Source organism: Psychrobacillus sp. INOP01, assembly GCF_018140925.1.
GTDB lineage: Bacteria > Bacillota > Bacilli > Bacillales_A > Planococcaceae > Psychrobacillus.
The window spans coordinates 57,672-173,014 of the sequence record NZ_CP073315.1 but is presented as its reverse complement, the minus strand read 5'-3'; the positions used below and the strand labels follow the sequence as shown (position 1 = coordinate 173,014).

Genomic DNA, 115,343 nt, shown 5'->3' with positions numbered 1-115,343 from the left:
AGTGACAGGTGGTATCTATTTGTTAAAAGAGGCACGCGCTTATCAAGCTGCTCTTAATGGTTTTTACCTTGTTTTCTTCGTGAGTTTGGCGATTGGAACCGTCATCATCCTGGTTTTTCTTGCGATGTTTATCAAAGAGAAAAATCACCTTGAACAAATGCGCAAAGACTATGTCGCCAATATTAGCCATGAACTTAAAACGCCGCTGGCATCAATCAAAGCTTTGACAGAGACACTGTCGGACCATGTTGTCACCGACCAGGAAAAAATCGACCAATACTACAGCATCATCTTGAGGGAAAGCGTTCGCTTGGAAAAACTCATTTCTGATTTGCTGGAATTATCTAGGCTGCAATACAAAAAAACGGCATTTACTAAATCGATGGTGAACACAAAAGAGGTCATCACTAAGGTTACAGAGCCTTTTGCTATTTTGGCAGACGACATGGATTTACAATTTCACATCACTGAACGAGCGAAAAGTTTGCCCGCGACCTATTCAAATGAAGATCGCATCACACAAGTGCTTACCATTTTGCTAGATAACGCGTTTAAATTCACTCCGGAACATGGCAAAGTGACGATCGATGCCAAAACGGCAGCGCGTAAAGTGGAAATTATGATAATGGATAACGGTCCGGGTATTTCTAAGGAAGTTCTTCCGCACATATTCGGGCGGTTTAACAAGGAAGACTTATCGCATACCAGTACAGGCAGTGGCCTCGGGCTTTCCATTGCGCTCGAAATCATGGAGCAACTTGGGGAGAAAATTAGTGTGAAAAGCCAGGCCAATGCAGGAACCACATTTGCTATCACCTTAAAAAGAGCATAAAATTTTTGGCAGAAAAACGTTCGTTTTACCCCGTTTTTCTGCCATTTTTGCGCCACAATGTTTTGTTATGATCATTTATAGAAAGAACTAACAAAACAATTAGGAGTGATGCGCAATGAAAAAATCTATCTCAACAATTTTATCAATGTCCCTCGCAACTGTATTAATAGCTGGGTGTTCAACGAGTGGTTCCAAAGATACGGCTCCCCAAAATAGTGGAGAAACGGAAACAACACAACAAGCAGAAACGAAGCAACAGGCTGCTGAGAAAGAGGCAATTGATACCTCTTTCATTAAGAACAAACAATTGGATGTAAAATACGACAGCCAATCGGAAGCCCAAAAGCTGGACATTTATTTCCCGAATGAAGGAGAAGTCCCGTTTCCAGTCATCATCGCAATCCACGGGGGCGGATTCATGCAGGGAGATAAAACAGGTACGGACCTGACTGCAATGATTGAAGGCGTCAATCACGGATATGCAGTTGTAGCGGTCAACTATAGACTTTCAGGGGAAGCAATATTTCCTGCAGCGGTTAGTGATGTAAAAGCTGCAATTCGTTTTGTTAAAGCTAATGCGGAAGAATACAACTTGGATTCTGAGAAAGTTGTGGCATGGGGAGGCAGTGCGGGCGGCAACTTAGCGGCACTAGTCGGTACGAGTGGAGATGACGACTCTTTAAACGGTGAAAATACCGAAAACATGGAATATTCTTCTGAAGTACAAGCTGTCGTTGATTGGTATGGACAAATTGACTTTTTGAAACTGGATGAGCAGTTTACAGAATCCGGAATTATGCCGAAAATGGGAGAACGAAACTCAGATGATTCTCCGGAAAGCAAGTACATCGGCGGAAATATTACCGAGAATATAGAGCAAGTAGAAAAAGCGAATCCGGCAACTTACATTACAAAAAACGATCCAGCCTTTTTTATCCAACATGGAACGGCTGATCCGAACGTGCCAACGCAACAGTCCATTGATTTCTCTGAAAAACTTATAGATGTCTTGGGAGATGAAAAAGTGGAGCTTACACTCTTGGAAAGAGCTGTCCATGGAGGGGAACCTTTTAATTCAAAAGAAAACCTTGAAGAAGTATTTGGTTTTCTCGATCGTGTATTAAAATAAATTCATGTGGGTGGCAATTTTGCCACCCTATTTTTTCGTCCAAAACATCAATTAGATATCGGCGACCCATTGTGAAATGTTACACTTAAACTAACGGAGCAGGTTAGTTTAATAAGCAGGTAAATTTGGAAGGACATCGAAGTAGTTAATATCAAGTAACAGACTAGGTAAAGGTGGGATGGCTTTGAATATAGTGTTTATCATTATTTTGGTATTTTCCTTACTCGTTTCTACTCTAACTTCTATTTGGTTATTAAAAATGAAGAACGAGAAATGGCTGGCAAGGTTAGTTGCATTTTTCGTAAATACACTTATCTTGTCAATAGCAACCGTCATCCTTTACAAGTTAGACGTTCAAACATTTCATAAACAGACAGAAGGAGTATTTGGTAGTTTAGGTATAGTAGTGCTGGTGTTTTTTGTTCCAATAATTACATTCATTAATTTCTATATACTCGAATTTGTAAGAAATAGAAGTATGAGTCTATCTAATTAACACTTACTTCTTGTTCAACTAACGGGTGCTTTAGTTAAACAAGTGGCTGCCTGTAGGGTAGCTTTTTTTATTAAACTAACGCGGCAGTTTAGTTTAAGAAGGAAATAGGTATGTGGTTGTGGAATTCTTTTAGAATAGAGATAGGGGGATTTTAATGTCAGACATAATCAACACTCAAAATTGTATAATTCGAACTGTAGAATTAAAAGATGCGGAAGCACTTTTAGAAATATCAAATTCCATTATTTCCGAAGGAGATTATTTCATCATAGTATCTGAAGAGTTAGAAAAAAAAACTTCAAATCAACAAAGAGAAAAAATACAAGAGGTATTAAACAATGAAAATGAAAATTTAATAGTTGCAGAGATAAATGATGTAGTTGTAGGTTCGATTTTTTTTCGTTCTTATAACTTAAAAAGACTATCTCACACTGGAACTATTTCAATGTCTATAAGTGAAAATTATAGAGGAATGGGAATTGGAAAAATACTTATTAAAGCATTGTTGGATTGGGCAGAAAACCATCCACTAATTGAAAAGGTGAGTTTAGGGGTTTTCTCAACAAATCATAGGGCAATATCATTATACAAGAGTATGGGATTTATTGAGGAAGGTCGTAAAGTTAAAGAATTTAAGATAAATGAAAATAAATATGTGGACGATATACTTATGTACAAGTTCGTTTAATAATATTTATAGGTTGTTAAATATTGTACTTAAACTATTGGGTGCTTTACTTCAAGAAGGAGTAAAGCCTTTTTTCTTATTGAACTAAAGCGGCAGGTTAGTTTAAGAAGGAATGATTGTAACTGAACAGGATAAACTAAACCTAAATATAATTTAGGGTGATGAAATTGGATAAAAGTAAACCTCTTCTATTGATTTTATTTAGTTTACTAATTTGTGGGTTGTATTACGGAACAGTAAATGCAAAAACGAACGATCCTCCTCCTTCCTTTGAGGAAGAAATTATTAAAGGCAAACAACTCACTCCTTTAGAAAGCCAGTTAATGTCTTTTATGACTGGTTTGATGGTAACCGAACCAAAACAAGCTGTTGAATTCTGGATATTTGACGTAAATGGTCGAAGTGGTGCTGTTCAATATGCGATGTTGTCCCCTTCGCTTCGAAAACAATCAAGGAGTAAATTTGAGCAAACTCACTGGATAACAGGTCAGTCAAGCCCTTCGGTTAGAAACTTTCGTTTTACCAAAGTAGAAAAGCTTAGCAAATCCAAAATGCGGTATACCGTTAAATACGATTTATGGGCATCATATGGAGATTTTGGTGGTGGGCAGAAGATTATAATCGTGGAAAAGAATTTAGAACCATTTAAAGAGTATTGGTTTATTTCATCAATAACAACGAAATATAATCAATGGGAAGCATTTACCCCAGCCGAGACAGTTTTAAAATAGAGCATTGCAGTTAACAATCAAATAAAGAGCAAAGTTTGTGAATAAATGTACTTAAACTAACGGGGGCTATAGTTAAACAAGTGGCTGTCTGAAAGGGTAGCTTTTTCTTATTAAACTAAAGCAGCAGGTTAGTTGAATATGGATCTAAATTTTATTAGGTATCAATTGAGTATTGTCCTATATAAAAACTCTTAGGAAACAATATCTAATTCTATTTCGTTTATATAAAGTAAATGGGAGATATAGACAAGATATCGAAAACTATTTCAAACAAATAAAAGTCGAGTAGGTAATGTCTTTGGAATTTTTCACAACGCAATTAGTAATGATTGCATTATTTATCTTAATAATTCATTCGATCGAAACCTTAGCTTATTCAGTACGTTTATCAGGGGCAAGAGTAAAACTATTAGCATCGGCACTTTCGCTATTTAATGTGATGGTAATGGTTTCAAGGCTAGCAAATATGATGCAACAACCTTTTACGGGAAGTTTGATTGATAATGCACCGAAAGAAAATGCTTTAGAATTTGTCGAGAGTCAGTATCGAATTCTAATTGGTTCTGCAACATTAGGCACAATAATAGGTTTACTTTTGTTGCCGACATTTATTGCTGTTTTTTCGAGGGCAATCATTCATTTAGCAGAAGAACGAGGTTCGATTCCAGCGTTATTGAAAAAAGGATTTACATTATCATATTTAAGACGTGCAAAAAAGCATATTCATCTACCTAGATATACTTATTTAAAAGATATGAGTTGGCGAGATATACCTATTAAATTATTTTGCATTAATATTTTGATTACAGCAATTTATACAATTGGAGTTTTATCTGCACTTTATGCAGCGTTGCTTGCACCTGAACGAGCAACAACTGCTGTTATGGCATCGGGTTTAATAAATGGTGTAGCTACAATCTTACTAATTGTATTTATTGACCCCAAAATCTCAATCCTAGCGGATGATGTAATCAACCAAAAAGGGAGCTATGTCACATTAAAAAGTGTTTCTACAATGATGGTTACATCAAGATTGTTAGGAACACTTTTAGCACAAGTCTTATTCATTCCAGGTGCAAAGTATATTGCTTGGTTTACGCAGTTCCTTATGTAGTTTAAGAAATTACATGAAAAATTATCGAATCTGAATACTTAATCTAACGGTTGCTATACTGCAAGAAGGAGTAAAGCCTTTTTTCATATTGAACTAATGCAGTAGGTTAGTTGAATAAATTTTTCCGGAAGAAGGTAAAGACATGTTTTCTATGTTAGAAATATGGGAGAGTAAAAGATGACTCAAAATGGGATTGTTTTAGTTGTAAGTGTATCTATAATCAAAAATAATAATGAAGTTTTTATTATAAAAGAAAATAAACCATCTGATATTAATAAGTGGAATTTTCCATCTGGACGTATTGAAAAAGGGGAAGATATTCTTGTTGCTGCTTGTAGAGAAGTAAAAGAAGAAACAGGTTATGAGGTGAAACTATCTAAAACAACTGGTATATACAATTTTATTAGTAGTACAAATCATCAAGTTATTTTATTTCATTTTATAGGTGAGGTAATAGGTGGTTCATTGAATTTAGAAGAGAGTGAAATCATAGACAGTAAGTGGATCACTTTACCTGAACTTATGAAATTAGAAAATCAGGAACTTCGTAACGCTGGAGTTATAAAACAAATAACAGAAGCATTGTTAAGTCAAAAAGTTTATCCTATTAGTTTTTTTAAAGAACAAATAAGTATATGAGGACTATTTCCTTGATAACTAAAGGTGTGGTTTAGTTCAGGATCATGGGGTTGCTTAGGCAATTCTTTTTCCTATTGAACTAACGCAGCAGGTTAGTTCCATAAATGTTTTAACTTTATTCCATTTTATTCGCTTAATATAATGGAGGTGAAATTGGTGAGAAAAGCTAATGCTATCATATTTGGAAGTTTAATTTTAGCAACAATATTAGGAGTGTTTGGTCAAGGAATAGCTTACTTTTTAAATGAAATTTTCGCTAAAATACATCCGGTATACTATTTAACTATCTTAACAATAATAAGTCTATTTTTATATTTAAGCTCTTTTTTGGGGGCATACCTTCAATATAAAAAACTTAGAATTGGAAAGGATAAATTGGGGTTATATTTTTCTGGAATTAGTTGTATAGGTTTATTAACTTCTTGGTGGTCTATATTTGTTTTGGCTATGTGGTGGGGTTGATGAGGGAGTTATTATAACTCACGGATGCTGTAGTTAAACATGACCATCACTTCGATGTTCAATTTTTATGCAAAAACATCAAGTAGATTTCGGCGAACCATTGTGAAATTTTACACTTAAACTAACGGGGCAGGCTAGTTGAAGAAGGCTATAATGAATAGGAAGTGATCAACAGTAGTTAAAGCTTGTCCTATGAGGGTGCAACTCATTTAGTTAAAAAGAATTATAATGATTATGGACGGATGAATTAAATTAAAATCAATTATTGCTCCAATTATTAGCCATGTACTTGCAGATTTAGGTATCATACTTGTATTCATCAATTTAATACTTTAATCAAATAATCCCTGCCTGTTATTCCGCACTGACCTAAGAAATTGAAACAAATAAAAACACCCTTCGTTGAAAAACGGATATACAATACCTGCCTGTAAAGGAGCCTTCTTATTGAACTAACGCAGCAGGTTAGTTGTACAAGTTATAAATTTAATGGTTTAAAGTTATAGAGCATTTCTTTGAATGAAGAATGCTTTTTATTTTTGCTTAAAACAAAAACCTGCAATAAAAATATTATCCAAATTAATAAAAATTTATTGTAAATCGATAAAAAATAGTTTAAAATCAAAATAAGAATAAATAAGTGAGGTGCTTTTTATGGAAAAAGTAACAACGTTGTTTTTAAAAGTAGCTGTTATTCTTTTAGGAGTTCCAGTTCTTGCTCTGTGCATCTTTTTGGTGCCTGAGATGGCGAATCTTGCAGCAAAATTGCTTCCAGAGTTTGCTTTTATAAAATATCTCGTTATCATCGCTTTTGATGCATCGGCGATACCTTTTTACTTTGCTTTGTATCAGGCTTTCAAACTCTTACGCTATATTGATAAAAATAAAGCTTTCTCCGATTTATCTGTAAAAGCTTTAAAGAAAATCAAATACTGTGCCATCACAATCATTATTTTGCATGTGCTAGTTTGGCCGCTCTTCTATATCTTTGCGGAAGTAGACGACGCACCAGGAGTTATCTTTGTCGGATTGGTTGTTCCTTTTGCTTCGGTGGTTATCACAGTCTTTGCGGCTGTTCTCCAAAAACTTTTACAAGAAGCAATTAATATCAAATCAGAAAATGATTTAACGGTCTGAGGTGAATAACAATGGCAATAATAATCAATATTGATGTGATGTTAGCAAAAAGGAAAATGAGCGTAACAGAACTTTCGGAGCAGGTTGGAATAACAATGGCGAACCTTTCTATATTGAAAAATGGAAAAGCAAAAGCGATTCGCTTATCCACTTTAGAGGCAACTTGTAAGGCTCTAGAATGTCAGCCTGGAGATATTTTAGAATACAAAAGTGACGAGGACAGTTAAACATTGTGGAGGAAACTTAATATAACAATTATTAGAGGAGGTATAACTTATGGACATTAACAATTTGATTATTGAAAATATTGCAAACCCTAGTGAGCTGGAGAGAATGTATAGAAAAGACCCGAAAGCTTTTAAAAAGTCATTCTCACACGCATGGGAACAAAATCCTGATTCTCAGGTTCTTGGTGTTTGGTATGAAAGATTGCATTTCAGGGAGACGGCAAATACAGAAAAATCTTCCTTGCTTCAAAAAGGTTTCTTATTCATGGGCATTTTAGCCATTCTGGCCGGGATAAGCACCAGGATCATTTTCCATTTTGTCGAACAGGAAGCAATTGCTCCAATTAATCTGGTTTTTGGTATAATTCCCTTTATTGCTGCCTATTTTGTTTACAATAATACTCCGAAAAAAAGTGTTATTTATTCCATAGCAGCGTTGTTCCTAATTTCCGGGATTTATCTTAACATGCTGCCATTAAATTATAAAGACAGTATTATCCTTGCTTATTTACACCTTCCCATATTCTTATGGGTATTGGTAGGGCTTGCATTTACAGGAAATGAATATTCAAAAGGCAGTACAAGATTAGCCTATATTAAATTTAATTTGGAATATTGTATTCTCTATGCTAGCATGGCAGTTAGCGGAATGATACTAGCAGCATTAACCATGCAGTTATTTAGCTTTGTTGGCCTGGATATAGAAGACTTCTATTTTAGTAATGTCGTTTTATTTGGTGCTGCCGCTCTTGCCATTGTGGCCGCATACCTGGTATCAATGAATCTTAAACTTGCTAAGAATATTACACCATATATAGCTAAAATTTTTAGTCCTCTTGTCCTGGTCACATTGTTGGTCTATCTTATTACGGTTATATGGGTCGGAAAAAATCCATTCTTGGACCGCAATTTCCTGATAGCCTTCAACGGAATACTCCTTGGTGTATTGGCCGTTACCATATTTTCCATTATCGAGAGCGACTCAGACGAGAAAAAGAACATTTCAGATTATATAAATTTTGCCTTAATTGTTCTTGCGCTTATCATTGACAGTGTGGCTTTGTCAGCCATCGTGTTCAGACTTTCTTCTTATGGGATTACGCCTAATAGAATTGCTGTTTTAGGAGTAAACATACTTATCTGGGCAAATCTAATTTGGATTATGCTCTCCTATATGCGTTTTCTACAAAATAAATCCGGACCTTCAACTATCCAAGATGCAGTTACTAAGTATTTGCCGGTCTACGGAATTTGGGCAGCTTTCGTTATATTTACTTTTCCTATAATTTTTAATTAGAGAGGCTCTGTTAATGTAACGAAAGGCTAATCTTCTATAACGTATAAAATCCCTAGAGCCGATATTAAGCAGCTTTTTTACAGAGTTGCATAATATCGGCTTATTTTCATTACTAAAGTTAAAAAGAGGGTTTCAAACTAGAAGACATATTATATTGTTACAACTGGATTCTTTAAAATATGACCAGTTTCATGCGTCAAACGAAAAAGGACTTCATGAAACGTATTTGATAAGCTAAACTTGCAGGTTTTAATTTTGAGTTTGATTTAGATTAAATGTGAAAAGATGTACTTACACTAAAGAGGGCGTTAGTTGAAGAATAATTAAGTAATATTATGAGTGAGGTCAGACTTTAGTTATTCAATTAAATGGCGCGATTGTTGAATAAGCTTCACGTTTCTTCTTCAACTAACGGGTGCTTTAGTTATACAAGTGGCTGCCTGTAGGGGTGGCTTTTTCTTCTTCAACTAACGCGGCAGTTTAGTTGAAGAAGAAGGTTTTTTTGCGATTATGGTGAATAAGTTAATATATGTAAATTATTGAACAAAAACTAATAAGTAAGTGTAACAGTAGGGTTAATCTAACGTCTATACCTTTAAAGGGGGAAGGTTTATGAAAAATTGTCTATTTATATTATTAGTTCTTATTAGTTTTACTATAACGGGGTGTTCAAAAGATGGATTATCAGGTGAAGAACCACCAGAAGTCAATATAAATATTGGAAATGAAAACTATGAAACAAAGCTAGGTACTTATTGTTGGGATGATGGATGTGTTGATACTGCTGGACCTGTTGAACTCTTGAAGGGGAAAGTACCTATCAAAGTGAACCCAGGAGAGAAAATATCTTTTTTAATGGAATATGAACCAAAACCAAATGAATTTCATCTTATGCAGGTTAGTGAAAGTAATGAAAATGAAGTCTTGATTGAAGAAAATAGCTTTTCCGCACCTACTCGAAAAGGAGTTTATTATTATTCTTATGGCGTATGGTGGAAGGATGATAAGGAAGAGAACTTATCTCATGGAGATGCTTTTATGCATTTGTTCTAGAAGTAAAGTAATTCTTTTTCACTAACGGGTGCTTTACTTTAAGAAGGAGAAAGCCTTTTTTCTTATTGAACTAACGAAGCAGGTTAGTTGAATAAGAATTTTCTAATGAAATCCAATATAATTTAATGTTTTTGAAACCGAAAAGACCTGTCTTTGGCAGGTTTTTTTTGTAGTTTAAGAAACAAAGGGAAAGGTATTTCGGCTTTATAATTTTTTTAAAATCAAATTTTATTAAATGTGAGAAAAAAAGTGTATTTATTTCGTTGTATATAGTGTGAGGGATTTTACAAAAAGTAAGGAGACAAATCTTATGAGAACTACCGATCATAATTTTATAAAACGGCTTAAACGTCAAAAAGAAGATGCTTTAGAATATGCAGTTGATAAATATTTACCGTTAGTTAAGGGTATTACCTATAAAGTATTGTCACCATTAGGAAACCCTGGTCTAGTTGATGAATGTATAAATGATGTTTTTTTAACTATTTGGCATCACGCAAATCAGTTTGAAGGGGACACTGATGATTTTCGAAAATGGCTCTGTGTGGTCACAAAATTTAAAGCAATTGATACCTATCGGAAAGCAAACAAACGTGGTGAAGTTGAAATTGTTGGTACGAATGATTTAGATGTAGGTAGTAGTCCTTCTATAGAAAACGAAGTTCTTGTTACTGAAAATAAAAATGAATTATTAAAGTTAATGTGTGGGTTTGAAGTGATTGACCGAGATATTTTTATGATGAAATTTTTCTTGGACATGACAAGTGATGAAATTGCAAAAAATATTGGTTTAACAAAAGCCGCAGTCGATAATCGCATTTACCGTGGAAAGAAAAGACTAAAACAACAACGAACTAATAATAACTTAGGGGGGACTTTTGCATGAAAGATATCTTTGAGCATTTTAATAATCTCAAGCTGGATGATGAAGATTTTAAAGAGATGGAAGTAAGCGAAGTCGAAAAGGCAAGAGTAAAGGCAAGATTAAAGCAATCAATATACAAGAAGCAGTCACATCAGATGAGAAAACAATCAACTCGAAAAAAATGGGGTTATGGCATCGGGGCAGCAGTTTTGGTTTTTGGATTGTTAGTCGCTTCTGCGACGGTGTCTCCAGCTATGGCACAGGTGGTCTCTTCTATACCATTAATTGGACAAATATATAAGAACTTAGGCGATATCGGATTGAAAAATGTTTCGGAAGCAGGGTTGAGTGAGTTTTACGGGGAATCTAAAACAATCAACGGGATTACGATAACGCTCGGGGAAATCTATTACGATGATGCACGGGTAACAGCCAGCTTTTCCGTCGATTCTGAAAAACCGATAGCGTCTGATTATTTTAACATTGATCATAATTATAAAGGTGGAATGCCTTTATCGAATTATGGACTTACAACGGATGAAACTTCACCGACAAATTGGACAGGCATTTTAAAAATTAATTACTATACTTTTAACCCTGATACACTTGAATTGGGTATGACTTTTGAAGGTAAGCAAGGGGAGTTATTTGAGTTTACGAAGGAAGTAGTTAAAGCACAGTATGAAAATAAGATCGATATTGCAAAATTTCAACAAATAGACAACTTGAATTATGAGATACATGATATTAAGTGGGGCACTCCCGGCTTTCTAATTTCGTATGATGCCCAGTATAAGGAAGAAAATTATGGAAGAGAGGTTAACCTCGAATTTGAGGTGGTAGACTCTTCTAACAAAAGGTTAAAGGAGATTAGTTGGAAGTACGGTAAGCAATTATTTGAACCGCTCGAAAATGATGTGACTGAATTGACAATCACCCCTTATGCTAAATTTGATATTCAAAGGGGAGATGGTCATATAGAATGGAAGGAACATAAGTTGAAGCCCTTTAAAATAACGATCCCGTAAATAGAGTTAATACCAATTATGAAGGTCTTATTCAACTAACGGGTGCCTTACTTCGAGAAGAAGTAAGGCTTTTTTCTTCTTAACTAAAGCAGCAGTTTAGTTGAATAAGAGAAGTGGAGTTTTATGTCGCATTTGAACATTTAAAGTGTATTAAAAAAAATTGTAAGATAAGAAAGAAAGGAATGGAATCCAAATGATTTATACTAGATTACATATCTTTAGGCTCTTTATTACACAGCAAAATATGAAGTAATTGAAATACTAGCAGAAGATAAACCATAGCAACTAGCTAGTTCTATTCATTGCTATCTCTGTAGCATTTCTTGTTTCGCTTTGTTTCTTCCATTTTAATCATCAAAATTATTGATTATCCTTTGATTTAATTAGTTTTACACAATCTTTGATAGTATTTATGACGACTATAGGCTCTGTTAATTGAGGAAAATGTCCGCTTTTTTCAGCAACAATATGTTTGCTATTTTTAGACAATGAAAGATATTCCAATTGATTCTCTACTCGTTTTGTTCGAACTTGCTCTGGCATCATTCGATTTTCCTTTCCACCTGTAACAACAAATACAGGTATATCAGGAAAAATATTTACTTGTTGTATTTGATTCACAGTATCTTTCACATGATTAACTTCATCAAATTGTTTATGTGAAGACAACGAATCAAACATTTTGAACAATTTATTTATAGTTTTTACTGTATTACCTTGGTATTCATTTAGGCTTAAATCTTTTGGATGGCTAGATTCTAAAAAAACTATTCCAGCTACCTCGTTCGGATAAAGTCGAGCAAACAAATTTACATATAATCCACCTAGTGAATGTCCAACTAATAATAATGGAGGTTCAATCCCCGCTATAGTAAGTGCTTCATGAAGAGTTTTTACTATTGTTGTACCGTCTTGTGATTCGTTTGGTTTATCACTGCCACCAACTCCAAAACGATTATAAGAAAATACGGTGGAAGATTCCGAAATTTCTGGTAGTATTTTCATCCAACCTTCGATAGGACCTGCCCCACCATTGATTAAAACTATATTTGGTTTACCATTTCCACTAATATTATATTGTAACTTCCCTTTTGATGTTTTCATTTCATATTTCTCTATTTTCAATAATTACACCACACTTTATCAAATTTTTCTTTTAACTTTATTTTAATAATTGGTTTATTAACATATTCTCGTTGGATTTCTATAATTCCTTCTCCCACTAACCTTTTTCTTATTTGAAGTAGAATAATACCTTTTATGAGCTAAAAAGTATCATGTAAGTCGCTAGTATGCCCAATTAAATCTCGGCTATATATTGTGAAATGTTACACTTAAACTAACGAAACAAGTTAGTTCAATAAGAATGGTAAGATTAAAGAAAATTAGAAGGTGCTAAAATGGCTAAGTTAAAATTGTTAAAAAGTATAGGACATAACACTGTTCATAGCTTTTTAAGTTTAATGAATTATCGAGATGACGGATATGTTATTGAACATTTACATAATATTGCAAAAGAGAAAAATATGGAGAGTATTGTTATAGATATTTTGGATAGAAGTATCAAACCTGAAGCTTTTGAAATACCTGTCATAAAGGGCTCTTTAAATGATTTATTAAAGGACTTTGAAAGTCATTTAAAAGGTGAGAATATTCCATTAGATAATGTTAAATCTGCAAAAGTGACTATAGTTTTTAACTTAGAAAAAACTCACATTGGTACTTCAGGTAATGAATTAGAAACTTATGATTGTCTAGTTGAAATAATAGATGAAAATGAGAAATCATATAAAAAGACAGTTAAAGAATGGTGGCGTTAGCTCTATTCTTGTCCAACTAACAGGTGCTTTACTTCAAGAAGGAGTAAAGCATTTTTTCTTATTGAACTAACGCAGCAGGTTAGTTCAATAAGAGTATTTAGTATAAAACAGTATAAGATAGTTTCTTGTCGAAGTTATTAGTACTATAATTTATTCATGATTTAAAAATGTATAGGGGTGTAAGAATGTCATTTTTCTATTTCATTATTGTATTGATTGTTGTCATGATTGTATCCATATTTTGTTCCGTTATTTTTAAAGACGAAGAAAAGGTGGATAAAGGATTTGAATTAGTTTTTTTAAGTTGAGTTATAGAAGAAAGATCTTTCGTGGCCTATGGTCTTTATCCATTGCTGTTCTTTCATATTATGTTGTATATCGATATGGCGATTTGACTATAAATGAGAATCTAATAATATTCATTTTCTTTTTAACTTTTTTTGGGGTGCAATTAGCCACGATTACGCTAAATGGAAAAAGTGGGAAATGAGCAATAGAAAACAAACGTTGGATTAGTTATGCTGGTTGGAATAAGTTCAAGACTACAACTTTCAGTAATAATTAGTCTTTTAGTTTATTTATTTGATGTTATAAAAACAAAAAATAAGATGGTTAGGTTACAAATTAGTTGAAGTATAATAATTTAATTGTGGAGATGATTTATTGTTTAAATATAATGTATGTTTTTTGAAAAGTAATGACCGGATCTTAATGCTGAATCGTGAAAAACCACCGATTATGGGTGTTTGGAACGGGGTTGGTGGTAAATATGAAGCAGGAGAATCAGCTGACGAGGGCGCAATACGTGAAGTATTTGAGGAAACAGGTATCAAAGTAAACGAATATTACTCAAAAGCTGTAATTACATGGGATAAAAGTGATGGCGAAAAAGATGGGTTATATGTGTACTTATTCGAAGTAGAGGCAACATTAGGGAATGAACCTATACAAAAAACAAGAGAAGGGATTCTCGATTGGAAACAAATAGATTGGATAATGCACCCGAATAACTTAGGGGTTGCTGAAATGGTATCTCAGTACCTACCTGTTTTATTAGAAAAAGAGAATGATTATTTATTTGAGTACAATAAGGGTATAGTAAAGCTTTTAGTGTAAGAAGTATCAGATAAAAATTTAATGCCTTTAAAAGGTAGATAAATGTTCAACTAACTGGTGCTTTATTTCAAGAATTATGCAGTGTACGTAAAGTATTCGAAATCTAAAGATGTAGTAATTATAATCCCCTTATGTGGAGTTGGATTTAAGTCTAATTAGAATTAAAGGGAGCTAGATCGTGCATTAATTTTCAACCAATGTGTATAGATAATAAAGACGTTTTATTCATAAAAATGCAATAACTAGGCTAACCGATAAACATAAAAGAAGTATATGTATCTTACAAAAGAAGAGTTGGTGAATAGGCTGATAGCGGTTGAACAATACGTTGCGGAAAATCAGAAGCGATGGGTTGCTAATCATTATGAGCAGTTTAAATAGATAATTAATGAAGTACCAAAATTGCCTTGTTAGATTGTTTTTAACAAGGCTACCTTAATTTTTTTGTTCAACTAAAGCACCCCGTTAGCTGAATATAATCATGAATTACACATCACATTAATTTATTAATGGGTTAAATATACCTATTTATTTTTTGTGACAAGGAGCAGTGCAAATGAAACACTTAGAATAATAACCCCTACTACCCCGATCCAACCTACATGCTCCCAAGCCAGCCCCGCAAGGGAACCACCGATACTTGAGCCTAGGTAATAAAATAATAGATAAAGAGACGAAGCTTGTGCTTTATTTGTTGATGCATGCAATTTAAACTTCATAAAAAAACACAGTTTAGAAGCAACTAAACAGGTGGAGCAGTATTCATTAAATGAATACTGCTCCTATTATTGGGGGCATCTTCCTTATGTACAAATTAAAATGAGAAAGTAGTTCTGAAAGCAAGTTTTGAGGGATTAATAAAATAATGAATAATATTCTTTGACTAATAGGAGCATTGATCCGATAAGGAACAATGCTCTTTTTTTGAACAGGACAATTATTTGGAATATATTTTCAACCTTAAGGTGCATCAAATCTCGGTCTTGAGATGTACTATATTTTTTTAATTATCTGTTAGATTTATATTATGAAAGAAAAACTAATATGGAGGTGACTTATGTATAAGAGAATAATATGGAATGACTTTTTAAAGAGCAAAGCGATAACGTTGACAACAATGATATTTGTTGCTTCTGCGGCTATGCTTGTCTCGCTCGCAGCGATTCTTGTCGTCAATCTTTCGGGCTCGTTAGATACACTTATGAAAAATGCAAAAACGCCTCATTTTATGCAGATGCATTCGGGTGAAATTGATACTGCACGGCTTGCATCATTTGCAGAGCATAATGGCAATGTCGATGATTATCAGGTGGTTGAATTTCTTAACATAGACAGTGCGCAGATACTATTGGGTGATAATTCACTTGCGAATAGTGTTCAGGATAACGGCTTCAGCATACAAAATGAAAAATTCGATTATCTTCTTGATCTTAACAGTAATATCATCAACGTTTCCGACGGTGAAATTTATGTCCCAATAAGTTATATGAAGGACAACACCACTAAGGTAGGTGACAAGGCGGTAATAAGCGGGAAGGAATTTACCGTTGCGGGATTTCTCCGTGATTCCACTATGAATTCCTCGCTCTCCGCGTCAAAGCGATTTCTTGTAAGCATAAATGATCTTGAGGAAATTAAAGGCCTTGGAAGTATCGAGTATCTGATTGAGTTTAGATTAAAGGATTTCTCAGCGATAGGTGAATTTGAAACAGCTTATGCTTCCGCTGAACTTGAAGCAAACGGACCAACAGTTACGTATACGCTTTTCAAAACGATGAACGCCATTTCAGATGGGATGATGATTGCGGTTATCCTTCTTGTAAGCGCACTTGTCGTTACCATCGCATTTATGAGCATACGTTTTACGCTCCTTGCAAAAATTGAAGATGACTACCGTGAAATTGGTGTTATGAAAGCAATAGGGCTTCATCTTTCAGACATAAAGAAGATTTATCTTGCGAAATATGCAGCTATTGCGGCGGCAGGTAGTATTCTTGGTTTTATTCTTTCGCTTATATTTCAAGGCATTCTTCTTGAAAATATACGGCTTTTTATGGGCGAAAGCGAAAATTCTTCATTTGCAATTGTTTTAGGAATTATTGGAATTCTAGTTGTATTTCTTGCAATTATTGCTTATGTATATGGAGTGCTGAAACGTTTTGGAAAAATTTCCGCTGCGGAAGCTATACGCTTTGGTACTTCTCAGGAAAAAATGACTGGCGCTAAGCGTTTTTCCCTATTTCAAAACAGACTGTTTAGTACGAATATTTTTCTCGGAATCAAGGATGTCTTCGCAAGAAAAAGACTTTACGCCACAATGCTTGTGGTACTGGTGATTTCAGCATTTATAATTATTGTTCCGCAGAACCTTTACAACACGATTTCCGAAAAAAGTTTCATCCAATATATGGGGATTGGAAACTACGATTTGCGCATACAGACCAATATAACTGACAAAAGCGATGAAATTGTGAAGACAATAGACAGCGACAGTGCCGTTTCTAATTATGCTGTTATGACAACTAAGACTTTTAAAGTAATAACGAGAAACGGGTCAGAGGAAAATATAAAAGTTGAACTTGGTGACCATTCGGCATTTCCTATAGAGTATTCTGAGGGCAGAGCTCCTACTGCAGAAAACGAAATCTCGCTTTCTACTATAAACGCCGATGATCTTGGCAAAAATGTCGGCGAGGTCATAACGCTGGTGATTGAAGGGAAGGAGAAAGATCTCACGGTAAGCGGAATATATTCGGATGTCACCAACGGCGGAAAAACGGCAAAGGCTGTTTTTATCGACAAGTTGGCGAGCGTCATCTGGACCATCTTCTGTGTTGAACTTTCGGATAAATCACTTATCGATAGCATGGTTTTAGCATATTCGGATAAATTCGATTTTGCAAAGACTTCCGACATTGATGAATTTGTTTCTCAGACCCTCGGATCAACACTAAGTTCCATTAAAATGGCTTCCTACACAGCAATTGCAGTCGCACTAATTATTACGGTACTAGTTACACTGTTGTTCATGAAAATGCTTATTGCAAAGGACAGATATTCCATTGCTGTCATGAAAGCGCTCAGTTTTACAAACTCGGATATTAAGACACAGTATGTTTCTCGTTCGGTTTTCGTTCTGATTGTCGGAATTATTCTGGGTACGCTTCTCGCGAACTCTCTCGGAGAGGTCCTTGCTGGCGCGCTTATCGCTTCGTTTGGAGTGTCAGCTTTTAATTTTACAGTTAATCCGCTTACAGCATATTTGCTTAGTCCGCTGATGATGATAGTCGCGGTTCTTATCGCTACAATGTTGGGCACATCAGGTGCGGGGAAAATAAAAATTTCTGACAATATAAAGGAGTAGGCATATGAAAAAGATTATTATCGGTGATCACATTGTAAAATCTTTTGGCGTGGACGATGAACAGCGTAATGTTCTCGACGGAGTCTCCGTTGAAATAAATGAGGGGGAATTCGTTGCAGTTATGGGGCCTTCGGGATCAGGAAAATCTACACTAATGTTTGCTTTGAGTGGAATGGACATCGTCAACGACGGTAAGGTCGTTTTTGATGGTGTGGATCTAACGGAGGTCGGGGAGAAAGAGCTTTCAGAAATACGCAGAATAAAAATGGGGTTTATATTTCAGCAGCCTACTATGCTGAAAAATCTAAATATACTCGATAACATTATTCTTCCGTCAATGCGAAACAACAGAAAAAACGCACCAAAAATATCGGAGAAGGCAAGAATGCTAATGCAAAGGGTAGACATTGGAGATCTTGAACAGCGCGATATTACACAGGTTTCGGGAGGTCAGCTTCAGCGTGCAGGAATATGCCGAGCGCTTATGAACAACCCGAAAATCATCTTCGGTGACGAACCAACTGGCGCGCTCAACTCTAAATCTTCGGAGGAGATTATGGACATATTTTCCGAAATCAACGCGGAAGGAACAGCGCTTATGCTTGTAACTCATGATGCAAAGGTTGCGGCGCGGACTGATCGTATTATGTTTATGCGTGACGGGAAAATCGTGAGCGAGTTGAAGCTTCCGAAGTTTGACGGGAAGGATATTGAAGATAGAGTCGATGAAGTTACAGTTAAAATGAGAGAAGTAGGAATATGATTTGATTTTAGTTTATTCTTGATACCTTTATTCAACTACCATGAAAATTAATTTCTTCAAGAAAAGAAAAATAACAACACTTAAGAAGACCCTGCTCAATCGTTTCAACTAGTTCTTTAGTGAAAATAGACCATCATTCGATGGTCTATTTTCACGTCCAATACATCAAGTATGTTTCGGCGATCCATTGTGAAATGTTACACTTCAACTAACGCAGCAGTTTAGTTGAAGATTCGCTTTCCGAAATAATCAATCTTTTTTATAAAATGAATAACAATAAACACTGAAACCTCGTATATTCATAAAAATTTGCACAAAATACGTGTCCAGAGATAATAAAGTTGTTTATAATACACCAGTCATGTTATTCAACAATTGGGCCTGATAATTGAATAACACAAGGTATTTACTTGATTGTTCTACAACATTAATGTGGTAACTTAAACATTTTTGTAAGTAACCATTATTTGGATAGCATTAACTTTGAGCGGATTTTTGTAAGACACAATTCCCTAAAGGTGTGTGTCTTTTTCATATTTAAGAAAAAAACTCATTTATAATACTGATTTATTTTTATAATTTTTTGTAATTAGAGTTAAGTTAAGGGCAATATATTTTAGATGCGTTTATTTTAATATATAAATACATAATAGAGTAGCCATTTAAAAAGGAGGGATACCTAAAAAAGGGTGCTCCTAAAAGATTAAAACAAACCACTTTTTGGATCTACCCAAACTACTTCTTAGTCTTAGCTTATGGCAGTTTGTTAGCAATTAGCTTCCATACATCTTCAAAAGTCTCCTTGTAAAACTCATTATCCCAACGGTCTGCAAAATATGGATTATGGAAATAAACAAAAGCTGTAATAATAGCATGGCCAGATTTTTTTAATCCACTAATGGATTCCGCTTTTTTCGCTAATTGTTTTAAGTGATCTTTAACGAGGATTTGAGTACGTTCTAAATAATCCGTATATAACCGAAACATATGTTTATCATCGTGATAAAGTTTTTTCTTTGTAGTAGCCAGAAGCCAGAGCCAATTGTGAAGTGCAACAGCAGAACTTACACCGTTTGGGGCTTTCCATTCTAATAATTCCTTAGAAGTAGTTTCTAACCACTTGAGTGCAAGTTGCTGCAATAGATCCTCTTTATTTTTGTAATGTTTATAAAATGCGGCATGAGTAACTCCAAGTTCTTTTGCAATATCAGAAAGAGTGGTTTTTTGTACTCCCTTTCTCATTATGATTTCTTCTGTAACAGAAAAAATTTTCTCTTCTGTAAGTATTGCCATTGTGGGTCCCCCTAGTTTTTTCTAAGTTTTATTATACAGGATACACCACTTAGTTACAAAGTATTGATTTTGTAACTAAGTAGTGTATAATGATGTTGTTGTAAAGTTACAAATCGTAAAAAATGTAACTAAATTTTTAATAACAAAGGAGAAATATCATGACAAAAACATCTACTGAAACACTTGATTTACGAGTTGCACTTGTTACAGGAGGATCTGGCGGTATTGGACACGCCATTGTAAAAAAATTAGCCGATAATGGATTTGCTGTTGCTGTACATTATTCTGGCAATAAACTTAGAGCAGATACTATAGTAAATGAGATTGTAAAGCAAGGCGGAAAAGCAATTAGTATAAGTGGAGATGTTGCAGATGAAATAGTTATGCAAGAAGCTTTCGATATAGTTGAAGAAAAATTTGGTGGTATCGATGTCGTAATCAATACAGCAGGTATTATGTTACTCAGCTCTATCGCAGAGCTGAACTTAGCTGATTTAGATAAAATGCACCGCACAAATATTCGAGGAACTTTTGTAATATCCCAACAAGCGGCACGACGGGTTCGCAAAGGTGGTGCAATTATTAATTTTTCTACTTCAGTTACTCGCACGAAATTTCCAACATATGGTGCATATGTTGCAAGTAAAGCGGCGGTTGAATCAATGACAATGATATTGGCTCGCGAATTGCATGGTAAAGATATCACAGTTAATGCTGTAGCTCCAGGTCCAACTGCAACACCATTATTTTTAGATGGAAAAGATGGACAAACAATCGATAATCTTTCTAAAGCAGCACCACTTGAACGACTGGGTACACCAGAAGACATTGCCGACACAGTAAAATATTTAGCAACTTCAGGACGTTGGATTAATGGACAAGTTATATTTTCAAATGGCGGCCTTGCATAATTAATGAACTAAGAAAAAACCTCTCTTAATTCCCTTCAATTAAGGAATTTCAAGAGAGGTTTGGTTTATGTGTTGCTCTTCGAAAAATATTTCCGAGTATCTTCACGTATTTGTTTAGATAAGACACTATCAAGTTCTTCATTTAACCATGAAAGTGTTTTACTACGTAAGTCATCACGCATTTTTTCTTCCGCAGAGAGCATAACTAAATTGATGGTGCAAAGGGAGGGAGCTTGACAGCAGTTTTTTTTATACAAATACCCATTGTCTTTAATATTTTTACATTGAAAAATAGGCTTAGGGCCTTCAATTGCTTCAATTACATCCCAAAAGGAAATATCTTCTGGAGATTTAGATAATCTATATCCTCCTTTTACCCCACTGACAGAACTTACAATTCCGGCCTTAGATAATTTACCGAAAACTTTTGAAAGAAATGTCTCAGGAAGTCCTTGGAATTCAGCCAAATCCTTTATCCCAATACTATCGTTGGAAGGAACATCAATTAAATAAACCAGACAATGTAAAGCATATTCAACTCCGACACTATACTGCATATAAACTCACCTGCTTTTGATTTTAAGGGTTATCAAATAGTATCTTAGAAGTATTTTGAGTTTTAGTCAAATAAAAGAAATTTCTTTTGGGTAATTCATATTCATTTGACAAAAATAATTATAGCATATATTATGGACTAGTTCAATCGACGATTAATCTAGTCTTCGATTGGAACTTAAAATTCATTTTAAAGGGGAAATAAAAATGAACAAAACACTTATCATTAACGCACATCCAAAAGTAGATGATACTTTTTCAGTAAGCTTACAGGTTTTTAACCACTTTTTGAAAGCATATAAAGAATTAATTCCTGACAGTGAAGCAATTGAACAGATTAATTTGTATAGTGATGAAGTGCCTATGATAGATAAAACGCTTTTAAGTGCATGGGAAAAACAACGAATAGAACAAGAGCTAACTAATCAAGAACAAAAAGTAACGGAACGTATGTCCGAGATCTTAAATCAATTTAAGAGTGCAAATACGTATATCATCGTTTTACCTTTGCATAATTTTAATATTCCATCAAAGTTAAAAGATTATATGGACAATATCCTGATTGCACGTGAAACTTTTAAATATACTGAAAATGGGTCAGTGGGTTTACTTAATGACGGGCGAAGAATGCTTGTTATACAAGCAAGTGGATCAATCTATACCAATAATGATTGGTATACAGAAGTTGATTACTCCCAAAAATACCTGAAGTCAATGTTCAATTTCATTGGTATTGAAGACTATCAAATCATTCGGGCGCAAGGAACTGCTTTACTAGAACCAAATGAAGTATTACAAAAAGCATATAAAGAAGCTGAAGAAGCTGCTTTAAGATTAGCACCTAAATTAATACTGTCTTAAAGGCAAAAAAAAGAAATAAAAGGAGGAAATTAAATTGGAACAACGAGTTGATTATTACAATGTAGCATCTGAAGTACTTAAAATAATGATGGAAATGGAGAAGTATACGAAAACAACAGGTATAGACCGTAAACTTCGTGAACTTATAAAAATTCTTGCTTCTCAAATAAATGGTTGTGCATATTGTCTTAACATGCATACAGCTGATGCTAGAAAAATGGGAGAAACGGAACAACGTTTATATTGTATTAGTGCTTGGAGAGAGAGCACTTTTTACACAGATGCAGAAAAAGTGGCTCTTGAGTTGACAGAATACGTAACTTTAATCCCGACAAAACGTGTGCCAGATGAGCTTTATCAACGAGTACGTGAACATTATGACGAGCGACAATATGTTGACCTTGTACTAATAATTAATCAAATCAATAGTTGGAATCGAATTTCTATTGCAATGGGGAATACAGCAACTGAAAAATAATTATTCTCACCGAACATCCTATGGGTGTTCGGTACAGTTTGTAAACGAAAGGCATCCAAATAAAGTTGGCGCTAGAAACTTTTAAAGACGAACCCAATGTAAGCAGAATTCTGAAAAAGATGGAGGACAAGGGATATCTTGAGTGAAGTTCTGATGTCAAAGATAAAAGAATAACCCTTTTATTTTTTTAATATTAGATTAATATTGGAGGAATTTTATTGCTCAAGCCAAAATGATGAACAAAAAATTTTATTAGTATTTCAATCGCTAATTTTCTTACCTTTACAATTGCGAATGGGCGAGTAATGATACCTGAACAGTAAGCCAACTTCCGATTCAAGCAAATGGATAGAAAGGATTGGAAAGTATCCTGTTTTTTTGACAGCTTTCTTAATAGTTTGTCGTTCATCTTTTTTATATTTTATAATGCAATCGATCACAACACTACTTATTGTTCGCTTTTTCCATGGAATTGGATTTGGAATGGCAACTACAGCTACCAGAGTCATCGTAGCAGACCTCATCCCTGAATCACGAAAAGGGGAAGGGATGGGCTATTACGGACTAACACTTAATTTTGGCATGGTAGTTGGACCTTTTTTGGGGTTAACTATTATGCATCACGGAGGAGTAAATCAATTGTTCTTCATTAATGCTTTATTGGCACTAGTTGCTTTGATTGTAGGCTTATTTGTTCGGATTCCAAAAAACACAGTAACACACGAAGTCAAAAATTTAGATTCAAGTAAAGGAATAAAGGCCTTATTTGAGGGTTCTGCTATTCCCGTTCCATTAATTTCTGGATTTTTCGCTCTGGTTAATTTCGAGATCTTTTACAGGGGAATGGTTTGATATTTATGGAGCAAATAAAATTATCTATCCGACAATTTTCCTTTTTGCTGTTGGAACATATTTACTTAGTGTTTCAACATCATTACTATCTTTTCTTCTTTCGGCGGCCTTTATTGGTTTAGGTTAGGGAACCATCTTTCCAATTCATCAAACAATTGCCATTCAAATTGCACCAGTTGAAAAAAGGACATTGGCTAGGGCTACTTACCTATTAACATTTGATTTTGGATTTGGAATTGGTTCCTTTTTATTCGGACTGTTAACAGAAAAATTAGGCTATAGTTCTTTATATTTTTATAGTACGATCTTCATTCTATTCGGAATCGGAGTTTATTATATACTTCATGGGAAGTTTCATCGCACTGTAAAATACAGAAAGTCCAGTGGGCGGAGTAGTAAATACATAATTGTATACTATAAAAAGGTTGTAAAATAGCTATGGTACCAAATCTATATAGATAGAGGATGATTAATTTGATGAAACCTAGAATCGGAATGGTAGGACTGGGTGGTATCGCTCAGAAAGCATATTTGCCTATTCTTTCAAAAGAAACAGATTGGACATTTGCGGGTGCATTTTCACCCAGTAGAGAGAAGAGAAAGGCAATCTGCAATCAGTATCGTATACAAGATTTTGATAGCTTACCAGCATTGGCTCAAGAGTGTGATGCCGTGTTTGTACACAGCTCTACTGAATCACATTATGAAGTGGTTTCGGAACTGCTTAATAAAGGGATAGATGTATATGTCGATAAACCATTGGCAGCATCTATTTCAGATGCAGAAAAATTAGTCGAATTAAGTGAAAAATTGGGAAGAAAGCTTATGGTTGGATTTAACCGTCGTTTTGCTCCAATGTATGTGAAAGCAAAGGAAAAAGCGAACAATTTAGCTTGGGTACGTGTTGAAAAGCACAGAACGAACAGTGTGGGTCCTTATTCTTATGAGTTCACAATGTTAGATGATTATCTTCACTTAGTCGATACAGTACGTTGGTTGGGTGATGGAGGTCTTAGTGTGCTGTATGGAACTGTTCATACGAACGATGAAAATCAACTTTTATATGCTCAGCATACGTATGAATCCTCTCAAAATATATCTTTCACCACAGCTATGCATAGAAAAGCAGGAACGAATTTAGAACAAATAGAATTGATAACAGACGGAGCAATTATCCGTGTAAAAAACATGAATACCACAGAAATCGAAGAAGAAAATGCAATATCTACAACAGTTTCTTCATCATGGGAAACAACTTTAAAACAACGAGGCTTTGAAGATGCTGTACAGCACTTCATTTATTGTATTCAAAATGATGAGCAACCCCTTATTGATGGCTTAGAAGGGTTAAAGTCTCAACTACTTGTTGATCAATTACTAAAGCAAAAATAATTATATTCATAAGTAAATGGAGTATAAAGCTGGCTTTTAAAGTCAAACCAAGACTGACTTTAATCCTGTTAAATATTTTGATTTAAATACTAAATATAAACATGCATTTGCAATATATGATTCTGCAGTATATGGTTTTAAGTAGGCTTAAAATATTGGATATAGTATAAAGAAATGAATGTCTCTTAGAGCGCTCCCGTAAGTTGGGAGTGTTTTTTATTTAGGTGGAATATGAAGGTGTTTTTAGAAGTAAATAGAATAAGTATTGTAGTGAGTATTGGAAAGGATAGGTGATAAAGATAATTGAATCAGCAGATAGGCATCAAATGCTTCCTTTCATTTTGACAATTTTTGTTTATTTTGCGGAGCTTTATTTGTTTCTCCTTGATTATATTTCTAGTTTTTTCTTTTGGGGTATGTTGGTATTTCTCGTTATATTATGGCCATTTTTTTTGTTTGGTATTAGAAAAGCACGGATCTCAAAACATATTTTCCTGTTCTCTTTTATCGCTTCTTTTTTTTTACTTTTATATGAATTTCCAATTATTTTTACGGAGGGAAACCACTATTTGATTTCTTCATATGTTCCACCAGAAGAACTAATAAAAAACTCTGGAATTTTCCTATTGCCTGTATATTCAATTGAGTTAAAACAGGAAGAGGTTTTAGATGAACAAGCCTTTCGAGATTCGAATAGTCACTTAATAATTTTTGATATAAAACAAGCCACTAATTTGCATCGCTATGCTGGTAAAACGTCAATAATCTTTAAATTGATTGGAATCAATCTGGAGGAAGATTATTTTCATCAGATGTCAGTGAATGTAAAGTCGTATTTAAATACAAGTAATCCTGCAATAGATGAGTTTCTTTCTAGAAGTAATTCAGGTGGGAACAGTGCAGGATTAGCACTCGTTTTATCTAGTATAATAGAACAAGAAAAATTAAAAAATAATATGCCAATCGGTGTGACTGGGGCTATTAGTAAATCAGGAAAGGTAAAAAAGGTTATCTCTATAAAAGAAAAAATTCTAAGTGCAAATAAAATTGGACTCTCATATATAATTCTCCCAATTGGAAATCTGGAGGAGGGCAATGATGTGGTGAAATCGTTTAATCTAACAATAGAAGTAATTGGAGTCAGAAATGTGGATGACGCCATTCAATAAATCGCTGAGTTAAACCGGGATAAATAGGAGAGGAAGATTAACATGAAAAAAAAAGAAGTGGACCAATCTGGCTATTACGATCAACAGCTTTTACCGATTGACAATCAATTATGTGAACTATTAAAACAACGTAAAGAGCTTTCAAATAACAATCCAGGTGTTCCACCAATTGAATATATCTCCGAATGGTCGGACAAGTATGGAGTTTATGAGGATTTGTTAAATTCGTTATTTTGGTTATTGAGAAATGAGGAGTCCTTTCGACCTCAGGTGGAACCGAATAATTTCAGAAGACATCTGCCAGTTATGAAAGTAATAGAAAATGCTGAACGTTTATACTCGGTTACTTTCATTCGACAGTTTGACAATGCAAGTGTAGTCTATCTTACTATAGATTGGGAAGACACAAACAATTCGGACCCTCTCGAGGAAATACGTCGTAGTCGCTATGAAGGCGCTTTTCATCTATACATCAATGAAAATTATGATTGTCGTCCTACCGGTGGAAGGGGATCAGGAGGTCATTCTACACAAAAATTTGTTGTATCTCCACCACTCCCAGATGATTTAACAGGATTAAGCTTAGTTTTTACAGAGTATACAGATCATTTAAAAGAGAAACCTACTGGTCTCGAATTTGTAATCAATCTCGAATAATAAAAGCGTTCCTACGATAGGAACGTTTTTTTATATCACTACTATTTACCATTGAATAAGAACTTGTGTTCGTAATATACTATAAAGAACGTATGTTCCTTAAGAGAGGAGTAAATAATATGTATGAAGGACTAAAAAACCGGAAAATTATATGCATTGATATACGTAGTTTTTTTGCGAGCTGTGCAGCAGCAGACGCAGGTCTGGATGTCATGAATACTCCAATTGCGATCATCGGAAATTTGGAGCAAAAAGGAAGTATCGTGCTCGCGGCATCTCCACCTATGAAAAAACAGTTTGGAGTAAAGACTGGAACACGCTTGTTTGAAATACCAGATCATCCTTCGATTCATCTTATAGAACCTAAAATGGAGTTTTTCGTTCGAGTATCGATGGAAATTACACGCTATTTACATCAGTTTGTTCCACATGAAGCGATTCATGTATACAGTGTCGATGAATGTTTCGTAGATCTTGGCGGGACAGAGAAGCTTTGGGGACCCGTTGAAAAAACGATAAAACGTATACAAGATGAACTATATGCTCAATTTCAATTACCATGTGCGGTTGGAATGGGGCCAAATATGCTTATGGCTAAACTGGCACTTGACCTAGAAGCGAAAAAAACAGGTTTTGCTAAATGGACGTACGAAGACGTTCAGGAGAAATTATGGCCAGTAACTCCATTAAGTGATATGTGGGGGATCGGGTCTCGTCTAAAAAAGACACTAAATAACATGGGGATTTTCAATGTTGGCCAATTGGCGAATACACCACTATCTCTGCTCGAGGAAAAGTTTGGGGTGATGGGAAACCAGCTCTATTATCATGCGTGGGGGGTAGATTTATCCGAGCTCGGAGCGCCTCTCGCCGAAGGACAAATTAGTTATGGGAAAGGACAAATATTATTTCGAGATTATCGTAGTAAAAAAGAAGTCATGGCAGTCGTTTTGGAAATGTGTGAAGATGTAGCTAGGCGTGCACGCGAAGCAGAAATGGTTGGTAGAACGATACATTTATCTGTTGGGTACAGCAAAGACGCATTTGGTGGAGGGTTCAATCGATCTCGTTCCATCGATGAGCCGACAAATGCCACAATGACCATTTATAAAGTGTGTGAACAAATCTTTGATGAATTTTATGATCGCCGTCCTGTTCGGAAATTGTCCCTCTCGATTACCAATTTAGAACCAGAGTATTCAATGCAGCTAAGCTTGTTTGAAGAAAATAAATGGAAGGAACGAAAGCTAGGAAAAACGATGGATGCCCTACGGAGTAAATACGGCTCTACTGCAGTATTACGTGCAGTATCTTATACAGAAGCAGGAACTGCAAGAAAGCGTGCGGGATTACTTGGAGGACATAAAAAGTAAAATGCGTCTGAGTCAATATTTTGACTTTAATTAAATAGAGGAATATATTAATAATGTAAATATCTTTAATTCAAGATAAAAGAGTTTAGATATTTAAATTTTATTTAGATAGGAGAAATTTTCTAATGAAATTACAAAACAAAGTAGCGATAATCACAGGTGGTGCATCGGGAATCGGTGCTGCAACAGCAAGACTTTTTGTTCAAGAAGGTGCAAAAGTAGTGCTAGTAGATTTGAATGAAGAAAAAGGAAAAGCATTTGAAGCAGAGTTAAAAGCACAAAATGCAGAGGCGTTATTTTTTAAAGCTAATATTACAAGTGAAGAAGAAGTCCAAAATATATTCAAAGAAACAATTGCCGCTTTTGGGAAAGTCGATGTAGTTTTTAATAATGCTGGTATTGGTCGCGTAACTCCAACAGAAGAGTTAGAGTATGTAGAGTGGCGTAATACAGTAAATGTTGATCTAGATGGTGTATTCTTAGTTGCACGTGAAGCAATTCGTGAAATGCTTAAATCTGGTGGAGGAACAATTGTAAATACTGCTTCCATGTATGGTTGGGTAGGTTCTCCTGGTTCGGCCGCTTATAATGCAGCAAAAGGGGGAGTGATTAACTTAACGCGCTCACTTGCATTGGAATATGCAACCAAAAATATTCGTGTAAATGCACTGGCTCCAGGTTTCATCGATACACCGATTATTCCTGAAGAAAGCAAAGAAGTATTAAAAACGATGACGCCAATGCAACGTTTAGGACAAGCGGAGGAAATGGCTAAAGCTGTTTTATTCATGGCTTCAGACGATTCTTCGTTTATGACAGGAAATGTTTTAACAGTCGATGGCGGATATACAGCACAATAAATTCCCTTTGAAATGACTTCCAACTCGGGAGTCATTTTTTTTGTCCATATTATGAAACGAAGGGATTTCATTCGCTAATAGAGAATACATAGGAAAGTAATTATGTTATAGACGGAGAGTGCATATGATGAAGATAGAAAAGTATCTATCTATGAAGTAAAAAGTCAGAAGTATAACGAATTACTGAAGTCTGCACATTTCACCGTAGATGACATACGCTCTAAACGAAAATAGGGGGAGAAGTAATGGAACAAACAATTTTTCAGCACATGCAAATAGTACGGGGAATAACAGAAAAATCTATCCAACAAATACCAGAGGAAATAGCAGATATTATACCAAATGGATTTACGAATAATATTCGTTGGAACTTTGGTCATATTGCCTATATCCAGGAAAAACTTGTATTTGGTGTTTCCGGAGAAAAGATGATTCTTCCACAAGCATATGAAACATTTTTTAGTGCAGGTACGAAACCAGCAGATTGGATTGGAATTGCACCTTCAATCGCAGAAATTTCGGTTGAACTGATTGCACAAAAACAACGAATAAAAGATTCCCTACCTGGAAGTCTACAGAAAAGATTGCCGGAGCCATTCACTAACAAAGCTGGGATTACATTTCACACACTTGGAGAAACATTTTTATTCAGTTTCTATCACGAAGCCCTTCATATTGAAACGATTAAAAGGATCTATCGTGCTATTAAAAACTAAAAAGGGATCGAGTTCTATAATCGCAAAAAATTTATAACGACAATTTATAGAATAGTTATATTAATTCGATATTTAACTATGCTAATTTAAATAGTTATAACTAGGGGAGACTTTTTAAAGACAGAAAGGTACTGTTCAAAATACATCTACTAAAACAAAATTGGGCAAATTAAGGGTAGAAAATAATAATTAATTTCTCCGTAGATGCTTGTTTTTGTGTGAACAGTGGTTTTATATTGTTTAAGGAACCCGGATAAATTTTAAAGTTACTTAGTAAGAATATCCGATACCTTAAAACTGTATTTAAGTTATAATAGTGGCAATCATATTCGATGAGTGCAACAAATTTCAGCTACCGAATCTTCAACTCCCATGAATATTAAAAAACACTTTAAATCTATAAAATTTCATAACGAAAGAGGCTTAGAAATTGTTTTTTTAAAAAGCTGAGCCTTCAGAATGATTACATTGAGATAACGGGAAGGAGGAACTAAATTGGAATATGTTTTAGATCACGTAGGAATTGCGGTTAGAAGTATTGATGACGCTCTTCCCTTTTATTTAAATGTATTAAATGGACTATTAGAGGACCGTTATACAAGTGATATACCTGGTGTTGAAGTACACGTCGCTGTTGTTAAAACTAATGATAAAGTAATTGAATTATTAGAACCAACCAACAAAAACTCACCAATGGCTCGGTTTATAAGGCAACGAGGAAAAGGGGTACATCATATTGCATATCGAGTTGACGATTTGGACAAAGCAATACTCGATGCAAGTAAAAATGGAGTCCGTTTTCTAGAGGAGACACTCCGTACTAACACACGTGGAAGAAGGCTCATTTATATTAATCCCGTGTCAACTGATGGAACGTTGATAGAACTTTGTAGTTATTAAAATCTAAACAACCGGGCGATTGATCCAATATGGGATAGTAATATCTATGATGCTAAATGCGATAAAAAGGGGGAGAAATGATGAAATTTTATATTGCATCTAGCCTCAAAAATATAGATAAGGTTAGATATGTTAGTAAAAGGTTAAAGAATAAAGGATTTATCCATACATATGATTGGACTGTAAATGAAAACGTAACAACATTGGGAGAACTAAAGGTGATAGGTGAAAAGGAGAAAAATGCTGTAATAGAAGCTGATATAGTTGTGGTTTTATTACCAGCAGGAAAAGGAAGTCATATTGAACTAGGTATTGCTATAGGGAATCGTAAAAAAATATATCTCTATTCACCAAACAATGAAGTAGATAATATTGAAACAACCAGTACATTTTATCATTTACCCGAAATCGAAAAGTGCTTTGGAACCGTAGATGAATTAGTTGAAATTATAGGCAAAAAATTCAAATTTTAAGGGGCGCTGAATTTGAATAATCAACATGAAACACCTCTGGAAAAAAGAGAACGATTAAGACAAAGTGAATTAAAAAGTAATCCCACTGGTTCTCTGCATGATGCATTAAATAGGGAAAGTAATGGGAACTTGACTGATTTAACAGGTGGTATGGGTTGGAAAGGGACAGGTATATTAATTGTTGTTTTAATCGTTGGATATGTTTTATATAACCTGTTTTTTTAGAGATTTTACTTAAAAATGTTACTAACGTAAAGAGGTGAGACAACTTGAGATTTATTAATATTTCCTCATTGATAATCTTAATGTTAGTCATAACAGGTTGTTCAGAAACGAATAATGAAGAGGATGAGGTAGAAGGTAGCTCAAGTAATACCTACGAAGCTCTGCTTTTCGTTAATGGGAAAGAAACGCAATCAATTGGGAAAACGGCTGAAGACTTTCAAGTTGAACCTGGAGATCTTATAGGAAAAGTGGAAACGAAGTATGGTTTAGGAATAGCTCCTAAAAAAGAGCTTACTTCAAATTTTTTAGAAGAAGGTACTGAAATTTATTCAGTAGATGGAAAACCTAACATGTTTTTAGCTAAAAAACAAAATGGCGAATTTGAAGTGTTTGATAGCTTCTGAGTCTGGGAAAATTATAGAGCATTTCTTTGTAAAGAGAAATGCTCTTTTTCTATTTAAGAAATGAAAAGGACTTTCTACAACAATAATAATGAATTAATATACGATAATACTTTATTGTGAAACGATAAAATACATGTTAAAGTCAAAATAACAATAAATAAGTGAGGTGCTTTTTATGAAACAAGGATCAACCCTCTTTTTAAAGATTACTGTTATTCTTATAGGAATCCCAGTTCTTGCTCTATGCATATTTTTGGTGCCTGGGATAGCGAATTTTGCAGCAGAATTGTATCCAGATATTGCTTTTATCAAGTATCTAGTTTTAATCAATTTGTATGCAGCGGCGATACCTTTTTACTTTGCTCTGTATCAAGCTTTTAAACTTTTAAGCTATATTGATAAGAATAAAGCTTTCTCAAAAATTTCTGTGAGAGCATTAAAGAAAATAAAATACTGCGCAATTACAATCAGTGGCCTGTATGTGGTAGGCATGCCGCTCTTCTATCTCATAGCGGAAATGGACGACGCCCCGGGTGTTATAGTAATCGGAATGGTCATTATTTTTGCTTCAATAGTGATAGCAATCTTTGCTGCCGTTCTCCAAAAACTCTTACAGGAAGCAATTGATATAAAATCAGAAAATGATTTAACGGTCTGAGGTGAATAACATGGCGATTATTATCAATATTGATGTGATGTTGGCTAAAAGGAAAATGAGTGTTACAGAACTTTCGGAGCGGGTTGGAATAACGATGGCTAATCTTTCTATACTGAAAAACGGTAAGGCAAAAGCTATCCGATTATCAACTTTAGCGGCGATTTGTAGGGCTTTGAACTGTCAGCCAGGGGATATTTTAGAATATAAAAGTGATGAAAACATTCGAGGATAATAAATTAGGAATTTAGTTGAAAATAGACCATCAAAAAATGATGGTCTATTTTCAACTATTTTTATTATTCCTGTCATCGAAAGACAAGCTCAAAGTCATTGGTGTTTGGTTTGAAAAGCAATCATGAAATCACGAAGAGCCTTACATGTTTCGAGTGGAACTGAATTATAAGTAGAAGCTCGGCAACCTCCTACAGAGCGGTGACCATTTAAGCCGATAAAGCCTGCATCTTTTGCTTCAGCTAAGAATTGTTTTTCTAATTCCTCGTCTGCTACGCGGAAGGTAATGTTCATGAGAGAACGGCTTTCTTTGGAAGCATGTCCTCTATAGAAGCCATTGCTGTTATCAATCACATCATAAATCAGTTTTGCTTTTTCCTCATTTTGTTTAGCGACTGCAGTTAAACCGCCTTTTTCTTCTATCCATTTTAACACTTCTCCAAGCATATAAATGCCGAATGTCGGTGGTGTGTTGTATAGGGAGTTACTTTCAGCATGTGTGCTGTATTTTAGGATTGTTGGAATTTCTGTGTTTGCCTTTGCCAGAAAATCCTTACGGGCAATAACGACAGTCACTCCGGAAGGTCCCAAGTTTTTTTGAGCTCCAGCATAGATCATATCAAATTTACTAACATCTACAGGTTTTGACATTATATCACTAGACATATCTGCGATTAATGGAACCTCACCTGTGTCAGGAAACTCGGACCATTGTGTTCCGTAGATTGTATTATTCGATGTTACATGTACATATGCTTCATCTGAGTCGACATGGATTTCATCTAATGAAGGGATATTACTGTATTTATTTTCTTTTGTACTTGCAATTTGCACAGGTTCGCCAAATAATTTCGCTTCTTTATAAGCTTTTTCTGACCAAACACCTGTCATTATATAGCTTGCCTTTTTTCCAATCTGTAAGAAATTCATCGGAATCATTGTAAATTGAAGACTTGCTCCACCTTGTAAGAACAGAACTTCATAATCGTTTGGAATGGCGAAAAGTTTTCTTAAACGGGAAATAGCTTCATTATGTACTTCTTCAAAGGTTGCGCTGCGGTGACTCATTTCCATAATAGACATACCAGAACCTTGGAAATTAACTAATTCTTGTTGTGCTTTTTCAAGTACTTCCAGTGGAAGTGCAGAAGGACCTGCATTAAAGTTATATGCGCGTTGATTTGATTGACTCAAGATGAACTCTCCTATCATATTGATTTGAATTTATTTATCCATTATATACGGTTTTTAACCTGACATATTAAAAATTATGTAATTTAATTTAAAAAGTGAATAAAGTGTTAACTTTCTAATTATAAGTTGAACTGATGAAAGTATTTCAGAATCCGAATTATTTTTGTTTTTCATCTATCGGAATGTTCGAATATTTGCTAAAATAGTAAAGTCTTAATATATATAGTGGGGGAAACAAAAGTGAAAGTATTCTTGGATTTAGGTTGGTTTTTTAAACAAAGGAAAAAGCAGTATCTAATTGGAATTCTGATGTTACTGTTTGTTGCATTTCTACAGCTATTACCACCAAAAATTATTGGGTATATAGTAGATGAGATCAGTCAAAGTACGTTAACGACTGAATTTTTAGTGAAATGGTTAGGTGTCTTAGCACTAGCGTCAGTTGGAATGTATATTTTGCGTTATTATTGGCGTATTATGATTTTCGGTTCATCAATATTCTTAGCAAGACAATTAAGAGAAAATTTGTTTCGCCATTTTACAAAAATGTCACCGTCTTTTTATCAAAAAAAGCGTGTTGGGGATTTAATGGCGCATGCAACAAATGACTTATCTGCTGTTCAACAGACGGCTGGAGCAGGTGTGCTGACGCTTGTAGATTCGTTAGCAACAGGAGGGTTTGTAATCGCGGCAATGGCGATAACGATTAATTGGAAGCTAACATTGATAGCATTGCTACCACTGCCATTAATGGCTATTTTAACAAGCTATTACGGCAAGCTGTTACATCAGCGGTTTCGATATGCACAAGAAGCTTTTTCCAATTTAAATGACAAATCACAGGAAAGTATTTCTGGCGTGAAAGTCATTAAAACCTTTGGACAGGAGAAAGAGGATACAGAGGATTTTGTCCAATTATCGCAAGAAGTAGTAGATAAAAACGTTCGCGTGGCAAAGGTGGATGCATTATTTGATCCAACAATATCATTAATTGTTGGGATGTGTTTCTTCTTATCTATCGTATTTGGTACTCGTTACATACTTGCTGGAGAAATGTCGATAGGGGATTTATTTGCTTTTACGTCTTATCTTGGATTACTCGTTTGGCCGATGCTTGCGTTTGGCTGGTTATTCAATATCGTTGAGCGTGGTCGCGCATCTTATGATCGTATCAAAAATCTAATGGATGAAAAAATAGAAATTGATGATAGTCCTGATGCTGTGGATGCAAAGCCGGAAGGAGATATTCGCTTTCAAATGGAGGAATTTAAATTTCCAGGAGATGATCGAGCTGCACTACATAATGTTGATTTTACGCTTAAACGGGGTGAAACATTAGGGATTGTCGGTAAAACAGGGGCAGGTAAAACAGCAATATTGAAGCTCTTAATGCGAGAATTTGAAGGATATACAGGAGAAATTGTGTACGGAGATCATGCGATTGACATGTATAAAAAACGTAGTTTACGCGAAGCGATTGGTTACGTACCACAGGATCATTTTTTGTTTTCAACTACAGTTGCAGGTAATATAGCATTTGCCAATGCAGAAGCCACCATGGAAGCTGTGGAGGAAGCCGCAAAATTGGCTTATATACATGAGGATATTTTACAGTTTACTAATGGTTATAATACGGTTGTTGGTGAACGTGGTGTATCGTTGTCAGGTGGGCAAAAACAGCGTATATCTATTGCACGTGCACTTATGATGGAGCCCGAGCTACTTATTTTAGATGATTCTTTATCTGCAGTAGATGCTAAAACGGAAGAGGCCATATTAGAAGCGTTAAAAGCTAAACGTAGCGATGAAACAACTATTATTACCTCTCATCGATTAAGTGCGATTCAACACGCACATCAGATTATTGTGATGAATGATGGAACTATTGTAGAAAAAGGGTCCCACGAGCAATTAATGGAACAACAAGGAATTTATTATGAAATGTATCAGCTACAGCAGCTAGAGTCATTAGTGGAACAGGGGGGTGAATCATAATGGATGAAAAACAACCACAGCTGACAGGAAAAGACCAGTGGGTAGTTTTCAAACGTTTGCTCAGTTACTTGAAACCACATAAAAAAGTAATTGGCATCGCTTTACTTTTACTAATTTTAACTGTAACCGGTGATATTCTTGGTCCTTATTTGATCAAAACCTATATGGATGATTTTTTAACACCGAGATATTTTCCAACGGGTCCGCTTGTTGGTCTTGCAGTAGGTTATATTTTTATACAAATTGGAAATGTAATTGTCAGCTATTTTCAATTACTAACATTCCAAAAGCTAGCACTGAAAATTATTCAACAGATGCGAATTGATGTATTTACGAAAGTACACAAGCTAGGAATGTGTTACTTTGATAAAACTCCTGCCGGTAGTATTGTATCCCGTGTAACAAATGACACAGAAGCGATTAAAGATATGTTCGTTAGCGTCTTGGTGGGATTTGTACAAAGTGGTTTTTTAGTAATTGGTGTATATATCGCAATGTTTATATTGAATGTGAAACTAGCACTTGTTACTACGATTTTGTTGCCAATATTAGCTATCATTATTCTAACGTATCGCAAATATAGTTCGGTAGTTTACCAGGACCTTAGAGAACGACTAAGTCAATTAAATGCAAAGCTAGCAGAATCATTACAAGGAATGACGATGATTCAAGCGTTTAGACAGGAAGATCGTTTGCAGGATGAATTTAATGAGATAAATGATTCACATTGGAACGCAGGAAAACGGAACATCAAACTAGATAGCTTATTGCTTCGCCCTGCAATAGATTTGGTTTATGCCTTGGCCATTATTATGGTCCTTAGTTATTTCGGGGTTACCTCCATGAATAATATTGTAGAAGTCGGCGTTATCTATGCATTTGTTACGTATATCGATCGTTTCTTTGAGCCCATCAACCAAGTGATGCAACGGCTATCTATTTTTCAACAAGCAATTGTTGCAGCTTCAAGGGTTTTCAAATTACTAGATGAGAAGGACTTAGCCCCAAGTCAACAAAACGATGAATCTGCAAAAATTGAACAAGGAAAAATTGAGTTTCAAAATATCACTTTTTCGTATGATGGGAAAACCGCTGTACTAAAGGATATTTCGTTTACTGCAGAACCTGGTCAAACTGTAGCGTTAGTTGGACATACTGGTAGTGGGAAAAGTTCTATCATTAATCTACTCATGCGCTTTTATGAATTTGAACAGGGTGATATTAAAATAGATGGGCATTCTGTGAAAGATTTCAAATCAGAAGAGATGCGTGAAAAAGTTGGGCTTGTCTTGCAGGATCCGTTCATGTTTTATGGGGATATTGAAAGTAATATTCGGCTTCATGCAAACAATATGACAGATACAGAAGTAAGAGAAGCAGCAGAGTTTGTAAAGGCAAATAATTTTATCGAAAAACTACCAAACTCATATAAACAAAAGGTAACAGAAAGAGGTTCAACTTTCTCTAGTGGACAGAGACAATTGGTTGCATTTGCTCGTACAATTGCTACTAATCCAAAAATTTTGGTTCTCGATGAAGCAACCGCAAATATTGATACGGAGACGGAAGTTGCTATTCAAAGTAGTTTAGAAAAAATGAGAGAAGGGCGTACGACTATTGCAATTGCCCATCGTTTAAGTACCATTCAAGATGCAGAACTAATACTTGTGTTACACCACGGAGAGATAGTAGAGCGTGGGACTCACCAGGAGCTGCTAAACCAAAAAGGTTTATATCATAAAATGTATCTATTACAGAACAATGTGGTGGATGATATCGCATAATTATTACACGCAAATAAACCAGCAAGAGTTAAGACTCTTGCTGGTTTATTGCATTTGTGAGGTGAAAAACAAGGGAAATCACCAAGCAACTGACCATTTCTTTGTTGTGATGCAACAAGTAGAAACAACGTATGAAGAATTAGTTGCAGCACTTCATGAATTAAAAAATGCACTACATCCTTTTGAAAAAACATTAAGTGAAAAATAATCTATACTAAGGTGAAATTCACTAACTATATCTTATAGTTGGTGAAACTTTTCGATTCAAAGTTCTCAAAACGAGCTGATAAATTGTAATGACTTTTCACTTATGAAAGGATAGAGAGGGTTACAATTTTGAAGGGAGACGATCTGATGAAAGTAGTAGTAATTGGAGCAAACGGACAAATTGGACAACATGTGGTGAAGGAATTACAGAAGAATGACAATCACTCGGTTAAGGCGATGGTGAGAAAAGAAGAGCAAGCAGAGACACTAAAAATGAATAGAATTCAATCAGTAATAGCTGATTTAGAAGGTTCAGTCGATGATCTTGCGAAAGCTATTACTGGAGCAGAAGCGGTTATTTTTATAGCTGGTTCAGGCGGTCATACAGGTCCTGACAAAACATTATTAATCGATTTAGATGGTGCTGTTAAAACGATGGAAGCTGCTAAACAGGTTGGGGTAAATCGTTATATCATGGTCAGCGCATACGATGCCGATAAACGCCAAAATTGGAACGAAGCCATGCGTCCTTATTATGTAGCGAAACACTATGCGGATCGCATGCTTGAAACAAGTGGATTAAATTACACAATAGTTCGACCTGGTGGACTTGTAAACGAGCCATCAACCGAAAAAATTGCTGTAGGAGCTGAAGCTAAGCCGAGTACGATCACACGAGAAGACGTAGCGCATACAATTATTGCTACATTGGAAAATGAAAAAACCTACCATCGTGCATTTAACTTAGTAAACGGGACACAATCAATCGAAGTCGCGTTAAATAGCTTATAAATAGAATAGTCTTTTCATAATTTTTGAGTAATAAAATCAGCCGCTTAAGAATTTACTTATTTGAGAGGCTTTTTTAATAGTAAATAAACCCGAATAATTCAGTATTCAAGTCTTTCGCTATGGTTGAAGATTTGCTAAACTTAAAAAGTCTTATAAAAAACTTTATCAACAAATATATATGATTTAATATCGAGTTGTATCTGAAATTGCTTTAAAGAGTCAAAAAGCTGTCACAAGCAATTATGAGGTCAAATAGAAAGAAATTTGATACGATAGGTACAGAAATTCGGAAAGGTTGACTGCCGTGAGTACAGATGTAAACTTCCTACTGGCATTTGGTGCAGGGTTTTTAAGCTTCATTTCACCTTGTACGCTACCATTGTATCCTGCATTCTTATCATACATTACAGGAATGTCATTAGAAGAAATAAAAACAGACAAGAAATTAATGCAAAAAAGAGGAATGCTTCATACATTATTCTTCTTATTAGGTTTTTCTATCATTTTTGTTGCAATAGGATTTGCAACGTCATTGGTGGGTACATTTTTCATACAATATGATGATCTACTTCGCCAAATTGGAGCAATATTTATTATCATATTCGGTTTAATCATAGTAGGCATATTTAAACCAGAGTTTTTAATGAAAGAGAAGAAAATTCAATTTAAAAATAGACCTGCTGGTTATTTGGGAACAGTTCTAATCGGTATGGCTTTTGCTGCGGGGTGGACCCCATGTACGGGACCGATTTTAGCGGCGGTTATAGTTATGGCTGGATCAAATCCTGACGCTGGTATTTGGTATATGCTTGCTTATGTATTAGGGTTTGCTATTCCATTTTTCGTATTGTCATTCTTTGTCACACGCCTTAACTGGATACGTAAAAATAGTAATTTAATTGTAAAAGTTGGCGGTTATATTATGATAGCACTTGGACTGATTTTATTTTTCGATGGTTTAACGTATATCATACGTATACTAAGCCCGGTTTTTGGAGGTTTCACTGGATTTTAACGTGAGGGGGATATTGCAATGCCAACAGTATTAGTAGTAGATGATGCTATATTTATGCGTACAACGATTAAGAGAATGCTAGAAAATCATCAGTTTGAAGTTGTTGGCGAAGCATCTAATGGACTAGAAGCAATAGAGCAATATAAGACGCTTTTACCGGATGTCGTAACGATGGATATAACGATGCCTGGTATGAATGGGATAGAAGCTGTAAAAGAAATTATAGCGGAATATCCAGATGCTAAAATAGTGATGGTTACTGCCTTGGGTCAACAAAAGTTAATCGTGGATGCACTGGAATTTGGAGCAAAAGATTTTATCACAAAACCTTTCGATCCAGATCAAATTGTGAATGTGTTACATAATGTTACTTCTGATATGTAGGAACTTATAGTATAGTACCAGAAGAAATAAAAGATATGGGGAATTACTAATGTTAGATAAAATATCTCCAAATATGATGCTGATTGCTTCCACAGTGGTCGCAATTGGTATGGGAATACTCGTTACAATGGTTCGAGCAAAAGCTGCTAAGCGACCAGCAAGTGTGAAAAAGATATTATTGCCACCAATGTTCATGTCAACCGGTGCATTAATGTTTATTTTTCCATATTTCCGTGTTACTTTGATGGAATTTATAGAAGCAATTGGTGTAGGAATGCTATTCTCTATTGTTCTTATTTGGACATCTAAATTTGAACGAAGAGACGGAGAAATATATTTAAAGCAATCGAAGGCATTTATATTTATCTTGTTTGGTTTGTTGATTGTCCGTATTGTAGGCAAAATAATACTGAGTTCTACAATAGACATTGGTGCACTTAGTGGTATGTTTTGGATACTAGCATTTGGAATGATTGTTCCTTGGAGAATTGCCATGTATCTGCAATATAAAAAAATACAAAATAAGAAGGAAAAAGTGAGCGTCCTATAAAATAGGATTGCTCACTTTTTTTGCTATAAGATAAGAAAGCATAAAAAATATAGCATAAACACTGGGTTCTTGGCACTATTACAATTGAATAATCCTGCTGTTTGCAGTGAAGGGCGGAAGCGTTCTGTGCAGGGTAGACAGATGAAACAACATGGTCGCTCACGCGTGGTTTTGATGTATCGTCTGTCTCCTTTATCCTGTCAGAGTGCCGGACTACACTAGAAACTATGAAGTGAGTAGTACTTATAGTGAGATTTTGAAGGGTTACTGACAGACAAATGCTATAAGATTCCCGAAAAAAGATAAGCTTGTCGTGACGTAAGTCATGACAAGCTTATCAAAAAGTCAATTTGGTAATAATGTAGCAACAAGTCTGTTCAAACCCTACTGAAAAGGTTTAATTAGATGTCTTGTCCACTGAGAGCTCGAAATACTTGTCAAAAGGTGTTACATCAATGTCCAATTCAGCAAGTTTTTTGCGTAAAAATTTATGATCTCTCTTTGGAGTGGCAATGATATACCCGCGTATTAATAGCTCACGAGTAATAGATGTTGCTTTTTCCTCTATAGCTAACTGTCCAATTTTCCCTGCTATTTTTTGTTTAGCAACTGGTCTGAACAAATCAGGAACTGGAGAAACCAATTCATTGAGCAGATGCTTTTGCTCATCATTCCAAAGATGGATTGTTTGATCTACATAGTATTCTTCCCAATCTAAATCAGATTTACCGTCTTTCTTAGGTAGTGCCTTTCCAAACTTGCGGAACATAAAGAAGCCGCCAATTCCCATCAGTATCACTAAAAGTACAACCCAAAAAAGGATAAACCATAAAAACCAACCTTCTAGCAAACTATTCACCTCATTCTCTTATATTCAGTATAAGTTGTTCCGTAAAATATTTCATCCTCCATGTATACTTTCTTTTAAAAAAGTTCTATTTAGTAATTGAAAGGAGGGGATACACATATGGCAAACCTAGAGTATAAGCATGCAGTTTTAAAACTCATTTTCGAAGGAGAGGTAACCGAAGACGGTAAGATGATAACAAAGTCAAAATCTTATCGTAATGTTCGGTCAAATTTAACAGCAGACCAACTTGATACTGTTGCTACAACACTTAGTTCATTTTCCGAGAGACCATACATCGGAGCAGAAAAGATTGAAACGATGCAAGTAATCTAATAACTAGAAAGGAGACAGGAGAAAATGACTAAAACACTACAGCTACAGTTTGAAACAGCACTTGGAAAGAATGTCACAATATCAGTAGATGAACCGAAAAGCAATCTAACAGGAACGGAAATTCAAACAGGAATGCAAGCAATTATTGCAAGTAATGCGTTTCAATCAGATGGATCTCCTTTGGCTGTTTTTAAAAGTGCCAAGGTAGTAGACCGCACAGTTACCGAAATTATTTAACACTCTAAAGACTCTCCCGAAAAGGAGAGTCTTTTTAAAAGAATAAAAATGGATGGATGTGAATAATATGGAGCAATGGCTAAGTGTAATTCAAGATATAGGTTTTCCAATCTTTGTGTCATTTTATTTGATGCACCGAGTGGAAACAAAACTAGAAGAAATAAAAAACGTACTGTTATCGCTAAATTAGATCATTTATTCACAAAACTGTTGAATTAAATAAGACAATGTAGTTGAAGGTCGAAACTTGTTTCGCTAAGATTAGGCTATGAAGAGAAAAGCGAGGTCTCATGAATGAAAAAATTATTTGTTGTTTTATTTATTTCCTTATTTGTTCTTGTTGGCTGCGGAAGCAGTGGTAATTTTGAAGCACAGACAAACTGGGAAGTTTCCGATTTTGAATATGATAACCAGCGTGGAGAAACGGTATCTTTAGAAGATTTAAAAGGCACAGTATGGTTGTCGACCTTTATTTTCACAAATTGTGAAACAGTATGTCCTCCAATGACATTCAATATGAGTGACATTCAAGCGATGTTAAGTGAAAAGGGTATAGAGGATTACAAAATTGTTGCATTTAGTGTAGACCCAGAAGTTGATACCCCAGATAAACTTCAGGAATACATCGGAAATTACGATGTAGTAGATGAAAGCAAATGGGAACTCTTAACTGGCTATACACAAGAACACATTAGTGGCTTTGCAGCAGACTCGTTTAAAACCTTAGTTCGAGATGATCCGAATACAAACCAGGTTATTCATGGCACATCGTTCTATTTAGTAGACCAAAATGGTGTAGTTGTAAAAAACTATAGTGGTAATACAGATGTACCAAAAGAGGAAATTGTAATTGATGTTGAAACATTAATTGAAGATGGAAAATAAAAATCAGCCTTTCCAATGGAGAGGCTGATTTTTTTATAAGTTATTTTGTTTTTTCAATAAATCTCTAATTTCTTCCAATAATACTTCTTTAGAATCAACAGGAGGAGCTTCTTTCGTAACTTCCACAACATCCTCTTTACGTTTAAATTTAGATAATAATCGAATAAACATAAAAATAGCAAAAGCGATAACTAAAAAATCAAAAACGGATTGTATAAAATTTCCGAATAAAATTTCTTTATAATGTAAAGAAGAAAACTTCCCACTAGGAAGTAGTAAACCAATAGTAGGCATGATAATATGTTCAACTAATGAAGTAACAATTTTTCCAAAAGCTGTACCAATTACAACCGCAATAGCTAAATCTAGCACATTACCTTTAAAGGCAAACTCTTTAAAGTCTTTCCACATATTTTTCACCTCCATACTAACATCCTACAAAAAATTCAATACTTTGTATATAACGACATTTTCTTCATTTGCACTATTGTTTATAGTGAATTTGTGCTATTGTTTTTATAAATAAATACAAGGTGGTGTGCTTATGACGGTGAAAAAAACATATCGAAAAATATCGTTTCGTATTGTAATTATTTATATAATAATTAGTTTGTTTTGGATATTATTATCTGATGTATTATTATTTAGATTTTTCCCAGAAAGTATGTTTATATCGATGATGAAAGGTATTATTTATATAAGCTTAAGTGCACTTTTACTTTTGTATTTGATGAAGCAATCCTGGAGTGTTCAAAATGACCTGATCGCGAAGGAATATGTGGATGATTTAACCGGGCTTCAAAATAGGAGCTCCTTGCAGAAGAATCTAACAATGATATTACAGAATGAAGAAAGATTTCATTTGTTATTTATCGATTTTGATCGATTTAAGATGATTAATGACTTATACGGACATGAAATAGGGGACATTGTATTAAAGAAGGTCTCAGACACATTACGTGATAATTCCCATATTAGATTCTCAGATATTATATCTAGGTGGGTTGCAGATGAATTTGTTGTTGTTTTGAAGAATAAATCGGATCATGAAGTGGACTTGTTTGTAAATAGCTTACTAGCAGAAACCTCCGCTCCGATACATATAGCAGGTAATGAAATAGTGAATCATATTAGTATTGGTTCAGTTCATTACCCTGAGGATACGACAAAGAGCTCTGAACTATTGCGTTTTGCCGAAATTGCAGCCGAAGAGGCAAAGAAAAATGGCGGGTTAACCCACGTAAGGTATCGTAAAGAATTATCTGACAAAGCAAATAGAGAATTATATTTAGAAGAAGGTTTAAAGTACGCAATAGAGAAACAAGAGTTATTTCTTAACTTCCAACCACAGATTGCCACTAACACACATCAGATTATTGGAGTAGAAACACTTATTCGTTGGGTTCACGAGGAGCAGTTTATTTCACCAGGAGAGTTTATACCTGTTGCCGAAAAAAGTGGATTAATAATAGAAATCGGTGACTTAGTTTTACGGGAAACTTGTATTAACATTCCAATAATTGAAGAATCCCTCGGTAAAGAATTAGACTTTAGTGTGAATGTATCAGCCAGACAATTTTATCAAAAAGATTATATAGCTCGAACAAAACAAATTATTAAAGAAACAAATATAGATCCAGCTAAAATAGTTCTAGAAATTACTGAATCCATCATTATGGAGTATACTGATTTTGTCATTGAATCATTGCATGAGTTACGAAAATTTGGCTTTCAAATTGCAATTGATGATTTTGGGACAGGTTATTCTTCGTTTAAATATTTAGAATTGCTTCCGGTAAATATTATTAAAATAGACCAGAGCTTTACACAGTCTATTGAAAAAATTAGAACAAAGGCAATTGTTCAATCCATCATTTCTCTGGCACATAACTTAGATATGAAGATTTTGGCTGAAGGAGTAGAAAATCTCTTCCAAGTGGCTAGTTTGAGGGAAATGGACTGTCATTATCTACAAGGATATTATTTCAGTAAACCTTTAACATTAGATAATCTTATTAAGTACTATAAGTAGAATAGGTGAATAAGTAGATGAAGAAACAAAAAGGGATATCTTATAAATCAAAGGTTTGGATGATTGTATTACTACTTCCATTTACCATAACAATCTATATACTGGCAATTATAGGGTGGAAAGAGTTAATAAAAATACCCATTGTACAAGAATGGGCAGAAACGGTTCAAAAGAGCACAGCCAAATTGGATGTGCCTACCGAATATATTGATTTGTATAAAAAAGCAGAAGAAAATTATGGTGTCCCCTGGACATTACTAGCTGCTCATCATCGTATTGAGACTAGATTTTCGACAATGGACCCATTACTTTCACCAGCCGGAGCTGAAGGACATTTGCAATTTATGCCTTGTACTTTTGTAGGATGGTCACACCCCAGTTGTGGGGGATTGGGAAAAGGAGAGATTCCTGAAAAGGATAAGATAAATCCAGCAATTATCGAAAAGTATGGTGGATATGGGGTAGATGCTAATAATGACGGTAAAGCTGATCCATACGATTTAGAGGATGCTATATACAGTGCAGCCAATTATCTCGCAGCAAGCGGTGCCGCTGATGGTGAAATTGAAAAAGCTATTTTCAATTATAATCATAGTGAAAAATATGTGAAGGACGTCCTGCATTTTTATAATTTGTATGAAAATCAGTTAAAAGAAATTCAAGCAGCATACTCTCCTGGAAATTAGGAAACCTTTATAGAATCATTTTCATTACATTTACTTAAACTAATTCTGTCGTCTTAGCGATATGCTATGCCAAATCTATTTGTTGGGTACTACTTACTATATTGATTGTAGTGCTAGGTGGGACTCCAGTGGGAAAAGCTTTAGGCGAAGACCACGCAGCGAGGAGGCTGAGGCAACGCCACGGAAAGCGTCCATCTGAAACGCAAATCAGCAGTATTATTTAGTAGGTCCTATCTGGAACAGAAAATTTTATACTTTCATCAAAAAAAGGAAGTACTCACAATGAGCACTTCCTCTTTTTGGATTATTAAGCTTTGCGCATAGCTTTTAAAATAAAGCTTAATACTAATACTAAGATAATTGCACCGATCAATGCTGGAATAATTGCCATATCCCAGATAACTGGACCCATGTCAGGGAATATTAATCCGCCGATCCATGCACCGATGATACCTGCGATAATGTTACCGATAATTCCTCCTGGTATATCTTTACCTAAAATAAGTCCTGCTAACCAACCGATGATACCACCGATTATTAAGTATAAAATGAATCCCATTTTTTCCATCTCCTTATAAATGAATTATTGCGTCACACTCTTTATATATCCATCCATAAGTAATATTAAACCTATGTCAATTATTTTTTAGAACTCTTGCACCTAATGAGCTGGAAAAATGGCCGAAAGCCAATTCGTGACCGGAGGAATTGAAGCTTGCCACAGCATCTTTATATCCAACAATTTCATAACCTAAGTTGTAAGCATCTACCGAAGTGTGAAGAATACAAATATCTGTACAAACTTCAACTAAATGGACTTCCTCAATTTTTAGCTCGCTTCATCTGAGACAAAGTCTACTGTCTAGCCAATAACTAATAACACCTTTTTCACGAATGAATCTCCTCCTCTTTAACTACTTTTGGTATGAAGTAAAACAGCAAAATATCTTGCAAAATTTTTATTTTAATTTTTCGAAATATTTTGCATTTCACGGTTCGTTGTATTATAATTTTGAAAAAAGGGAGTGGAGAACATGGATATTCGCATTACTAAAAGGCTAAATAAGCAGGGAGTATTTTTAGCAATTCTCCATACAATAATTATTTTAAATTTAACAATTGATTTTTTCTTCGTTCATTAATATTTGTTTAAAGGGCAGTTTGCAGCTGCCCTTTAAACTGTAGCAATTAATATATTTATGTAAACATATCCTTTTTAAAATGCCCTGCATGCCTTTATAACATGCAGGGCATTTTTCTTATTTAACAGACCCACTAAGAAACTGTTCCTCTTTATAATACATATTTTTCACTAAAATATTTGGTCCTAAGCATTTAACAGCAGGACAATGACAATTAAGTGATTTCGAAAGAGGAGTATCTAACCACTTATCGAAAATTGCTGGAAGAGAATCTGATTGTATATTGCCTAGAGCTGGTGCATCTCCGAAATCAGTGACAATAACCTCGCCAGTAAATATGTTAACATTAAGTCGCGATCGACCATCTGGGTCATTTCTTGTAGAAACGTTTTTTGTTTGGCGTAGTCGTTCTAATAATTGAATACTTTTTTCATCTTGACTGCAAGGATAAAAAGGTAATGTTCCAAATAACATCCACACATTTTCATCACGAAAATCTAGTATTTGTTCAATTGCTTTATGCGTTTCTTCTAATGTTAGTGTCGTTAATGCGCTAGCGAAATCGGAAGGGTACATAGGGTGAATTTCATGGCGAGCACATTTCATCTCATCCACTATTTGCCTATGAATATGCTCTAAATGGGGTAGTGTTTTTTTGTTCAACATTGTTTCTGCTGAAACCATTACACCAGCCTCAGAAAGCATACGACTATTGTCTATCATGCGCTGGAATAGGCTTGCTCGCTGTTCATAGGTTGGTTTTCTTTCCATCATGGCAAACCCAGTTTCGACAAATTCATCTACTGTTCCCCAGTTATGGGAAATATGTAAAACATCTAAATATGGAGCAATCAGTAAGTAACGTTCAGGCTCTAAGGTTAAGTTGGAATTCATCTGTGTACGAACGCCTCTATTATGGGCATACTTTAACAAGGGGAGAACGTAATTAGTAATGGATTTTTTGGATAGCATAGGTTCTCCACCCGTAATACTAATAGTTTTTAAGTGAGGAATCTCTTCTAAACGTTGGAGGATTAGTTCTATTGGAATTGCATCAGGGTCTTTCGTTTGTAATGTATACCCTACTGCACAATGCGCACAGCGCATATTACATAAAGTAGTTGTCGTAAATTCGATATTGCTTAAGGTTAGTTTTCCAAACTGCTCCATGTCTCGATATGCTTCCCACGGATCGTTTATTGGATTCATCGTTTTCATTTCTATCATTATTTAAACTTCCTTTCCAGTAATATATTGTCGCATATTTGGAGAGAAAAGAAAATAACAGAACATAATAGCTTGTATGTAGTTCATAATGGGTATAAAAAAAGTACAACTTAAAGAGTGGAGGAATTATATGTTTATAGAAAAAAATAATGAAATAAGAAAGAACTTGTTTCAACTAATCGATTCACTAACGAATGAACAATTTAATGAAAAACCAGATGAAGGGTCTTGGTCCCCTAAGGAAATTATAGATCATTTAGTGAAGATGGAACTTACCATTATTAAAGGCATAAAAAAGGAGCTTGCGAATCCAACGAGTCCGAGAGCAAAGAAAAAACCTATACAACTATCTACATTGCGAATAGTTAAAGTAAAAGCTCCTACTCATACTGTACCGTCTAGTGAATATAAAAGAACGGAAGAAATGAAAGCACAATTGCACCAAGCAAGAATGGAACTCCTATCTCTTTACAAATCCAACAGTCCTTCTATATTAAAAGAAAAATCATTGAAACATCCTATTTTTGGACAGGTTCCTTTAATACAATGGTTTGCATTTACGGGGTTACACGAAAAGAGACATGCGAAGCAATTAGAAAATACAATCGAGAAGATAAAAGGTCATTAATAATAATTATGACTTATAATAATTTTAATCTAATTTACTTATCAAGTATATTAAAGTATGATTAGTAGTGGAGAAAAGTCACTAGATAGACACTTTTCAATAGATCTTAGGAGGAATACAAATGGCAAAAAGTAATTTACACAATAGCCGTACTTCGTTTTCTCTAAATGGTAAAGAGTATAACTACTATCGTTTAGCAGCATTAGAAGAAGCCGGCATCGCAAAAGTTTCACGCCTTCCTTATTCAATTAAAGTATTATTAGAATCTGTTTTACGTCAATACGATGGCTATGTTATCAAAGAAGATCATGTAAACCAATTAGCAAAATGGGGTAAGGATGCTAATACTGAAGCAGAAGTGCCATTTAAACCTTCTCGCGTTGTGCTTCAAGATTTCACAGGAGTACCAGTAGTTGTAGATTTAGCATCACTACGTTCTGCGATGAATGAAATGGGTGGAAACCCAGACAAAATCAATCCTGCTATTCCAGTTGATCTTGTAATTGACCACTCGGTACAAGTGGACAAATATGGTACAGCATCAGCTTTACAAGCTAATATGGACCTTGAATTTGAGCGTAATGCAGAGCGTTACAACTTCTTAAAATGGGCTCAAACTTCTTACGATAATTTCCGTGCTGTTCCTCCAGCAACTGGTATCGTTCACCAAGTTAACTTAGAGTACTTAGCTCCAATCGTACATGTGAACGAAAAAGCTGATGGTACATTAGAAACTTTCCCAGATTCAGTTGTAGGTACTGACTCACATACAACAATGATCAATGGACTTGGAGTACTTGGATGGGGTGTAGGTGGTATTGAAGCAGAAGCAGGAATGCTTGGTCAACCTTCATACTTCCCAATTCCTGAAGTAATCGGAGTTAAATTAGTTGGAGACCTTCCAAACGGAACTACTGCTACTGACTTAGCACTTAAAGTTACTCAAGTATTACGTCAACAAGGTGTTGTTGGTAAATTTGTTGAGTTCTTCGGACCTGGTGTATCTAAATTACCATTAGCTGACCGTGCGACAATTGCTAACATGGCTCCTGAATATGGTGCAACATGTGGTTATTTTGCAATTGATGAAGAATCTATCAACTATTTACGTCTAACTGGACGTGACGAAGAGCATATTGCTGTCGTTGAAGCTTACTTAAAAGCAAATGATATGTTCTTTGACCCAACTCTAGAACCTGTTTATACAGACGTTGTAGAGATTAATCTTGGAGATATCGTAGCAAACCTTTCTGGACCGAAACGTCCACAAGATTTAATTCCACTTACAGATATGAAAGCTCGTTACCGTGAATCAGTTGTAGCTCCACAAGGTACACAAGGTTTCGGCTTATCTGAAAAAGAATTTGACAAAACAGCTACTGCTCAATTTGCAGAAGGTGATGTAGCAATTCCAACAGGTGCTGTAGCAATTGCTGCAATCACTTCTTGTACAAATACATCTAACCCATATGTAATGTTAGCTGCTGGTTTAGTTGCTAAAAAAGCGGTAGAAAAAGGACTTACAGTTCCTGCTTACGTTAAAACTTCTCTAGCTCCAGGATCTAAAGTAGTAACTGGTTATTTAGAGGATTCTGGTCTAAACACTTACCTAGATCAAATCGGATTCAATACAGTTGGTTACGGTTGTACAACTTGTATCGGTAACTCAGGTCCATTATTACCTGAAATTGAAAAAGCAATTGTTGACGAAGATCTATTCGTAACGTCTGTTCTTTCTGGTAACCGAAACTTTGAAGGTCGTGTACATCCACTTGTTAAAGCAAACTACTTAGCTTCACCACCATTGGTAGTAGCTTATGCACTTGCTGGAACTGTAGATATTGATTTAGAAAAAGATTCATTCGGTAAAGACAAAGATGGTAACGAAGTATACTTTGCTGATATTTGGCCATCAACGGAAGAAGTAAACGAAGTGCTTTCAACTGTTGTTACTCGTGAATTATTCCAAAAAGAATATGCACGTGTATTTGATGAGAACGAAGCATGGAATGCAATTGAGACATCAACTGAATCTTTATATTCATTTAATGACAAGTCAACTTACATTCAAAACCCACCGTTCTTCCAAGGATTATCAAAAGAGCCTGGTGCTATCCAATCACTAGATAAAATGCGCGTAGTAGCTAAATTCGGTGATTCGATTACAACAGACCATATTTCACCAGCTGGTGCAATTGGTAAAGATACTCCTGCAGGTAAATACTTGCGTGAAAATGGCGTTGAAATCCGCGACTTTAACTCATACGGTTCACGTCGTGGTAACCATGAAGTTATGATGCGCGGTACATTCGCTAACATCCGTATCCGTAACCAAGTAGCTCCGGGTACAGAAGGCGGATATACAACTTACTGGCCAACAGGCGAAATTATGCCTATCTATGATGCAGCTATGAAGTATCAAGAATCGAATACTGGTTTAGTTGTACTTGGTGGAAAAGATTATGGTATGGGATCTTCTCGTGACTGGGCGGCTAAAGGAACTAACCTATTAGGTATCAAAGCTGTTATTACGGAAAGCTTTGAGCGTATACATCGTTCAAATCTAGTAATGATGGGTGTATTACCACTTAATTTCTTACCAGGTGAAAGCGTTGAAACGCTAGGCTTAACTGGTAAAGAAGAAATTAGTATAAATATCGCAGAAGGTGTAAAACCTCGTGATATTTTACAAGTAACAGCTAAAGCTGAAGATGGTTCTGAAAAAGTATTTAACGTACTTGCTCGTTTCGATTCAGAAGTTGAAGTAGATTACTACCGTCATGGTGGTATCCTTCAAATGGTATTACGTAACAAAATGTTAGAAGCATAAGAAATACTTTAAAGAGACTATTCCTTTTTAGGAATTAGTCTCTTTTTTTTCTGTGTAATATATCGAAATGAAAGAATTGTTATTTAATTCAAAATATTATTATGTTAGGATTAGGCTAACGTATAATAGTCATTCGATAGGAGGTAAAAGATGGATCAGCCTACCATAATTTTGTCCAAATTAAGTGCGCCAATACCGTCTTCTACTTATATGAGAAAATCTGCATTGATGAAGAAACTAAAAATGAACACACATAAGAAGCTAACTTTATTACATAGCGGAGCCGGTTATGGAAAAAGCTCTGCCCTTGCTCAATATTTTGTAGATTCTAGAAGCCTTTATTCTTGGTACTCTATTACGGAGGAAGATGATGGTATACTTCCTTTTCTTCGTCATCTCATTAGCAGTATACAAAAAACTGTCCCCACATTCGGTAGGGGTTTTAAAGATAAAGACCTAATTTCAACTTATCCTAAAGAATCTGAGCTTCAACAATTGTATTCGCTATTTAGTAATGAACTATCTAATATTGATGAGCCTTTATCTATTGTGCTAGATGATTTTCATCTTGTTGACCATGTATTTCATATCAATTATATAATGGAAAAGATAATAGAATTTCTTCCTCCCAATATCCATATTGTAGTTTCCACTAGGCTGAGACCTAAATGGTCCATCTTATTAAAATTAAAACTAAGTGGGCAGTTGGTTGAAATAACAGAGAAAAATTTAATGTTCACAGAGGAAGAAATACTCGTCTTTTTTGAAGACTATTTTGATAAACATATTACCGTTCATGATGCTTCCGAAATCATGAGACTTACAGAAGGTTGGGCTATCGCTATACAATTGATAGCCATGCAAGTGGCAGAGACTAATAGGCAAATTAGTCAGCTAGTAAACCCAGCTTTGAACGATTTATTTTCCTATTTACTAGAAGAGGTGTTTTTACTTTTATCAGCAGAAGATCAGCAATCTCTTATAAATTTTAGTGTTTTCCCATTATTTACTGCTAATGATATTCAGGATTTTTTTAATAATGAAGAAGCAAAAAATATGGAACGACTAGCTAATAGTCATGCATTTATACAACCATTAGGCGATTCTAATACGTTTAGATTTCATGCACTATTCCAACAGTTTTTAGAAACCAAATCAAAACAAAAGGATATTCATGCTTTTTATGACACTCATCGGAGGGCTGCTAGTTATTTTCAGGAAAAGGAAAACATCGTTCAGGCAATTCACCATGCGGTAAAAGCAAATGATGAACGCTTTTTAGCCAAGCTATTAACAATCTTTGCACCAAAAATGATCAAGGGTGGGCAGTTCGATTGGTTGCTGGATCTCTTAGATAACCATTTATCGAATGCTATTCGGAATCACTTTTATGAACTGTATTATTATGAGGGCGAGTGTCATCGGTACAGAGCATTTTATGAAAAGGCAAGACTTTCCTATGAAGCCGCTTTAGAGAAAGCATTCCAAAAAGAAAATATTTTGTATATTAGTAGAGCAAATGCAGGACTCGCACATATATACCTTGATACAATTCAACCAGTATTGGCACAACCTTATTTAAAAGAAGCTATCGAGTGGGCTGAAAAGGGAAGAGACATATCTGCTTTAGAAAAAGTATTTTTACAGCGTTTGATGGCGGAGAATTTAGTCAATGTAGGAAAGGCGAACGATGCAAAAACTTGGATAGAAAAAGAGAAACTAGATCCTGCTATCTTAACCGAAGGAAATTTAGATGCGAGGATTTTATTAAGGACCGGTAAGCTGATCGAATCTCAACTATTACTAGAAAGCAGGACACCGGATGAGGATAGCTTGCCAGATTCTCATCGTGAAACGGATGTGTTATTATCCTTTATTTATTCGCTTACGGGGCAGGTTGAGCGAGCGAAAATATCGGCCAATAAAGGAATAGAAACAGGTATTCGGGAAAAGTCTGGATTTGTGGAAGCAGTTGGTTTGATCCGGCTGGGACATTCTGAAGTATTAACTGATCCCTTTGATCTTGAAACACCGGAAGTATGTTATTTGCAAGCAATTCAAAAAATGGATGAATTGAACGTTTCTAGAGCGAAAGCTGAGCCATATATGGGACTTTCTATTTTAAAATCCCGTCAAGGGTTTTTCCGAGAAGCAATTGACTATGGAGAAAAAGGTTTACGTGAGACAAAAAAAGTAAATGACTACTGGCTGTCTGCCTATATATTATTGGGTCTTGGTATCGTCTATTTGGAAAAAACTGAGTTTATAGAAGCTTTAGAGCATTTGAGACAAGCAAATGAATTATTCACTAATTGTGAGGATGTTTATGGAGAAATGATCTCGCATTATTGGTTAATGCGTATTTACAATGTGATAAATGAGGAAGCTTCGTTCAGTGAGCACGCTAAGTGTTTTATGGAATTGTGCACTATGCATAATTATTACTTCTTTTTACAAAACCGAACTGTTTTTGGTCCGACAGATCTACAAACAAACTATCCTATTCTGCAAAAGGTTTATACGATTCATAACGACAATAAGCATGTTCAACAAATCGTAAATAAGTTAAATATCCGAACTCAAACCAATTATCCCGGTTATACACTTTATCTTCGTCTTTTAGGACCTTTCACGTTATATATGGGAACTGATGAAGTAAATGATCGCAAATGGCAACGAGATAAATCTAAGGAATTGTTTGCATACCTTTACTTACAGAACCACCGTTTTGTTCCAAAGGAAGAATTGATACAAAAGCTTTGGGGGGAAAGCGATACAAAAAAATTAGACCGAGATTTCAAGGTTACGTTGAATTCTTTATTAAAGGTACTTGAACCGAATAGGCAAGCACGTGAAGAATCCTACTTTATATTGCGCAAGCAGTCGATGTATCAGTTAAACCCGAATGCTTATGTAGGAAGTGATGTTCGGGATTTTAATCATTTTGCTAAGAGTGGAATGGAGGAAATGTCTCCTCATCTTTCAAAAGAACTTTTACTAAAAGCTGTCCATTTATATAAAGGTGAACTATTTGAAAATAGGATTATGATTGAATGGATTCACTCGGAACGAGATAAAGTACAGCAATTATTCATCCAGGTATTAGAACGACTTTCCCAAACCTATACTAGATTAAAAGAATTCGAGAAAACGATTTATTGGGCAGAAAAACTATTAATATATGATTCAACTTGGGAGGAAGCTTACCGCTTATTAATGTTTGCTTATTATCAGCTTCAAAACAGAAGCCAATCTGTTAAATGGTATGATCGCTGCGTGCAAGTACTAGAGAAGGAGCTTAATATAGAACCAATGTCTACAACCATTCAAATGTTTGAAATGATTACTGGTTACGAATAAAAGCGGAGAGTACTCTTTCTGCTTTTTTATATTTAGACAATAAAATAAGAATTCAAGATTTCCGTTAGGTCTATTTTTTCTTTCTCCAACGTGAGGAGAAATTGAATTTTAACTCTACTTATGTATAAAGAATGCTGAATTATTTGGTTAGGAAAATATCCCATTCCAACTAGAATAAAATTCAAATTACTTTGCTCCTGTGCACAGCTCGTCGCAAAGAAGACATTGCTCTTTAGAGCAATGTCTTCTTTGTAACTCTTTTGTAACTCCTATTTTGTATGATGAAACAGAAATATGATAGCGCTTTCAAAAATGTTGAGGGGGATGAACATGGTTAAAAAGTGGAAATTATTATTAACTCTCTTATTTTTACTTATCATTAGTGCGGCTTGTAGTGATAAAGCAAGTACGACTGAAGAAGCTGAGGGTGAAACAACTACCACCTCTGGAGAAGTTACAGAAGAAGGTGGAACGATCAAAATTGGGGTACTTGCTTCATTAACCGGGGCTTTGGAATCTTACGGGAAGCAAACAAGAAATGGATTTGAACTAGGTTTAGAATATGCTACTGACGGGACAATGGAGGTAGCAGGAAAGAAAATAGAAGTTGTTTTTGAAGATACAGAAACGAAGCCAGAAGTAGCGGTACAAAAAGCTACGAAACTATTAGAAGAGGATGAGGTTGATTTCTTAGTTGGATCTTCTAGCTCCGGTGACACGTTAGCGGTACTCCCATTAGCAGAAGAATACGAAAAAATTATGATTGTCGAACCTGCTGTTGCTGATAGCATTACTGGTTCTGAATTTAATCCTTATCTTTTTAGAACTGGTCGAAACTCTTCTCAAGATGCTGTTGCAGGTGCTGCAGCTATCGCCAAGCCTGGTGTGAAGATAGCAACATTTGCTCCAGATTACTCGTTTGGTTGGGATGGAGTTGCTGCATTTAAAAACGCAGCTGAAGAACTAGGTGCAGAAATAGTGTTAGAAGAATTTGCAGATCCTGCAGCTACAGATTTTACGTCTAATCTACAAAAAATCATTCAAGCAAAACCCGATTACTTATTTGTCGTGTGGGCAGGAGCTAACTCACCTTGGAACCAAATAGCAGATTTGAAGCTACAGGAAAATGGCATCAAAATTTCGACTGGAGCTCCTGATATTCCAGCACTGTCTATTATGGAGCCACTTGTAGGAATGGAAGGATTCTCTGTTTATTATCACACTCTACCTGATAATGATATTAATGATTGGTTAGTCGAAGAACATAAAAAACGTTTTAACGGAGAAGTGCCTGATTTATTTACTCCTGGCGGTATGACAGCAGCAATTGCCATTGTGGAGGCACTAGAAAAATCAGGAGGAAATGCAGACGGCAATGAAATGATTAAGATCATGGAAGGAATGTCATTTGAAACACCTAAAGGAACAATGACTTTCCGTCCAGAGGATCACCAAGCATTGCAAACGCTATATTCGATCAAGTTAGAAAAACAAGATGGTGTGGATTATCCAGTTCCTGTTCTAATAAGAGAGCTTTCCCCAGAAGAAACGGAGCCACCAATATTAAATAATAAATAATGGTAAAGTGACGACCTATTTATCTTGGGTCGCTCACTCTCCATAGGATAGAACAATTCTCTATCCTATGGAGAGTGATTTTGGAAAGGGGTATAAAGGATGGAACCAATATTGCGTACAGAAAACTTAACGATAAAATTTGGTGGGCAAACCGCAGTAGATAATGTCAATTTTGAGATGCCAGAAAAACATTTTAAATCTATTATCGGACCAAATGGGGCAGGCAAGACAACCTTTTTTAATCTTATAAGTGGGGAACTAAAACCGACTAGTGGAGATGTGTTTTTTCGTGGGGAATCACTGGCTGGAAAATCCTCAGTTGCTCGTACTCGGAAAGGACTTGGACGGTCATTTCAAATAACCAATGTTTTTCCTAATTTAACCGTCATTGAAAACGTTCGCCTAGCAGTTCAGTCTAAAGAGAAAATTAGATATCAAATTTTCCGACATTTTACCTCATACAAAGATTTAGAAATACAAGCAGAAAGGTTATTAGAAATCGTTCTACTTTCTAACAAAGCAAATGCATTTGCCACACAACTCTCGCATGGTGAAAAGAGAAAGTTAGAGATTGCAATGTTGCTAGCTCTAGACACAGAGGTTTTACTGCTAGATGAACCTACAGCAGGGATGTCATTAGAAGAGGTACCAGCTATTTTGGATGTTATTAAACAGATTAAGCAAACGGGCGAAAGAACGATATTATTGATCGAACACAAAATGGATATGATTATGGATTTATCTGATTCCATCATGGTTTTGTTCAATGGTAGATTACTAGCGGACGGTACACCTATGGAAATTATGAATAATGAAACCGTTCAACATGCTTATTTAGGGGGATTATACGATGAGCATCTTGCTTAAAGTAGAGAATGTGCATACGCATATAGGTCAATATCACATTTTACAAGGCGTTTCCTTCGAGGCAAAAGCTGGTGAAGTCAGTGTATTACTTGGTCGAAATGGTGCGGGGAAAACAACTACATTAAAAACAATTATGGGTTTAACCCCTGCCACTTCAGGTCAAATCACATTTGACAATAAATCTATTGCAAAAACACAGACCCACCATATCGCCTCAAAGGGTATTGGATATGTACCAGAAGATCAAGGGATTTTCGGTGCATTAACGGTTGAAGAGAATATTAAAGTGGCAATCAGAAAAGAAGATGATGCCGCTTTAGCGAGACAGGAATATGTACTAGAGCTATTTCCAGATTTAAAAAAGTATTGGAAAAAAGATGGTGGACATTTATCCGGAGGTCAAAAGCAAATGCTTTCGATGGCAAGAGCTTTCGTAAATGAAAGTAAACTGCTATTAATCGATGAGCCTTCCAAAGGTCTAGCACCTGTCGTAATAGAAAAAGTAATGGAAGCAATCATTGAAATGAAAAAACAAACAACAATTATTCTAGTGGAACAAAATTTTATGATGGCTAGCAAAATTGGTGATACATACACACTAATCGATGATGGAGAAACTGTGCAGTCCGGGCTTATGCAGGAACTGATTGAAAATGAAGAGCTCAAGCGTAAGTACCTAGGAATTGGCTAAGGAGGTTATTAAATGGAGTTACTAATCAACTTATTAATTAATGGTTTGGCAACGGGGATGTTAATATTTCTCTTAGCTGCTGGACTAACGTTAATATTCGGTTTGATGGATGTATTGAATTTCGCCCATGGTGGTCTATTTGCTTGGGGTGCGTTTTCAGGCGTTTGGTTTTACGGTGTAACAGATAGTTTTACCCTAGCAATACTTGGCGCGATATTAACAGGAGTTGTTCTTGGATTTATAACTGAAAAACTAATTATAACGCCAGTTTATGGAAATCACGTACAGCAAATACTCATCACACTTGGCTTTATGATCGTATTATCCGAAATGCTAAAGGTCGTTTTTGGACCAAATCAACTTGCTGCTAAAACTCCACCCCTTTTATCGGGGAGCTGGGAAATTGGTGATGTAATCATTATCAAGTATCGGTTATTTATTATTATCATTGGATTTATCGTGTTTGGAATCTTTCAGTTCATCTTGAAGCGTACAAAAATTGGATTAATCGTTCGTGCAGGGGTAATGAACAAAGAGATGGTGCAGGCACTCGGTATTAATATTAAGCAAGTATTTTTATATGTATTTATGGTTGGCGCTGCACTAGCTGCGTTAAGTGGGGTGCTTATGGCACCGTATTCCGGAGTAATTTACGCAGAGATGGGAATGGAATTTGCAATTCTCGCTTTCATCGTTGTAGTTATTGGTGGAATGGGTAGTTTTCCAGGCTCACTTCTTGCTGCAATATTAGTAGGGCTTGCTGGTAGCTTCATGGCTTACTATGTCCCAGCTTTATCGCTTGCGGTCAATATGATGCTTATGGCAATCGTATTAATATTCCGTCCGCAAGGCTTGTTCACGGCGAAAGGATGATACAAAATGAAGTCAACATTCCAAGTTAATAAGATTATATTATTTGTTATTGTCGTCGCTTTAGCCATTTTTCCTTTTGTATCCGATTCACGTACATGGACAATATTACTGACTCAAATATTTATCTTTTCCATCCTAGCAATGAGCTATGACATATTACTAGGATATACCGGCATTGTATCGTTTGGTCATGCGATGTTTTTCGGGATGGGCGCTTACGCTACTGCTATTATGCTCGATCGTTTTGAACCAACAGTTGGAATGTTTGTTTTATCGATAGCTGTTGGAATGTGTATTGCAGGAATCATTAGCTTTTTAGTCGGACTGCTAACGTTGCGATTAAAAAGTCATTTCTTCGCTATGCTGACAATGGCAGTCTCGGGGTTGTTTTTAGTATTAGCAGAGAAATGGAGAACCTTAACGTTTGGCAACGATGGATTTACATTTCGAGCACCAGAGTTTTTTAAAGATCGCATGATGTATTATTTACTCGTTCTTGGCTGTTTGGTATTAGTGTACCTCTGTCTACGTAGATTTGTAGATTCACCATTAGGTAGAGTTTTAATAGCAGTTAGGGAAAATGAACAGCGTACCAAATCATTGGGCTTTCAAACGTTGCACTATAAAGTAATTGCGTCAGTGGTGGCTGGTGTAATAGCAAGTTTAGCAGGATCACTTTACGCAGTTTCGCTGAGATTCGTAAATACGAGTGTCCTGACGATGGATATAACCTTAGATGCTCTCCTCATGACAATCATCGGAGGAGTTGGTACTTTAATAGGGCCGATTATAGGTGCCGGTGTAATAGAACTAGCTCAACATTACTTATCTGGCCTTGCAAAAGAGCATCCTATATTTGAGCGGTGGATTATTTTCTTTGGAATAGTGTATATATTAGCCGTTATTTTCTTTCCTAGAGGTATTGTTGGTACCGTTAAACATTTATTTTGGAAGAAAAAGAATCCTATAAAAATTTCTATTTCCCCGAAAAGAAAGGGGTTAGCTAAATGACCATTGGAATTGCAAGTACAGGTGTGTATATTCCCGAAAATGTAATGACAGCAGAAGATATTGTCAAGAAATCCGGACTTCCGCTGTCAGTAGTTAAAAACAAAATGGGAATAACACAAAAACCAATCCCTGGTCCAGAAGATCATACTGTAGCCATGGCCATAAAAGCTGCTGAAAAAGCATTGCAAAAAGGAAGTATAGATCCTAAATTAATTGATTTGATAATTTACATCGGCGAAGAACATAAGGAATATCCTCTGTGGACAGCTGCTATTAAAATTCAAGAAGAGCTCGGCGCTTATCATGCATGGGGGTTTGATGTTGCATTACGCTGTGGAACCACTATCATGGCCATGAAGGTCGCAAAAAGTTTAATGGAATCAGATCCGACTATAAATACAGTACTTTTAGCAGGAGGATATCGAAACAGTGATTTGATAGATTATACAAATGAACGAACTAGATTCATGTTTAATCTAGGGGCTGGTGGAGCAGCAATGATTTTAAAGAAAAATTACTATGAAAATACTCTTTTAGAATCAGATTTAATCACAGATGGATCCTTCTCTGAAGATGTACTAGTACCTGTTGGAGGAACAAAAGAGCCTTTGACATCTATCCATTTAGAGCAGGGACTTTATCGTTTGGACGTAATGGATCCTGTAGGAATGAAAGCAAGACTAGAACAAAAATCCATGCAAAACTTTTTACTAGTTATTAGAAATGCTTTAATGAAAAGTGGATATTCCGAGAAGGATATCAACTATTTAGGCATTCTTCATATGAAAAAATCTGCACATGACTTTGTGTTAAATGAATTGGGTTTAACGAGTGATCAGTCTATTTATTTGAGTGATTACGGACATATTGGACAGATGGATCAAATTATTTCTTTAGAACTAGCCCAAGAAGCAAAGAAACTAAAAAATGGAGATTTAGTTGTTCTAGTAAGTGCAGGTATTGGCTATGCGTGGGGAGCAGTTGCAATTAAATGGGGAAATTAAGAGGAGGGTGTATATGAGTTTACCTAAGATTCAGCTTTCAAGTGGCGATAGTATTGCTTACCGTGTTCGTTCTGGTGGAGAGGAAACAATCGTGCTCGTCCATGGGAATATGACATCATCTAAGCATTGGGATGTTTTGCTAGAAAGACTAGATAAAAGATTTTCGATATATGCTATTGATTTAAGAGGCTTCGGGGAATCGACTTATCATAATAGAATTCAAGGAATTAAAGATTTTGCGAATGATTTAAGTGAGATAGTGAATGCATTAGACTTACAGAATTTCTATTTAATTGGCTGGTCTACTGGAGGCGCCATTAGTATGCAATATGTAGTGGACCATCCTGGTCGCTGTGAAAAGCTAGTATTGCTTGCATCTGCATCGACTAGAGGCTATCCGTTTTATGGGGTAAAAGAAGACGGGACACCGGACTTAAACAGAAGACTAAAAACAATCGAGGAAATAGAAGAAAATCCAACAAAGACTCTTGCCATTCAAGGTTTATATGATACTGGTAATAAAGAAGGATTAAAAGCAGTCTGGAATGCAGCAATCTATACCCATAAAAAGCCTGATGAAACCGCTTATGAGGAATATGTGAACGATATGCTAACACAGCGAAATTTGGCTGATGTCTATCACGCGTTAAATACTTTCAATATTAGCGGAACCAATAACGGACTTTCTGAAGGTACAGACCAAGCAAAGCAAATTACAATACCAGTTCTTATCTTAAGAGGAGATAGGGACTATGTCGTTTCAGAAGAAATGACTCAAGAAATCGTAGCAGATTTAGGAGAAAATGCCACGTATATTCCTTTAATAGATAGTGGACACTCACCACTAATAGATGACTTAGAGCAGCTAACGGATAAAATTGAAGCGTTTTTATAAAGTGAAACTTCTATCTTAGGGGGATCTTCATCCCCTCTGATTGTTAGTTGAACCAATCAGGGATAAACAGCCGTAAAACCGGTATAAAGGGGAATGAAACTATGAGATTAAAGGATAAAGTAGCCATTATAACAGGAGCAGCGAATGGAATAGGCTTGGCTGCTGCACAACGTTTTGCGGAAGAAGGGGCAAAGGTTGTATTAGCGGACTATGATGCTGAGGCAGGAGCAACACAAGAAGTAGAACTAAACAAACTAGGCTATGATGTTAAGTTTATTCAAGTGGATGTTGCAAAAAGAGATAGTGTGGATGCTCTTATAGAACAAACAATGGATTATTTTGGGCAGATTAATATTCTTATTAATAATGCTGGTATTACTCGGGATGCCATGCTAACAAAAATGACTGAGGATGACTTTTCAAGCGTTCTTCATGTAAATATAACCGGAGTATTTAACTGCACTCAGGCTGTTGTACCACATCTAGTGAAGCAAGGTCACGGTAAAATTATTAATACCTCCTCTGTAAGTGGTGTGTATGGAAATGTGGGGCAAACAAATTATGCAGCATCCAAGGCTGCTGTAATTGGGATGACCAAAACATGGGCAAAAGAGTTAGGGAGAAAAGGTATAAATGTCAATGCAGTTGCACCAGGTTTTACGAGCACTGCAATGGTAGCGAAAATGCCTGAAACGATCATCAACCAAATGAAATCCGTCGTTTCTTTGCAGCGTTTAGGTGATCCAAGGGATATAGCAAACGCTTATCTGTTTTTAGCATCGGAAGAATCTAGTTATGTACATGGTCATGTATTACAAGTAGATGGCGGTATTATGATGTGATGGAGGGGGCTGTACCATATGTATACAGAACAAGCATGGATATATAAACGTGCAGCGCTGACGCCAACTAAGACTGCTCTTATCGATAGTTGCACAGGAAGACATTGGAGCTATGAAAGGTTGATCAGTCAGGTTTCTCAGTGGACTCATTATTTTCAACAACAAGATTATGAAAAAGGCGATCGTATCGTAGTTTTGTCCGAAAACAGGATTGAATTATTTGCTATTCTATTCGCTTGTGGTATGACAGGACTCATTTATGTACCCTTGAATTTCCGCTTAAGCAGCAACGAGTTACGGTATATATTGGATGATTGTAAGCCAGTACTAATTATTTGTGATGAGGAGCATCAACAAGCTGGTGAAGCTTTTTCGGATGTAGAGTTAGTATTAGTCACAAAGACGATAGGAATATCAACCAATCATTTTATTAATTATAAATGGAGTTCGGCGGATCCTTGGATGATTATTTACACAGGAGGAACTACAGGAAAACCAAAAGGCGTGGTTTTATCATTTAATGCAGTTAATTGGAATGCGATGAATACTATTATCAGCTGGGGACTTAGTGACAGAGATTGTACTTTAAATTATATGCCTATGTTTCACACAGGGGGCATTAATGCACTTTGTATTCCTATATTGATGGCAGGTGGAACGGTCGTCATAGGTAGTCGTTTTCGAGCCGAAGAGGCCTTGAAAGCAATAAATACATACAAGACTACAATTTCACTTTTCGTTCCAACTATGTATCAGGCGATGCTTGAAACGGAGTATATAAAAACTGCTTCTTTTCCAACTGTAAAAGTATTTCTAGCTGGAGGAGCGCCATGTCCTCATTCTATTTATGATAAGTTCAATGAAAAAGGTATCTTATTTAAAGAAGGCTATGGATTAACTGAAGCAGGTCCAAATAATTTTTATGTTGATCCATTAATTGCATATAGCAAAAAAGGCTCGGTTGGGAAGAGTATGCAGTTTAATGAAGTAAAGATAATGAACAAGGAAGGTCGAGAATGCAGTGTAGATGAAGTAGGAGAGCTTTATATTTCAGGAAAACACCTATTCAGCCATTATTGGAACAATGAGGAAGAGACGGAGCTTACCCTTCAAGACGGTTGGTTAAAATCCGGAGACTTAGCAAGATTCGATAAAGATGGTGACTATTATATTGTAGGTAGAAAGAAGGAAATGATTATTACAGGTGGAGAGAATGTCTATCCACAAGAAGTGGAGCAGTGTCTAATTTTGCATTCGAGTGTTCGAGAAGCAGCCGTTATCGGCATTCCAGATACAAAATGGGGAGAATGTGTCACAGCTTTTATCTGTAATAATGCACATACACTTTCTTCTGTGGAAGAACTAATTTCACACTGCAAAGATTATTTAGGTGGATTTAAAGTTCCTAAAAAGATTATCTTTGTAGATGAATTGCCCCGAACAGATGTAGGGAAAATTGATAAAAAGAAGTTATACGAGCTGGCTGGAGAAAGCTCAAATATAATTTTAACAAAGAGGGGTTCGGAGTAATATTGCCGGCCCTTTTAAGATTGTAAGGAAATAATAAAATTTAGTCACGTGGAAAATTTTCTACAAGTCATTTTTCGTCTAGACTCTATTGCTTTTGTTTATTATAAACAAAGATGGAATTTTAGTTTATACTTAAAGGAACAAAAGGAGGCGTTTTCATGTTTTTAAATTTCTTTAAAAAGAAAGATCCTATTGAGGCATTTTGGCAATACTTTCAAGAACACGAAAAAGAACTGTATAGTTTCCGAGATGAGGACATAGATAAATTATTTGGTGAGTTACATAGATTGATAAAGAAAGTAAACAACCAACTTGTGTTTTCAATGCCAAAACAATTGCTCGATGATAAACGAGAATTTACAATTAGTGGTTCGGGCATCGGAAAAAACTTTCCAGATGTAATTCGTTTAGTAGAGGCTGCTCCTAAAATGGAGAGATTTACAATCATCGCGTTCAACCAACGCAATGATGATGAACATGGAACGACAAGCGATGATATTGAAATTACTCGAGATGATGTCTTCTTCGACTATATGTATGAAAAGGAACGTGAGGCATTTTTTCTTTCTTTATATATTAAAGGCTTTGAGGAAAAAAATGATAATTATTATGCAGTAGTTCTTGATCTGCTTGAGATAGTCATTGGAGAATATACACTCGGTACTGAAATAGCTGAAATCGAATTTAAAAAATTTATTAATGAAGTTGATTTATTACCAATCAATGATTTGCCTAAAATACTAGAAGATATTAAGAAAGGGATCATATTGAAAAGGGATGAATTTTAACTGTAAAGTATTCCTAAACAGTATTTTTATATTCTATTTAGTATAATAGTCACTGAGGTGACCATAAATGTTTTTAAGTGAAAAAGAAATTGAAGTACGTTATGCCGAAACGGATCAAATGGGTGTGGTATACCACGCAAACTATGTCATTTGGTTAGAAATAGGTAGAACCCAGCTTATTAAAGACTTAGGATTCTCCTATGCTGGACTAGAGCAGGACGGATACATATCGCCAGTAACGAATGTAAACGTGAATTATAGAACTCCTGTAAAATACGGAGAAACTGTAATGATTAGAACATGGATTGAAAAACACAGTAAGCTACGAACAACATACGGGTACGAAATTGTTCATGAAGATGGCACAGTTGCCTCTACCGCTACATCTGAACATGTAATAGTAAAGAAAGATAACTTCCGTCCTGTATCTCTTAAGCGAGTTCATGAGGCCTGGGATGCAAAATATGTAGAAATAGCCAAGGTGAATGTTTAATGGCATTTGGTATTAAACGTCACGAGTTGAATGAATGGAAGCAGGATGTCCAGAATGGGGAAATAGCATTTTTAACTCATTATTGGATCGATGAACGTTTTCCTGGCTGTAACACGGTGACTAAAGTTGGCTGCAATGACGTGCAAAAGTTAATCGATTGGGGCAAGCAACATGGCTTACAAGCAGAATGGATTGACTATAAGGAAGCATATCCCCATTTTGATTTGTTTGGCAAATATGAATTAGATATTATGGAAAAAGAAGGATTGAAGGAGCAGCTAGACAGATTTAAAAAACCCTTTAATCGGTAAATATTCATAAAATCACAGGCTCGTTTTATATTCTACTTTTGTAATTCTTTATTCTAAACATGCAAATCCTACTTTTTATCTTGAGCACTCTTTTAAATTCGTGTTGTTGTTTTGCTAAGTCATATGTATGGGATCTCTTTTATAAAAAAATATAAAATGTTATTATTGTGATTTTATACTTTTTCTTGAGTCAATATCATAATTACTTATTTTAATTTAAAACACGAATATTGATGTGGAGTTATATTAAATTATCCGTTTATTTACAGTGGATTTCGTTGATTGGAGCGCAAGGCGGCGACTCTAGCGGGAGCAGTGAGACAGATGAACCATCACATCGTACCCGTAGGGGCGGTGATGGTTCATCGCTCACCCCGCGGAAAGCGTCCGCCTGAAGTGTAAATCAACTTTGTTCGGATTTAGTACTGAATACTTTATTATGAAATTGATTCCTTTAGTAAACAAAAAAGCGTACCCACTGGGTTACGCTTTTTTGTATGCATAGGATAATTCGTCTCGTGTAGAATCAAAATCTACATAGAGGTCATGTCCGTCAAAATACCATTCATCCCGCTCTTCTATGAAAAAAAGGATATCCTCTTCTTTATAAGTAACTGTAGGCTCGAATGGGGTGTCCTTTGTGACACCTAAAGAAAAACCTTCATGAATAGGGCTTGATCCTCCATAACGGGCAAAAAAACGAATTGTATCGCCTTTTACCGCTTCCATTTCCTCATGAAACCAATTCATTGCATCGGAAGAAATAAGTATTTTCATACGTACCACCATACTTTCATTAGATTAGATCCAAGTTACTTTTGGTTCGGTACCATCTTTAATGCGTTTAATATTTGCACGGTGACGATAAAATATAAATACTGCCAGTAACAGAACAATAATTATAAGTGGCCAATCTTTATCTACAGTAAAGTAGTAGATGACACTATAAATGACAGCAACAATCGCTAAAATCATAGATGTAAGGGACACCATCCGCGTCAATTTCAAGATGATAAAAAAACCAATAATTAAGATAACAAAAATAGGCCAATTATATCCTAGTAAAAGACCACCTGAGGTTGCTACAGCCTTTCCACCCTTAAATCCAGCAAAAATCGGGAACATATGACCGACCACTGCTATAATACCCAAAATTAGTGGATGTATATTTGTTGATTCGAATATGGCCAAAGAACCTAGAAGTGTTGCAGCTGTCCCTTTAAGAATATCCATTATTGTGACAACTAATCCGGCTTTTTTTCCGAGTGTTCTAAATGTGTTTGTACCACCTAAATTACCACTACCATGCTCTCGTATATCTATATTATAAAATAGTTTGCCAATCCATAGTCCAGATGGAAGGGAACCAATAAGATAAGCGAGTAAGAGTAAAAGAATTATGATCATAGAATACTCCTTTAATATAAATCTAATATTATCTTTAACAATTTTAAGTGTACCATGTACATTTGTAAGTATTCAATGCCCTAGCTAGAAAGGTTTTTCAAATCTTTTATTAAGACATGATACAATTGGAGAGATAGAAGAACGAAACATACATAAAACCAAATAAATTATTATTATTAGGTTATAATCATTTGTAGTCGAACATATCCCGGATTAACAAGCTGTAATAGCCCACCTCAACTTTTGGTGAGAGAAAATCGAGAATAATAGGTGGAGGACAAACAGCCTGTAAATCCTCGATTGGTTAGTCCAACGGGATATTGGTCACTCAGGCATTGCCGCACGACGCGGCATTAGGCCAGAGGTTAATTTCTCCATAAATGGGGGATGAAGAACCACCATTTAAGGAAGCTTCACTTTATCAAAAGTAGAGTAAGTGGAGTAGCCAATGCGCTAACTCCAGTTTTTTATTCTTTAATCTCTAATAGTCAAGAAGGAATAGTGTAACGAAATATAGAATGCTTGAAAAGGGAGTTTGCATTATAATAAATCTTTCCTTACAATTAAATTCTGATATTAACTACTGAAAAAATTGACATAATGAGGATCCATTTGTACGCTAAAGAAAGACTAAAGAACAGATGTTTTGTTTTGGAGGGAAAGTATTTGAGTAAAGTTGGAACAGTAAATAGCTATAGTGATGATGATATTCAGGTCTTAGAAGGCTTAGAAGCCGTTCGTAAAAGACCGGGTATGTATATTGGTTCAACAGATGCAAGAGGATTGCATCATTTAGTGTATGAGATCGTAGATAATGCAGTAGATGAAAGCCTTGCCGGATTTGGTGATCATATCATCGTAACAATTCATGAAGATCAAAGTATTACAGTGCGTGATTTTGGCCGTGGAATGCCTACTGGTACACATAAAACAGGAATACCAACTGCGGAAGTAATTTTTACCGTTTTACATGCCGGTGGTAAATTTGGACAAGGTGGATATAAAACAAGCGGCGGACTCCATGGTGTAGGAGCTTCTGTTGTAAATGCACTTTCTACCTATGTAGATGTAGAAATTCATCGAGAGGGTAAAAAATTCCATCAGCGATTTGAAAATGGCGGTAAAGTTGTTCAGTCACTAAAACAAGTTGGAACAACGAAAGAAACTGGAACATCCGTTCGTTTCTTGCCAGATGACACTATATTTTCTGTGTCCAAATACAATTACGAAACATTATGTGAAAGGTTAAGAGAATCTGCTTTTCTATTAAAAGGATTAAAAATCGAATTAATAGATGAACGCACCGACGCACATGACATATTCTTTTATGAAACGGGTATAGAAGCATTCGTTTCTTATTTGAACGAAGAAAAAGATGTCTTGCACCCTGTATTCTACATGGAAGGCATACAAGATGAGATTGAAGTAGAATTTGCATTCCAGTTTAATGATGGATATTCAGAAACCATCTTATCATTTGTGAATAATGTACGTACACGTGATGGTGGAACACACGAAACAGGAGCTAAAGCTGCTTTAACTAGAGTTTTTAACGAATACGCTCGTAAAACTAATTTGTTAAAAGAAAAAGCGAAAAACCTAGAAGGCTCAGATATTCGAGAAGGTATATCTGCTATTATATCTATTCGTATTCCAGAGAATATACTACAATTCGAAGGACAGACGAAAGGAAAACTTGGTACAAGTGAAGCTAGAAGCGCTGTAGATTCGGTCATTTCCGAGAAATTACAATATATTTTAGAAGAAAATTCAGAGCTAGCCTCTTCGCTAATACGAAAAGCACTTCGTGCACAGCAAGCCCGGGAAGCTGCGAGAAAGGCTAGAGAAGATGCGCGTAACGGCAAAAAACGGAAACCTTCTGAACTATTATCCGGTAAGTTAACTCCGGCCCAATCTAGAAACGCTGCGAAGAATGAACTTTATTTAGTCGAAGGAGACTCTGCTGGAGGATCTGCAAAACAAGGTCGAGATCGTACATTCCAAGCCATTCTACCTCTACGTGGTAAAGTTATTAATACAGAAAAAGCAAATCTGGCAGATATTATGAAAAATGTAGAAATTGCTACTATTATTCATGCTATTGGTGGCGGTGTAGGGGCCGAATTCCAAATTGATGATATTGCATACGACAAAATCGTCATCATGACAGATGCCGATACTGATGGTGCACATATTCAAGTGCTTTTATTAACATTTTTCTACCGCTATATGAAACCACTAATTGAAAATGGGAATATATATATTGCTTTACCTCCACTTTACAAAATTTATAAAGGGGTAGGTAAAAAAGAAGTTTTCGAATATGCATGGACGGAAAAAGAATTAGAAGCTGCTTCTGAGAGAATTGGTAAAGGATACATACTTCAGCGATACAAAGGTCTCGGGGAGATGAATGCTGACCAATTATGGGACACTACGATGAATCCCGATACTAGAACGCTTATTCGAGTGACAATTGAAGATGGTGCACGTGCAGAAAGACATGTGACAACTCTTATGGGAGACAAAGTAGAACCTCGTCGAAAATGGATAGAAGCCAATGTCAACTTCAGCTTAGAAGACGATTCGAATATTTTAGAAAATGACAGATTACACACGGAGGATGAACTAGCATGACACAAACCGAACGTTATCAAAATTTGCCATTAGAAGAGGTGATCGGTGATCGGTTTGGACGTTATAGCAAGTACATCATTCAAGATCGTGCACTACCCGATGCTAGAGATGGTCTTAAACCAGTTCAACGTCGTATTCTATTTGCCATGTTCCAAGAAGGTAATACAAATGATAAACCATTCCGAAAATCGGCTAAAACAGTTGGGAATGTAATTGGTAACTATCATCCACATGGTGATAGTTCAGTTTATGAAGCAATGGTTCGTATGAGTCAAGATTGGAAGCTACGCCATATGACCGTAGAAATGCATGGTAATAATGGTTCTGTAGATGGAGATCCACCTGCTGCGATGCGTTATACGGAAGCTAGACTTTCTGCTATTTCTCATGAACTACTTCGCGATATTAATAAAAATACAGTTGACTATATTCCAAACTTCGATGATTCTGATTCAGAACCAGTAGTATTACCAGCTAGATTCCCAAATTTAATCGTAAATGGATCTACAGGTATATCAGCTGGTTACGCAACAGATATTCCCCCTCATGCACTACATGAAGCTCTTGATGCAGTACTGATGAGAATTGAAAATCCTGCTGCAACAGTAGATGAGTTAATGACCGTCATCAACGGCCCAGATTTTCCGACAGGTGGGATAATTCAAGGTGTTGAAGGTATTAAAAAGGCATATGAAACAGGAAAAGGTAAAATTGTAGTTCGTTCCAAAACGGAGATTGAAACTATAAAAGGTGGTAAGCAACAAATTGTTATTACCGAAATTCCTTTTGAAGTCAACAAAGCAAACCTAGTGAAGAAAATTGATGAACAAAGACATGACAAACGTCTGGAAGGAATTGCAGATGTCCGTGACGAATCAGACCGTACAGGTTTACGCATTGTCATTGAAATGAAAAAAGAAGTAGATGCACATGGTATTCTTCAATATTTATTAAAAAATACTGATTTACAAGTGACCTATAATTTCAATATGATTGCTATTCATAATCGCAGACCTACAATGATGACTTTACCTCTTCTGTTAGATTCATACATTGAACATCAGAAAGAGGTAGTGACTCGACGAACAGTTTTTGATTTGAAAAAAGCCAAAGATCGACTACATATTGTAGCAGGTCTCATGAAGGCTCTTTCTATATTAGATGAAGTTATTAAAGCAATCAGAGCTTCCAAAGATAAAAGGGATGCAAAGAATAACATAATATCATTATTTAATTTCTCAGAAGCTCAAGCTGAGGCAATTGTTTCCTTGCAATTATATCGTTTAACTAATACAGATATTACAGAGCTTCAAAATGAGGAAGAAACCCTGAATAAATTAGTTAAAGATTTAGAGAGCATTCTTGCAAAAGAATCCATTCTTTTAAAAGTTATTAAAAAAGAGCTTTTAACAGTCCGAAAACAATTTGCAGAGCCAAGAAAATCAAAAATTGAAGATGAAATTGAAGAGATTAAAGTGACATTGGATGTCCTTATCCCAAGCGAGGAAGTATATGTTACTGTAACGAAGGACGGCTATATTAAACGGACAAGTACACGTTCTTATACAGCATCTAATGGACAAGATTTCGCCATTAAGGATTCGGATTATTTACTCTATAAAGAACCTATTAATATGCAGAATCATTTATTATTATTTACTTCTAAAGGTAATTATATTTACCAACCTGTACATGAATTACCAGATATACGTTGGAAAGATCTTGGACAGCACATTTCGAGTATTGTGCCTCTAGATTCTCAAGAAAGAATTATTAAAGTTATGGGAATAGATTCATTCGACAAAGATTTAAGCGTATTAACAGCAACGAAAGATGGTCAAATTAAACGTTCATTACTTTCTGATTATGTTGTACAAAGATACGCAAGACCGATTAAAACGATCAACCTGAAGAAAACCGATGAGTTAATAATGGCAGAACTCGTTGCACCATCTGACGATGTATTAATCACGACCCATGCTAGCTACTCAGTACGCTTCTCTTTAGATGAAGTGCCAATCACTGGTGTGAAGACTGGTGGAGTTAAAGCAATTAATCTAAAAGACGAAGATTTTGTAGTAAGTGTGAATCCGATTGCCCTACAGAGCAACGAAGATATTATGCTTATCACACATAGGGGTGCCGTTAAAAAGATGGCATTAAACGAAATCGAAGCTGGGGGTAGAGCTAAGCGTGGAGTTCTTACTTTAAGAGAGCTTAAATCGAATCCTCATCGCGTGTTTGATGTATTATTAGTGGAAAAAAATGACGAACTTATTATTGAAGCGGAGAAAGGTCAGGAATCGATAGAAGTAAAATCATTCCGTCCATCGGATAGGTATTCTAATGGTTCATTTGTCATTGACACAGAAAAAGATGGTCCTTTAGTTCGAGTGTGGAAGCAACCAAAAGAAGAGAAATAATAAATAAGAAATGCGCAAGTGCACTTTAGAGTCAAAACCAGTTTCTATCGTTTTCGAAGTCTTTGGACAGAATTTGTTATATTATTTCCGGTTAGTTTCGTTAATCTTATGGCATTTAACTGTTCGTCGCCTTCCTACAATTATGTGGCAGTGATGTCTTCTTACTCACCATGCGGAAAGCGTCCACCCACCTGAAACAGAAATGAGCGGTATGGGTATGGTGTATAGAGCAAAATCATAATAAAAAGCATTTCCATCAGGCATCATACCTTTTGTGAAATGCTTTTCGTATTTTGTATATTGTTGTTGTTGTTTCGCTTTTTTCGATTTAGTCACTCGGACATGTGTACTAAAGTCAACCTCATTTCTTGCTAATGTAACATCTTTGCCTAGATTACGTAATAGGTGTTCCCGTTTACGTTTTGCAGCGGATTTTGCCATTAAAATCACTCCTATTTGATCTGTTTTTACCCTTTAAGGGTATACTATGCTAACGAAAATTACAAACTTCACACTTTCTTCATAGCTTTATGGTATAAGTATAGTGACAGTAAAAAGTATGTACAAATTTTTGGAGGTAATTATGAAAAGAATATTATGGATGACAATTGCATGTGTACTATTGTTTAGTAACAGCGCACTAGCACATACTGGCTTGGAAAGCTCAACTCCAGCTCAAGGGAGTACGGTAACAGAAAAGGTAAATGAGATTACACTTACATTTTTAACAAAGATAGAAGAAACAAGCTCATTCACACTAACGAATTCATCGAATGATTCGATAGATGTAGAAGGTATTACAGTAAATGATCATATAATGACTGGGAATGTGATTGAAAGCTTGGAAAACGGTGCATATCAAATCAATTGGAAAATAATCGGGGCTGATGGTCATCCAATGGAAGGTGTAATTGATTTCGTACTAGATGCGCCAGAAGAGGTTGAAGCGGAAGAACCAATTACTGAACCGAGTGATGAAGTAGAACCAAATGAATCCAACACCGAAGAACTGGAAACAACAGTAGAAGCTGATGATGAAGAAGAAGAGAGCACCAATTCTACAGTAGGAATTATTATAGTTCTAGTTATTATCGTGGCACTAGCTGCTTGGTGGATGGCTCGGAGAAATAAAAAATGATGTTTATTTTGACAACTATTAGCGAGGCACTTCTTTATGTGTGCTTCGCTTTGTTGATGGGAAGCTATATTCTATCTTTATTCCCAAACGATTTAATCCCTACTATTATTGTACCGAGAAAAGTGAAATTAGTTGCAGTAATTGGCATTGCAATTTTTTCTTTTGTGCCACTTATTAGTTTAATCATGTATTTGTATGAAGACTATGGTTTAGTCGATTCATTACAATCCATTTTATTGACCTTCGAGGTAGGTAAATCATGGTTATTTATGTTTATCGTAACAGTATTTTTAGGATTGTATATTCTATTCTTTGAACATAAGCAATCAATCTATTATTCGGTTATCGGAATTTTACTAGTTTTAGTACTTATCATGTGTGTAAGCTGGTCAAGCCATGCAAGTTCTATTCAAAGCTTTAAAGGGTTAATCACTCATTTCACTCACTTTACATCAGTAGTTATTTGGGTAGGTATATTGTTAGTAATAGCTTGGTTTTCCCAAAATACGAATAACTGGCTATCCTTTTTAAAGTGGTTTCATATAACTGCACTATACTGTTTTGGGATCATTATGATAACAGGATTTTCTTTGATGAGTTTTTCAACACCTTTGGATGCATATCCTGATACTTGGATGGTTTCATACGGTCAAAGCCTACTCATCAAACATCTGCTTATTATTCCACTAATTGCATATGCATTTATAAATGGAATTCTCATGAAAAAACGGTTACTAAAAAAAGATTATTTCGATGCTCGTCCATGGGCAAAAGTAGAGTTTTTCATACTTCTACTAATTTTCGGGGCTACTGGTGCTATGAGTCAACAATCACCACCACATAATCTGTTTGAAACAATAAATAGTGAAGGTTTTTCTTCTTTATTTTTGCTGTTTCATGATGGGATTGGTTTTTCTGGCATAGCTGTTCAACTAGTAGTTAATCTTGATGGACTACTCTTGTTATGTATATCTGCCGTTTTTCTTGTGATGTGTCTATTCTCGTTCGTTAAAAGAATGCCGGCCATCTTTTCCTTTATCATGAGTCTATTCGTCGTTATAGCGGCATATTTAGGACTATTATTTAGTATTCAAATTGTATAAGAGCCCTTTTAAAAGCATTGCGGGCGGTGTATAATCCATCTTGGAAGTGCTGTTTTTAATTATAGGAAAATGAGGAATTCAGATGAACCAAGACATAATTATTAATGAAATGATATCTTCTGATTGGGAACGAGTCAGAGAGATATTTATAGAGGGTATTCGAACTGCGAATGCCACATTTAGAACAGAGGCTCCAAACTGGGATGAATGGGATAAAGATCATTTAAATATTTGCAGATTTGTTGCTAAACAGGATGAAAAAGTAGTGGGGTGGGTGGCACTAACCCCAATTTCTAGTATGCATGCATTTTCAGGAGTTGTAGAGGTTAGTATTTATATTGCTTCTAGTGTAGCTGGAAAGGGAGTTGGTAGTCGATTGCTCCAACAAGTAATTGACTCCAGCGAGCAAAACAAAATCTGGACAATCCAATCAATGATTTTCCCTGAAAATGCTGCGAGCATATATCTACACCGAAAATTTGGTTTTGAAGAAGTAGGAACAAGAAAACAATTAGGGAAGTTAAATGGAGTTTGGCGTGATGTAGTATTACTTGAGCGCAGAAGCACTGTAGTTGGAGTTGAATAAAAACTTGATATTTACTTAATAGTAAGAAAGTATGTGTATTAAATATTTAATGACATGAAAAAGTAATCCATGAGTTAGTGCTCATGGATTACTTTTTCAAACTTGCCAGTTCCCTTTGAAGGGAACTGGTATATTTTACGGCTTAGATGCAACCACATCTAAGCGTTTTTTTATATATTTTCACTGTTCCTACGATACCAATTATGCATCTGGTAAGTAATAATTAATATTGAAAAGTGCATTTAAGAACATTATTAAATAAACTACAAATATCGATGCTTAAAGGAGAACTATTCTATTCTCCAATAGTAGATGAAAGTGTCGTATTAGTACTTTAATCCATAATATAAGGGTACTTAAATCGGGATTTAAAAAGGAGGGATTTCCCTGGTAAAAAAACTGCTTTTATTCGGGGATATTGGTATTGATGATACAGTTGCATTAATCTACGCTAGTTTAAGTGAGGAAGTTGAAATCGTTGGTATAGTTGCAGATTACGGTAATGTATCTAGAGAAGATGCCGTGTCCAATATCTATTATTTGATGACATTATTTGACTTTCCACAAGGAATTCCTGTTATCCGGGGGGCAGAAGTGCCTTTAACAGGTGAACAACCTACTTTCTATCCAGAAATACATGGAGAACATGGGCTTGGACCAATCATACCGGACGATAATCACACTTTAAAAATCGAAAACTTTTTGGAAATAGTGAAGATAATTGAAAATTATAAGGATGAACTAATAATTGTAAATATTGGCCGCCTTACTTCTCTTGCTACAATGTTCATACTATACAGAGACCTTATGAGTAATGTGAAAGAATTTTATATAATGGGTGGAGCCTTTTGGATTCCAGGAAATGTCACTACAGTGTCAGAAGCGAACTTCCACGGGGATCCTATTGCGGTGAATATTGTGTTAACATACGGAAATAATGTTACTATTCTTCCATTGAATGCAACGCAAAAAGCAATAGTCACACCTGGCATGGTTGACTATATTGAACAATTTGGGAAAACTAAAATTTTTAAACCATTGATGGAATACTATACACGTTTTTATAAAGAACGTGATCCATCCCTTCATGGAAGTCCCATCCATGATGCCCTGACCCTTATGGCGACGATTCACCCTGAAATGTTCATTTTTGAGTCTTATCCTGTTAGAGTTGTCGATGACCTAGATGGGCCAGCAAGAGGACAAAGTATTGCTGAAACCCGTCCATATGAAAAACAAAATAATGGGGAAAAAATACATCGTATTGCGTTTGATATTAACTATGATACGTTTTTTCATAACTTTTTGTCTGTTATGACCGGTCAACAACTAAATAATGATTAAAGTACGGAATTTGTTTACTGAGAAAATAAACATTTGAACACGATTTTCTTTGCGATAGATATTATTCAAAAACACCATTTCTTAATATAACAAAATCTACATTCACATTTACTTTCATATCTTTATACAACTTATGCCATTTTTCCTTCGTCAGCTTAGAGTTTCTCACAGAGCTTCTATATTTCTCCCCGAAGCCAAAAATATCCGAATCTACATCCTGGCATTGGGCAATTATCCTGGATATTTCTCTTGATAAATTTTTACTAACCGCTTTTTCAAGTTTTGCAACAACTTTAGGATCCCCTAGATTAACATCTGGATATACTTCTAATAATCTTGCTTTTATTTTCAGATTTAGGTCAAATTCTGGAGTAGAAGCATCAACTAATTTCAATTCTCTTTTTGAGTTAATGGCATCAAAAGCTACTGGAATTTGTTCAGGTGGATTTTTTAGTATGTCGGTGGGAATATCCTGATCTTTTAGGATAGTTTCGAATAATCCTGACTTAAAACTATCTCTCACAAGCTTGATGTAAAAACTATCCTTAACTGGGAGTGTGCTTACCATTTTGCCACCTTTAAATATAGCTATTCCACTTATTTCAACGAATTCTTCATCTCTTTTTATAATTGGCATAGCGAAATCTTTTCCTACCGAATAATAATCGTGTGCAATTTCATGAAGAGTTGCCGAAATCATATATTCCTGTTTTATGTTTTGTTCGAGTAGCCTAAATATATGTTGCCCAATATCATCAATATTTTTATATTCGTATTCAAGTAATGGAGTTGTTTTGCCTTCTACAACTGCCATGTAAAGACTATTACTTACACTAGCGTTTTCTAAATGTGTATCAATGTAATAATGAAGATTATCTTTAGCCAACTCTTCGCCAAACAAAACAACCCTCATTTGGCCGACGGTGATTTTTTTCGATAATTTACGATTAGACTTCATCCGACTCCCTTTACTAGTGTTATTCTCAGTTGAGACAATTTCCACATTACTTTGAAATTCAGGGTTTACTTCGCGAATAACCGCGGTAGTGGCTATTTTTTCTTCGGTTCCCACATCATAGCCTACTAAAGTGGTTAACCCTACTCGATCAAGAATATTTGTTTCTGCACATCCGGTTAATATACCAACTAAAAAAAGAAGAATGAAATAGATATTAAACTTCCTCATTTTTTTGCTCCTTCTGAGATGTGAATTTTCTTTTCAGCATGGTAATTATAAATAAGAAAATAGGGTAAACAAACACGATATAAAAAGCCACTTTTCCAAATTGAGTGTTAATCGTATCTATCTGGGTACGCGTTTGAAAGATTAGTGTACCAATGAGAGCGAAAAGAGAGAATATCCAAACGAATGTCGTTCCGCTTATTTTTACTAATCGAATAGTTCCACGATAAGCAGCCCATAAATAAAGACAAAGATTTGGCAAAATGATCAACATCCAAAAACAAATAGCGACAAATTCAAATCTCTCCATAAAAGGGAAACTGATGAAACTAAATAATGTTAATGTCGCCCATATCGTCTTAAGTAACTTTCCTTCACTGTAGTAGGTGATTGAAACCATCATGAAAGCCAGATATACAAAAGTCGTAGCCAACAAAGCTAAATGCGTATGTTTCCTTACATTTTTCTTGTCTTTTATAAAGGGATAGATCACATTAAGTATTTCAAAGCCGATAATTGTAAAAGTCATGGATTGGGTACCTTTTAGTATGGAGCTAATATTTGCCTCCAAAATAGGAAGTAGGCTGTCTACGGTTGAAAACTTCATTGGAAATATTAACATAGGCAAAATCCAAAGAGCGAGTACGACACTAAAAAAAGAAACACCAACCATCACTCGAAGTCCACCTGTAAACGCATATATGACGATTATTAGTAAAGTAGCCGAAAGAAACCAAGTACTTATATCAGGGAAAATCCATGCTTGTATAACTTCAATATAGTTCCGTAGAACAGAAAAGAATCCTACGAAGCAATACAATATATAAAGGGCATTTAAAAAATTGCCAATCCATTTTCCGTAAATATCTTGTTGGATCCCATAAAGGTCATTGGAACCGTAAACCTCTAACGTTTTAATCATACAAATAGCGACGATATGTGTGGCAAGACCTGCAAGTAAAACTGAAATCCATGCATCCTGTTTTGCATCTTGGTACACAATCCGTTGAAACCCCTGTATTCCAACCCCAATTTGAGTGCTATGAATTACAAAAAAAAGCAAATAAGCATTAATCATATCTTTGGGGCTAAGTTGTATAGAATTTTTCATTCATTTCACCTTCAGTTCAACTTTTATCAGGTTTTACAGGTTCAGGATTGAATTTATCTTGATCTGCCGGTCTTGTAAGGACAGGTCTTTTCGCTGTATATGGAAAGGGCATTCTAATAATACTATCTCGCATATCTTTCAACCTAGGGGGATAAAAAGGAGACAAATATGGAGCTCCCAAGCTAGATTGTCGCAATAGATGAATGAGTATAAAACAAAAAGCAAGCATAATTCCATAAAAACCCCAAAAACCTGCAAGTATTATAATTGGGAAACGAATGAGTCGAATAACATTCCCCATCAGATAACTTGGTGTTGTGAAAGATGCGAGGGCGCTCAATGCAACGAATATTAGTAATATATTACTTGTAATTCCAGCTTGTACGGCTGCTGTTCCAATTACGATACCACCAACGATTCCAATAGTTTGTCCAATTTTTGTTGGTAATCTTGCCCCAGCCTCTCTTAGTAATTCAATAATAAATTCAAGAAGCAATGCTTCAAATACAGGTGGAAAAGGAACTAAAGCCCTCGATTCACTAAGCGGAACCAAGAAGGCTTGAGGAATTACTTCATAATGAAATGTCAACGCTCCTACATATATTGGTGTCAAAAAAACGGATAAAAGAATAGCAGTAAATCTTAATAATCGAGCAAATGTAGCAATTAGCCATCTTAGATTTTGATCTTCTTGACTTTGTAAAAATTCAATAAACGATTGAGGGCAAATGATAGCCATGGAACTACCGTCTACAATAACCCCTAATTTCCCATTTAATAGACTAGCGCAAAATCTGTCTGGTCTTTCGGTCAGAAGCATTTGTGGAAACGGAGATAATGAGTTATCGTCAATTATTTCCGAAAGAATAGCACTATCGATTAGCGCATCTAAATTTAGATTGGTGATTCTTTCGCGCAGTGTATTAATCATTTGATCAGAGGCAATACCGCTCATATATAACAGGTTGACTGAAGTATTTGTGTGCTTTCCAACTTTTAATTCTTCGTTACAAAGATCGGGACTCACTATATAGCGACGAATTAAGGAAATATTTGTTGAAAGGCTTTCATTAAAACCTACTTGTGCTCCGATTACTTGTGATTCGTTTTCAGGTGCCGACAAACTCCGGGATTCACCTTTAGCAATATTGGCTAATATTACCTGTGAGTATCCTTCCACATGGATAAGAACAAATCCATTTACTATCGATTCTACAGTTTTCTTTAATTGTGTAGATATATTTACTTCCGATATGGAAAGAGCAGTCTTGATAGTTTCAGGAGTTTCGTTTGGTTTATTCTGTAAACCGGATATAATATGATCATTCATAATCTGATCATTCACTAAATTATTTATATAAATAAGGGTAATATTCGGGGGGATAGATTTAACGATTAAATCAGATGGATTATGGGTGGCATCTTTTATGGACTTAATAAAATCAATTTTCAAAGGAGTAATCGTACCTATATCTTCTTTAATTGAATCTATTGCTATAGTTGTCTGTTTCTTATTGAAAGGTAGTTTAAACTTCATCTTGAATAGTAGGCTCCTCTCATTTATAACTTACTTTATAGAATGCGCTTTAGAAGGAGAATCTATACTTTTCATTACCTTTTAAATAGAAATTTGTACAAAATAGTATTCCGTCGGTATACCGACATGATCACAATGAGGAAGTCAGTCAAGATTGTTGCCAATCTTCAACTAACGTGGGATAGGCTAGTTGACGAGTCCAACAATCTAAAGTCAAAACGCTCAAGGTCCCTAAAAACCTCAAGCGTTTTGGGTATTAATTATATTTTTATGACTGTTCAAAATTTTTTATTCAGACAATAATCGCAATAAAAAAATAACGACAACCAATAATAATATATTGATAATCGATAAACAATCTGTTAACATAAAATATATAATAAATGTTGGAGGTACTTTTTATGAAACGAGGATCAACACTTTTTTTAAAGGTAGCTGTTATTCTTATTGGAATCCCCGTTCTTGCTATGTGTCTTTTTCTGTTGCCTCAGATAGCTAACGAAGCAAATGAAGCAGCTGAGAGAGGTTCAGATTTGGCTTTTGTAGTATATGGTATTTTAATGGTTATGTATGTTTCGGCTGTCCCATTTTACTTTGCTCTGTATCAATCTTTTAACCTTTTAAGCTTTATTGACAAGAACCATGCTTTCTCGGAATTATCTGTAAGAGCTCTATGGAAAATAAAAAACTGTGCCATCATAATAAGTGGCTTGTATGTGGTAGCCCTCCCATTCGTCTATATCATGGCAGAGGTGGATGACGCCCCAGGTCTAATAATCGTCGGAATGATACCTATTTTTGCTTCCATGGTGGTTTCCGTCTTTGCTGCTGTTCTTCAAAGGCTTTTGAAAGATGCCATAGATATAAAAGAGGAAAATGATTTAATAGTCTGAGCTGAGGTGAATAATATGGCAATTATTATCAATATTGACGTGATGCTCGCTAAACGGAAAATGAGTGTGACGGAGCTTTCAGAAAGAGTTGGGATAACGATGGCTAACCTTTCTATCTTGAAAAATGGAAAAGCAAAAGCTGTTCGATTATCCACATTAGAGGCAATTTGCAAAGCCCTAGAATGTCAGCCAGGAGATCTATTAGAATACAACGGAGAAGAAGACACTCAAGGATAATTACTAAACAGGTGTTTAAATACGACCTGAATCCCACTTTCCATAAATTGTATTTAATTAGATTTAAGGAGAGTAATATGATCAGAGAAAAAACGATTTATATCCTTTTAACTGATACAGGAACTGTTTTAACAAGGATGATTAAGACCTATACTAAAAAACCCTATAATCATGCCTCCATCTCTTTTGATGATGAATTGATTGAGATATATAGTTTTGGGAGAAAAACAGCAAAAAATCCTTTCATTGGGGGATTTGTTAGAGAAGATATTAATTCTGTCTTATTTAAACAAGCATATTGTGCCATCTATTCATTAACCATAACAAATGAAGAATTTCAAAAGATGGATCAATATATACAAGAAATATCTGATAAAGAGGAGCATTATCGCTATAATTTTATAGGATTATTTGGGGTATTGTTTAAAAAACCGATAAAAAGAAAGAATGCTTTCTTCTGTTCTCAGTTTGTGGCATCTGTACTAAAGGAAAGTCAGGTCATTGGCTTCGAAAGAGATCTTTCACTGGTTGAACCAAGTGACTTGCCACATTCAGCAAATTTTCAATTGATTTTTGAAGGTAGATTAAGTGAATATAACAATAGAGTAGTGAACACAAGAGTCATTGTTCCTTATCAAATAGTTCCAATTGAAATGGAATTCTGTATTTCTGATGATATTAAATAATAATAAATTACGCCTTTCAGTATTCGGGGGCCTTTACTAAGGAACGATAATGGTCCAATTTCTCATTTTCATGCTGAGAAGTTGGACTTTTTATATTTACTTATGGAATAGCGATATATTAAATAATAGAAGATAGATGATATGAGAAACAATTAACATACTTGATTTTTTCGGGATTGGACTTTTGTGTACATGATATATTTAGCCCAATCAAAAAAATCTTTCTTTTGAGTTGGATTAACGGATGCCTTTCTTAAATAGAAGGGGCCTTTTGACCAAGGGAATTTTTAAAAAATGATATGATGACAAATGAATAGAATGGTTAACTCATGACGAAAATAATATTTGACAAGACACCAAGTGGTGTTATATTCTAAATAAAGAAATAGGACACCAACAAGTGTCGTTTGTAGAAGTGAAGATCAGGAGGAGAGTGATTTTGAACGGGACAGGACCAATCAGAGATGTTTATGAGGCTGTTGCCGATCCAACAAGGCGAAAATTACTTCGGATGTTGGCAGATGTTGAAGAATTACCCCTACATGAGATAACGTTCCATTTTCAAATGGGTCGTACAGCTGTCTCTAAGCATTTGGCAATCCTGAAAGATGCAGGTCTCGTAACACACCGAAAGGTCGGCAGAGAAACGCGTTATCGGTTGAATGCCACTCCGCTTCGAGAAATACAAGACTGGGTATCTTTTTACGAAGGATTCTGGAAAGAAAGAATGATTAAATTAAATCTTTTATTGGAGGAAAAAAAATGAAACCAGATGTATCACTAGACTTTCAATATACAAGTTCAATCGAGCAGGTGTGGAGCGCTTTAACAGATTCGGATACACTTACAAAATGGATATGGAAAAATGATTTTAAGCCAGTTGTTGGACAGAAGTTTCAATTCAGAGCAGAGCCAAGTGAATGGTGGGATGGCATTGTAGATGGTGAAGTACTTGAAGTGGACGAGCCACATAAATTATCTTACACATGGATAAGTGCCGGTGAAATCACTACTGTGACATGGACTTTGAGTAAAGGTCCAGATGGAACTATTAATCTACATCTTGATCAAACTGGTTTCAGTGAAGAAACAAAAGCTCGCGAAGGAGCAATAGAAGGAGCTAAATATGGCTGGACCAACATGGCTGACAAGCTCGAAAAAGTGTTAGCAGAACTGTAAAATGTTTTCTTCATCCTCTAAGTTGTCTACTTTTTCAAGATAAATCTTTTCAGTTGGTACATGAATATTAATACATTCTTCAAAGGGGTGCAATTCCATAGCAAGAATTGTGCTCTTTCATTATGATAAGGGTGCTTTTCTAAAGAAACATTTAAGTTTTATAAATATGACAATGCTACATTTAGAGAATGGAGAGGATATCACTATGAAAATAAATCAATTAATTGCTAACAATATTAACAAATTAGATTCAGTACTACCAGTAGATAAATCGATAGGAATAGCTGGTTTGTCTGGATCTGGCAAGACAACTTTTTGTCAAACTATTGGTGAAGAATCCAAGAAGCGTCTCGTTTCATTATTGCCAAAGGCAGAATATCAGTACTTATTTCCTAATATTATGGAAACTAATTTTAGTGCTATCAAGATGGAGGAAATGCCTTTAGTCCTTTTTCTTGGAAAATCATCCATTTCTTCCAATCCACGTTCAACAATTGGCACGCATACTGGAGTATTTAAAGATATTCGTGATACGCTTGCTGAAAAATTCAATCTTTCTCCAGAAGTTTTTTCATTTAATAATGAATTAGGTTGGTGTGCTGCGTGTAAAGGACGAGGTACTACCAAAAATGTCGAATGTAAAAAGTGTGAGGGGAAGCGCTATAATCCAGAAGTTCTGCAAAAAAGAATAGAATTATTGGATCAACCACATAGTATTTCTGATATTAACAACTTAAGTATTGAGTCAATTCTTTCATTAGCAGAAGTTTTACATATTAGCGAAGCGAAACAACATATCCTTAAAAATATTATCAATATGAATATTGGTTACTTAACATTAAATCGCATTATGGGTACATTATCAGGTGGAGAATTAACAAGACTTTACTTGGCTGAATTCATGGCAGCAAGTGAAAATACAGTTATTATAATCGATGAAATCTCAGTGGGTCTTGATCACCAAACACTATTGAAAATTTTAGAACAGATTAAACGATTAGGCTATAAAAATCAAATTTGGCTCATTGATCATTCAGACATAGTCCTCGACACAACAGATGAGCAATTGTTCTTTGGGCCAGGTAGTGGTAAATACGGTGGGAAAATTGTGGAAGAATCCCCACGTCCAAAACCAATCACTTTGGAACGAAATAAGGCAATGCCAATAGAATACTATCATTTTCATGATCTTTACAGTCGTAATATTCAAATGGCTGAAATTCAAATTCCCAAAAATAGAATTGTCACTTTTACGGGAGAGTCTGGATGTGGTAAATCTACACTTGTCAATGAGTGTATAGCCAAAGATTTTCTGAAGAGATATCCAAAAGATAAACTTGTAATGGTGGGGCAAAATCGAAACCAATCGATTACCAGTCGGTCAACAGTTGCAACTTTTCTTGATATTAAAAGGAAACTCACAAAATATAGTGATGATATTGATGATATTTTTCTGCGCTCGATTGAAGATATTATTGATGAACTGCCAAATGAAGACATCGTTCATAAACGCTTGAGCTTATTGATCAAACTAGGACTTGGTTATTTGACGTTGGAAAGAAAAACACAGTCCTTATCGAATGGTGAATTTCAATGTGTTCATTTAGTTTCTGAGCTGTTTGCCAACTCTAGAAACCCACATACGCTTTTTATATTTGATGAGCCTTCAAAAGGTTTATCACAAAACATTTTAAATCAATTCATTGATAGTGTCAGGGTAATTCTGCAGGATGAATCTGTATCAATAATAATGATTGAACATAATCCATATATGCTAGAAAACGCTGATTTTATCGTTGATTTTGGTAAAAGACAGCTTGCACCTGTGGAGCATCTTGACGTAATTAGTCATGAAGATTATTATCGTCAACATAACAACAAGGATAGCGTTGCTACAGTGCAAATTTCTTCAACTATCAATCAACAAAATGGAATTAACTACCTAAAAGAAAATCATATTGCATATTTTAAAAATGCAGAAAACGTCTATAAGGGCGGAATATTAAAAAGCTTATCATCAATGGCTCGGTTGATATATGGTGAATATGAATCTGAAACAATTGCACCTGTCATCGCCATTGATCTGGAACGTCACTTGTATAGTCAATATAGTTTTCTCTATGAAATCGGCGGTCTTATCAACCATATTGTGGCAGCGCATCCGACCAATAAAGATACGAGGAGCTTCGATTTCTATTATCAAGGGAATCATTGTCCAAGTTGTTCTGGCCGCGGTGTGATAGAAAAATTTGATATTGATGTTGTTATTCAGGACAAGACCGTACCATTCTGGGAAGGCCTTTTGCATCGTGACGTGATGGAGGTATTAAAATATTACCAATATCCAAAATTAGAGTTCCTATTTGAAGAGATAAAAAATGAACTTGGTCAAGATATTAGTAAGGCCTATAATGACATGACAGAACAAGAAAAGCATACGTTTTTATACGGGTATTGGGACAAGTCATTTTATGATAAAGCTGGTAAGACACAGAGGACATGGGCAGGCTTTAATAACATAATTGGGATGTATATGTTCATTTCAAAATCGATTATTAAAGAGCAAATGAAAGCATCTAAAGAGATGATTACATGTCCGATTTGCGAAGGTTCTATGTTAAACCATCATAAACAGCTCAGATTTGGAGATACGGATATTCGTGAGATTATAAAGCAGCCGATTGACCAAGTTTTGAAAACAGTAGGAGCGTTACCCGAACTGGTAAAATTGAAGGCTATTGTAGGCGGCGATATGGCTTTAACGGAAGATGTCTCACTGTTGCAAAGGGAAACACAAGTCGCCCTGAAAATGCTTGAATTAGAACTAGCAAGCTTTGCTGGCTATGAAATGGTTCTGCAAAACGTATTACCATTCTGGGATAGCATCAAAGGCAATATTGAATCTATCTGTACTAATAACCTGGTAAGCATCTGTGATTTTGACAATATCAATGAGACAAGAGAAAACATTATTGATAAGTATTTCACAAATGGAAAATACAAAAAACTAACATATGTTTATGAAGCATTTGGTTACAAAAAACTTGTTACTCAAATTAATAAAATAAAGAAAAGTGATCCATGCCCATTCTGTAAAGGAAAGAAAGTCATAACTGAAGATAATCTACATGACGGCGTGCATAAATTAACGATACCTTGTGTGAGTTGTAATGCAGGTGGAATCAATGATGAGGGACTTCAGGAAGTTGTTGAAGGCATTTCAGTAGAGACATGGCTAAATGGTAAAGTCAGTGATATTGTTGATGAAAGCTTATATACAGAGGAAGTTGCTGATATACCAATCTTCAATCGCATACGTGAGTTAAATAAACGAGATTTAATGGCGGTTTATGAGTGCCTGGAGCAAAATAATTAAATTAATAAAAAAGTGATAATTAAGTGAAGAGCTAGCTGTCGGTCAGTGAAGAAAAACTCATTTGCAATAAACATTGCAAATGAGTTTTTTCTATTTCAAAATATATAAAATTGTACAACAAAGGCTTAGTCTTCAGAATACTTATATTGATTTGATAGGTAAAATAGGAAGCAACTTCATACCTACTAGAAAAAAGCAAGGCTAGTGCAAGACCCAGAGTAGGATTCATCTCCCGTGTTTTGCTAAGCGTAACAGTCTGTAAATTACGGAACATAGTACATGTTTTTATCTCTTAGTCAATATTAGAATACCAAAATATATGTGTTTGTAAGCAGGACCTTCCTTATTGGTTTTTTGTTGCAAATGCAACATGTTCATGTTAAATTTAATGCACCTCAATTTTATTGCATTTGCAACAAAAATATGAACTAAGGAGTATATTATGAAGGAAATTCTTCGAGAAATTGGAATGATAGCACGGGCATTAGATTCTGTAAGTAATATAGAATTTAAAGAATTCGACCTTACAAAAGGGCAATACTTGTACCTTGTGCGAATATGTGAATGTCCAGGAATCATTCAAGAAAAGTTAGCTGAGATGATAAAAGTCGATCGGACAACAGCAGCTCGCGCTATAAAGAAGCTTGAAATTAATGGTTTTATTGAAAAGAAAGAAGATAAGCATAACAAAAAAATTAAAAAACTATTTCCAACTGAGAAAGGGAAAAATGTTTACCCTCTGATAAAAAGAGAAAATGATTATTCCAATATCGTTGCATTAGAGGGATTTTCCGAGATAGAAGTAGAGAACATTTTCAATCTTCTATATAGAGTAAGAAGAAATATAGAAAAAGACTGGGAATTTGTAAAAAAAGGAAACAAAAGAAATTATTAATTATATTAAGGAGCGACATATTTAAATGACTATGTATATACAAAAGTGTACCCTGGAAGATTCACGTAAACTTCAAGAAGTTAGTTATGAAACATTTAATGAGACATTTAAGCATCAGAATTCATCCGAAAATATGAATGCCTATTTGGAAAGGGCATTCAACTTAAAACAATTAGAAAAAGAATTATTCAACATTTATTCGGAATTCTTTTTAGTTTATCTTAATAAGGAAATCGCTGGATACTTAAAGGTCAATACAAATGCTGCTCAGTCTGAAAAAATGGGTGATGAATCACTTGAAATCGAGAGAATTTATATAAAGAACGAGTTTCAAAAACATGGGCTTGGTAAATATCTGCTAAGTAAAGCTATAGAAATTGCGTTGGAACGTAGTAAAGCGAAAATCTGGTTAGGCGTTTGGGAGAAAAATGAAAATGCTATAGCTTTTTATAAGAAAATGGGGTTTGTTCAAAATGGTTCCCACTCTTTTTATATGGGTGATGATGAACAAATAGACTTAATAATGACCAAAACACTTATTTAACATTTGTATGATATTAATATAAATTCGTATAGTGTGTAAAAACGTTGTGCAAACAATGTTTTGGCAATTTAAATTTCAATTTTGAAATTATAATTATGATCGATACATAAGATTAATCTGCTCTGCAATATATGATGAATCCAGGTGTAAGCCATCTTTTAACCACCACATAATGACGCCGATAATAGAGGCAGTTTTAATATCTGGATCAACAATGATTTTTCTTCCTATATTCTTAGATTGATTTCTGCGGGTTACTATTAAATCTTTCATCAAAAAAAGTAAATGTTTCTCAATTTGTTCAAACTGTACTAAAGCAAGTATATGATTCCTTTGGTCAAGAAGATAATCCAAAAGCTGTATTAAGTGCTCTTTTCGATTTCTATCAAAAATGGAAGTCAAATTTTCTATTTTATCAGTTAGCACTTGTAAAATATCATTTGTTAAATGTTCCTTTAACTCATTAATATTTTGATAGTGTAAATAAAAGGTGGTTCGATTCAATTTTGCTCTCTGCGTTAATTTATGAATAGAAATTTGGTGTAGCGAGTAACCTTCTTGTAATAGTGTTAGTAAGGCATCTTTAAGCATTTCCTGTGTACGAATGGTACGAGGATCTTCTTTCAAAGTCATGTAAATCATTCCTTTTTAATATTAAATTGTTCATTAATCGACAGAAACGTCCTGATTGTATATGGTCGTTTAAATTCTTCTGCTATTATATTTTTTAGACACTTTGTCGATAATATATATTATAAGGGAAGGAATTTTTTATGCAAAATGAAATATCGAGTAGTACCCAAAAATTGCTTCTTATCATAATGATAACGGGGACTTTTTTTTCTACGTTAAATCAAACATTGTTAAATGTTGCATTTAGTGATTTAATGGTGGTTTTTGATGTAAATACCGCAACGATTCAATGGTTAGCAACAGGCTTTATGCTTGTAAACGGTGTGTTAGTACCTATTACAGCGTTCTTAATGAAACGTTTTTCGACACGTCAATTATTTATAAGTTCATTGTTATTTTTACTAATAGGCTCTATTGTTGCAGCATGTGCGAATAATTTCGGCATATTATTAACAGGTAGAATGATTCAAGCAGTAGGTGCTGGAATTATTATCCCACTAATGATGACTGTAATAGTTTATCTATACCCGGCTGAAAAACGTGGAGAGATTATGGGAAAGATTGGCTTCGCAATTATTTTTGCACCAGCAATTGCACCAACATTAGCGGGATTTATTCTAGAGTATTTATCTTGGCGATGGTTATTTATCATCATGATTCCATTCGTAGCAGTAATTATCATTCTAGCTAAAAAATATTTAGTTAATGTAACTGAAACGTCAAAAGTAAAGCTAGACATAGTAAGTGTGATTTATTCAACTATTGGCTTTGGGTTTGTTCTTTTTGGCTTTAGTAGTGCAGGCAGCCGAGGATGGGATGATTTTATCGTCGTTACATCAATTGTTGGAGGTTTGCTCGTAACGATTTTGTTCTGTCACCGACAAATAAAGTCTACTGAGCCTTTATTGAATTTAAATGTTTTCAAATTTAAAATATTTACGATGACGACGGTAATTAATATTGTAATTACAATTTTAATGTATGCTGATTTAATATTACTGCCGATTTATTTGCAGGATGGACGAGGATTTACAGCACTTGAAGCTGGATTGTTATTATTACCGGGTGCCATTATCAATGCTATGCTTTCCCCGGTAACCGGTAAGCTATTCGATAAATTTGGGGCAAAACCATTATTCATACTAGGTACAGGTTTAATCGCGATATCGATGCTTGCAGTTATTGATTTATCAACAGAAACAACAACAGCATATATTTTAGTTCGTACAATTTTATTGCGTATTGGTTTAGCGTTTATTACGATGCCGTTAAACACAGCTGCTTTAAATGCATTACCTAGAGAATTAGCCTCTCATGGATCGGCGATTAATAATACAGTGCGCCAGCTAGCTGGAGCAATTGGTACAGCAGTTATTATGACGATTTATACTATTCAATTATTGAATGTTTCTTTAGAATCTATGACAGGTTATATTAGTGCTGCGAGTAAAACGTACTTCTATATGTTTGTTATCTCTATGATAGCGTTCGTTATCACATGGTTTACCCCTAAAAAGACAAGTTAAAGTTACTTCAATAATAATAGTGAAAGTTCAATATGAATAAATAAAAGGCTTAAGTCCATACATAATCGGACTTAAGCCTTTTTTATTCAGCTTCAGACGAGGTACAAGCTTTTGACAGCAACAATTCCATTCCACCTAAAATAGTATTTTTATTAAAGGAATTATTGCCAACTTAATAGAATTATAAACAAAGGGTATGTTCTTACTAACATAACATTTTAGCTTAATAGTGGAAAATGTATGTCTTAATTTCAAATGGAAAATATACATATTCGTTTCAAACGTATTAGAGTTTTGGCAGGTTAGTTGCACAACGATAAATAGGGTGGAGTATATGAGTGAACGGTTTGAATTAAGTTTAAAAAACAAGGAAGTAAGAATCGGGATATATTTTGCAGTCCCAACGTTTGTTATAGGATGCATCATTATATTTTATGGTGAACAAGAGCATCAGTATGTTCGATTGTTAGTCTTAGTAATAGCATGGACTATCTTTTATATATGGCGCTTTTTTAACCGAAGGAAACAGAAGAAAGAAGCTAATAAGCCTACATTGTAGTAGACAGTTAGTTAGTGGAGGAGCCGCCCGAGTAAAAATTAAAGGGTTTTTGTTCTACGTGGTTGAATAAGTGTTGTATATACGAATATTTTGGAGGTATATAATGGAGTTTTATAATTTTAGTAAAGATAGTGGTAAGAAGATTTCAAAGTTCAATTCAAATTTTATTATGTCTCGTGTTATTCAAACAGATCAAGCAACTAATATAGGATATATGCACTTAGACGCAAATGGGATTGTAGGGTACCACCAAGCAGTAGTACCTCAACTTTTGGTTGTTATAAATGGAGAAGGGCTTGTTTGCAATGATAAGGAAAATTATATAAAAGTTCAGCCTGGAGATGCTGTATTTTGGGAAAAAGATGAATGGCATGAAACTAAATCAGAGAATGGGTTAAATGCTATTGTAATTGAAAGTGTTGAGTTAAATCCTTCTTTATTTATGCCAATAAAGAAATAGATTTTGTTTAACTCATGGGTGCACTAGTTAAACAAGACCATCATTTTCGATGGTCTATTTTTACGTCCAAAACAACAAGTAGATCTCGGCGATCCAGTGTGAAAAGTTACACTTAAATTGAATGTGCAGATTAAAAACAAAATATGAAATTGACTCAGATCAACAATATGTTAACTGTACTTCTAATTATTCTGTAATTTAATAAAGAACTTATATTCTTATGTTGATACATAGAAAAATGGAGGAAATAATCATGATAGCAGTAAGTGAAAAAGAAATTCTATTACTGAATAGCGGCAAAAATTTTAAATCATTACTTGAAATAATTGAATCTGTACCCAGCAGAAAAAGGGGCACTTCTATTGAAACTCAAGAAAGAGATAAGAATTTTCGAGATGTATTAATGCATCTGTATGAATGGCATGTAATGCTTGAGAGATGGTATAGGGAAGGTATGAGTGGAGATATTCCTTTTATGCCAGCACCAGGTTATAAATGGAGTTCTATCAAGTTACTAAATATGCAAATTTGGGAAAACTATCAAAATGTAACATTAAACCAAGCTATAAAAAAATTGATGTTAAGCCATGAAAGGATAATGGATTTAATTAAATCACATACCAATGAAGAAATCATGACAAAAAAATACTATAAGTGGACAAAAACAAGTAATTTATATAGCTATTTTGCAGCAAACACTACCAATCATTACATTTGGGCTATAAAAAAATGTGAAGTTATTGCAAAGTCTATATAAAAGAAGCGGAAAGGAGAAGTTTGTGAAATATGTACCTAAACTATTGGTTCCTCTAGTTGAACAAGTGGCTGCATATATGGGTAGATATTTCTTATTGAATTAACATAGCAGTTTAGTTAATTATAGAATAATTATTGAAGTTCACTTTTTATTTACAAGATAGGAGCAATGTAGGGAATTTCTGTTCAAAATCTTCTTGATGCAGACTAACAGATGTACTCTATGGCATGATAGTTTATCAAGCTTCCTCTCCCAGCCGTAGTATCTATAGCCAAATTATTAAAGAAATGAGTTGATTTTTTTACCATTTGTGTTTATTATTACAATTGTTAATATTAAAATATTTAGATAATTGTATTTTTGAACAGGAGAATTATATGAAAATCTATATCAGCCCCCCTACGAATTTAGAGGAGTTAGCTTTTTTCTTAGAGGTTATAAACAAAGATGACTACTCCCATATTGGATATTGCGGGGAAAATAAAAAGGAAATTTATGAAACTCTAACAAACGATTTCTCAGATATTGACTTGATGAAATCCCTTGTAGTTGCCTGTGTTGATGACAATATAATAGGTGCACTTGGATTTGACATAGATGAAGAAAGTAAAAGTGCTGAGGTTTGGGGTCCGTTTATTAAAAATGGTGAAATATTTCCTCAAATAGCAAATGATCTATGGGAAGCATTAGAGGATACTATTCCATTTGAACTAAACGAGTACCAGTTTTTTGTAAATGAAAAAAATACTTCAGTTAGGCAATTTATTGAAAATAAAAATGGAGTAGAAAATGGACATCATCTTATCTTAAAGGCAGAAAGAAATAGTCTAACGAATGGACAAGATATACATATTAAAACTTATGAATCTTCCTTTCACAAATCTTTTAGCGACCTTCATAATCTTGCTTTTCCAAATACGTATTATAGTAGTGAGCAGATTCTTTCGCGAATTAGTGAAAACAATCAATTATTCGTCATCCAAGACAACAATGTGGTAAAAGGATACGTTTATGTGGAGGCTATTCCACTTCACGGAGAAGGAGCAATTGAATTTATTGCTGTTTCGCCAGATTATCGGGGTCAAGGAATAGCAACAAAGTTAATGCAAGCTGCTCTTCATCATTTATTTTCATTTGAAACAATCGATGAAATTACATTAAGTGTAGGGGCTAACAACAAAGCTGCAATTGCTCTATATATGGCATCTGGATTTCAAGTAAAACATACTCTGATTGCATATAAAAGATAGAAAAAAATTAGTCTGATCGAGAAGTTCGTTCTTCATAGTTCTTTTCATGCTTGGTATCTCTCAATACTTGGTTGTTATGCTTTTCCTCAGGGTCGATGCCAGACATTGCATCATCGAAAGGTTGATAATTCACAGTAGGAAAACGTTTCTTCTTGATCAGTTGATAAGTTACACGAGCAATCAAGACAATAAAAAAAAGTCCAAATAGAATACTAGCTATATCCATCAAAAACACTCCTTTCATTATAGAATTCTACATCTAACAACAAATACCTTTATAGGGAGGTATATTCATTTATGCAAAAGGAAATAGAGCAAGCGATTATTTTGAGGAATAATGGAATGAAAAAACAATCAAACGAACTACTGCTACAGTTAGTAGAAAAATACCCAAATAACGCAAATATCCTCTACCAATGTGGTTGGAGCTTTGATGTTTTAGGAGAAGAAACAAAAGCTGTACCATACTACAAAAAAGCGATTGAACTCGGCCTTCCAAAGGATGAAATGGAAGGGGCCCTAATTGGATTGGGTAGCACATATAGAGCACTAGGTGATTATAAGAAATCGAAGCAAGTATTTATGCAAGGGATGGAACTATTTCCGAATAATAAAGCTATTCAAGTATTCTACGCCATCACTTTGTATAATCTTAGCGAACATTCAAAGGCTACCGAGTTATTGTTGGATGTAATATTGGAAACGACTGATGATAAACAGATTCTTGCTTACGAAAAAGCATTAAGATTTTACTCTAACCATCTTGATGAGGTTTGGAAATAAGGTAGAGGATTAAAGGTAATATTCATACGCATTCCATATACTTTCTCCTAATCTAACAACCTCATATATTGTAGGGTGTAATAAATTTCTTCTTTGCATAGAATATAGAGCATTAATAATTCTATTATTCGAAGGGAGAAGAAAATGGCAGTAAGGTTGATTCAAATTTCGGTTGTTTATTTTGCAATTGGGGTTAGTTTAGGAATGTACATGTCTATGGCTCATGATTATGCATTAACAGGTGTTCATGTACACATAAATTTATTAGGCTGGGTTTCGTTTGCACTTGCTGGGGTTGTATATCATCTATTTCCTGCAATTTCTAAAAATATGTATGCAAAACTGCATTTTTGGAGTGGAAATATAGGTATTCCATTAATGATGATTGGGCTAACTGTTTTAATATTAGCAGAAGCCGAGCAAGCTACGATATTTGTTGCGATAGGCGGGGTTTTAGTAGTGTTTAGTGTAATCATGTTCGCTATTAACGTATTACAAAATGTGAGAGCATAATTTTCATTTTAAAGGTACTGATAGAAATCAGTGCCTTTGAATTACATACTTTAATGTACAAGTTAATCAGTTTTATCCTAAATGATTATACATCTTAAGACTTAGAGAACTTCCCATCTCAGGGCCATAGGAATTGGTATTCATTTCTTTATAATGAAGTGTATAAGGTAAATAAATGGGAGGTTACAGCAGTGAGTATAAAAAAGGTTGGTATCATCGCGATTATTGTAATAATTTTAGGAGCAGCTTTAAATGTTGGGATGAGTATAGCTGGTGGATTTGTCAAAAATACAGAAGTAATTGAGATAGTGGAAGAGTTTACGAGTGTAGATATTACAGGGGATAACACAGCTATTGAAGTTGTTCGAACATCTAGTTCTAATGGGAAAGTTGAATTTATAAGCAAAAAAAGCTCACGTAGTAAAATGCAAGCATATGTTAAAGGCGATACTTTATATGTGGATATGAAAAAGAAGCTTTTTAACGGATTCAACATTGGATTCAATGCTTCAGGTAACAAAATTGTCGTAACTGTTCCGGATGAAAAATACGAGGAGTTAACAACGCAAACAGACAATGGTCAAATTATCGCAAGCGATCTCCAATTTGAATCAGTCAATATTAAGTCAGATAATGGGAAAATCGTATTAGAGGATCTGGAAAGTAAGAAGGTCAATGTAAAAACAAATAATGGGAAAATGGATTTTCACAATGTAACTGGTGATATAGAAGCCAAATCTGATAATGGTCAAATTTCGATGGTGACGGATAACCTAGACCGATCCATATCCTTAGAAACAGATAATGGACTTATTAGTATTCGTTCGACCAATGAACCAAAGAACGCAACAATTCATGCCGATGTAGATAACGGTAGAATTGATATTTTTGGTTCTTCTAACGAAGAAACAATTTTTGGAAATGGTAAGAATATGATTAGTATAAAAACGGATAATGGGGTAATTTCGGTGAAAAAGGGAAATTAAAAAAGAAATACAAGCAATATATTGACTAGTACCTTAATCTTTGTTAAATTGTTTCTTATATCATTTGTGAAGAGAAAATTCTAGTAGAAGAAAAACTCGTCCTTAATGGGCGAGTTTTTTTATGGAAGAAAGGAGCAGTCATTTGGTAAAAAATCTAATTGTAATTGTTGGCTCCTTTGTAATTGCTTTTGCGTTTAATGCATTTTTAGTACCTCATGAAATTTTAAGCAGTGGAATTAGTGGTATAGCTATTTTGTTAGGACTTATTACTCCTTTTGATACAGGTATACTTAACTTTGTTATGAATGTACCTCTTTTAATATTAGGGTATTACAAGCTGGGGAAAGAAATTACGCTTAATACGCTTGTATGTGTTTTATCGTTATCCATATTTCTATATGTAATTCCAGCGGAGTCTATTTCAGATAATATATTGCTCTCAGCTATATTTGGCGGAGCTATTGGAGGTCTTGGAATAGGACTTATTATGAAATACTCTGGTACGTCTGGTGGGATGGATATAATAGCTATTATTATTTCTCGCTCGAGTAATTTTAGTGTAGGTCTATTACTTACAGGGATGAATAGTGTGATCGTGCTAATTTCTGGAACTGTATTTAACTGGGAAATAGCACTATATACCTTATTATCAATATATTTAACTGGAAAAGCTATTGATACAGTTTATACCAATCATGAAAAATTAACGATGCAAATAATAACGACGGCAGCTGAACCAATCCGCCAGGAATTATTAGCAAGCATTTATCGTGGGGTGACTGTTACAGAAGGATATGGTGGATACACGCTTGAAAAAAAACATATATTAATGATGGTCGTTACTCGATATGAGATGTTGCAAATAAAGCAAATTATTCATAAGCATGATGAGAAAGCATTTATCAATATATATGAGACGGTTGAAGTCGTTGGTGAATTCGCTAAAAATTAAATGTTATGATAGTTTCACAAAAAAGCCGATATTCCTATATTTAGGAATATCGGCTTTTAAAAATATAAGAAAGTAGCATGATCACCTGATCTAACGCTACTTTATCAAATGAATACTCCTGCAAATTTCCGTATCATGCGGACGCGTTCTGCGTGATGAACGATGAACCATCAGTCGTTCAATCGTCGGTTCTGGTGGTTCATCTAATCTCCCGCATCCCGCCCGGAGTTACCGCTTTACACTGCAATCAAGTGAAGAGTACTTATCTTATAAGGAGATTTAATCTAAGATGTAAGATGATAGCGGGTTAGTGTCATTAACTAACGTTCCGTAGCGATTTATAAAATGTAGATTTAAATTTATACTAGTGGAATTTTAAAGAAATAGTAAGTGTCTAAACAATAAAGGAGAGAAGGGACCGAAATTTTCTTCGAGTGTTTACAATTTGAGTAGGTAAAATTACTGCTTAATTATCCAATAACGAACTAACCAGTTTCCAAAAGTTGTTGGAGTGCGAGGGACAGAAAAACGCAATAAGATTACCGAGAAAAGAGAGGCTTGTCGTGACTGCGGTCAAGACAAGCCTCTTAAAAATCAATCGGTAATAATATTGCAACAAGTCTGCCCAAAGCCTACTGAAATAGGTAGAAACAGGTTATGACCTTAAAGGACCGGGCATTGTTCTTGCCCGGTTTTTCTTATTCTTGATGAAAGGGATATTTTTGCCGATTTTTGGGCAAACTTAACAAGTAAATAAAATCATATTACAGAAAAAGAGGGTTACTATGGGATTTTTTTATGAAAAAAATAAAAATCAGTTAGAATCCACTACTCCTTCAACTAGCCAAGCGAAGGAATCATTTGAAAAACAAACATTACAAACTAACCTCCAAGATAATATAAAAATCGTTAAAGATACGCTCGGTGAAAGTACTGATATTGTAATTCGAGAGTTTCAAATTGGTAAAGAAGGAGTCCTAAAGGCAGGAATAATGTATACAGACGGTCTAAGCGATGCACCTGCTATACAGAACTTTATTATGGAGTCTTTAATGCTTGATATCAAAGATACTGATGTAGAAAACGAACTTAGTCTTAGTCCGAACCTTATGAAAACGTTAAAAGATTTTGCCATGACCGTGGGCGAAATCAAAGACTTTACCGATATCGATGAGTTATTTCTTTCCCTTTTATCAGGAGATGTCATTCTTTTGATTGATGGTTATTCGGAGGGACTAATCATTGGTAATAAACGTTGGGCTGAACGTGGAGTTACCGAAAGTACGACCCAAACAGTAATAAGAGGTCCAAGGGAAGCATTCTCAGAAAATATACGTATTAATACTGCCTTAGTGCGCAGAAAAATTAAAGATCCTCAGCTGTGGGTTGAAAGCAGAATAATAGGAAAGCGCACGAAAACTAATGTTGCAGTCATGTATATCAAAGGCATTGCAAAGGACGATATTGTGGAAGAAGTTCGGTTGCGTTTGAATCGCATTGATATTGATGGAATACTAGAAAGTGGCAATATTGAGGAATTGATTCAGGATTCACAAAAATCGCCTTTTCCAACAGTATATCATTCGGAACGTCCTGATGTAGTAGCTGCGGCCATCTTAGAAGGCAGAATAGCCATATTAATTGATGGTACACCTTTTGTGTTAACCGTTCCAGCATTATTTGTTCAATTTTTCCAATCTTCAGAAGACTATTATCAGCGTTCTGATATTACCAGTTTAGTTCGAGTCCTTCGATTTTTTTCATTTGTAATTGCATTACTTGCTCCAGCTCTGTTTATAGCGGCAACTACTTTTCATCATGAGATGATACCGACTGCACTTCTCATTAACTTGGCTGCCCAACGAGAGGGTGTCCCTTTCCCTGCATTTATAGAGGCAGTTATAATGGAAATCACCTTTGAAGTTTTACGTGAAGCAGGTTTAAGAATGCCAAGAGCTATAGGTTCAGCTATGTCAATTGTAGGGGCATTTGTTATTGGAACGGCTGCAGTGGAAGCAGGTATGATTTCTGCTGCGATGGTTATTATCGTCTCCATAACAGCTATTGCTAGTTTTGTTTCTCCTACTTACGACATAGCGATGTCTGTCAGAATCTTGCGATTTGTATTTATGGGACTTGCAGCTTCGTTTGGTTTGTTTGGGGTTATAGTTGGTTTAATTGCGCTTATTTTGCATTTATGCAGTTTACGCTCTTTTGGCATTCCATATATGTATCCAATTGCTCCGTTTAATATTTCAGATCAAAAGGATACATTTATTACAGTACCAATATGGCAAATGTTTACTCGTCCTCGTCTTATCAGTCAGCAAAATATAAAGAGACAGCAAAATCCAACTGCTGCAAAGCCGGGACCAGAAAAAGACCAATGATAGAAGTTAAGGGGATTAGTCAATGAAAAGAGGCATCTTCATATTACTGATTCTTAGCATCTTACTTACAGGTTGTTGGAATCGAAGGGAATTAAATGAGCTAGCCATAACTCTAGCCTTAGGTATTGATAAATCAGATGACGAATACCTAGTTACAGCGCAAATCGTTGTACCTTCAGAGGCCTCCATGAGCGGAGGTGAGGGGAAATCACCAGTTACTCTAGTAAATGGCCGAGGAGAGACTGTATATGAAGCCATTCGTAAAATGACAAAAGAAACGCCTAGAAAAATATATCCTGGACATCTACGAATGCTTGTAATAAGTGAATCATTAGCCAAAGAAGGAATTGGAGATTCCTTAGATTTGTTATCAAGGGATTGGGAATTACGATCTGATTTCTATGTTGTTGTAGCTAAGGAATCTACAGCTGAAGAAATATTGAACATTCAAACTCCATTAGAAAGCATACCAGCCAATAAAATGTTTAACACACTTAAAATATCAGAAGAAAACTGGGCAGCTACGGTAGGAGTTACATTAGATCAGCTTATAGTAGATTTACGAAGTGAAGGAAAAGAAGCGGTATTAACAGGGATTTTAGCAACAGGAAAGCGGGAATCAGGATCAAGCAATCAGAATGTGGAAACAATCACTCCCTCTGTTACAATTCGATATGATGATTTAGCTGTATTTAAAGCCGATAAACTTGTAGGGTGGTTAACAGAAGATGAAAGTAGAGGCTATAATGACATAATAAATCATGTGAAAAATACAGTGACTTCCATATCTTGTCCAGAAGAAGGAAAAGCTTCTATGGAACTTCTTAGTTTCAAAACAGATGTTAAAGGCAATGTTATAAATGGAAGACCGGAAGTGGATGTCAATGTTAAGATTGAGGCAAATGTAGGGGCGCTAGAATGTCCAATTGATATTACTAAATTAGAATCAATTGATGCACTAGAAAAAATTCTCGAAAAACAAGTGGAAAAAACCATTAATAATTCTATTGACAGTGTACAAGAAAAATACGAGACAGACATATTTGGTTTTGGAAATGCTATACATCGCTCAAATCCGAAAGAATGGAAAAAGATGAAAAAGGAATGGGATCAATATTTTACTGAATTAACTGTAAATGTAAAAATTAACGCAAGAATTGTGAAAACTGGTACAGTGGATAATTCTGTAGTAGAAAAAAGAAAGGACTAACTAATTATGCTGAAAAGCGTAGGAATACTCCTAGTAGCTGCCGTCATTCTTTTTATTGAAGTTCCATCTCTTTTGGAAAAAAAGTATAAAAAAGAGTTGATTGTATTTTTGATTCTTCTTGCTTTTGGAGTTGGGCTAGGTATTACATATAGTTTTGGAAAATCTATTCCGAATCCAATTGATCTTCTAAATTTCATTATTAAACCATTACATGATGCGCTGACTCGTCAGGTGAATTAGAACAAAAAGTGAGGTGGAAATATTATAAGATGCAAAACGTTAAAATAAATTCGTACCAATTTCTAGTTTTAGTTATCTTATTTACGATAGGTACGGGAATCTTAGTTGTACCATCAGTTTTAGCTGCTGATGTGAAGCAAGACGCTTGGATTGCCGCAGTATTTGGTACGAGTATTGGACTTTTGATAATATGGCTATTCACAAAAATAGGTCTTTGGTTTCCTAACCAAACTATTATCCAAATGAATGAAACACTTTTTGGAAAATGGTTAGGTAAAGCCTTTTCTTTCTTATTTATATTCATTAATCTTCTATTTACTATTATTCTCTTGTATTATTCTGGTTCATTCCTTACCACACACGTGTTACCAAATACACCAATGGCAGCCACTAATATTCTTATGGCGTTTATATTGGTAATGGCTGTTCGTCTTGGAATTGAGACCATTGCTCGTTCTGCAGAAATCTTAATAGGTGTTTTCTTCCTACTATTTATTATTTTAGTGGTCTTTATTGCACCTGAAATCGAAATTAAAAACATTCAGCCTGTATTTGAGGCAGACATTAAAAGTTTCTTTCATGGAACCTTATCATTGACCGTTATCTCTTCCATCAATGCAGTGGCTTTATTAATGGTTTTTCCTGCCTTTATCAACAAACCTGAATCTGCTAAGAAATCTTTCTTTATTGGAAATTTAATAGGTGAAATAGTCATTATTATCATCACACTTTTATGTGTTTTGGTATTAGGCTCTGATTTGACTGACAGACAAATGTATCCAAGCTACGGATTAGCCAAAAAGATAAACATTGGGAATTTTATAAATCGCATAGAGGTACTGATGGCTACGCTTTGGATTATTTGTCTCTTTTTTAAGATGGTTCTATATTTTTTCGCATCTGTCTTTGGGCTGGCGCAAATTTTAAATTTGAAAGATTATCGTCCCTTAACTTATCCGTTAGGGATGATTGTCGTTGTCCTATCGCTTGTCGTTTTTTCTAATGTTGTGGAGCAACATACTTTTGATTCGACTACATCTATTTATTTTTCATTGTTGATAGGACTTCTTTTACCTCTTTTGATGGTAATTGTATATTCTGTACGAAAAAAACAATTAAAAAAGGAAGCTAAACCTTCGTAACTAAATATTACACTAAAATACCCTGCGATTTTAATTTGGTAGGGTATATTTTGTGCTTAGTTGATTATCAGGGTAATTGACTAAGTTAACAGCTTTATAAGTAAATATTGCCTATAATCTTTTTTTCAATATATCTACTCACACAATGGAAAACCATACATTTATTATTTCTCTAATACAAAAGGTAGATGTAGTCGAACTTTTCAGGATTGGTTAATAGCTTTCGTACCTTTTTTGAAGTAAAATCCTAAAGAAGAGCTTGGAATTTTTCAGGATTTTATCCAATTAGTTCATTCATATTATGAGAAAGTGATGCTAAGCTAGGATGTATAAGATAATGATTCTAATAGCTAGGTTGATAATTATTAATGTGTACATCACTTTAATGAACTACTTGAAGCGAAAGAAAGGATCGATAGACACATGAATTTCAAAGAACTCAAACATTTACCTGAGTATGATAATGTGTTAGTTGTAGATCAAAATGGTATTACAATTTTCTACGATTTAGCTGATTTACATATTTTGAAGCATATTGGGCTCAAACCAGAAGAGTTTTTAAGAAAAAGCGTTACATCCTTTTATAAAAACTTACCAATTGAAGAAAGTACGTTAATGACAGTTTTAAAAACCGGTGAACCTTTATGGAATATCAAACAACAACTGACATCCAATAATGGGTTTACATATATTTCGAAAAGTTCTACTTTTCCTCTTCATAATGGAACTTCAATCGTAGGAGCTATAGAATTTTCAAAGCACTACTATCAAAAAGAAAATATACAATTACTGGACCAGTTTGCTAGCCATAAAATGTATCGCAAAAATAATACCATTTATACAATCGACAATCTTGTATCTCAAAGTAATATTATGGAAGAAATAAAGAATAAAATTAAAAAAGTTTCTAGTACGGATTCCACAATTTTAATAAACGGGGAAACGGGAACTGGAAAAGAAATTGTTGCACAGTCCATTCATAATTTAAGTAATCGGTATACTCAACCATTTGTTTCGATAAAATGTGCTGAAATACCTTCTTCTTTGTTAGAACATATACTATTCGGAACTGAAAAAGATACTTTTACTGGAACACCTGATTTCCTTGGAATTTTAGAGCAAGCAAATGGTGGAACTATCTTTTTGGACGAAATTAGTGCTTTCGATATTAAACTTCAAGCTAAACTATTGAGGGTAATTGAAGACAAGCTCATCCGTCGAGTTGGTGGAAAACAGGATATTCACTTAAATATACGTGTAATAGCCGCTACTAATGATAATCCTGATAAATTAGTGAAAGAAAATTTATTACGTGAAGACTTGTATTATCGATTAAGTGTCTTTCAATTAGATTTACCACGATTATCTGACCGGAAAGAAGATATTACTCCACTTATTGATTACTTTATCGAATTTTATAATCGACATATGCAGATTAAAATTGAAAAATTGGATGATCAAGTAAAACTAGCTTTCCAACAATATAATTGGCCGGGTAATGTAAGAGAACTTAAGAATGCAATAGAAACAGCGTATAATAATGCAAGCTCGAAAGAGATTAACTTAAATGATATTCCAGCGAAAATAAGAAACTACTCAAGTGTATTAGAGAAAAAAAGTTTTACCGAAAATAACTTTAATCTAAAAGATAAAGTGGAGGAATATGAAAAAAATCTAATTGTGATAGAACTAAATATCACTGGAGGAAAACTTGCAGAAACCTCTAGAAGGTTAGGTATTTCAAAGCAATTATTAAAATATAAAATGGAAAAATACGAATTAAGGTAAAAATATTTTTACGAAAGGGGGTGAAAAATTTACCTCCTTTTTTTATTTGACATTATTAATTATGATAAAAGCATCTATTAGAAAATTAAAACATTGATTTATACATTTAGATGCTTAGAATGTCGTTTGTTTTGTAAGGGTTTTCAATAGGGAAAGAACGAGAAGAGGGGTAAACGTATGAAAAAACCAATTCAACATAGTATGATAGTAGGTTTTGCATTATTTGCGATATTTTTTGGTGCTGGTAATTTAATATTCCCACCTTCCATTGGAAATGTTTCGGGATCTGAATGGGTATCCGCATTAATTGGGTTTTGTGTAACAGGCATTGTTTTGCCACTTTTAGCAGTGGTTGCAATCTTAAATGCAGGAGGTAGGTTTGAAGACTTAACAAGACCGATTAGCCCATGGTTTTATAAAGCTTTTAACTTACTATTAATGGTCGGCATTGGAATGCTAGTAACTATTCCAAGGATGTCAGCAACAACACATGAGCTAGGGGTTCACCAGTTGTTTCCAAAGGTGCCCTCTTTAGTCACTATTGTCGTGTTTTTTGCCATTTGTTTTTATTTTGCAATGGATAAATCAAATGTTATAGATAAAATAGGTAAATTTCTTACACCTGTGTTAGTAATTATTCTTTTGTTCATCGTTGGAAAAGGTATTTTTGATCCAATCGGTGTACCTGTTGTAACTGAGATAAAAAATTCTTTCTCAAATGCTTTCATAAGTGCTTATCAAACTGGGGACGTAGTAACTGGAATCTTTTGTGCACCAATATTTATAGCTGCAATAACGGCTTTTGGTTATAAAGGTAAGCAAGCTCGTTCGATGGCATTAACAGGAACGCTAATTGCTGGTATAGGATTACTAATTGTTTATGGAGGATTATTATATCTCGGAGCTTCAGGAAGTGGTCTTTTTCAAACTGGAATTGAAGACACTGCTTTAGTTTCCAACCTAATAGAAATATCACTCGGTAATTTTGGTTCTATAGCTCTAGCTGTTGCGATTGCATTGGCGTGTTTAACTTCAGCTATTGGTGTGATTGCAGTAATTGCAGACTTCTTGAATGACTTAACGAAAAACAAACTAAGCTATCGGCTATGGGTTGCTATTGTATGTATTGTTGGTAGTGTAATAGGATCCGCTGGAGTTGGAGCAATCGTCACTTATGCAATGCCAATCTTCACGGCATTATACCCGGTGGCAATTGTATTAGTAATTCTAGGTACTTTCCGTAATTTTGTTCCAAATCCAGGATCTTATCAAGGAGCTATTTTGTTAACGTTCATTGTTAGTCTTTTTGAAACTGTTGGTTCACTTGGTTTATCAATACCTTTTGTGACAAATATTATTGCAAATCTACCTCTAAGTTCAAATGGCTTCAGTTGGTTAGTACCTGCAATTGTTGGATTTGTTGTAGGAAGTATAATTCATAAGTTTTTTGTGAAAAAAAATAACGCATCGCATTCTATCAATTCTGTGGAGGTTCAATGAATTAAGAATTTTAAAAATTTCTTCTGATGCACCAGCAACTGCATGGGCTGAACGAGTACATCCTTCGTCGGCATAAAATTTGCTGTAACAAAAGTAGTATGTGAAGAAATTGACCAAATTTACTTATAAGAAACTTACCACCATGGCAAGATGGTATATCAAAAAGAAGCAATTTCTTTAACAATATAAGTATTAAAATGTACCGAGAGTTTAATAGACTCTTGGTATTTTTTTGACTATAAAGTAGGGTTATAATTACTTGAAAATATTATCACAAGGAATTTTATATCCAACAAAATTAGTTTCTTGTCTGGAAGTTAAAATACATCAATTATCTAAATGGTTCACTTATAATCTTCGGTTTCATTGTCAATACTATGCAATATCAATAAATGTTAGAGGGTTGTAATTTGAAAGTCGTTGGACCAATTAGTATATTACATGTCATCTTCTTATCGATGACGGTTATCGGTTTAAAAAATCATGTAACTATCCTTCCACCACTTTTACTTGTCGGAGGTAGAGATGGATGGGTATCTGTCCTATTCGCTGCGATGGCAATAGCACCTTGGTTATTTCTTTTAGTTTATGTCCAGCACAAATCAAAACAAGCGCCGATTGGAGATTGGTTAAAGTCGGTAATTGGAACGGTTGGTTCTACCATTGTGCTAAATATTATTGCAGTTTATCTTGTTATACTTGCAGCATTTACGATGGTTGAAACATTGAAATGGGTAACTACAACCTTTTTACCAAAAACACCCTCGTTTTTGTTATTAATCATCTACACAGTACTTTGTATTCTATTAGCTTCAACAAACATACAAACAATTGCGATAGTTAACGTAATTGTTCTTTTTGGAGTAGTTGTTTTAGGTTTTTTTGTAGCGTTTGTGAATATTCAAGTGAAAGATTACAATTTATTGCGCCCTTTTTTTGAAAATGGTTTTCAACCAGTTTTTGACGGAATGGTATATCCCGCATCTGGATTTGTAGAATTGCTACTGCTCCTATTCCTACAGCATCATTTCAAAAAACGCATTAAATGGTTCCATTATGCGCTAATGCTATTTATTTTAATGGGTTTGACAATTGGTCCTCTCATGGGTGCAATTACTGAGTTTGGTCCAGTTGAAGCGGCTAAGCAAAGGTATCCTGCTTATGAAGAATGGGGACTTGTATCAATAGGCCGTTACCTTGAACATATGGATTTTTTCTCTATTTATCAATGGCTTACAGGTGCACTAATAAGAGTAGGATTCATCTTATTTATTGTTGCAGACGTGTTAAAAATGAATAGGAAAAAAAAGCAAATTTGGATCATACTTTTACCAGCTTTTTTCTTGACTTGTTTATTGTTATTTCTTTTAAGTGAAAGTCTTTTTCTTGAGATTAAAAGGAATTATTTTTTAGTAACTACGTTCTTCTTCTTTTTCATATTGTCAATCTTTTTTGCAAGTGTTGCTTGGATTTCAGGAAAGTCTTCTAAAAAGATATAAATAGGAAATTCACAAGGGAAGTGGTGTATAGGGATGCAATCAGATGTCGAGACAATTGAATCTAACACCTTGCATCAGTTATTTAAGAATTCCGCTGATGTACAATTCCAAGAGTATACATTCCAACAGCATAAAGTTATGTTCATTACATGTGACGCAATGATTGACCAGCATTTATTAAATGATGTCATTGTTAAACGTGTTCAACTATTGTGTGAAAATGTGGTGGATAAATCGATGGAAGAAGCTATGTTTGCCCAATTACACATTCCAGATTTAATAAAAGTGGAAGACAAGGCTGAAGCTATTTCACTTGTATATACAGGGCATTTGTTACTTTATTTTGATGCTGAAAACCTATTATTTTCGAGCAATATTGCGAAAAAACCGAATCGGAATCCTGAAGAGACGAGAATGGAAGTTTTAATAAAAGGACCGAGAGACAATTTTATTGAGGATATTTCTGTGAATATTGCCTTAATACGAAAAAGATTGCCAACAAATTCACTATGCGTGGAAAAATTCGTTTTGGGAAAACGTTCAAAAACGTCGGTTGCAATACTATATTTTGACGATATCGCAAATAAAGACATTTTAACTGAAATAAAAGAACAGTTAAGAAAAGTTGACACAGATATTATTTTCAGTGGGGATATATTGATGGAAAAGGTCAACAAAAGCGCTAAAATATTTCCTCGAAATGATTATACAGGGAGACCAGATTACGCTATCCAAGCTCTTGTGAGAGGTAGATTTCTCATTTTTGTTGATGGGGTTTCATATGCCATAATCACTCCCGTGAATTTATTTTTACTTTTAAAGTCAGGTGAGGATAACGAATATCCCGTTATTTTCAGTTCACTTGAACGAATACTCCGTGTGGCAGGCATATTAATTGGTTTGTTTCTACCTGCTTTTTGGCTAGCATTAACATCATATCACCAAAATCAAATGCCACTCCAATTACTTGCAACAGTCGTGCAAGCAAATACAGGTCTCCCTCTGCCTTCTGTGCTTGAAATGCTCCTCATGTTAGCTATGTTTGAATTGTTCCGTGAAGCAGGACTACGACTGCCGTCTGTCATTGGTGGTACTATCAGTGTTGTTGGAGGATTAATCATTGGTGACGCTGCAATTCGAGCAGGTCTTACGAGTCCTGCAATGATCGTTATTATTGCTATTTCAACCATATCAACATTTACTTTGGTCAATCAATCTTTAGTAACAGCGGTAAGCATATTACGAATTTGTTTAATTTTTATTACTGCATTTTTTGGTTTGTTCGGCTTTTTTATTGGATTTTACTTTACAATTATTTATTTATCGAATATTCGAATATTTGGCGTTCCCTACATGAATATTGCATCAGATTTAAGTTGGTCAACTATATCCAAATCATTATTCCGAATGCCTTCGAAATATTATAATAAGCGTCCGAAGGTGTTAGATCCTCAAGACGATACACGAACTAAAGAGGTACAAAAATGAAGAAAAAAATAGTAATCATTTTTATTTCGCTTCTAATCCTTCTTTCAGGGTGTTGGGATGAGAACGAGCCTGAAAGAATGCTTTATATATATGGTTTAGGAATAGATTATAAAGATGATAAGTATGAAGTATATGCTCAAATTATTGATTTTACTATGTTGGCAAAAACGGAACAACCTAATCCTCAGGCTACTCAAGCTGAAGTGGGTCATGCTTCTGGTAAAACTGTAGATGAAGCGTTATTTGAGCTATATCATTCAATGGATCAAAAGCTCTTTTGGGGGCACTTGACGTATCTTGTTTTATCAGAAGAAGTGCTCAAAAATGGTAATGCCAATCCGATTGTAAACACTTTTGTTCGATATAGAGAAACTAGATATCAAACCTGGGTGTATAGTACACAAGATTCTGTGAAAGAAGTTATGTTACTAACTCCGATCTTAAATAAAGCAATTTCGCAATCTAAAATTGCTGATCCAATGAATTCATATAAACAAGAATCCTTTATTGAACCAATCAATTTACGAAAGATGATTATAAGACTGAATGAGCCAAGCCATGAAGTAAATATTCCGTTGGTATCTATTAAAGAGAATTGGGAAACGGAAAAAGGTCCTGATAAAGTTGCAGCCATGACAGGAGTTAGTGTGATCACTCCGAAGGGCTTTAAGCAAACTATAATGCTAGACAAAGTCAGAGGATTACAGTGGATGACTAATGAAACAAAAAGAGGAGAAATAACAGTCAATTTAAATTTGAATAATGATAACTATCTTACTGTTGCTTTAGATAAAATCGAGGTGAATGTAAAACCAGTTACTGATAAAGGTGAAGTGATGTTTGATATTAATATAAAAATGGAGGCTACAGTAAGTGGATTTATAAGTAAAATAACAGAAGCAGAAGTTCGTAAAGGTGTAGGAAAAGAAGTTAAGAAAGAAATTGAAGAAACTTATACAGAAGCATTAAAACAGGACATTGATATTTATCGTTTATCGGAATACTTGTATAGAGACAATGTTAAAGTGTGGAAAAAGGTTCAAAAAGAAGGTAAGGTTGAATTGACAGAAAACTCCATAAGAAACCTAACAGTGAATATTAGTAAGGTTAATTCAGGAAGAAGATCATTCAGAGAAACTATTTCGGAATAACGAAGCACAATAATTTTTTACCCCATCTATTTACGGAATAATTTTTAATCTTGTTTATATAAGGCATAGAGCATTCTCCACCTGTGAAATTCAAATCGACATTTTACAGGATAGATTTAAGGAAATGCTCAATTTTCTATTTATTTCAAGACTAGAGCTAGATGAAATCAAGTTTACGAAAATATACTCCAACAGTAATTAAAAGGGAGCATACAACATTTGTTGTTCGAAAAGATAGTATTATAATATGTTTTCAAAACTCTTTACTGGTGAAGTGGTTCATCAAAAAGCGAATTTGCATTTAGAGTGAAGTTACGCACGATGACACACAAAACAAAATCTAAAATACTCTCAGAGCCAATCTGAAGCATGGTGATTTTTTGTGAATATTTGATTAAACTATCTTTTTCTTTAAGAAAACTACGATATTTTTAATAAGGTTCCCAAATACATATTTGGGAACCTTATTTTGTGATAAAATGGGAGTAGAAGAGGTGGAAGCAATGCGAAGAGAATTACCAAAAATAGTAAAAGATTTTCTGGTCTATTTAACGACTATTAAGGGGAAATCTTTACGAACACGAAAAGAGTATGAGTATGACATCACTTTATTTTTAAGATTTCTAATAGCAGCGGAAAATGATATGGATATAACTAAAATCGATGAAATCATTATTAAAGATGTAACGATTGATTTTATAAAAGAAATTTCACTGGAAGATATGTATTTGTTTTTGGAATACTGTGAAATACAGCGCAGTAATAGTGCTGCTTCTCGTGCAAGGAAGGCAGCGACGCTTAAATCCTTTTTTAAATATTTGAAGGGGAAAAGAAGAATGTTGGACGAAAATCCAGCGGATGAATTGGAAACACCGAAAATCGGTAAGAAAAAGCCGATTTATATGGATCAACAAGAGGCAGAAATATTTATAAGAGGAATAAAAAAAAGTAATCATTACTATCGAAATTATAGTATGATCATGTTCTTTTTAAATTTAGGTCTTCGTGTCTCGGAGCTATGCAGTTTAAACCTTACATCTATTCAAGACAATGTATTGCATGTGATAGGTAAAGGGGATAAAGAACGTACCGTTTTCCTAAACAAAGCTTGTACCGTTTCACTACATAAATATATGGAAAAAGAACGCCAATACATACAAGATGCATCTACAAATCAAGCGCTATTCCTGTCACAAAAAGGAACTAGACTAACACGGCAAACCGTGGCAAAAATCATCAAACAAATCAACCAGGATTCTGGCTTAAACAAAGAAAAACTAACACCGCACAAGCTAAGGCATACATCTGCAACTATTATGTATAAAAGTGGTGCTGATATTAGAAGTTTACAGCACATTTTGGGTCACACCAGTGTATCAACTACACAAATCTATACACATGTGGAAGACAAAGAAATTGAACGAGTGATAGAAAATAATCCTTTCAATCAATTAGGTTAACATAATATTATTATGGTAACTAAATGAAAATTGTATGAGCAATTTCACTTGTAGTAAAGCATGATGAAACAAGATGCTCTATATGAAGGCTTTTCACATATATTTGAATAACTTTTTGAATGATGGGAATATACTACAATATACGCAAACGGAATCGGTGGTGTAAAAGGGGGCAATACAACTTGAAAATATCGGAAATTTACAAAAGGTATTTAAATGGGGAAAAATTTAAAAGCATTAGTGAATTAAACCTACGAAGCTTGCCTATAAAACATGCGGCGGATTTAGTTGGATCTTCGCCAATTATGCAAGAAATAGCTAAGAAACACTCAAAAAGTTTAAAATACAAAAAAAAATACCCGCTTTGAAGAAAGCGGGTAATCATTAATTATTTTTTTGATAACTTGTCATTCTCCTTACTAACGGTTCTGATTTACTTAGATGTATTGGTTTAACGATATCACCAGTTATAGTTTTAACATTTTTATTTCTTTGTCTTGAGCTAAATCGGCTTAAATTTCTTGCTGCACGTTCTTTAACGTTTTCGGTATTGATTGGAGTTTTTACACTAACCATATTAATCACTCCTTTTCTCAATGATACATGATTTTTTAACTCTAGGTCAAGAGAAGGTATCTACGTTCGTATCCTCTTCGTCGTTAGTCAAGGCGACCATATACTCAATATTTTCTAGGTTTTTACTAATAGTTTTATGGAGCAGTTCAAATAAATACTTGTCTAAAATATCAAATGAATAGGAATAACTTTCTATTACAGTAATGTATTCAGTATAATTATAGGGGAAATAGAACACAAGATAGCTTTTCTTCCATAAATTATCCTCATCGATTTTGTTACAAACCGCGGATTCCCCAGATTCTTTAGATTCCTCCACTAGATCATACAATTTTTCAGGTGCGGTACCATTGTATATTTTATAAGTAAAGACACCATTAATTGGATGATTTTTGTATCCTAGTTGAGTTTCAGCTAGAAAATATTCTAATACTTCTTTAAACTCTATCGTAGATTCAGCCAAAAAATCTAAAGTTCTTCCGGAAGCATCATCCCCAGTGAAGTACGCCATAAGTCTTGCTTTAGTTCCGCTGATTTCAACTGTTTCTATTGCAGCCTGTTCAATATTATCTACCTCAAATTCAAGGTTTAAAAACTTAAATCTCTTTAAACGTTTAAATGCAACCGGTATTGTTAGAAATAAAAGCAGCCAAATGAAAAGTAAAAAGAGTCCCCGAAAAATGATTTGATTAAAATTGGACTCTACGAAAGGCTGAATAATTATCGAAAATGCTGTTTTACTTTCTTGTGTATTACTAACAATTTTATCTGTTTCTGATCTATTAATAGAGGAATCGTTAGTGCTAGTGTTTTCAGTTAGTAGAAAAAAAGCTTTCGGATTATCTTTCAATGTAGTGAAACCAATTAGTATTGATGCAACAATCATCCACGATAATATAAGCGTGATTCCTGCTGTATAAAAGTACGGAATCAAAAAATTTAACCATTGAAAAAACGTCCTTTTTTCTTTGCTCGTATTTATATTCTGTATTTCTCTCACCTCATTTTTCCTATAAATTTAGTTTATCGATGTTTCTTTGATCCATCAATAATGAAATATATGTGTTTTTATACAAATTAATAAATTTATTCTAATAATAATATTATGTAAACTAGATTTGTAGTGAAAATTATTCTAGGCAAGAATACCTGCTTGCCTAGAATAATTGGTTATTTCGTTTAATGAGTAAGTTGAATGATTCCAAATCCATCCGCTTCGATACTAACTTGAGTAGCTTCTATTTCCACATCTGAACTATAGAGGATGTTATAAGTTTGGTCTTTTTCAAGTGTAAAATTTTGTTTACTAGGGCCAGGATTAATTAAGACTAAAATAGTTTTATTAGCGCTATATTTCTTATAACCAAATATACCATTTGCCTCAGTAGGGTGCAGGAAAATTACAGAGCCTTCATTAGCTAGCAGTTTTTCTTTTTTCCGAAGTGCATTTAGAGTCCGAATATGATTTTTAAGCTCCTGCTGATGATTTTCTTCGTTCCAGTCCATGCATTTTCTACATCCAGGATCTTGGGCACCTGTGAGACCGATTTCGTCCCCATAATAAATACAGGGAGTGCCCATGAATGTTAAAAGAATAGTAAAAACCTGCTTCGTTTTATTAATATTCCCTTCGCATTCCGTAAGTATTCTTGGTGTATCATGACTACCTACAAGATTAAACGTATAGTCAAACACAGTTTTTGGGTAACTATAGTAAACCTTACTCATATTTTCTATGAATTGCTTTGAGTTAATACTATTATTTGCTAAAAGATTGAGTACGTTCGTTTTAAACGGATAATTCATCACAGCATCAAACTGATCTCCTCTAAGCCACGGCATGGAATCATGCCATATTTCCCCAAGAATATATATATCAGGCTTTGCTTTTTTTACTATTTTTCTAAACTCGCGCCAGAAAGGCTGATCTACTTCATTTGCAACATCAAGTCTCCATCCATCAATATTAAATTCATTTATCCAATAGGTGCCTACATCAAGCAGATATTTCTTCACCTCTGGATTAGCAGTATTCAACTTTGGCATAGATTCTACAAACCCAAATGCTTCATAGTTTGGCTTTTCTCCTCCAACTACCGGGAAGTCGTGGATGTGGAACCAATCCTTATAAGGTGAATTTTCTCCCTTTTCTAAGACATCTTGAAAAGGCGGAAAGTAATAACCACTATGATTGAATACGGCATCAAGCATTACTTTAATACCTCGGTTATGACATTGTGCTATAAGTTCTTTTAAAGCATCTGAATCGCCAAACTGAGGATCTATTTCCATATAGTCAATCGTATCGTATTTATGATTCGAGTAAGCTTTAAAGACTGGAGTAAAATAGATGCCATTTACCCCTATGTCAGTAAGGTGGTCTAAATGTTCAGTAACACCGGCGAAATCACCGCCAAAGAAATTATCTACTGCGGGAGGTTCGCTACCCCATGCCTTTACATTATCGGGATTTATTGAAGGATCGGCATTCCCAAAACGTTCTGGAAATATTTGATACCAAACAGTATCTTTCACCCATTTTGGAGCTTGGAACTGTTCATTTTCGTGTAAATAAGGAAAGCAAAAATAATAATCACTATCTACTGGTATGCTGTCATAAAATCCTTTTTCGGTATAAATTATCTCCTCTGTTGATGAATTCAACTTAAAGCCATATCGTAGTCTATTAGTTGCTGCAAATACTTCCGTTTCCCAATAGTCAAATAAACCATCGTTTCCAACTAAATTCATGGGTGTTTCCGAAAACTGCCATTGCCCATTACTCCAAATGTATGGATCACCCATTATTAATGTCACAGTATTTACATCATGTTGCTTTGTTTTGAGCCGTATTTGAAGCGTTTGATCATTTAGTAAATAAGCGAAATTATCAGTCGAACGGTGAAAAATAGCTGTTTTTTCCATAATACATCTCCTAATTAAACAAATTTTTTGACGTTTATTTAACTCAAATACTTGTGCACAACATATCACGATACAAGATGAAAGAGAATTATAAATAAAATATTTAAAAAATTTATAAAAAATAGATTGTTTCCTTCTCAAATAAATGTATAATAAAACCATAAGTTGTGCAATCGCTTTCATAAAATTATTGCTAGTATTATTCTTCAAATCTCATATAAAGACCACTAGTAGATGCAAAAGAAGATTTTTAAGTAATATTTATGATAGCGCTTTCTTTTATTTAATTGTGCAAACGGTTGTCCGACTTTGGGATGTAGTGTTCAAACAAAAATGTAGGAGGGGTTAAAAATGAAAAAGTCATTAACTTTGTTGTTCATGCTAATTATTACGGTTGTTTTACTTGTTGCATGTGGACCGAAAAGGGAGGAAACAACTCCAGCGAACACGGATGAAAAAGAACCAGAAACAGGAGCAGAATCAACGGAAGAACCTGCAAAACCGGAAAAGCTTATTGTTTGGGAAGACACAGATAAATCTATCGCTCTTAAACCTGCAATCGAGTCTTTTGAGAAAGAATACGGTATTAAAGTTGAGTTTAAAGAATTAGGTATGGCAGATAAAATGCGTGAACAACTACGTTTAGACGGCCCTTCGGGAACTGGTGCAGACGTAGTAACTTTACCTCATGATCAAATTGGTCAAGTTGTTACAGAAGGTTTGATTCAAGAAATTGAAGTAAGTGACGAAATACTTTCTACTTTTAGTGAATCAGCAGTAACTGCACAAAAATATGATGGGAAGCTTTATGGATTACCAAAAGCTACAGAAACACCTGTATTTATTTACAATAAGGCTTTAATGACTGAAGCACCTGAGACTATGGATGATGTATACGCGTTTTCAAAAGATTTCACAGATGGGAAACAGTTCGGATTCCTAGCGTTATGGGATAACTTCTACTTTGCTCATGGTGTTATTGGAGGTATGGGCGGGTACGTCTTCCAAGAAAATGATGGAGCACTTGACCGAGATGATATTGGTTTAAACAATGAAGGTGCAATCGCTGGAGCAGAATATATTCAAAAATGGTATGCAGAAAGTTTATTCCCTAAAGGAATTATTGGGGAAAGCGGCGGTTCAGCTAAAGATGGTCTATTCAATGAAGGAAAAGTCGCTTCTGTAATGGACGGTCCTTGGGCTTTCCAAAGTATGAAGGACGCTGGAATCGATATTGGGGTTACAGCAATGCCAACTCTTCCAAACGGAGAGCATATGAAAACATTTATGGGAGTAAAGGGATGGCATGTGTCAGCTTTTACAGAACATGAATACTGGTCAACAAAATTAGTGGAATGGTTAACAAATGAAGAAAATGCAAAAATTCGTTTCGAATTAACGCAAGAAATTCCACCAGTTACAACATTGATTGAAGATCCAATTATTGCTGATAATGAAGGTGCAAAAGCAGTAGCACTACAATCTCAATACGC

The 115,343-nt window shown here is 34.9% G+C and carries 117 protein-coding genes and 1 pseudogene (2 of these 118 cut by a window edge); 97 read left to right on the top strand and 21 right to left on the bottom strand.

Features of this window, described 5'->3' with window-relative positions; translation table 11 throughout:
* The 14 genes from KD050_RS00910 to KD050_RS00845 all read left to right on the top strand — a co-directional run.
* Positions 1-832: the 3' portion of a sensor histidine kinase gene (locus KD050_RS00910; protein WP_211894411.1), read on the top strand. It extends 407 nt beyond the left edge of the window; only the last 832 of its 1,239 coding nucleotides appear in the window; its start codon lies beyond the left edge, outside the window; it ends in the stop codon at positions 830-832.
* 115 nt (positions 833-947) lie between these two features.
* A complete protein-coding gene (locus tag KD050_RS00905; protein ID WP_235753891.1) occupies positions 948-1,961 on the top strand; it encodes an alpha/beta hydrolase in 1,014 nt (337 codons plus the stop codon).
* A gap of 184 nt (positions 1,962-2,145) precedes the next feature.
* On the top strand, positions 2,146-2,457 hold the full coding sequence (locus tag KD050_RS00900) for a hypothetical protein (RefSeq protein ID WP_211894410.1): 312 nt from the start codon (positions 2,146-2,148) through the stop codon (positions 2,455-2,457).
* A 154-nt stretch (positions 2,458-2,611) separates the two neighbouring features.
* Positions 2,612-3,145 carry a GNAT family N-acetyltransferase gene (locus tag KD050_RS00895; RefSeq protein ID WP_211894409.1) on the top strand — a complete coding sequence of 178 codons (534 nt, stop codon included), beginning with the start codon at positions 2,612-2,614 and terminating at the stop codon, positions 3,143-3,145.
* A 161-nt stretch (positions 3,146-3,306) separates the two neighbouring features.
* Positions 3,307-3,876, top strand: coding sequence for a hypothetical protein (locus KD050_RS00890; RefSeq protein ID WP_235753890.1), 570 nt, complete (start codon positions 3,307-3,309; stop codon positions 3,874-3,876).
* A 325-nt stretch (positions 3,877-4,201) separates the two neighbouring features.
* Positions 4,202-4,990, top strand: a complete 789-nt coding sequence (locus KD050_RS00885) for a lipid II flippase Amj family protein (RefSeq protein WP_305080251.1) — start codon at positions 4,202-4,204, stop codon at positions 4,988-4,990.
* Positions 4,991-5,167: 177 nt separating this feature from the next.
* On the top strand, positions 5,168-5,629 hold the full coding sequence (locus KD050_RS00880; protein WP_211894407.1) for an NUDIX hydrolase: 462 nt from the start codon (positions 5,168-5,170) through the stop codon (positions 5,627-5,629).
* A gap of 156 nt (positions 5,630-5,785) precedes the next feature.
* Positions 5,786-6,091, top strand: coding sequence for a hypothetical protein (locus KD050_RS00875; protein WP_211894406.1), 306 nt, complete (start codon positions 5,786-5,788; stop codon positions 6,089-6,091).
* Positions 6,092-6,745: 654 nt separating this feature from the next.
* Positions 6,746-7,228: a DUF2975 domain-containing protein gene (locus KD050_RS00870; RefSeq protein WP_211894405.1), complete on the top strand. Its 483-nt coding sequence runs from the start codon at positions 6,746-6,748 to the stop codon at positions 7,226-7,228.
* A gap of 11 nt (positions 7,229-7,239) precedes the next feature.
* Positions 7,240-7,455 carry a helix-turn-helix domain-containing protein gene (locus KD050_RS00865; protein ID WP_211894404.1) on the top strand — a complete coding sequence of 72 codons (216 nt, stop codon included), beginning with the start codon at positions 7,240-7,242 and terminating at the stop codon, positions 7,453-7,455.
* A gap of 49 nt (positions 7,456-7,504) precedes the next feature.
* Positions 7,505-8,752 (top strand): DUF4153 domain-containing protein, encoded by a 1,248-nt coding sequence (locus KD050_RS00860; RefSeq protein WP_211894403.1) that lies wholly within the window; start codon positions 7,505-7,507, stop codon positions 8,750-8,752.
* Positions 8,753-9,364: 612 nt separating this feature from the next.
* The gene (locus KD050_RS00855) at positions 9,365-9,805 is read left to right on the top strand and encodes a hypothetical protein (protein WP_235753889.1); all 441 of its coding nucleotides are present in this window, start codon (positions 9,365-9,367) and stop codon (positions 9,803-9,805) included.
* Positions 9,806-10,115: 310 nt separating this feature from the next.
* Entirely contained in the window at positions 10,116-10,691 is a 576-nt protein-coding gene (locus KD050_RS00850) for a sigma-70 family RNA polymerase sigma factor (protein WP_211894402.1), read from the top strand.
* Positions 10,688-11,698, top strand: coding sequence for a DUF4179 domain-containing protein (locus KD050_RS00845; RefSeq protein ID WP_211894401.1), 1,011 nt, complete (start codon positions 10,688-10,690; stop codon positions 11,696-11,698). Before KD050_RS00850 ends, KD050_RS00845 begins: the two co-directional genes overlap by 4 nt.
* Positions 11,699-12,058: 360 nt before the next feature.
* Here the strand turns inward: KD050_RS00845 and KD050_RS00840 are convergent, their stop codons facing one another.
* The gene (locus tag KD050_RS00840; protein ID WP_235753888.1) at positions 12,059-12,802 is read right to left on the bottom strand and encodes an alpha/beta fold hydrolase; all 744 of its coding nucleotides are present in this window, start codon (positions 12,800-12,802) and stop codon (positions 12,059-12,061) included.
* Between the two features lie 296 nt (positions 12,803-13,098).
* Between KD050_RS00840 and KD050_RS00835 the strand changes: the two genes are divergently transcribed.
* From KD050_RS00835 to KD050_RS00830, 3 genes are all read left to right on the top strand, one after another.
* The gene (locus KD050_RS00835; RefSeq protein ID WP_211894399.1) at positions 13,099-13,518 is read left to right on the top strand and encodes a hypothetical protein; all 420 of its coding nucleotides are present in this window, start codon (positions 13,099-13,101) and stop codon (positions 13,516-13,518) included.
* Between the two features lie 185 nt (positions 13,519-13,703).
* On the top strand, positions 13,704-13,826 hold the full coding sequence (locus KD050_RS21355; RefSeq protein WP_255553357.1) for a hypothetical protein: 123 nt from the start codon (positions 13,704-13,706) through the stop codon (positions 13,824-13,826).
* A gap of 355 nt (positions 13,827-14,181) precedes the next feature.
* Entirely contained in the window at positions 14,182-14,634 is a 453-nt protein-coding gene (locus tag KD050_RS00830; protein WP_211894398.1) for an NUDIX hydrolase, read from the top strand.
* A gap of 524 nt (positions 14,635-15,158) precedes the next feature.
* On the opposite strand, the gene KD050_RS00825 is transcribed toward KD050_RS00830, so the two are convergent.
* Positions 15,159-15,341 carry a hypothetical protein gene (locus KD050_RS00825; RefSeq protein ID WP_211894397.1) on the bottom strand — a complete coding sequence of 61 codons (183 nt, stop codon included), beginning with the start codon at positions 15,339-15,341 and terminating at the stop codon, positions 15,159-15,161.
* A 350-nt stretch (positions 15,342-15,691) separates the two neighbouring features.
* Between KD050_RS00825 and KD050_RS00820 the strand changes: the two genes are divergently transcribed.
* Positions 15,692-17,998, top strand: a complete 2,307-nt coding sequence (locus KD050_RS00820) for an ABC transporter permease (RefSeq protein ID WP_211894396.1) — start codon at positions 15,692-15,694, stop codon at positions 17,996-17,998.
* Between the two features lie 4 nt (positions 17,999-18,002).
* Positions 18,003-18,761 (top strand): ABC transporter ATP-binding protein, encoded by a 759-nt coding sequence (locus tag KD050_RS00815; protein ID WP_211894395.1) that lies wholly within the window; start codon positions 18,003-18,005, stop codon positions 18,759-18,761.
* A 753-nt stretch (positions 18,762-19,514) separates the two neighbouring features.
* Here KD050_RS00815 and KD050_RS00810 read toward each other — a convergent pair.
* On the bottom strand, positions 19,515-20,054 hold the full coding sequence (locus KD050_RS00810; RefSeq protein ID WP_211894394.1) for a TetR/AcrR family transcriptional regulator: 540 nt from the start codon (positions 20,052-20,054) through the stop codon (positions 19,515-19,517).
* Between the two features lie 158 nt (positions 20,055-20,212).
* Between KD050_RS00810 and KD050_RS00805 the strand changes: the two genes are divergently transcribed.
* Entirely contained in the window at positions 20,213-20,965 is a 753-nt protein-coding gene (locus KD050_RS00805) for an SDR family oxidoreductase (protein ID WP_211894393.1), read from the top strand.
* Between the two features lie 65 nt (positions 20,966-21,030).
* Here KD050_RS00805 and KD050_RS00800 read toward each other — a convergent pair whose 3' ends face one another.
* Positions 21,031-21,522: an Rrf2 family transcriptional regulator gene (locus tag KD050_RS00800; protein ID WP_211894392.1), complete on the bottom strand. Its 492-nt coding sequence runs from the start codon at positions 21,520-21,522 to the stop codon at positions 21,031-21,033.
* Between the two features lie 205 nt (positions 21,523-21,727).
* On the opposite strand from KD050_RS00800, the gene KD050_RS00795 reads away from it, so the two are divergent.
* The 15 genes from KD050_RS00795 to KD050_RS00725 all read left to right on the top strand — a co-directional run bounded on the left by KD050_RS00795 (position 21,728) and on the right by KD050_RS00725 (position 32,770).
* Complete coding sequence (locus KD050_RS00795) at positions 21,728-22,381, top strand: FMN-dependent NADH-azoreductase (RefSeq protein WP_211894391.1); 654 nt, start codon at positions 21,728-21,730, stop codon at positions 22,379-22,381.
* A 34-nt stretch (positions 22,382-22,415) separates the two neighbouring features.
* On the top strand, positions 22,416-22,859 hold the full coding sequence (locus tag KD050_RS00790) for a carboxymuconolactone decarboxylase family protein (protein ID WP_211894390.1): 444 nt from the start codon (positions 22,416-22,418) through the stop codon (positions 22,857-22,859).
* A gap of 378 nt (positions 22,860-23,237) precedes the next feature.
* The gene (locus tag KD050_RS21200; RefSeq protein ID WP_235753887.1) at positions 23,238-23,711 is read left to right on the top strand and encodes an MFS transporter; all 474 of its coding nucleotides are present in this window, start codon (positions 23,238-23,240) and stop codon (positions 23,709-23,711) included.
* Between the two features lie 474 nt (positions 23,712-24,185).
* Positions 24,186-25,103 carry a Gfo/Idh/MocA family protein gene (locus tag KD050_RS00780; RefSeq protein WP_211894389.1) on the top strand — a complete coding sequence of 306 codons (918 nt, stop codon included), beginning with the start codon at positions 24,186-24,188 and terminating at the stop codon, positions 25,101-25,103.
* 569 nt (positions 25,104-25,672) lie between these two features.
* Complete coding sequence (locus KD050_RS00775; protein ID WP_211894388.1) at positions 25,673-26,272, top strand: S16 family serine protease; 600 nt, start codon at positions 25,673-25,675, stop codon at positions 26,270-26,272.
* A 42-nt stretch (positions 26,273-26,314) separates the two neighbouring features.
* The gene (locus KD050_RS00770) at positions 26,315-26,929 is read left to right on the top strand and encodes a hypothetical protein (protein ID WP_211894387.1); all 615 of its coding nucleotides are present in this window, start codon (positions 26,315-26,317) and stop codon (positions 26,927-26,929) included.
* A 119-nt stretch (positions 26,930-27,048) separates the two neighbouring features.
* A complete protein-coding gene (locus KD050_RS00765) occupies positions 27,049-28,302 on the top strand; it encodes a Y-family DNA polymerase (RefSeq protein WP_211894386.1) in 1,254 nt (417 codons plus the stop codon).
* Between the two features lie 125 nt (positions 28,303-28,427).
* The gene (locus tag KD050_RS00760) at positions 28,428-29,162 is read left to right on the top strand and encodes an SDR family NAD(P)-dependent oxidoreductase (protein WP_211894385.1); all 735 of its coding nucleotides are present in this window, start codon (positions 28,428-28,430) and stop codon (positions 29,160-29,162) included.
* Between the two features lie 245 nt (positions 29,163-29,407).
* A complete protein-coding gene (locus KD050_RS00755; protein ID WP_211894384.1) occupies positions 29,408-29,878 on the top strand; it encodes a DinB family protein in 471 nt (156 codons plus the stop codon).
* A gap of 495 nt (positions 29,879-30,373) precedes the next feature.
* Complete coding sequence (locus KD050_RS00750; protein WP_211894383.1) at positions 30,374-30,778, top strand: VOC family protein; 405 nt, start codon at positions 30,374-30,376, stop codon at positions 30,776-30,778.
* Between the two features lie 80 nt (positions 30,779-30,858).
* On the top strand, positions 30,859-31,251 hold the full coding sequence (locus KD050_RS00745; protein WP_211894382.1) for a TIR domain-containing protein: 393 nt from the start codon (positions 30,859-30,861) through the stop codon (positions 31,249-31,251).
* A gap of 12 nt (positions 31,252-31,263) precedes the next feature.
* A complete protein-coding gene (locus KD050_RS00740; protein WP_211894381.1) occupies positions 31,264-31,476 on the top strand; it encodes a DUF6366 family protein in 213 nt (70 codons plus the stop codon).
* A 44-nt stretch (positions 31,477-31,520) separates the two neighbouring features.
* Positions 31,521-31,880, top strand: a complete 360-nt coding sequence (locus tag KD050_RS00735; protein WP_211894380.1) for a hypothetical protein — start codon at positions 31,521-31,523, stop codon at positions 31,878-31,880.
* A 175-nt stretch (positions 31,881-32,055) separates the two neighbouring features.
* Positions 32,056-32,538, top strand: a complete 483-nt coding sequence (locus tag KD050_RS00730; RefSeq protein WP_211894379.1) for a DUF2975 domain-containing protein — start codon at positions 32,056-32,058, stop codon at positions 32,536-32,538.
* 10 nt (positions 32,539-32,548) lie between these two features.
* Positions 32,549-32,770: a helix-turn-helix domain-containing protein gene (locus KD050_RS00725; RefSeq protein WP_211894378.1), complete on the top strand. Its 222-nt coding sequence runs from the start codon at positions 32,549-32,551 to the stop codon at positions 32,768-32,770.
* A 95-nt stretch (positions 32,771-32,865) separates the two neighbouring features.
* Here KD050_RS00725 and serC read toward each other — a convergent pair whose 3' ends face one another.
* Positions 32,866-33,963 (bottom strand): 3-phosphoserine/phosphohydroxythreonine transaminase, encoded by a 1,098-nt coding sequence (serC, locus tag KD050_RS00720; protein ID WP_370627155.1) that lies wholly within the window; start codon positions 33,961-33,963, stop codon positions 32,866-32,868.
* Positions 33,964-34,203: 240 nt separating this feature from the next.
* Here serC and KD050_RS00715 point away from each other — a divergent pair, with 240 nt between their 5' ends.
* The 7 genes from KD050_RS00715 (at position 34,204) to KD050_RS00685 (ending at position 40,690) form a co-directional block, all read left to right on the top strand.
* Positions 34,204-35,958: an ABC transporter transmembrane domain-containing protein gene (locus KD050_RS00715; RefSeq protein WP_211894376.1), complete on the top strand. Its 1,755-nt coding sequence runs from the start codon at positions 34,204-34,206 to the stop codon at positions 35,956-35,958.
* Positions 35,958-37,742, top strand: coding sequence for an ABC transporter ATP-binding protein (locus KD050_RS00710; protein WP_211894375.1), 1,785 nt, complete (start codon positions 35,958-35,960; stop codon positions 37,740-37,742). Before KD050_RS00715 ends, KD050_RS00710 begins: the two co-directional genes overlap by 1 nt.
* Before the next feature lie 37 nt (positions 37,743-37,779).
* Positions 37,780-37,950, top strand: a complete 171-nt coding sequence (locus KD050_RS00705; protein WP_211894374.1) for a hypothetical protein — start codon at positions 37,780-37,782, stop codon at positions 37,948-37,950.
* 146 nt (positions 37,951-38,096) lie between these two features.
* Positions 38,097-38,741 (top strand): SDR family oxidoreductase, encoded by a 645-nt coding sequence (locus tag KD050_RS00700; protein ID WP_211894373.1) that lies wholly within the window; start codon positions 38,097-38,099, stop codon positions 38,739-38,741.
* 304 nt (positions 38,742-39,045) lie between these two features.
* Positions 39,046-39,756 carry a cytochrome c biogenesis CcdA family protein gene (locus KD050_RS00695; RefSeq protein WP_211894372.1) on the top strand — a complete coding sequence of 237 codons (711 nt, stop codon included), beginning with the start codon at positions 39,046-39,048 and terminating at the stop codon, positions 39,754-39,756.
* An 18-nt stretch (positions 39,757-39,774) separates the two neighbouring features.
* On the top strand, positions 39,775-40,140 hold the full coding sequence (locus tag KD050_RS00690; protein ID WP_211894371.1) for a response regulator: 366 nt from the start codon (positions 39,775-39,777) through the stop codon (positions 40,138-40,140).
* Between the two features lie 49 nt (positions 40,141-40,189).
* A complete protein-coding gene (locus tag KD050_RS00685; protein ID WP_211894370.1) occupies positions 40,190-40,690 on the top strand; it encodes a CcdC family protein in 501 nt (166 codons plus the stop codon).
* Positions 40,691-41,087: 397 nt separating this feature from the next.
* Here the strand turns inward: KD050_RS00685 and KD050_RS00680 are convergent, their stop codons facing one another.
* On the bottom strand, positions 41,088-41,540 hold the full coding sequence (locus KD050_RS00680) for a DUF2621 domain-containing protein (protein ID WP_211894369.1): 453 nt from the start codon (positions 41,538-41,540) through the stop codon (positions 41,088-41,090).
* 117 nt (positions 41,541-41,657) lie between these two features.
* Between KD050_RS00680 and KD050_RS00675 the strand changes: the two genes are divergently transcribed.
* The 4 genes from KD050_RS00675 (at position 41,658) to KD050_RS00660 (ending at position 42,995) form a co-directional block, all read left to right on the top strand.
* Positions 41,658-41,873, top strand: a complete 216-nt coding sequence (locus KD050_RS00675) for a DUF1659 domain-containing protein (RefSeq protein WP_211894368.1) — start codon at positions 41,658-41,660, stop codon at positions 41,871-41,873.
* A gap of 24 nt (positions 41,874-41,897) precedes the next feature.
* Positions 41,898-42,110 carry a DUF2922 domain-containing protein gene (locus KD050_RS00670; protein ID WP_211894367.1) on the top strand — a complete coding sequence of 71 codons (213 nt, stop codon included), beginning with the start codon at positions 41,898-41,900 and terminating at the stop codon, positions 42,108-42,110.
* Between the two features lie 67 nt (positions 42,111-42,177).
* A complete protein-coding gene (locus KD050_RS00665) occupies positions 42,178-42,300 on the top strand; it encodes a YvrJ family protein (RefSeq protein ID WP_090569308.1) in 123 nt (40 codons plus the stop codon).
* Positions 42,301-42,404: 104 nt separating this feature from the next.
* Positions 42,405-42,995: an SCO family protein gene (locus tag KD050_RS00660; RefSeq protein ID WP_211894366.1), complete on the top strand. Its 591-nt coding sequence runs from the start codon at positions 42,405-42,407 to the stop codon at positions 42,993-42,995.
* A 33-nt stretch (positions 42,996-43,028) separates the two neighbouring features.
* On the opposite strand, the gene mscL is transcribed toward KD050_RS00660, so the two are convergent.
* Positions 43,029-43,406, bottom strand: coding sequence for a large conductance mechanosensitive channel protein MscL (gene mscL, locus KD050_RS00655; RefSeq protein WP_211894365.1), 378 nt, complete (start codon positions 43,404-43,406; stop codon positions 43,029-43,031).
* A gap of 133 nt (positions 43,407-43,539) precedes the next feature.
* Here mscL and KD050_RS00650 point away from each other — a divergent pair, with 133 nt between their 5' ends.
* Positions 43,540-45,027, top strand: coding sequence for a putative bifunctional diguanylate cyclase/phosphodiesterase (locus tag KD050_RS00650; protein ID WP_211894364.1), 1,488 nt, complete (start codon positions 43,540-43,542; stop codon positions 45,025-45,027).
* 17 nt (positions 45,028-45,044) lie between these two features.
* A complete protein-coding gene (locus KD050_RS00645; protein ID WP_211894363.1) occupies positions 45,045-45,713 on the top strand; it encodes a lytic transglycosylase domain-containing protein in 669 nt (222 codons plus the stop codon).
* Between the two features lie 307 nt (positions 45,714-46,020).
* Here KD050_RS00645 and KD050_RS00640 read toward each other — a convergent pair whose 3' ends face one another.
* The 3 genes and pseudogenes from KD050_RS00640 to yfkAB all read right to left on the bottom strand — a co-directional run bounded on the left by KD050_RS00640 (position 46,021) and on the right by yfkAB (position 48,082).
* Positions 46,021-46,272 carry a GlsB/YeaQ/YmgE family stress response membrane protein gene (locus tag KD050_RS00640; protein WP_211894362.1) on the bottom strand — a complete coding sequence of 84 codons (252 nt, stop codon included), beginning with the start codon at positions 46,270-46,272 and terminating at the stop codon, positions 46,021-46,023.
* A 76-nt stretch (positions 46,273-46,348) separates the two neighbouring features.
* Positions 46,349-46,549, bottom strand: a pseudogene (locus tag KD050_RS00635) (isochorismatase family protein); the annotation flags it as partial.
* Between the two features lie 423 nt (positions 46,550-46,972).
* Positions 46,973-48,082, bottom strand: a complete 1,110-nt coding sequence (yfkAB, locus tag KD050_RS00630) for a radical SAM/CxCxxxxC motif protein YfkAB (protein ID WP_211894361.1) — start codon at positions 48,080-48,082, stop codon at positions 46,973-46,975.
* A gap of 130 nt (positions 48,083-48,212) precedes the next feature.
* Between yfkAB and KD050_RS00625 the strand changes: the two genes are divergently transcribed.
* The 15 genes from KD050_RS00625 (at position 48,213) to KD050_RS00555 (ending at position 65,783) form a co-directional block, all read left to right on the top strand.
* Complete coding sequence (locus tag KD050_RS00625) at positions 48,213-48,710, top strand: DinB family protein (RefSeq protein WP_211894360.1); 498 nt, start codon at positions 48,213-48,215, stop codon at positions 48,708-48,710.
* 121 nt (positions 48,711-48,831) lie between these two features.
* Positions 48,832-51,540: an aconitate hydratase AcnA gene (gene acnA, locus KD050_RS00620; RefSeq protein WP_211894359.1), complete on the top strand. Its 2,709-nt coding sequence runs from the start codon at positions 48,832-48,834 to the stop codon at positions 51,538-51,540.
* Between the two features lie 150 nt (positions 51,541-51,690).
* Complete coding sequence (locus tag KD050_RS00615) at positions 51,691-54,900, top strand: BTAD domain-containing putative transcriptional regulator (RefSeq protein WP_211894358.1); 3,210 nt, start codon at positions 51,691-51,693, stop codon at positions 54,898-54,900.
* Positions 54,901-55,230: 330 nt separating this feature from the next.
* The gene (locus KD050_RS00610; RefSeq protein WP_211894357.1) at positions 55,231-56,478 is read left to right on the top strand and encodes a substrate-binding domain-containing protein; all 1,248 of its coding nucleotides are present in this window, start codon (positions 55,231-55,233) and stop codon (positions 56,476-56,478) included.
* A gap of 99 nt (positions 56,479-56,577) precedes the next feature.
* Entirely contained in the window at positions 56,578-57,345 is a 768-nt protein-coding gene (locus KD050_RS00605; protein ID WP_211894356.1) for an ABC transporter ATP-binding protein, read from the top strand.
* A complete protein-coding gene (locus tag KD050_RS00600) occupies positions 57,329-58,036 on the top strand; it encodes an ABC transporter ATP-binding protein (protein WP_211894355.1) in 708 nt (235 codons plus the stop codon). The genes KD050_RS00605 and KD050_RS00600 overlap by 17 nt, the downstream gene beginning before the upstream one ends.
* 12 nt (positions 58,037-58,048) lie before the next feature.
* Positions 58,049-58,909, top strand: a complete 861-nt coding sequence (locus tag KD050_RS00595; RefSeq protein ID WP_211894354.1) for a branched-chain amino acid ABC transporter permease — start codon at positions 58,049-58,051, stop codon at positions 58,907-58,909.
* A 6-nt stretch (positions 58,910-58,915) separates the two neighbouring features.
* Complete coding sequence (locus KD050_RS00590) at positions 58,916-59,920, top strand: branched-chain amino acid ABC transporter permease (protein WP_211894353.1); 1,005 nt, start codon at positions 58,916-58,918, stop codon at positions 59,918-59,920.
* A complete protein-coding gene (locus KD050_RS00585) occupies positions 59,917-60,924 on the top strand; it encodes a 3-oxoacyl-ACP synthase (protein ID WP_211894352.1) in 1,008 nt (335 codons plus the stop codon). The genes KD050_RS00590 and KD050_RS00585 overlap by 4 nt, the downstream gene beginning before the upstream one ends.
* 13 nt (positions 60,925-60,937) lie before the next feature.
* Complete coding sequence (locus KD050_RS00580) at positions 60,938-61,819, top strand: intracellular short-chain-length polyhydroxyalkanoate depolymerase (RefSeq protein WP_211894351.1); 882 nt, start codon at positions 60,938-60,940, stop codon at positions 61,817-61,819.
* Positions 61,820-61,920: 101 nt separating this feature from the next.
* Complete coding sequence (gene fabG / locus KD050_RS00575; RefSeq protein ID WP_211894350.1) at positions 61,921-62,661, top strand: 3-oxoacyl-ACP reductase FabG; 741 nt, start codon at positions 61,921-61,923, stop codon at positions 62,659-62,661.
* Positions 62,662-62,679: 18 nt separating this feature from the next.
* Positions 62,680-64,191 carry a class I adenylate-forming enzyme family protein gene (locus tag KD050_RS00570; RefSeq protein WP_211894349.1) on the top strand — a complete coding sequence of 504 codons (1,512 nt, stop codon included), beginning with the start codon at positions 62,680-62,682 and terminating at the stop codon, positions 64,189-64,191.
* A gap of 158 nt (positions 64,192-64,349) precedes the next feature.
* Positions 64,350-64,979, top strand: a complete 630-nt coding sequence (locus tag KD050_RS00565; protein WP_211894348.1) for a hypothetical protein — start codon at positions 64,350-64,352, stop codon at positions 64,977-64,979.
* A 67-nt stretch (positions 64,980-65,046) separates the two neighbouring features.
* A complete protein-coding gene (locus KD050_RS00560) occupies positions 65,047-65,472 on the top strand; it encodes an acyl-CoA thioesterase (protein ID WP_211894347.1) in 426 nt (141 codons plus the stop codon).
* Complete coding sequence (locus tag KD050_RS00555; protein WP_211894346.1) at positions 65,472-65,783, top strand: hypothetical protein; 312 nt, start codon at positions 65,472-65,474, stop codon at positions 65,781-65,783. Before KD050_RS00560 ends, KD050_RS00555 begins: the two co-directional genes overlap by 1 nt.
* A gap of 483 nt (positions 65,784-66,266) precedes the next feature.
* Here the strand turns inward: KD050_RS00555 and KD050_RS00550 are convergent, their stop codons facing one another.
* Complete coding sequence (locus KD050_RS00550) at positions 66,267-66,560, bottom strand: HesB/YadR/YfhF family protein (RefSeq protein ID WP_211894345.1); 294 nt, start codon at positions 66,558-66,560, stop codon at positions 66,267-66,269.
* A 24-nt stretch (positions 66,561-66,584) separates the two neighbouring features.
* Positions 66,585-67,190: a glycerol-3-phosphate 1-O-acyltransferase PlsY gene (gene plsY / locus KD050_RS00545; RefSeq protein ID WP_211894344.1), complete on the bottom strand. Its 606-nt coding sequence runs from the start codon at positions 67,188-67,190 to the stop codon at positions 66,585-66,587.
* A gap of 666 nt (positions 67,191-67,856) precedes the next feature.
* Between plsY and parE the strand changes: the two genes are divergently transcribed.
* Positions 67,857-69,827, top strand: coding sequence for a DNA topoisomerase IV subunit B (gene parE / locus KD050_RS00540; RefSeq protein WP_235753886.1), 1,971 nt, complete (start codon positions 67,857-67,859; stop codon positions 69,825-69,827).
* Positions 69,824-72,250, top strand: coding sequence for a DNA topoisomerase IV subunit A (parC, locus tag KD050_RS00535; protein WP_211894342.1), 2,427 nt, complete (start codon positions 69,824-69,826; stop codon positions 72,248-72,250). Before parE ends, parC begins: the two co-directional genes overlap by 4 nt.
* Positions 72,251-72,415: 165 nt before the next feature.
* Here parC and KD050_RS21470 read toward each other — a convergent pair whose 3' ends face one another.
* Positions 72,416-72,691 (bottom strand): hypothetical protein, encoded by a 276-nt coding sequence (locus KD050_RS21470; RefSeq protein WP_211894341.1) that lies wholly within the window; start codon positions 72,689-72,691, stop codon positions 72,416-72,418.
* 142 nt (positions 72,692-72,833) lie between these two features.
* On the opposite strand from KD050_RS21470, the gene KD050_RS00525 reads away from it, so the two are divergent.
* From KD050_RS00525 to KD050_RS00510, 4 genes are all read left to right on the top strand, one after another.
* Entirely contained in the window at positions 72,834-73,388 is a 555-nt protein-coding gene (locus KD050_RS00525) for a copper resistance CopC family protein (RefSeq protein WP_211894340.1), read from the top strand.
* Positions 73,385-74,491, top strand: a complete 1,107-nt coding sequence (locus KD050_RS00520; RefSeq protein ID WP_211894339.1) for a copper resistance D family protein — start codon at positions 73,385-73,387, stop codon at positions 74,489-74,491. The genes KD050_RS00525 and KD050_RS00520 overlap by 4 nt, the downstream gene beginning before the upstream one ends.
* A gap of 82 nt (positions 74,492-74,573) precedes the next feature.
* Complete coding sequence (locus tag KD050_RS00515; protein WP_211894338.1) at positions 74,574-75,077, top strand: GNAT family N-acetyltransferase; 504 nt, start codon at positions 74,574-74,576, stop codon at positions 75,075-75,077.
* 387 nt (positions 75,078-75,464) lie between these two features.
* A complete protein-coding gene (locus KD050_RS00510) occupies positions 75,465-76,421 on the top strand; it encodes a nucleoside hydrolase (RefSeq protein WP_211896157.1) in 957 nt (318 codons plus the stop codon).
* Between the two features lie 61 nt (positions 76,422-76,482).
* Here KD050_RS00510 and KD050_RS00505 read toward each other — a convergent pair whose 3' ends face one another.
* The 3 genes from KD050_RS00505 to KD050_RS00495 are packed head-to-tail and all read right to left on the bottom strand — an operon-like array spanning position 76,483 to position 80,252.
* Entirely contained in the window at positions 76,483-77,607 is a 1,125-nt protein-coding gene (locus KD050_RS00505) for a Ger(x)C family spore germination protein (protein ID WP_211894337.1), read from the bottom strand.
* Positions 77,594-78,715 (bottom strand): GerAB/ArcD/ProY family transporter, encoded by a 1,122-nt coding sequence (locus tag KD050_RS00500; protein ID WP_211894336.1) that lies wholly within the window; start codon positions 78,713-78,715, stop codon positions 77,594-77,596. Before KD050_RS00500 ends, KD050_RS00505 begins: the two co-directional genes overlap by 14 nt.
* Before the next feature lie 16 nt (positions 78,716-78,731).
* Entirely contained in the window at positions 78,732-80,252 is a 1,521-nt protein-coding gene (locus KD050_RS00495) for a spore germination protein (protein ID WP_211894335.1), read from the bottom strand.
* Positions 80,253-80,653: 401 nt separating this feature from the next.
* Between KD050_RS00495 and KD050_RS00490 the strand changes: the two genes are divergently transcribed.
* The 8 genes from KD050_RS00490 to KD050_RS00455 all read left to right on the top strand — a co-directional run bounded on the left by KD050_RS00490 (position 80,654) and on the right by KD050_RS00455 (position 88,062).
* Positions 80,654-81,145, top strand: coding sequence for a DUF2975 domain-containing protein (locus KD050_RS00490; RefSeq protein WP_211894334.1), 492 nt, complete (start codon positions 80,654-80,656; stop codon positions 81,143-81,145).
* A 15-nt stretch (positions 81,146-81,160) separates the two neighbouring features.
* Positions 81,161-81,382, top strand: a complete 222-nt coding sequence (locus tag KD050_RS00485; protein WP_211894333.1) for a helix-turn-helix domain-containing protein — start codon at positions 81,161-81,163, stop codon at positions 81,380-81,382.
* Positions 81,383-81,459: 77 nt separating this feature from the next.
* Positions 81,460-82,068, top strand: coding sequence for a hypothetical protein (locus KD050_RS00480; RefSeq protein ID WP_235753885.1), 609 nt, complete (start codon positions 81,460-81,462; stop codon positions 82,066-82,068).
* Positions 82,069-82,507: 439 nt separating this feature from the next.
* Positions 82,508-82,834: an ArsR/SmtB family transcription factor gene (locus tag KD050_RS00475; RefSeq protein WP_211894332.1), complete on the top strand. Its 327-nt coding sequence runs from the start codon at positions 82,508-82,510 to the stop codon at positions 82,832-82,834.
* Positions 82,831-83,247, top strand: coding sequence for an SRPBCC family protein (locus KD050_RS00470; RefSeq protein WP_211894331.1), 417 nt, complete (start codon positions 82,831-82,833; stop codon positions 83,245-83,247). Before KD050_RS00475 ends, KD050_RS00470 begins: the two co-directional genes overlap by 4 nt.
* Positions 83,248-83,452: 205 nt before the next feature.
* Entirely contained in the window at positions 83,453-86,623 is a 3,171-nt protein-coding gene (locus tag KD050_RS00465) for an ATP-binding cassette domain-containing protein (RefSeq protein ID WP_211894330.1), read from the top strand.
* 442 nt (positions 86,624-87,065) lie between these two features.
* Positions 87,066-87,518, top strand: a complete 453-nt coding sequence (locus KD050_RS00460) for a MarR family winged helix-turn-helix transcriptional regulator (protein ID WP_211894329.1) — start codon at positions 87,066-87,068, stop codon at positions 87,516-87,518.
* Positions 87,519-87,543: 25 nt separating this feature from the next.
* Complete coding sequence (locus KD050_RS00455) at positions 87,544-88,062, top strand: spermidine/spermine N(1)-acetyltransferase (protein WP_211894328.1); 519 nt, start codon at positions 87,544-87,546, stop codon at positions 88,060-88,062.
* A 93-nt stretch (positions 88,063-88,155) separates the two neighbouring features.
* Here the strand turns inward: KD050_RS00455 and KD050_RS00450 are convergent, their stop codons facing one another.
* Positions 88,156-88,695 carry a TetR-like C-terminal domain-containing protein gene (locus KD050_RS00450; RefSeq protein WP_211894327.1) on the bottom strand — a complete coding sequence of 180 codons (540 nt, stop codon included), beginning with the start codon at positions 88,693-88,695 and terminating at the stop codon, positions 88,156-88,158.
* 140 nt (positions 88,696-88,835) lie between these two features.
* Here KD050_RS00450 and KD050_RS00445 point away from each other — a divergent pair, with 140 nt between their 5' ends.
* The 4 genes from KD050_RS00445 to KD050_RS00430 all read left to right on the top strand — a co-directional run bounded on the left by KD050_RS00445 (position 88,836) and on the right by KD050_RS00430 (position 93,247).
* A complete protein-coding gene (locus KD050_RS00445; RefSeq protein ID WP_211894326.1) occupies positions 88,836-90,221 on the top strand; it encodes a DHA2 family efflux MFS transporter permease subunit in 1,386 nt (461 codons plus the stop codon).
* 662 nt (positions 90,222-90,883) lie between these two features.
* Positions 90,884-91,240 (top strand): cupin domain-containing protein, encoded by a 357-nt coding sequence (locus tag KD050_RS00440; RefSeq protein WP_211894325.1) that lies wholly within the window; start codon positions 90,884-90,886, stop codon positions 91,238-91,240.
* A gap of 253 nt (positions 91,241-91,493) precedes the next feature.
* Positions 91,494-91,997, top strand: a complete 504-nt coding sequence (locus KD050_RS00435) for a ClbS/DfsB family four-helix bundle protein (RefSeq protein ID WP_211894324.1) — start codon at positions 91,494-91,496, stop codon at positions 91,995-91,997.
* A gap of 377 nt (positions 91,998-92,374) precedes the next feature.
* Positions 92,375-93,247: a GNAT family N-acetyltransferase gene (locus tag KD050_RS00430; RefSeq protein WP_211894323.1), complete on the top strand. Its 873-nt coding sequence runs from the start codon at positions 92,375-92,377 to the stop codon at positions 93,245-93,247.
* Positions 93,248-93,254: 7 nt separating this feature from the next.
* Here KD050_RS00430 and KD050_RS00425 read toward each other — a convergent pair whose 3' ends face one another.
* Positions 93,255-93,473: a DUF3951 domain-containing protein gene (locus KD050_RS00425; RefSeq protein ID WP_211894322.1), complete on the bottom strand. Its 219-nt coding sequence runs from the start codon at positions 93,471-93,473 to the stop codon at positions 93,255-93,257.
* Between the two features lie 71 nt (positions 93,474-93,544).
* Here KD050_RS00425 and KD050_RS00420 point away from each other — a divergent pair, with 71 nt between their 5' ends.
* From KD050_RS00420 to KD050_RS00350, 15 genes are all read left to right on the top strand, one after another.
* Positions 93,545-94,030 carry a tetratricopeptide repeat protein gene (locus tag KD050_RS00420; protein WP_211894321.1) on the top strand — a complete coding sequence of 162 codons (486 nt, stop codon included), beginning with the start codon at positions 93,545-93,547 and terminating at the stop codon, positions 94,028-94,030.
* Between the two features lie 144 nt (positions 94,031-94,174).
* Positions 94,175-94,543: a cytochrome-c oxidase gene (locus KD050_RS00415; protein ID WP_211894320.1), complete on the top strand. Its 369-nt coding sequence runs from the start codon at positions 94,175-94,177 to the stop codon at positions 94,541-94,543.
* Positions 94,544-94,734: 191 nt separating this feature from the next.
* Complete coding sequence (locus KD050_RS00410; RefSeq protein WP_211894319.1) at positions 94,735-95,529, top strand: DUF4097 family beta strand repeat-containing protein; 795 nt, start codon at positions 94,735-94,737, stop codon at positions 95,527-95,529.
* A gap of 121 nt (positions 95,530-95,650) precedes the next feature.
* Positions 95,651-96,481, top strand: coding sequence for a YitT family protein (locus KD050_RS00405; protein ID WP_211894318.1), 831 nt, complete (start codon positions 95,651-95,653; stop codon positions 96,479-96,481).
* A gap of 785 nt (positions 96,482-97,266) precedes the next feature.
* Positions 97,267-98,871, top strand: a complete 1,605-nt coding sequence (locus tag KD050_RS00400; protein ID WP_211894317.1) for a spore germination protein — start codon at positions 97,267-97,269, stop codon at positions 98,869-98,871.
* Between the two features lie 22 nt (positions 98,872-98,893).
* Complete coding sequence (locus KD050_RS00395; RefSeq protein ID WP_211894316.1) at positions 98,894-100,081, top strand: Ger(x)C family spore germination protein; 1,188 nt, start codon at positions 98,894-98,896, stop codon at positions 100,079-100,081.
* A gap of 6 nt (positions 100,082-100,087) precedes the next feature.
* A complete protein-coding gene (locus KD050_RS00390; RefSeq protein ID WP_211894315.1) occupies positions 100,088-100,321 on the top strand; it encodes a hypothetical protein in 234 nt (77 codons plus the stop codon).
* A gap of 29 nt (positions 100,322-100,350) precedes the next feature.
* Positions 100,351-101,463, top strand: coding sequence for a GerAB/ArcD/ProY family transporter (locus KD050_RS00385; protein ID WP_211894314.1), 1,113 nt, complete (start codon positions 100,351-100,353; stop codon positions 101,461-101,463).
* A gap of 423 nt (positions 101,464-101,886) precedes the next feature.
* A complete protein-coding gene (locus KD050_RS00380; protein ID WP_211894313.1) occupies positions 101,887-103,251 on the top strand; it encodes a sigma-54 interaction domain-containing protein in 1,365 nt (454 codons plus the stop codon).
* Between the two features lie 177 nt (positions 103,252-103,428).
* Positions 103,429-104,751, top strand: coding sequence for a branched-chain amino acid transport system II carrier protein (gene brnQ, locus KD050_RS00375; protein WP_211894312.1), 1,323 nt, complete (start codon positions 103,429-103,431; stop codon positions 104,749-104,751).
* Between the two features lie 410 nt (positions 104,752-105,161).
* A complete protein-coding gene (locus KD050_RS00370; RefSeq protein WP_211894311.1) occupies positions 105,162-106,250 on the top strand; it encodes an endospore germination permease in 1,089 nt (362 codons plus the stop codon).
* A gap of 33 nt (positions 106,251-106,283) precedes the next feature.
* Positions 106,284-107,738 (top strand): spore germination protein, encoded by a 1,455-nt coding sequence (locus KD050_RS00365; protein WP_211894310.1) that lies wholly within the window; start codon positions 106,284-106,286, stop codon positions 107,736-107,738.
* On the top strand, positions 107,735-108,889 hold the full coding sequence (locus KD050_RS00360) for a Ger(x)C family spore germination protein (RefSeq protein ID WP_211894309.1): 1,155 nt from the start codon (positions 107,735-107,737) through the stop codon (positions 108,887-108,889). The genes KD050_RS00365 and KD050_RS00360 overlap by 4 nt, the downstream gene beginning before the upstream one ends.
* A gap of 503 nt (positions 108,890-109,392) precedes the next feature.
* A complete protein-coding gene (locus KD050_RS00355) occupies positions 109,393-110,349 on the top strand; it encodes a tyrosine-type recombinase/integrase (protein ID WP_211894308.1) in 957 nt (318 codons plus the stop codon).
* Positions 110,350-110,531: 182 nt separating this feature from the next.
* Entirely contained in the window at positions 110,532-110,717 is a 186-nt protein-coding gene (locus KD050_RS00350; RefSeq protein WP_211894307.1) for a hypothetical protein, read from the top strand.
* Between the two features lie 16 nt (positions 110,718-110,733).
* Here KD050_RS00350 and KD050_RS00345 read toward each other — a convergent pair whose 3' ends face one another.
* The 3 genes from KD050_RS00345 to KD050_RS00335 all read right to left on the bottom strand — a co-directional run bounded on the left by KD050_RS00345 (position 110,734) and on the right by KD050_RS00335 (position 113,850).
* Positions 110,734-110,925 (bottom strand): hypothetical protein, encoded by a 192-nt coding sequence (locus KD050_RS00345; RefSeq protein WP_211894306.1) that lies wholly within the window; start codon positions 110,923-110,925, stop codon positions 110,734-110,736.
* A gap of 46 nt (positions 110,926-110,971) precedes the next feature.
* Positions 110,972-111,925 carry a hypothetical protein gene (locus tag KD050_RS00340; RefSeq protein WP_211894305.1) on the bottom strand — a complete coding sequence of 318 codons (954 nt, stop codon included), beginning with the start codon at positions 111,923-111,925 and terminating at the stop codon, positions 110,972-110,974.
* A 179-nt stretch (positions 111,926-112,104) separates the two neighbouring features.
* Entirely contained in the window at positions 112,105-113,850 is a 1,746-nt protein-coding gene (locus KD050_RS00335; RefSeq protein WP_211894304.1) for a glycoside hydrolase family 13 protein, read from the bottom strand.
* Between the two features lie 351 nt (positions 113,851-114,201).
* Between KD050_RS00335 and KD050_RS00330 the strand changes: the two genes are divergently transcribed.
* Positions 114,202-115,343 carry the 5' portion of an extracellular solute-binding protein gene (locus KD050_RS00330; protein ID WP_211894303.1) on the top strand. Its footprint extends 157 nt past the window's final position, so 1,142 of the gene's 1,299 nt are visible here — the first part of the coding sequence; it begins with the start codon at positions 114,202-114,204; its stop codon lies off the right edge, out of view.

Coding starts and splice junctions, on each gene's coding strand:
- KD050_RS00905 (WP_235753891.1), top strand. CDS start 948: ATGAAAAAATCTATCTCAACAATTTTATCAATGTCCCTCGCAACTGTA.
- KD050_RS00895 (WP_211894409.1), top strand. CDS start 2,612: ATGTCAGACATAATCAACACTCAAAATTGTATAATTCGAACTGTAGAA.
- KD050_RS00890 (WP_235753890.1), top strand. CDS start 3,307: ATGAAATTGGATAAAAGTAAACCTCTTCTATTGATTTTATTTAGTTTA.
- KD050_RS00885 (WP_305080251.1), top strand. CDS start 4,202: ATGATTGCATTATTTATCTTAATAATTCATTCGATCGAAACCTTAGCT.
- KD050_RS00880 (WP_211894407.1), top strand. CDS start 5,168: ATGACTCAAAATGGGATTGTTTTAGTTGTAAGTGTATCTATAATCAAA.
- KD050_RS00870 (WP_211894405.1), top strand. CDS start 6,746: ATGGAAAAAGTAACAACGTTGTTTTTAAAAGTAGCTGTTATTCTTTTA.
- KD050_RS00865 (WP_211894404.1), top strand. CDS start 7,240: ATGGCAATAATAATCAATATTGATGTGATGTTAGCAAAAAGGAAAATG.
- KD050_RS00860 (WP_211894403.1), top strand. CDS start 7,505: ATGGACATTAACAATTTGATTATTGAAAATATTGCAAACCCTAGTGAG.
- KD050_RS00855 (WP_235753889.1), top strand. CDS start 9,365: ATGAAAAATTGTCTATTTATATTATTAGTTCTTATTAGTTTTACTATA.
- KD050_RS00850 (WP_211894402.1), top strand. CDS start 10,116: ATGAGAACTACCGATCATAATTTTATAAAACGGCTTAAACGTCAAAAA.
- KD050_RS00845 (WP_211894401.1), top strand. CDS start 10,688: ATGAAAGATATCTTTGAGCATTTTAATAATCTCAAGCTGGATGATGAA.
- KD050_RS00840 (WP_235753888.1), bottom strand. CDS start 12,802: ATGAAAACATCAAAAGGGAAGTTACAATATAATATTAGTGGAAATGGT.
- KD050_RS00835 (WP_211894399.1), top strand. CDS start 13,099: ATGGCTAAGTTAAAATTGTTAAAAAGTATAGGACATAACACTGTTCAT.
- KD050_RS21355 (WP_255553357.1), top strand. CDS start 13,704: ATGTCATTTTTCTATTTCATTATTGTATTGATTGTTGTCATGATTGTA.
- KD050_RS00820 (WP_211894396.1), top strand. CDS start 15,692: ATGTATAAGAGAATAATATGGAATGACTTTTTAAAGAGCAAAGCGATA.
- KD050_RS00815 (WP_211894395.1), top strand. CDS start 18,003: ATGAAAAAGATTATTATCGGTGATCACATTGTAAAATCTTTTGGCGTG.
- KD050_RS00810 (WP_211894394.1), bottom strand. CDS start 20,054: ATGGCAATACTTACAGAAGAGAAAATTTTTTCTGTTACAGAAGAAATC.
- KD050_RS00805 (WP_211894393.1), top strand. CDS start 20,213: ATGACAAAAACATCTACTGAAACACTTGATTTACGAGTTGCACTTGTT.
- KD050_RS00800 (WP_211894392.1), bottom strand. CDS start 21,522: ATGCAGTATAGTGTCGGAGTTGAATATGCTTTACATTGTCTGGTTTAT.
- KD050_RS00795 (WP_211894391.1), top strand. CDS start 21,728: ATGAACAAAACACTTATCATTAACGCACATCCAAAAGTAGATGATACT.
- KD050_RS00770 (WP_211894387.1), top strand. CDS start 26,315: ATGAAAAAAAAAGAAGTGGACCAATCTGGCTATTACGATCAACAGCTT.
- KD050_RS00765 (WP_211894386.1), top strand. CDS start 27,049: ATGTATGAAGGACTAAAAAACCGGAAAATTATATGCATTGATATACGT.
- KD050_RS00760 (WP_211894385.1), top strand. CDS start 28,428: ATGAAATTACAAAACAAAGTAGCGATAATCACAGGTGGTGCATCGGGA.
- KD050_RS00755 (WP_211894384.1), top strand. CDS start 29,408: ATGGAACAAACAATTTTTCAGCACATGCAAATAGTACGGGGAATAACA.
- KD050_RS00745 (WP_211894382.1), top strand. CDS start 30,859: ATGAAATTTTATATTGCATCTAGCCTCAAAAATATAGATAAGGTTAGA.
- KD050_RS00730 (WP_211894379.1), top strand. CDS start 32,056: ATGAAACAAGGATCAACCCTCTTTTTAAAGATTACTGTTATTCTTATA.
- KD050_RS00725 (WP_211894378.1), top strand. CDS start 32,549: ATGGCGATTATTATCAATATTGATGTGATGTTGGCTAAAAGGAAAATG.
- KD050_RS00710 (WP_211894375.1), top strand. CDS start 35,958: ATGGATGAAAAACAACCACAGCTGACAGGAAAAGACCAGTGGGTAGTT.
- KD050_RS00700 (WP_211894373.1), top strand. CDS start 38,097: ATGAAAGTAGTAGTAATTGGAGCAAACGGACAAATTGGACAACATGTG.
- KD050_RS00690 (WP_211894371.1), top strand. CDS start 39,775: ATGCCAACAGTATTAGTAGTAGATGATGCTATATTTATGCGTACAACG.
- KD050_RS00685 (WP_211894370.1), top strand. CDS start 40,190: ATGTTAGATAAAATATCTCCAAATATGATGCTGATTGCTTCCACAGTG.
- KD050_RS00675 (WP_211894368.1), top strand. CDS start 41,658: ATGGCAAACCTAGAGTATAAGCATGCAGTTTTAAAACTCATTTTCGAA.
- KD050_RS00670 (WP_211894367.1), top strand. CDS start 41,898: ATGACTAAAACACTACAGCTACAGTTTGAAACAGCACTTGGAAAGAAT.
- KD050_RS00665 (WP_090569308.1), top strand. CDS start 42,178: ATGGAGCAATGGCTAAGTGTAATTCAAGATATAGGTTTTCCAATCTTT.
- KD050_RS00660 (WP_211894366.1), top strand. CDS start 42,405: ATGAAAAAATTATTTGTTGTTTTATTTATTTCCTTATTTGTTCTTGTT.
- mscL (WP_211894365.1), bottom strand. CDS start 43,406: ATGTGGAAAGACTTTAAAGAGTTTGCCTTTAAAGGTAATGTGCTAGAT.
- KD050_RS00650 (WP_211894364.1), top strand. CDS start 43,540: ATGACGGTGAAAAAAACATATCGAAAAATATCGTTTCGTATTGTAATT.
- KD050_RS00645 (WP_211894363.1), top strand. CDS start 45,045: ATGAAGAAACAAAAAGGGATATCTTATAAATCAAAGGTTTGGATGATT.
- KD050_RS00640 (WP_211894362.1), bottom strand. CDS start 46,272: ATGGGATTCATTTTATACTTAATAATCGGTGGTATCATCGGTTGGTTA.
- yfkAB (WP_211894361.1), bottom strand. CDS start 48,082: ATGATAGAAATGAAAACGATGAATCCAATAAACGATCCGTGGGAAGCA.
- KD050_RS00625 (WP_211894360.1), top strand. CDS start 48,213: ATGTTTATAGAAAAAAATAATGAAATAAGAAAGAACTTGTTTCAACTA.
- acnA (WP_211894359.1), top strand. CDS start 48,832: ATGGCAAAAAGTAATTTACACAATAGCCGTACTTCGTTTTCTCTAAAT.
- KD050_RS00615 (WP_211894358.1), top strand. CDS start 51,691: ATGGATCAGCCTACCATAATTTTGTCCAAATTAAGTGCGCCAATACCG.
- KD050_RS00610 (WP_211894357.1), top strand. CDS start 55,231: ATGGTTAAAAAGTGGAAATTATTATTAACTCTCTTATTTTTACTTATC.
- KD050_RS00605 (WP_211894356.1), top strand. CDS start 56,578: ATGGAACCAATATTGCGTACAGAAAACTTAACGATAAAATTTGGTGGG.
- KD050_RS00600 (WP_211894355.1), top strand. CDS start 57,329: ATGAGCATCTTGCTTAAAGTAGAGAATGTGCATACGCATATAGGTCAA.
- KD050_RS00595 (WP_211894354.1), top strand. CDS start 58,049: ATGGAGTTACTAATCAACTTATTAATTAATGGTTTGGCAACGGGGATG.
- KD050_RS00590 (WP_211894353.1), top strand. CDS start 58,916: ATGAAGTCAACATTCCAAGTTAATAAGATTATATTATTTGTTATTGTC.
- KD050_RS00585 (WP_211894352.1), top strand. CDS start 59,917: ATGACCATTGGAATTGCAAGTACAGGTGTGTATATTCCCGAAAATGTA.
- KD050_RS00580 (WP_211894351.1), top strand. CDS start 60,938: ATGAGTTTACCTAAGATTCAGCTTTCAAGTGGCGATAGTATTGCTTAC.
- fabG (WP_211894350.1), top strand. CDS start 61,921: ATGAGATTAAAGGATAAAGTAGCCATTATAACAGGAGCAGCGAATGGA.
- KD050_RS00570 (WP_211894349.1), top strand. CDS start 62,680: ATGTATACAGAACAAGCATGGATATATAAACGTGCAGCGCTGACGCCA.
- KD050_RS00565 (WP_211894348.1), top strand. CDS start 64,350: ATGTTTTTAAATTTCTTTAAAAAGAAAGATCCTATTGAGGCATTTTGG.
- KD050_RS00560 (WP_211894347.1), top strand. CDS start 65,047: ATGTTTTTAAGTGAAAAAGAAATTGAAGTACGTTATGCCGAAACGGAT.
- KD050_RS00555 (WP_211894346.1), top strand. CDS start 65,472: ATGGCATTTGGTATTAAACGTCACGAGTTGAATGAATGGAAGCAGGAT.
- KD050_RS00550 (WP_211894345.1), bottom strand. CDS start 66,560: ATGAAAATACTTATTTCTTCCGATGCAATGAATTGGTTTCATGAGGAA.
- plsY (WP_211894344.1), bottom strand. CDS start 67,190: ATGATCATAATTCTTTTACTCTTACTCGCTTATCTTATTGGTTCCCTT.
- parC (WP_211894342.1), top strand. CDS start 69,824: ATGACACAAACCGAACGTTATCAAAATTTGCCATTAGAAGAGGTGATC.
- KD050_RS21470 (WP_211894341.1), bottom strand. CDS start 72,691: ATGGCAAAATCCGCTGCAAAACGTAAACGGGAACACCTATTACGTAAT.
- KD050_RS00525 (WP_211894340.1), top strand. CDS start 72,834: ATGAAAAGAATATTATGGATGACAATTGCATGTGTACTATTGTTTAGT.
- KD050_RS00520 (WP_211894339.1), top strand. CDS start 73,385: ATGATGTTTATTTTGACAACTATTAGCGAGGCACTTCTTTATGTGTGC.
- KD050_RS00515 (WP_211894338.1), top strand. CDS start 74,574: ATGAACCAAGACATAATTATTAATGAAATGATATCTTCTGATTGGGAA.
- KD050_RS00505 (WP_211894337.1), bottom strand. CDS start 77,607: ATGAGGAAGTTTAATATCTATTTCATTCTTCTTTTTTTAGTTGGTATA.
- KD050_RS00500 (WP_211894336.1), bottom strand. CDS start 78,715: ATGAAAAATTCTATACAACTTAGCCCCAAAGATATGATTAATGCTTAT.
- KD050_RS00495 (WP_211894335.1), bottom strand. CDS start 80,252: ATGAAGTTTAAACTACCTTTCAATAAGAAACAGACAACTATAGCAATA.
- KD050_RS00490 (WP_211894334.1), top strand. CDS start 80,654: ATGAAACGAGGATCAACACTTTTTTTAAAGGTAGCTGTTATTCTTATT.
- KD050_RS00485 (WP_211894333.1), top strand. CDS start 81,161: ATGGCAATTATTATCAATATTGACGTGATGCTCGCTAAACGGAAAATG.
- KD050_RS00480 (WP_235753885.1), top strand. CDS start 81,460: ATGATCAGAGAAAAAACGATTTATATCCTTTTAACTGATACAGGAACT.
- KD050_RS00470 (WP_211894331.1), top strand. CDS start 82,831: ATGAAACCAGATGTATCACTAGACTTTCAATATACAAGTTCAATCGAG.
- KD050_RS00465 (WP_211894330.1), top strand. CDS start 83,453: ATGAAAATAAATCAATTAATTGCTAACAATATTAACAAATTAGATTCA.
- KD050_RS00460 (WP_211894329.1), top strand. CDS start 87,066: ATGAAGGAAATTCTTCGAGAAATTGGAATGATAGCACGGGCATTAGAT.
- KD050_RS00455 (WP_211894328.1), top strand. CDS start 87,544: ATGACTATGTATATACAAAAGTGTACCCTGGAAGATTCACGTAAACTT.
- KD050_RS00450 (WP_211894327.1), bottom strand. CDS start 88,695: ATGACTTTGAAAGAAGATCCTCGTACCATTCGTACACAGGAAATGCTT.
- KD050_RS00445 (WP_211894326.1), top strand. CDS start 88,836: ATGCAAAATGAAATATCGAGTAGTACCCAAAAATTGCTTCTTATCATA.
- KD050_RS00440 (WP_211894325.1), top strand. CDS start 90,884: ATGGAGTTTTATAATTTTAGTAAAGATAGTGGTAAGAAGATTTCAAAG.
- KD050_RS00435 (WP_211894324.1), top strand. CDS start 91,494: ATGATAGCAGTAAGTGAAAAAGAAATTCTATTACTGAATAGCGGCAAA.
- KD050_RS00430 (WP_211894323.1), top strand. CDS start 92,375: ATGAAAATCTATATCAGCCCCCCTACGAATTTAGAGGAGTTAGCTTTT.
- KD050_RS00425 (WP_211894322.1), bottom strand. CDS start 93,473: ATGGATATAGCTAGTATTCTATTTGGACTTTTTTTTATTGTCTTGATT.
- KD050_RS00420 (WP_211894321.1), top strand. CDS start 93,545: ATGCAAAAGGAAATAGAGCAAGCGATTATTTTGAGGAATAATGGAATG.
- KD050_RS00415 (WP_211894320.1), top strand. CDS start 94,175: ATGGCAGTAAGGTTGATTCAAATTTCGGTTGTTTATTTTGCAATTGGG.
- KD050_RS00405 (WP_211894318.1), top strand. CDS start 95,651: ATGGAAGAAAGGAGCAGTCATTTGGTAAAAAATCTAATTGTAATTGTT.
- KD050_RS00400 (WP_211894317.1), top strand. CDS start 97,267: ATGGGATTTTTTTATGAAAAAAATAAAAATCAGTTAGAATCCACTACT.
- KD050_RS00395 (WP_211894316.1), top strand. CDS start 98,894: ATGAAAAGAGGCATCTTCATATTACTGATTCTTAGCATCTTACTTACA.
- KD050_RS00390 (WP_211894315.1), top strand. CDS start 100,088: ATGCTGAAAAGCGTAGGAATACTCCTAGTAGCTGCCGTCATTCTTTTT.
- KD050_RS00385 (WP_211894314.1), top strand. CDS start 100,351: ATGCAAAACGTTAAAATAAATTCGTACCAATTTCTAGTTTTAGTTATC.
- KD050_RS00380 (WP_211894313.1), top strand. CDS start 101,887: ATGAATTTCAAAGAACTCAAACATTTACCTGAGTATGATAATGTGTTA.
- brnQ (WP_211894312.1), top strand. CDS start 103,429: ATGAAAAAACCAATTCAACATAGTATGATAGTAGGTTTTGCATTATTT.
- KD050_RS00365 (WP_211894310.1), top strand. CDS start 106,284: ATGCAATCAGATGTCGAGACAATTGAATCTAACACCTTGCATCAGTTA.
- KD050_RS00360 (WP_211894309.1), top strand. CDS start 107,735: ATGAAGAAAAAAATAGTAATCATTTTTATTTCGCTTCTAATCCTTCTT.
- KD050_RS00355 (WP_211894308.1), top strand. CDS start 109,393: ATGCGAAGAGAATTACCAAAAATAGTAAAAGATTTTCTGGTCTATTTA.
- KD050_RS00345 (WP_211894306.1), bottom strand. CDS start 110,925: ATGGTTAGTGTAAAAACTCCAATCAATACCGAAAACGTTAAAGAACGT.
- KD050_RS00335 (WP_211894304.1), bottom strand. CDS start 113,850: ATGGAAAAAACAGCTATTTTTCACCGTTCGACTGATAATTTCGCTTAT.